This window comes from Sphingobium sp. YBL2, from assembly GCF_000943805.1.
Lineage (GTDB): Bacteria > Pseudomonadota > Alphaproteobacteria > Sphingomonadales > Sphingomonadaceae > Sphingobium > Sphingobium fuliginis.
The window spans coordinates 2,985,542-3,098,356 of the sequence record NZ_CP010954.1 but is presented as its reverse complement, the minus strand read 5'-3'; the positions used below and the strand labels follow the sequence as shown (position 1 = coordinate 3,098,356).

The 112,815-nt window shown below is 66.4% G+C and carries 108 protein-coding genes and 2 tRNA genes (2 of these 110 only partly in view); 55 read left to right on the top strand and 55 right to left on the bottom strand.

Annotated features, from left to right (window positions below; translation table 11 throughout):
- Nucleotides 1-512, top strand: the end of a protein-coding gene (locus tag TZ53_RS14280; RefSeq protein WP_044661713.1) for an alkaline phosphatase family protein. 1,141 nt of this gene lie to the left of the window's left edge; only the last 512 of its 1,653 coding nucleotides appear in the window; the start codon falls outside the window, past its left edge; the stop codon is at nt 510-512.
- 64 nt (nt 513-576) lie between these two features.
- Here the strand turns inward: TZ53_RS14280 and epsC are convergent, their stop codons facing one another.
- From epsC to TZ53_RS14235, 9 genes are all read right to left on the bottom strand, one after another.
- Nucleotides 577-1,581 (bottom strand): serine O-acetyltransferase EpsC, encoded by a 1,005-nt coding sequence (gene epsC, locus TZ53_RS14275; protein WP_025549715.1) that lies wholly within the window; start codon nt 1,579-1,581, stop codon nt 577-579.
- A 92-nt stretch (nt 1,582-1,673) separates the two neighbouring features.
- Nucleotides 1,674-2,993 (bottom strand): ATP-binding protein, encoded by a 1,320-nt coding sequence (locus TZ53_RS14270; RefSeq protein ID WP_025549716.1) that lies wholly within the window; start codon nt 2,991-2,993, stop codon nt 1,674-1,676.
- A complete protein-coding gene (locus TZ53_RS14265; RefSeq protein ID WP_025549717.1) occupies nt 2,990-3,700 on the bottom strand; it encodes a response regulator in 711 nt (236 codons plus the stop codon). The genes TZ53_RS14270 and TZ53_RS14265 overlap by 4 nt, the downstream gene beginning before the upstream one ends.
- 166 nt (nt 3,701-3,866) lie before the next feature.
- On the bottom strand, nt 3,867-4,712 hold the full coding sequence (locus TZ53_RS14260) for a TorF family putative porin (RefSeq protein ID WP_025549718.1): 846 nt from the start codon (nt 4,710-4,712) through the stop codon (nt 3,867-3,869).
- A 297-nt stretch (nt 4,713-5,009) separates the two neighbouring features.
- Entirely contained in the window at nt 5,010-6,506 is a 1,497-nt protein-coding gene (locus TZ53_RS14255; protein ID WP_044661712.1) for a SulP family inorganic anion transporter, read from the bottom strand.
- A gap of 4 nt (nt 6,507-6,510) precedes the next feature.
- Nucleotides 6,511-7,209: a carbonic anhydrase gene (locus TZ53_RS14250; protein ID WP_025550378.1), complete on the bottom strand. Its 699-nt coding sequence runs from the start codon at nt 7,207-7,209 to the stop codon at nt 6,511-6,513.
- Between the two features lie 206 nt (nt 7,210-7,415).
- Nucleotides 7,416-8,126 (bottom strand): response regulator transcription factor, encoded by a 711-nt coding sequence (locus TZ53_RS14245; RefSeq protein ID WP_044661711.1) that lies wholly within the window; start codon nt 8,124-8,126, stop codon nt 7,416-7,418.
- Nucleotides 8,123-8,575, bottom strand: coding sequence for a hypothetical protein (locus TZ53_RS14240; protein ID WP_025550374.1), 453 nt, complete (start codon nt 8,573-8,575; stop codon nt 8,123-8,125). The genes TZ53_RS14245 and TZ53_RS14240 overlap by 4 nt, the downstream gene beginning before the upstream one ends.
- Before the next feature lie 154 nt (nt 8,576-8,729).
- Nucleotides 8,730-9,254, bottom strand: coding sequence for a 3'-5' exonuclease (locus tag TZ53_RS14235; protein ID WP_044663057.1), 525 nt, complete (start codon nt 9,252-9,254; stop codon nt 8,730-8,732).
- Between the two features lie 288 nt (nt 9,255-9,542).
- Between TZ53_RS14235 and TZ53_RS14230 the strand changes: the two genes are divergently transcribed.
- From TZ53_RS14230 to TZ53_RS14210, 5 genes are all read left to right on the top strand, one after another.
- Nucleotides 9,543-10,637, top strand: a complete 1,095-nt coding sequence (locus tag TZ53_RS14230; RefSeq protein ID WP_025550370.1) for a glycosyltransferase family 4 protein — start codon at nt 9,543-9,545, stop codon at nt 10,635-10,637.
- Nucleotides 10,638-10,744: 107 nt separating this feature from the next.
- Nucleotides 10,745-12,994 carry an amylo-alpha-1,6-glucosidase gene (locus tag TZ53_RS14225; RefSeq protein ID WP_044661710.1) on the top strand — a complete coding sequence of 750 codons (2,250 nt, stop codon included), beginning with the start codon at nt 10,745-10,747 and terminating at the stop codon, nt 12,992-12,994.
- A gap of 70 nt (nt 12,995-13,064) precedes the next feature.
- The gene (locus TZ53_RS14220; RefSeq protein WP_025550367.1) at nt 13,065-13,814 is read left to right on the top strand and encodes an SDR family NAD(P)-dependent oxidoreductase; all 750 of its coding nucleotides are present in this window, start codon (nt 13,065-13,067) and stop codon (nt 13,812-13,814) included.
- A 242-nt stretch (nt 13,815-14,056) separates the two neighbouring features.
- Complete coding sequence (locus TZ53_RS14215; protein ID WP_044661709.1) at nt 14,057-16,375, top strand: TonB-dependent receptor; 2,319 nt, start codon at nt 14,057-14,059, stop codon at nt 16,373-16,375.
- Between the two features lie 4 nt (nt 16,376-16,379).
- Nucleotides 16,380-17,720 carry an alkaline phosphatase family protein gene (locus TZ53_RS14210; protein WP_044661708.1) on the top strand — a complete coding sequence of 447 codons (1,341 nt, stop codon included), beginning with the start codon at nt 16,380-16,382 and terminating at the stop codon, nt 17,718-17,720.
- A gap of 43 nt (nt 17,721-17,763) precedes the next feature.
- On the opposite strand, the gene TZ53_RS14205 is transcribed toward TZ53_RS14210, so the two are convergent.
- The gene (locus TZ53_RS14205; protein WP_229742455.1) at nt 17,764-18,282 is read right to left on the bottom strand and encodes a CYTH domain-containing protein; all 519 of its coding nucleotides are present in this window, start codon (nt 18,280-18,282) and stop codon (nt 17,764-17,766) included.
- 295 nt (nt 18,283-18,577) lie between these two features.
- Here TZ53_RS14205 and TZ53_RS14200 point away from each other — a divergent pair, with 295 nt between their 5' ends.
- Nucleotides 18,578-18,946 (top strand): YciI family protein, encoded by a 369-nt coding sequence (locus TZ53_RS14200; protein WP_025550361.1) that lies wholly within the window; start codon nt 18,578-18,580, stop codon nt 18,944-18,946.
- A 101-nt stretch (nt 18,947-19,047) separates the two neighbouring features.
- Here TZ53_RS14200 and TZ53_RS14195 read toward each other — a convergent pair whose 3' ends face one another.
- The 6 genes from TZ53_RS14195 to TZ53_RS14175 all read right to left on the bottom strand — a co-directional run bounded on the left by TZ53_RS14195 (nt 19,048) and on the right by TZ53_RS14175 (nt 26,136).
- The gene (locus tag TZ53_RS14195) at nt 19,048-20,250 is read right to left on the bottom strand and encodes an alpha-hydroxy acid oxidase (protein WP_044661707.1); all 1,203 of its coding nucleotides are present in this window, start codon (nt 20,248-20,250) and stop codon (nt 19,048-19,050) included.
- 76 nt (nt 20,251-20,326) lie between these two features.
- On the bottom strand, nt 20,327-21,724 hold the full coding sequence (locus tag TZ53_RS14190; RefSeq protein ID WP_044661706.1) for an FAD-binding oxidoreductase: 1,398 nt from the start codon (nt 21,722-21,724) through the stop codon (nt 20,327-20,329).
- 88 nt (nt 21,725-21,812) lie between these two features.
- Nucleotides 21,813-23,846, bottom strand: a complete 2,034-nt coding sequence (locus TZ53_RS14185) for a TonB-dependent receptor (RefSeq protein WP_157009825.1) — start codon at nt 23,844-23,846, stop codon at nt 21,813-21,815.
- Between the two features lie 30 nt (nt 23,847-23,876).
- Nucleotides 23,877-24,068 carry a hypothetical protein gene (locus TZ53_RS26855; RefSeq protein WP_157009824.1) on the bottom strand — a complete coding sequence of 64 codons (192 nt, stop codon included), beginning with the start codon at nt 24,066-24,068 and terminating at the stop codon, nt 23,877-23,879.
- Nucleotides 24,069-24,124: 56 nt separating this feature from the next.
- Entirely contained in the window at nt 24,125-24,865 is a 741-nt protein-coding gene (locus TZ53_RS14180; protein ID WP_065846807.1) for an HpcH/HpaI aldolase family protein, read from the bottom strand.
- An 11-nt stretch (nt 24,866-24,876) separates the two neighbouring features.
- Nucleotides 24,877-26,136 (bottom strand): MFS transporter, encoded by a 1,260-nt coding sequence (locus TZ53_RS14175; RefSeq protein WP_044661704.1) that lies wholly within the window; start codon nt 26,134-26,136, stop codon nt 24,877-24,879.
- Nucleotides 26,137-26,213: 77 nt separating this feature from the next.
- Between TZ53_RS14175 and TZ53_RS14170 the strand changes: the two genes are divergently transcribed.
- Together TZ53_RS14170 and TZ53_RS26850 are read left to right on the top strand one after the other, a co-directional pair.
- Entirely contained in the window at nt 26,214-27,221 is a 1,008-nt protein-coding gene (locus tag TZ53_RS14170; RefSeq protein WP_083199136.1) for a GntR family transcriptional regulator, read from the top strand.
- A gap of 83 nt (nt 27,222-27,304) precedes the next feature.
- Nucleotides 27,305-27,637 carry a hypothetical protein gene (locus tag TZ53_RS26850; protein WP_130029846.1) on the top strand — a complete coding sequence of 111 codons (333 nt, stop codon included), beginning with the start codon at nt 27,305-27,307 and terminating at the stop codon, nt 27,635-27,637.
- Nucleotides 27,638-27,891: 254 nt separating this feature from the next.
- Here the strand turns inward: TZ53_RS26850 and TZ53_RS14165 are convergent, their stop codons facing one another.
- Both TZ53_RS14165 and TZ53_RS14160 read right to left on the bottom strand, forming a co-directional pair.
- Nucleotides 27,892-28,695, bottom strand: a complete 804-nt coding sequence (locus tag TZ53_RS14165; RefSeq protein WP_044661702.1) for an OmpA family protein — start codon at nt 28,693-28,695, stop codon at nt 27,892-27,894.
- Nucleotides 28,670-30,559, bottom strand: coding sequence for a YadA family autotransporter adhesin (locus TZ53_RS14160; RefSeq protein WP_044661701.1), 1,890 nt, complete (start codon nt 30,557-30,559; stop codon nt 28,670-28,672). Before TZ53_RS14160 ends, TZ53_RS14165 begins: the two co-directional genes overlap by 26 nt.
- 407 nt (nt 30,560-30,966) lie before the next feature.
- Between TZ53_RS14160 and TZ53_RS14155 the strand changes: the two genes are divergently transcribed.
- The gene (locus TZ53_RS14155; RefSeq protein ID WP_044661700.1) at nt 30,967-31,872 is read left to right on the top strand and encodes a PAS domain-containing protein; all 906 of its coding nucleotides are present in this window, start codon (nt 30,967-30,969) and stop codon (nt 31,870-31,872) included.
- Here TZ53_RS14155 and TZ53_RS14150 read toward each other — a convergent pair.
- The 9 genes from TZ53_RS14150 to TZ53_RS14110 all read right to left on the bottom strand — a co-directional run bounded on the left by TZ53_RS14150 (nt 31,862) and on the right by TZ53_RS14110 (nt 40,901).
- Nucleotides 31,862-32,335: a Csu type fimbrial protein gene (locus tag TZ53_RS14150; protein ID WP_025547243.1), complete on the bottom strand. Its 474-nt coding sequence runs from the start codon at nt 32,333-32,335 to the stop codon at nt 31,862-31,864. The two genes, TZ53_RS14155 and TZ53_RS14150, sit on opposite strands and share 11 nt — an antisense overlap.
- The gene (locus tag TZ53_RS14145; RefSeq protein ID WP_052628213.1) at nt 32,332-34,707 is read right to left on the bottom strand and encodes a fimbria/pilus outer membrane usher protein; all 2,376 of its coding nucleotides are present in this window, start codon (nt 34,705-34,707) and stop codon (nt 32,332-32,334) included. The genes TZ53_RS14150 and TZ53_RS14145 overlap by 4 nt, the downstream gene beginning before the upstream one ends.
- Nucleotides 34,708-34,720: 13 nt before the next feature.
- Nucleotides 34,721-35,458: a fimbrial biogenesis chaperone gene (locus TZ53_RS14140; protein WP_083199139.1), complete on the bottom strand. Its 738-nt coding sequence runs from the start codon at nt 35,456-35,458 to the stop codon at nt 34,721-34,723.
- 14 nt (nt 35,459-35,472) lie between these two features.
- Nucleotides 35,473-35,904: a Csu type fimbrial protein gene (locus tag TZ53_RS14135; protein WP_226869815.1), complete on the bottom strand. Its 432-nt coding sequence runs from the start codon at nt 35,902-35,904 to the stop codon at nt 35,473-35,475.
- A 474-nt stretch (nt 35,905-36,378) separates the two neighbouring features.
- The gene (locus TZ53_RS14130; RefSeq protein WP_044661698.1) at nt 36,379-37,551 is read right to left on the bottom strand and encodes a glycosyltransferase; all 1,173 of its coding nucleotides are present in this window, start codon (nt 37,549-37,551) and stop codon (nt 36,379-36,381) included.
- 3 nt (nt 37,552-37,554) lie between these two features.
- Nucleotides 37,555-38,055, bottom strand: coding sequence for a DUF2141 domain-containing protein (locus TZ53_RS14125; protein WP_044661697.1), 501 nt, complete (start codon nt 38,053-38,055; stop codon nt 37,555-37,557).
- Nucleotides 38,052-38,996, bottom strand: coding sequence for a hypothetical protein (locus TZ53_RS14120; protein WP_044661696.1), 945 nt, complete (start codon nt 38,994-38,996; stop codon nt 38,052-38,054). Before TZ53_RS14120 ends, TZ53_RS14125 begins: the two co-directional genes overlap by 4 nt.
- Nucleotides 38,993-40,162 (bottom strand): glycosyltransferase, encoded by a 1,170-nt coding sequence (locus TZ53_RS14115; RefSeq protein ID WP_044663052.1) that lies wholly within the window; start codon nt 40,160-40,162, stop codon nt 38,993-38,995. The genes TZ53_RS14120 and TZ53_RS14115 overlap by 4 nt, the downstream gene beginning before the upstream one ends.
- A gap of 1 nt (nt 40,163) precedes the next feature.
- The gene (locus TZ53_RS14110) at nt 40,164-40,901 is read right to left on the bottom strand and encodes a polysaccharide deacetylase family protein (protein ID WP_044661695.1); all 738 of its coding nucleotides are present in this window, start codon (nt 40,899-40,901) and stop codon (nt 40,164-40,166) included.
- Between TZ53_RS14110 and TZ53_RS27180 the strand changes: the two genes are divergently transcribed.
- A complete protein-coding gene (locus TZ53_RS27180) occupies nt 40,815-41,153 on the top strand; it encodes a hypothetical protein (RefSeq protein ID WP_165363317.1) in 339 nt (112 codons plus the stop codon). The two genes, TZ53_RS14110 and TZ53_RS27180, sit on opposite strands and share 87 nt — an antisense overlap.
- The gene (locus TZ53_RS14105) at nt 41,150-42,160 is read left to right on the top strand and encodes an endonuclease/exonuclease/phosphatase family protein (RefSeq protein ID WP_044661694.1); all 1,011 of its coding nucleotides are present in this window, start codon (nt 41,150-41,152) and stop codon (nt 42,158-42,160) included. The genes TZ53_RS27180 and TZ53_RS14105 overlap by 4 nt, the downstream gene beginning before the upstream one ends.
- Before the next feature lie 153 nt (nt 42,161-42,313).
- Here the strand turns inward: TZ53_RS14105 and TZ53_RS14100 are convergent, their stop codons facing one another.
- The 3 genes from TZ53_RS14100 to TZ53_RS14090 form a co-directional block, all read right to left on the bottom strand.
- Nucleotides 42,314-44,659, bottom strand: coding sequence for a TonB-dependent receptor domain-containing protein (locus tag TZ53_RS14100; RefSeq protein WP_052628211.1), 2,346 nt, complete (start codon nt 44,657-44,659; stop codon nt 42,314-42,316).
- Entirely contained in the window at nt 44,577-45,524 is a 948-nt protein-coding gene (locus tag TZ53_RS14095) for a FecR family protein (protein ID WP_044661693.1), read from the bottom strand. Before TZ53_RS14095 ends, TZ53_RS14100 begins: the two co-directional genes overlap by 83 nt.
- Before the next feature lie 106 nt (nt 45,525-45,630).
- The gene (locus TZ53_RS14090) at nt 45,631-46,149 is read right to left on the bottom strand and encodes an RNA polymerase sigma factor (protein WP_044661692.1); all 519 of its coding nucleotides are present in this window, start codon (nt 46,147-46,149) and stop codon (nt 45,631-45,633) included.
- A gap of 383 nt (nt 46,150-46,532) precedes the next feature.
- On the opposite strand from TZ53_RS14090, the gene nhaA reads away from it, so the two are divergent.
- Nucleotides 46,533-47,720: a Na+/H+ antiporter NhaA gene (gene nhaA / locus TZ53_RS14085; RefSeq protein ID WP_044661691.1), complete on the top strand. Its 1,188-nt coding sequence runs from the start codon at nt 46,533-46,535 to the stop codon at nt 47,718-47,720.
- 33 nt (nt 47,721-47,753) lie between these two features.
- On the opposite strand, the gene TZ53_RS14080 is transcribed toward nhaA, so the two are convergent.
- Entirely contained in the window at nt 47,754-48,923 is a 1,170-nt protein-coding gene (locus tag TZ53_RS14080; protein ID WP_044661690.1) for a citrate synthase, read from the bottom strand.
- A 78-nt stretch (nt 48,924-49,001) separates the two neighbouring features.
- Between TZ53_RS14080 and TZ53_RS14075 the strand changes: the two genes are divergently transcribed.
- Nucleotides 49,002-50,039, top strand: a complete 1,038-nt coding sequence (locus tag TZ53_RS14075; protein WP_044661689.1) for a DUF2332 domain-containing protein — start codon at nt 49,002-49,004, stop codon at nt 50,037-50,039.
- A gap of 128 nt (nt 50,040-50,167) precedes the next feature.
- Here TZ53_RS14075 and TZ53_RS14070 read toward each other — a convergent pair whose 3' ends face one another.
- Nucleotides 50,168-52,765 (bottom strand): PAS domain S-box protein, encoded by a 2,598-nt coding sequence (locus TZ53_RS14070; RefSeq protein WP_044661688.1) that lies wholly within the window; start codon nt 52,763-52,765, stop codon nt 50,168-50,170.
- Between the two features lie 166 nt (nt 52,766-52,931).
- Here TZ53_RS14070 and TZ53_RS14065 point away from each other — a divergent pair, with 166 nt between their 5' ends.
- The 4 genes from TZ53_RS14065 to TZ53_RS14050 all read left to right on the top strand — a co-directional run bounded on the left by TZ53_RS14065 (nt 52,932) and on the right by TZ53_RS14050 (nt 58,018).
- On the top strand, nt 52,932-54,650 hold the full coding sequence (locus tag TZ53_RS14065; protein WP_044661687.1) for a histidine kinase famiy protein: 1,719 nt from the start codon (nt 52,932-52,934) through the stop codon (nt 54,648-54,650).
- 91 nt (nt 54,651-54,741) lie between these two features.
- Nucleotides 54,742-55,974 carry an FAD-dependent oxidoreductase gene (locus TZ53_RS14060; protein ID WP_044661686.1) on the top strand — a complete coding sequence of 411 codons (1,233 nt, stop codon included), beginning with the start codon at nt 54,742-54,744 and terminating at the stop codon, nt 55,972-55,974.
- Nucleotides 55,971-56,387 carry a thiol-disulfide oxidoreductase DCC family protein gene (locus TZ53_RS14055; RefSeq protein ID WP_044661685.1) on the top strand — a complete coding sequence of 139 codons (417 nt, stop codon included), beginning with the start codon at nt 55,971-55,973 and terminating at the stop codon, nt 56,385-56,387. The genes TZ53_RS14060 and TZ53_RS14055 overlap by 4 nt, the downstream gene beginning before the upstream one ends.
- Nucleotides 56,384-58,018 carry an SDR family oxidoreductase gene (locus TZ53_RS14050; protein WP_044661684.1) on the top strand — a complete coding sequence of 545 codons (1,635 nt, stop codon included), beginning with the start codon at nt 56,384-56,386 and terminating at the stop codon, nt 58,016-58,018. Before TZ53_RS14055 ends, TZ53_RS14050 begins: the two co-directional genes overlap by 4 nt.
- Before the next feature lie 292 nt (nt 58,019-58,310).
- Here TZ53_RS14050 and TZ53_RS14045 read toward each other — a convergent pair.
- Nucleotides 58,311-58,385 (bottom strand) — tRNA-Gln (locus TZ53_RS14045).
- A gap of 128 nt (nt 58,386-58,513) precedes the next feature.
- Between TZ53_RS14045 and TZ53_RS14040 the strand changes: the two genes are divergently transcribed.
- The 3 genes from TZ53_RS14040 to TZ53_RS14030 all read left to right on the top strand — a co-directional run bounded on the left by TZ53_RS14040 (nt 58,514) and on the right by TZ53_RS14030 (nt 60,416).
- Nucleotides 58,514-59,035 carry a MarR family winged helix-turn-helix transcriptional regulator gene (locus tag TZ53_RS14040; protein ID WP_025550834.1) on the top strand — a complete coding sequence of 174 codons (522 nt, stop codon included), beginning with the start codon at nt 58,514-58,516 and terminating at the stop codon, nt 59,033-59,035.
- A gap of 74 nt (nt 59,036-59,109) precedes the next feature.
- Nucleotides 59,110-59,424: a hypothetical protein gene (locus tag TZ53_RS14035; protein ID WP_044661683.1), complete on the top strand. Its 315-nt coding sequence runs from the start codon at nt 59,110-59,112 to the stop codon at nt 59,422-59,424.
- 107 nt (nt 59,425-59,531) lie between these two features.
- On the top strand, nt 59,532-60,416 hold the full coding sequence (locus TZ53_RS14030; protein WP_025550836.1) for a DMT family transporter: 885 nt from the start codon (nt 59,532-59,534) through the stop codon (nt 60,414-60,416).
- Nucleotides 60,417-60,570: 154 nt separating this feature from the next.
- On the opposite strand, the gene TZ53_RS14025 is transcribed toward TZ53_RS14030, so the two are convergent.
- Nucleotides 60,571-61,326 carry an enoyl-CoA hydratase-related protein gene (locus TZ53_RS14025; protein WP_025550838.1) on the bottom strand — a complete coding sequence of 252 codons (756 nt, stop codon included), beginning with the start codon at nt 61,324-61,326 and terminating at the stop codon, nt 60,571-60,573.
- Between the two features lie 137 nt (nt 61,327-61,463).
- On the opposite strand from TZ53_RS14025, the gene TZ53_RS14020 reads away from it, so the two are divergent.
- From TZ53_RS14020 to TZ53_RS13960, 13 genes are all read left to right on the top strand, one after another.
- The gene (locus tag TZ53_RS14020) at nt 61,464-62,453 is read left to right on the top strand and encodes a bile acid:sodium symporter family protein (protein ID WP_044661682.1); all 990 of its coding nucleotides are present in this window, start codon (nt 61,464-61,466) and stop codon (nt 62,451-62,453) included.
- Between the two features lie 4 nt (nt 62,454-62,457).
- Nucleotides 62,458-62,973: a phosphoribosyltransferase gene (locus TZ53_RS14015; protein ID WP_044661681.1), complete on the top strand. Its 516-nt coding sequence runs from the start codon at nt 62,458-62,460 to the stop codon at nt 62,971-62,973.
- A gap of 69 nt (nt 62,974-63,042) precedes the next feature.
- Entirely contained in the window at nt 63,043-64,215 is a 1,173-nt protein-coding gene (locus tag TZ53_RS14010) for an aromatic ring-hydroxylating oxygenase subunit alpha (protein ID WP_371873078.1), read from the top strand.
- Nucleotides 64,212-65,822 (top strand): phytoene desaturase family protein, encoded by a 1,611-nt coding sequence (locus tag TZ53_RS14005; RefSeq protein ID WP_044663050.1) that lies wholly within the window; start codon nt 64,212-64,214, stop codon nt 65,820-65,822. Before TZ53_RS14010 ends, TZ53_RS14005 begins: the two co-directional genes overlap by 4 nt.
- A gap of 64 nt (nt 65,823-65,886) precedes the next feature.
- Entirely contained in the window at nt 65,887-66,897 is a 1,011-nt protein-coding gene (locus TZ53_RS14000) for an aspartate carbamoyltransferase catalytic subunit (protein WP_025550847.1), read from the top strand.
- A gap of 169 nt (nt 66,898-67,066) precedes the next feature.
- A complete protein-coding gene (locus TZ53_RS13995) occupies nt 67,067-68,290 on the top strand; it encodes a dihydroorotase (protein ID WP_044661679.1) in 1,224 nt (407 codons plus the stop codon).
- Between the two features lie 170 nt (nt 68,291-68,460).
- Nucleotides 68,461-68,536 (top strand) — tRNA-Trp (locus TZ53_RS13990).
- A gap of 170 nt (nt 68,537-68,706) precedes the next feature.
- Nucleotides 68,707-68,913, top strand: a complete 207-nt coding sequence (gene secE, locus TZ53_RS13985) for a preprotein translocase subunit SecE (RefSeq protein ID WP_025550848.1) — start codon at nt 68,707-68,709, stop codon at nt 68,911-68,913.
- A 29-nt stretch (nt 68,914-68,942) separates the two neighbouring features.
- A complete protein-coding gene (gene nusG / locus TZ53_RS13980) occupies nt 68,943-69,479 on the top strand; it encodes a transcription termination/antitermination protein NusG (RefSeq protein ID WP_007683610.1) in 537 nt (178 codons plus the stop codon).
- A 187-nt stretch (nt 69,480-69,666) separates the two neighbouring features.
- Nucleotides 69,667-70,098 carry a 50S ribosomal protein L11 gene (rplK, locus tag TZ53_RS13975; protein ID WP_044661678.1) on the top strand — a complete coding sequence of 144 codons (432 nt, stop codon included), beginning with the start codon at nt 69,667-69,669 and terminating at the stop codon, nt 70,096-70,098.
- A gap of 4 nt (nt 70,099-70,102) precedes the next feature.
- On the top strand, nt 70,103-70,801 hold the full coding sequence (rplA, locus tag TZ53_RS13970) for a 50S ribosomal protein L1 (protein ID WP_044661677.1): 699 nt from the start codon (nt 70,103-70,105) through the stop codon (nt 70,799-70,801).
- 360 nt (nt 70,802-71,161) lie between these two features.
- Nucleotides 71,162-72,910 carry a DEAD/DEAH box helicase gene (locus tag TZ53_RS13965; RefSeq protein ID WP_044663049.1) on the top strand — a complete coding sequence of 583 codons (1,749 nt, stop codon included), beginning with the start codon at nt 71,162-71,164 and terminating at the stop codon, nt 72,908-72,910.
- A 40-nt stretch (nt 72,911-72,950) separates the two neighbouring features.
- Complete coding sequence (locus TZ53_RS13960; RefSeq protein ID WP_044661676.1) at nt 72,951-74,492, top strand: cryptochrome/photolyase family protein; 1,542 nt, start codon at nt 72,951-72,953, stop codon at nt 74,490-74,492.
- Between the two features lie 141 nt (nt 74,493-74,633).
- Here TZ53_RS13960 and ybaL read toward each other — a convergent pair whose 3' ends face one another.
- From ybaL to TZ53_RS13950, 3 genes are read right to left on the bottom strand one after another with little or no spacing between them, the layout of a single operon-like run.
- The gene (gene ybaL, locus TZ53_RS13955) at nt 74,634-76,280 is read right to left on the bottom strand and encodes a YbaL family putative K(+) efflux transporter (protein ID WP_025551612.1); all 1,647 of its coding nucleotides are present in this window, start codon (nt 76,278-76,280) and stop codon (nt 74,634-74,636) included.
- A 58-nt stretch (nt 76,281-76,338) separates the two neighbouring features.
- Nucleotides 76,339-76,479: a hypothetical protein gene (locus TZ53_RS27175; RefSeq protein ID WP_165363323.1), complete on the bottom strand. Its 141-nt coding sequence runs from the start codon at nt 76,477-76,479 to the stop codon at nt 76,339-76,341.
- A gap of 56 nt (nt 76,480-76,535) precedes the next feature.
- On the bottom strand, nt 76,536-76,934 hold the full coding sequence (locus TZ53_RS13950; RefSeq protein ID WP_044661675.1) for a hypothetical protein: 399 nt from the start codon (nt 76,932-76,934) through the stop codon (nt 76,536-76,538).
- A 188-nt stretch (nt 76,935-77,122) separates the two neighbouring features.
- On the opposite strand from TZ53_RS13950, the gene rplU reads away from it, so the two are divergent.
- The 6 genes from rplU to TZ53_RS13920 all read left to right on the top strand — a co-directional run bounded on the left by rplU (nt 77,123) and on the right by TZ53_RS13920 (nt 81,977).
- Nucleotides 77,123-77,419 (top strand): 50S ribosomal protein L21, encoded by a 297-nt coding sequence (gene rplU, locus TZ53_RS13945; protein WP_007683601.1) that lies wholly within the window; start codon nt 77,123-77,125, stop codon nt 77,417-77,419.
- 30 nt (nt 77,420-77,449) lie between these two features.
- Nucleotides 77,450-77,719: a 50S ribosomal protein L27 gene (gene rpmA / locus TZ53_RS13940; RefSeq protein ID WP_022683124.1), complete on the top strand. Its 270-nt coding sequence runs from the start codon at nt 77,450-77,452 to the stop codon at nt 77,717-77,719.
- A gap of 273 nt (nt 77,720-77,992) precedes the next feature.
- Complete coding sequence (locus TZ53_RS13935; RefSeq protein ID WP_044661674.1) at nt 77,993-78,583, top strand: GNAT family N-acetyltransferase; 591 nt, start codon at nt 77,993-77,995, stop codon at nt 78,581-78,583.
- A 122-nt stretch (nt 78,584-78,705) separates the two neighbouring features.
- Nucleotides 78,706-79,800, top strand: coding sequence for a GTPase ObgE (gene obgE, locus TZ53_RS13930; protein ID WP_044661673.1), 1,095 nt, complete (start codon nt 78,706-78,708; stop codon nt 79,798-79,800).
- Nucleotides 79,801-79,921: 121 nt separating this feature from the next.
- Complete coding sequence (gene proB / locus TZ53_RS13925; RefSeq protein ID WP_044661672.1) at nt 79,922-81,052, top strand: glutamate 5-kinase; 1,131 nt, start codon at nt 79,922-79,924, stop codon at nt 81,050-81,052.
- A 4-nt stretch (nt 81,053-81,056) separates the two neighbouring features.
- Nucleotides 81,057-81,977: an NAD-dependent epimerase/dehydratase family protein gene (locus tag TZ53_RS13920; protein ID WP_025551603.1), complete on the top strand. Its 921-nt coding sequence runs from the start codon at nt 81,057-81,059 to the stop codon at nt 81,975-81,977.
- Between the two features lie 80 nt (nt 81,978-82,057).
- On the opposite strand, the gene folP is transcribed toward TZ53_RS13920, so the two are convergent.
- Both folP and TZ53_RS13910 read right to left on the bottom strand, forming a co-directional pair.
- On the bottom strand, nt 82,058-83,179 hold the full coding sequence (folP, locus tag TZ53_RS13915; RefSeq protein WP_044661671.1) for a dihydropteroate synthase: 1,122 nt from the start codon (nt 83,177-83,179) through the stop codon (nt 82,058-82,060).
- A 43-nt stretch (nt 83,180-83,222) separates the two neighbouring features.
- Nucleotides 83,223-84,347, bottom strand: a complete 1,125-nt coding sequence (locus tag TZ53_RS13910) for a site-specific DNA-methyltransferase (protein ID WP_025551601.1) — start codon at nt 84,345-84,347, stop codon at nt 83,223-83,225.
- A gap of 290 nt (nt 84,348-84,637) precedes the next feature.
- Between TZ53_RS13910 and TZ53_RS13905 the strand changes: the two genes are divergently transcribed.
- Nucleotides 84,638-84,979, top strand: a complete 342-nt coding sequence (locus TZ53_RS13905; RefSeq protein ID WP_025551600.1) for an ArsR/SmtB family transcription factor — start codon at nt 84,638-84,640, stop codon at nt 84,977-84,979.
- A 68-nt stretch (nt 84,980-85,047) separates the two neighbouring features.
- Here TZ53_RS13905 and TZ53_RS13900 read toward each other — a convergent pair whose 3' ends face one another.
- Nucleotides 85,048-85,845: a nucleotidyltransferase family protein gene (locus tag TZ53_RS13900; protein WP_025551598.1), complete on the bottom strand. Its 798-nt coding sequence runs from the start codon at nt 85,843-85,845 to the stop codon at nt 85,048-85,050.
- Nucleotides 85,846-85,881: 36 nt separating this feature from the next.
- On the bottom strand, nt 85,882-87,411 hold the full coding sequence (locus TZ53_RS13895) for a M23 family metallopeptidase (RefSeq protein ID WP_025551597.1): 1,530 nt from the start codon (nt 87,409-87,411) through the stop codon (nt 85,882-85,884).
- 452 nt (nt 87,412-87,863) lie between these two features.
- Here TZ53_RS13895 and TZ53_RS13890 point away from each other — a divergent pair, with 452 nt between their 5' ends.
- The 4 genes from TZ53_RS13890 (at nt 87,864) to TZ53_RS13875 (ending at nt 92,170) form a co-directional block, all read left to right on the top strand.
- On the top strand, nt 87,864-90,530 hold the full coding sequence (locus TZ53_RS13890; protein WP_044661670.1) for a helicase-related protein: 2,667 nt from the start codon (nt 87,864-87,866) through the stop codon (nt 90,528-90,530).
- Complete coding sequence (locus TZ53_RS13885; protein ID WP_044661669.1) at nt 90,523-90,819, top strand: RNA-binding S4 domain-containing protein; 297 nt, start codon at nt 90,523-90,525, stop codon at nt 90,817-90,819. Before TZ53_RS13890 ends, TZ53_RS13885 begins: the two co-directional genes overlap by 8 nt.
- 204 nt (nt 90,820-91,023) lie before the next feature.
- On the top strand, nt 91,024-91,362 hold the full coding sequence (gene fdxA, locus TZ53_RS13880) for a ferredoxin FdxA (RefSeq protein WP_025551122.1): 339 nt from the start codon (nt 91,024-91,026) through the stop codon (nt 91,360-91,362).
- Between the two features lie 280 nt (nt 91,363-91,642).
- Nucleotides 91,643-92,170, top strand: coding sequence for a CarD family transcriptional regulator (locus tag TZ53_RS13875; RefSeq protein WP_025551124.1), 528 nt, complete (start codon nt 91,643-91,645; stop codon nt 92,168-92,170).
- A gap of 116 nt (nt 92,171-92,286) precedes the next feature.
- Here TZ53_RS13875 and TZ53_RS13870 read toward each other — a convergent pair whose 3' ends face one another.
- Both TZ53_RS13870 and TZ53_RS13865 read right to left on the bottom strand, forming a co-directional pair.
- The gene (locus tag TZ53_RS13870) at nt 92,287-92,526 is read right to left on the bottom strand and encodes a hypothetical protein (protein WP_025551125.1); all 240 of its coding nucleotides are present in this window, start codon (nt 92,524-92,526) and stop codon (nt 92,287-92,289) included.
- Nucleotides 92,527-92,597: 71 nt separating this feature from the next.
- Entirely contained in the window at nt 92,598-93,065 is a 468-nt protein-coding gene (locus TZ53_RS13865; RefSeq protein WP_044661668.1) for a hypothetical protein, read from the bottom strand.
- 128 nt (nt 93,066-93,193) lie between these two features.
- On the opposite strand from TZ53_RS13865, the gene betI reads away from it, so the two are divergent.
- The 3 genes from betI to ahpF all read left to right on the top strand — a co-directional run bounded on the left by betI (nt 93,194) and on the right by ahpF (nt 96,311).
- Nucleotides 93,194-93,832, top strand: coding sequence for a transcriptional regulator BetI (gene betI, locus TZ53_RS13860; protein WP_044661667.1), 639 nt, complete (start codon nt 93,194-93,196; stop codon nt 93,830-93,832).
- 131 nt (nt 93,833-93,963) lie between these two features.
- Nucleotides 93,964-94,527 (top strand): alkyl hydroperoxide reductase subunit C, encoded by a 564-nt coding sequence (ahpC, locus tag TZ53_RS13855; RefSeq protein WP_013040906.1) that lies wholly within the window; start codon nt 93,964-93,966, stop codon nt 94,525-94,527.
- A gap of 203 nt (nt 94,528-94,730) precedes the next feature.
- Complete coding sequence (gene ahpF, locus TZ53_RS13850; protein ID WP_044661666.1) at nt 94,731-96,311, top strand: alkyl hydroperoxide reductase subunit F; 1,581 nt, start codon at nt 94,731-94,733, stop codon at nt 96,309-96,311.
- 75 nt (nt 96,312-96,386) lie between these two features.
- On the opposite strand, the gene TZ53_RS13845 is transcribed toward ahpF, so the two are convergent.
- The 5 genes from TZ53_RS13845 to glmM all read right to left on the bottom strand — a co-directional run bounded on the left by TZ53_RS13845 (nt 96,387) and on the right by glmM (nt 100,159).
- Nucleotides 96,387-97,028 carry a L,D-transpeptidase family protein gene (locus TZ53_RS13845; protein WP_229742465.1) on the bottom strand — a complete coding sequence of 214 codons (642 nt, stop codon included), beginning with the start codon at nt 97,026-97,028 and terminating at the stop codon, nt 96,387-96,389.
- 92 nt (nt 97,029-97,120) lie between these two features.
- Nucleotides 97,121-97,720, bottom strand: a complete 600-nt coding sequence (locus TZ53_RS13840; protein ID WP_025551133.1) for a ribonuclease HII — start codon at nt 97,718-97,720, stop codon at nt 97,121-97,123.
- Complete coding sequence (thiD, locus tag TZ53_RS13835; RefSeq protein WP_044661665.1) at nt 97,713-98,474, bottom strand: bifunctional hydroxymethylpyrimidine kinase/phosphomethylpyrimidine kinase; 762 nt, start codon at nt 98,472-98,474, stop codon at nt 97,713-97,715. The genes TZ53_RS13840 and thiD overlap by 8 nt, the downstream gene beginning before the upstream one ends.
- On the bottom strand, nt 98,471-98,695 hold the full coding sequence (locus TZ53_RS13830) for a DUF1272 domain-containing protein (protein ID WP_044661664.1): 225 nt from the start codon (nt 98,693-98,695) through the stop codon (nt 98,471-98,473). The genes thiD and TZ53_RS13830 overlap by 4 nt, the downstream gene beginning before the upstream one ends.
- Before the next feature lie 123 nt (nt 98,696-98,818).
- The gene (glmM, locus tag TZ53_RS13825; RefSeq protein ID WP_025551139.1) at nt 98,819-100,159 is read right to left on the bottom strand and encodes a phosphoglucosamine mutase; all 1,341 of its coding nucleotides are present in this window, start codon (nt 100,157-100,159) and stop codon (nt 98,819-98,821) included.
- Nucleotides 100,160-100,248: 89 nt separating this feature from the next.
- On the opposite strand from glmM, the gene TZ53_RS13820 reads away from it, so the two are divergent.
- Nucleotides 100,249-101,622 (top strand): alanine/glycine:cation symporter family protein, encoded by a 1,374-nt coding sequence (locus tag TZ53_RS13820; RefSeq protein ID WP_044661663.1) that lies wholly within the window; start codon nt 100,249-100,251, stop codon nt 101,620-101,622.
- A 393-nt stretch (nt 101,623-102,015) separates the two neighbouring features.
- On the opposite strand, the gene TZ53_RS13815 is transcribed toward TZ53_RS13820, so the two are convergent.
- From TZ53_RS13815 to radA, 4 genes are all read right to left on the bottom strand, one after another.
- Entirely contained in the window at nt 102,016-103,338 is a 1,323-nt protein-coding gene (locus TZ53_RS13815) for an aminopeptidase P family protein (protein WP_044661662.1), read from the bottom strand.
- 118 nt (nt 103,339-103,456) lie between these two features.
- Nucleotides 103,457-103,639 carry a general stress protein CsbD gene (locus TZ53_RS13810; protein WP_025551144.1) on the bottom strand — a complete coding sequence of 61 codons (183 nt, stop codon included), beginning with the start codon at nt 103,637-103,639 and terminating at the stop codon, nt 103,457-103,459.
- Between the two features lie 265 nt (nt 103,640-103,904).
- Nucleotides 103,905-104,420, bottom strand: a complete 516-nt coding sequence (locus TZ53_RS13805) for a CvpA family protein (protein WP_044661661.1) — start codon at nt 104,418-104,420, stop codon at nt 103,905-103,907.
- Nucleotides 104,421-104,431: 11 nt separating this feature from the next.
- Entirely contained in the window at nt 104,432-105,799 is a 1,368-nt protein-coding gene (gene radA, locus TZ53_RS13800; protein WP_044661660.1) for a DNA repair protein RadA, read from the bottom strand.
- Nucleotides 105,800-105,888: 89 nt separating this feature from the next.
- On the opposite strand from radA, the gene TZ53_RS13795 reads away from it, so the two are divergent.
- The 3 genes from TZ53_RS13795 to TZ53_RS13785 all read left to right on the top strand — a co-directional run bounded on the left by TZ53_RS13795 (nt 105,889) and on the right by TZ53_RS13785 (nt 109,641).
- Nucleotides 105,889-106,587, top strand: coding sequence for an endonuclease/exonuclease/phosphatase family protein (locus TZ53_RS13795; protein WP_170825606.1), 699 nt, complete (start codon nt 105,889-105,891; stop codon nt 106,585-106,587).
- A gap of 115 nt (nt 106,588-106,702) precedes the next feature.
- A complete protein-coding gene (locus TZ53_RS13790; RefSeq protein ID WP_044661658.1) occupies nt 106,703-109,036 on the top strand; it encodes a patatin-like protein in 2,334 nt (777 codons plus the stop codon).
- Nucleotides 109,033-109,641 (top strand): hypothetical protein, encoded by a 609-nt coding sequence (locus tag TZ53_RS13785; RefSeq protein ID WP_044661657.1) that lies wholly within the window; start codon nt 109,033-109,035, stop codon nt 109,639-109,641. The genes TZ53_RS13790 and TZ53_RS13785 overlap by 4 nt, the downstream gene beginning before the upstream one ends.
- Before the next feature lie 4 nt (nt 109,642-109,645).
- On the opposite strand, the gene TZ53_RS13780 is transcribed toward TZ53_RS13785, so the two are convergent.
- Nucleotides 109,646-109,933, bottom strand: a complete 288-nt coding sequence (locus TZ53_RS13780) for a 4a-hydroxytetrahydrobiopterin dehydratase (RefSeq protein ID WP_044661656.1) — start codon at nt 109,931-109,933, stop codon at nt 109,646-109,648.
- 104 nt (nt 109,934-110,037) lie between these two features.
- Here TZ53_RS13780 and TZ53_RS13775 point away from each other — a divergent pair, with 104 nt between their 5' ends.
- From TZ53_RS13775 to TZ53_RS13765, 3 genes are read left to right on the top strand one after another with little or no spacing between them, the layout of a single operon-like run.
- Entirely contained in the window at nt 110,038-110,445 is a 408-nt protein-coding gene (locus TZ53_RS13775; protein WP_170825607.1) for a metallopeptidase family protein, read from the top strand.
- Nucleotides 110,442-111,047 carry a heme ABC exporter ATP-binding protein CcmA gene (ccmA, locus tag TZ53_RS13770; protein WP_044661655.1) on the top strand — a complete coding sequence of 202 codons (606 nt, stop codon included), beginning with the start codon at nt 110,442-110,444 and terminating at the stop codon, nt 111,045-111,047. Before TZ53_RS13775 ends, ccmA begins: the two co-directional genes overlap by 4 nt.
- Nucleotides 111,044-111,691, top strand: coding sequence for a heme exporter protein CcmB (locus TZ53_RS13765; protein ID WP_044661654.1), 648 nt, complete (start codon nt 111,044-111,046; stop codon nt 111,689-111,691). The genes ccmA and TZ53_RS13765 overlap by 4 nt, the downstream gene beginning before the upstream one ends.
- Nucleotides 111,692-111,781: 90 nt before the next feature.
- On the opposite strand, the gene TZ53_RS13760 is transcribed toward TZ53_RS13765, so the two are convergent.
- Nucleotides 111,782-112,465 (bottom strand): Fe2+-dependent dioxygenase, encoded by a 684-nt coding sequence (locus tag TZ53_RS13760; protein ID WP_044661653.1) that lies wholly within the window; start codon nt 112,463-112,465, stop codon nt 111,782-111,784.
- A gap of 49 nt (nt 112,466-112,514) precedes the next feature.
- Nucleotides 112,515-112,815, bottom strand: partial view of an energy transducer TonB gene (locus TZ53_RS13755; RefSeq protein WP_044661652.1) — the 3' end only. It continues 464 nt past the right edge of the window; the window shows 301 of its 765 coding nt (coding positions 465-765); its start codon lies off the right edge, out of view — the gene reads right to left on this strand; its stop codon occupies nt 112,515-112,517.

Below are 112,815 nucleotides of genomic sequence, written 5' to 3'. Positions count from 1 at the left end.
TGATCTGGGGCGATGGCCCGGCGGGCGACCTCTATTTCGACCGCAGCCTGACCGCCGCCCAGCGCGACAGGGTGGAAGCGGCGGCCCTCGCCCTTCTCCGCGCTCACCCCCAGGTGCAGGCCGTCTTCACCAGGGCGGAAATCGCCGCCACCCCCTCCCCCTCCGGTCCCCCGGAAAGCTGGTCGCTGATCCAGGAAGCCCGCGCCAGCTTCGACCCGCAGCGTTCGGGCGACCTGCTGCTGCTGCTGAAGCCGCGCGTCATGTCGATCCCCGAAGCGGCGGTGATGGGATCGGTCGCGACCCATGGATCGCCCTGGGATACCGACCGCCGCGTGCCGATCCTGTTCTGGCGCAAGGGGCTGGCCCATTTCGAACAGCCGCTCGGCGTGGAAACGGTCGACATCATGCCGACGCTGGCCGCGCTGATCGAATTGCCGGTGCCGAAGGACCAGATCGACGGGCGCTGCCTCGACCTGATCGCCGGGGACGGGGATAGCTGCGCGGCGGAGTAAATGAATAAACCTGTCATTCCCGCGAAGGCGGGAATGACGAAGTTTTTGAAGGCTCGCTGCCGCCTCAGATATTCTCCGCTATCCCGTCGCGCCCTTCCTCCAGCAGCGCGTGGACGCGATGGGGCGCGGACACTTCCACGCGGCTGGTGACTTCATAATGCGCCTTGGCCTGGCGGACGTTGCTGTCCGCGGGCACGCTGTCGGTCAGCCAGACATTGCCGCCGATCACCGACCGGCTGCCGATGATGATGCGCCCCAATATCGTCGCGCCGGCATAGATCACCACATCGTCCTCGATGATCGGATGGCGCGGCAGGGCCTTTTCCAGCGCGCCCTTCTCATCGGCCGGGAAGCTGCGCGCGCCCAGCGTCACGCCCTGATAGACGCGCACCCGGTCCCCGACGATCGCCGTTTCCCCGATGACCACGCCGGTGCCATGGTCGATGAAGAAGCTGTGCCCGATCCTCGCACCCGGATGAATGTCTATCCCGGTGCTGCCATGCGCGATTTCGGAGATGATCCGCGCCACCAGCGGCGCGCCAAGCTGATAAAGCCGGTGCGCCAGACGATGGTGCGTGATCGCCATCATCGAGGGATAGCAGATCAGCACCTCATCCACGCTGCGCGCGGCGGGATCGCCCAGAAAGGCCGCCTCCACATCGCTGTCGAGCAGTTCGCGCAGGGCCGGCAGGCTTTCCGCGAAAGCGCCGATGATGCGCGACGCTTCCCGGTCCACATGCGCGATCGGCTCGTCCTTCATCGCATAGATCAGTTCCAGCCTGATCTGTCCGTAAAGCCGGCTCAGCACCGTCTGCAGCGTCTGGGCGACATAGGCGTCCTCATTATGCAGGCGCACGAAGCTGGGGCCAAGGCGCAGCGGAAACAGCGCACCGCACAGCGCCTCCATGATCTTGGTCAGCGTGGCGCGCGACGGAAATCCCTCCGCGCCATATTCGGCATGGTGGTCCTGCCCCTGCCGCCAGCGCCGCCGCACCGCGCCCAGTTCGGTCGCCAGCCTGTCTATATCCCAATAACCCTGGGCGATTTCCTTTTCGCCTTCTGCCGTCATAAGCGCCTCTTTTCATACAGACGCCCGGCATAGCGCGGCATCCCGCCCGCCAGTAAATGAGTTTTGCTTGGGGGCAGGCAGATTCTCTTTTGTCAGCGCTTCTGGGCATCGGCCGGAAGATGCAGGCAGATTTCCGCCCGCAATCCCCCTTCCGGCCGGTTGGCGAGGGTCAGTTCGCCCCCCTCCAGTTCCACGGCCCGCGCGACGATGGCCAGACCCAGGCCAAGCCCGCGCGTGTTGCGCTGCCGCGCCTCGTCCAGACGCGCAAAGGGCTTCAACACCTCGTCCAGCTTGTCGCGCGGGATGCCGGGCCCGTCATCGTCGACCCGGATCAGCACTTCCCGGTCGCGGCGCTCCAGCGTGACGCGGGCGCGGCTGCCATAGTGCAGCGCATTTTCGATGAGGTTGACGATCGCCCGGCGCAGGGTGAGCGACCGCACGGCCATTTCCAGATGGTCGGGCCCCGCATAATCGACCTGCCTGCCCTGATCCTGGAAGGCGTCGACCACCGTCGCCACCAGCACGGCCAGGTCGGTGCGCACCGGCGGCTCGCCATTCTTCTCGCCGCCCAGGAAGGCAAGCAGCGAATCGATCATCTCGCCCATTTCCGCGAGGTCGCCCTCGATCGCCTCCCGCGCTTCATTGTCGGGCAGGTTCTCCAACCGCAGCCGCAACCGGGCGAGCGGGGTCCGCATGTCGTGGCCGACCGCCGCCAGAGTCTCCGTCCGTTCGGTGATGAGGCGATGGATGCGCTTCTGCATGGCGTTGAAGGCGCGGATGAGGTTGCGGACGTCATTGGACCCGCCCTCCTCCACGATCACTTCGTCGCTCAGGCCAATGCGCTCGGTCGCGCGGGTCAGGTCGCGCAGCGGCGCCAGCGTCCGCCGGATCATGATGCCGCCGACGATCAGCAGCGCCAGCACCGGGATCAGCGCCAGCCCCATGCGACCGATGGCGAAGGTCCATTTGCCGCCGCTATGGCGCATGCCGAAATAAAGCCAGCTTCCGTCTGCCAGGCGCAGGCCGCCATTGATCTCCGAAACCCGGCCGGGCGAGGCGAGGCGCAGCCACAGGCCCGACTGTTCCAGCGTCGGTTCCCAGTTTACGATCTGCCGGCGCATCCGCTCCAGCCCCGGCGCCAGGGCCGGCGGCGGCGGCGAGGACGGGGTCCAGTGCACGTCGTAGCGATCGGTGGTGAGTTGCAGCGACAGCGCATGCCGCTCGTCCGGCGGATGTTCGGTCAGCAGCTTGCGCGCGATGACCAGATGTTCGGCCAGGCGCCGGGCCTCGTCATCCTGTAGCGAGAGGTGGTTGGACCGTTCGTTCAGGAAGATGCCGACGGCGAATTCCAGCGTCAGGGTCAGCAGCAGGATCGCGAAAATCTGGCCGACCAGGCTGACATGCCGTCTCAAGCGCGGCTGACCTCCGCGTTGAACATATAGCCGACGCCGCGAACGGTGGTGATCGGCGCCGTGCGATCCTGCGTCGACAGCTTGCGGCGCAGGCGGCTGACCAGCACGTCGATGCTGCGGTCGCTGCTGTCGCCCATGCGGGTGCGCGAAAGCTCGATCAGCCGCTCGCGGGCGATGACGCGCTGCGGATGGCTGAGGAAGCTGCCCAGCAGGTCGAACTCCGCGCCGGTCAGGTCGACGATGGCGCCGGTCGGCGAACGCAGTTCCCGCCGGGGGAAGTTGACGATCCAGCCGTCGAAGCGCGCTTCATTCTCGCGATGCTCGTCCGGCCCGCGCTCCACGCCGACGCGGCGCAATATGGCGCGGATGCGGGCGATCAGCTCGCGCGTGCCGAAGGGCTTGGGCAGATAGTCGTCCGCGCCCAGCTCCAGCCCGACGATGCGGTCGGTCTCGCTGCCCTTGGCGCTGATGAAGATGATGGGAACGTCGCTCTTGCGGCGGATCTGGCGGCAGAGATCGATGCCGTTGGTGCCGGGCAGCATGACGTCCAGCACGACAAGGTCGACCGGCCCGGCATCGAACGCCACCCACATCTCCGGCCCGGAGGACGCCGGGCGGACCTGATAGCCATGCTCCTGCAGCGCCCGCGCCGTCAGGGTGCGCAGCGGCGGGTCGTCTTCGACAAGGATGATGGTCGGCGCGGTCATGAAAATGTCGGCACGGCTATGGGCATGACAGCGGGATAAGGACGGCCGGACCCCGGGTCAACCGCAGGGCCGGCGGGAAGCGCCCGGATGCGACAGCAGAAACAATTTGTCACGACCGGGAAAGAAGCATGCGCCGGGCCCGGCGAACCGGGCCCGGCGCATGGGATCAGAAAGCGGCGCTCAGCGAGAAGAGGATCGTGCTGCGCGCGATCGACTTGCCGAAGTCCTTGCTGTCATTGACCATGAAGTTCGGGCGCAGATATTCTTCCTCGACCCTGGCGATATCGGTGTCGACATAGGCGACGCCCACGGTCAGCGGCGTGCCGGGAATGGCCAGGTCGGCGCCGACCAGCCAGTCGAGATATTTGCCGGTCGGCGCGATCGAGGTGCCGTTGGGGCCCAGGCCCGAATTGCCGTTCGACCAGCCCATATGGGCCTTCAGCGTGACGGGGGTGTTGGGAACCGCGGCGCTCAGATCCCCCCAGACGTAGAAATTGTCTTCCTTGTCGCCCGGATCGTCGATGCCGCTGGTGGCGCTGCTCTGCCACTTGCCGAGCGCTTCCTGCTTGGGAGCATAGGCGACGCCCACCAGGCCCTTGACCGGGCCGAACTGGTGGGACAGCTTCACATAGGGTTCGGCGAAGTCCGTCTTGTCGGCGCCCGACGGATACATGTACCAGGTCAGGCCGACGTCGACCGTAGTGCCCTCGCCCAGCGCGGCGGAATAGCCGGCGACCAGGTCGAGTTCCATGTTCGCCCCGCCGAAACGGCCCCAGCCGCCAAGGCTCGAACCCCAGGTGCCGACATAGAAGCCGCTTTCATGCGTGGCGGTGATGCCGCCCTGAATGGCCATGCCACGGTCGCTCTGCGACACGCCGCGGAAACGATAGTCGGAAACCAGGCCGACGCTGCCAGTGACGGTGACGGGGCCTGCGGGCTCTTCCTGAGCGAAAGCCGGAGCGCTGGAAAGCAGCGCAAGCGCGGCACAGGCAATCTGATACTTCATGAACATTCCCCTTTTACGTAAGAATGTTCCGTCCTGCGTCCGCTCCGTCCGAAGATCTCTTGTCTTATCGTCTTCGATACCGGCGGATCGAGAGCAGGTTATGGGGATAAGGCGAATTGGGGAAATGGCTTTTTCGCAAATGCGAAAGGACATGAAGGCACTGTGATGTCCGCAACACGATTATTGTCTTACAGTCTTCTGAATATTTCTATTGTGTTTCCAGTTTGCATCTTAACGAAAAACCGCCGCATCGCCCAAGGGTGATGCGGCGGTTCGTTCAACGCCTGACGAGGGGGTGAAGGATCAGGCGGCGAGGTGACGCATGCGGCCGGTGGCGCCGAACAGTTCGACCTGCGCGCCGGTCCCGCGGCGGCGGTCGACCCATTCGCGGACCATTTCCGCGCAAGTATGGTCGATATGGCTGAGCCGCTCGACATTCAGGATGACGAGCCGCCCGGCGGGAAGCGCCTCCAGCCTGGCCGACAGCTTCGGCAGGTTGAGGAAGGTGGCGGTGCCATGCAGCGCGACTTCATGCGCGTCGTCGCGTGCTTCCTCGTCCACGCCCAGGCGGAGACGCCGGGCATGGGGCAGAAGCTCGATCAGCGAGAGGCCGATGCCGACCAGAACGCCGGTCAGCAGGTCGGTCGCCACGACGCAGATCAGCGTCGCCGCCCAGACCACGGCCGGCAGCGGGCCATAGCGGTGGAGGAGATGCTTCACATGGTCCACGCTGACCAGACGCACGCCGGTCACCACCAGGATGCCCGCCAGCGCCGCCATCGGGATTTCCCGCAACAGCCACGGCAGCAGGGCGACGAAACCCAGGATCCAGATGCCGTGCAGGATCGTCGACAGCCGCGTCCTGGCGCCGGCCTGGACGTTGGCCGAACTGCGGACGATGACGCCCGTCATCGGCAGCGCGCCGGCCACGCCGCAAAGCAGGTTGCCCACGCCCTGGGCGCTGAGTTCGCGGTTGTAATTGGTGCGCACGCCGTCATGCATGCGGTCGACCGCCGCCGCCGACAGCAGCGTTTCCGCGCTGGCGATGAAGGCGATGGCGATGGCCGTGGTGATGATCGTCGGGTTCAGGAGCTGCTGGACCAGATTGTCGCCCGGCAGCGAAATGGCCGAGACGATCGATTCCGGCACCACGACGCGCGCGACCGGAAGGCCGAGGAAGAAGGCGACCAGCGTCGCCAGCACCACGCCCACCAGAGCGCCGGGAAGCAGCTTCAAGGAAGCCGGACGCAGCTTTTCCCACCCCAGCATGCCGCCGATGGTGACAAGGCCGACCGCGAAGGCGGTGGCCGCGTCCTGGTTGCTGAGGCCGAAAATCTGCCCCGGCATGGCGATCAGATTGGCAAGGCCGCTGGAAAGCGGCTTGTCGTCGAACAGCACGTGGAACTGACCGACGACGATCAGCACGCCGATGCCCGCCAGCATGCCGTGCACCACCGCGGGCGAGATCGCGCGGAACCAGCCCCCGACCCGCAGCAGCCCGGCGATCACCTGAATGGCGCCGGCCAGGATCAGGATCGGCCCAAGGGCTGACAGCCCCTGTTTCTGCACGATTTCGAAGACGATGACCGCCAACCCCGCCGCCGGGCCGCTGACCTGAAGGGGCGAACCCGCCAGCAGGCCTACGATCAGGCCGCCGATCATGCCGGTGATCAGGCCCTTTTCCGGCGGTACCCCGGAAGCAATGGCAATACCCATGCAGAGCGGCATCGCCACCAGGAAGACGACGATGGACGCCGTGAAGTCGCGGCTGAAGGTGCCGCCGGAAAATGCCTTGAGCATGAGCTTACTCCGCGGCCTCGGCATAGGCGATGTCGACCGCCAGACGCCTGGCATGGGGCAGCGCCACGGGCAGCGGCTGGCCTTCGCGCAGCGGCAGGAAACGGCCGGTCTCGCCGTCAAGACCCAGAACCTGGCCGGCATGGATGTCGACATACCAGCCGTGCAGCGCGATCTCGCCGCGGGCGATGCCCGACGCCACCGAGGGATGGGTGCGCAGATGGGCGAGCTGCGCCACCACATTCTCCAGCGCCATGTTGCGCAGCTTCTCCGCATCGCTGAGGTCGGCGGGATAGCTTTCGCGACACACCTTCTGCGCGGCATGGCTGTGGCGCAGCCAGGCGGCGACATTGGGCATGGCGCTCAGGTCGGCATTGGTGGACAGCGCCTTCATCGCGCCGCAATCGCTGTGGCCGCATACGATGATGTCGCGCACGCCCAGCACCATGACGGCATATTCGACCGTGGAGGTCACGCCGCCATTCTGCGTCGCATGGGGCGGCACGATGTTGCCGGCATTGCGGCAGACGAACAGGTCGCCCGGATCGGCCTGCATGATATGTTCCGGCACGATGCGCGAATCCGCGCAGGAGATCATCAGCGCCTTGGGGCTCTGCCCGTCGCTGGCGAGGCGGTTGTAAAGCGCGCTCTGGTTCGGAAAGACATGGCTTTCGAAGCTGAAGACGCGACCGATCAGATCGTTCATGTCGTTGCATCCTTCTTATCTGATGGCCGGTCAGGGGGCAGACCGGCCTTGAGGATGCACAATAGGGAAGCGTTTTTGCTGCGTCGCAGCGGCTTTGTTAAATAATATGTCTGAGCGATGGAAAGCGCGATCGACAGGACGGCTCGTCCGATTTCCCCACGGAATCAATGTAATGGATGGGAAACATTCGACCGCGCCGGTTCGGCTCAGCGCCGGTCGACCACGGCGCTGAACATATATCCGCCGCCCCGCACCGTAACGATGGGCGCGGGCCGGCCGCCATGGCTGAGCTTGCGCCGCAGCCGGCTGACCAGCACGTCGACGCTGCGGTCTGACGAGGGCGCGTCCCGCACGCCGGCCAGTTCCATCAGGCGCGGACGGGCGATCACCACCTGCGGATGGTCGAGCAACACGAGCAGCAACGAAAATTCGGCGGCGGTCAGATCGACCTGCGCGCCGTCGGGATCGAGAACTTCGCGCCGGGAGGAATCCACCACCCATCCTTCGAACCGCGCCTCGGCCGGGCGGCGCACGCCAAGGGCGCGCTCATTGCGCCCACGGCGCAGCACCGCGCGCAGCCGGGCGACCAGTTCGCGGGTCGAATAGGGCTTCGCCATATAATCGTCGGCGCCCAGTTCCAGCCCGACCACCCGGTCGACCTCGCTGCTGTTGGCGCCCACCAGGATGATCGGCACGTCGCTGCGGTCCCGGACGTCGCGGCACAGGTCCATGCCGTCCGGGCCACGCAGCGCGGCGTCCAGCACGACCGCTCCCACGGGCATGCTGTCCATGGCATTCCAGATTTCGTTCGCAGAGGCGGCGGCCAGGGCCCGAAACCCGCTTTCCTCCAGCGACTGGCGCACTTCATGGCGCACATCCTGCTGGGCCTCCGCGATCAATATCAGCGGTGGACTCATCCGCCGGTTACGGCGTCCTTCGCGGACAGCGCATGAATGCCGTCAAGCTCGCCCAGCAATACCGAACGGTCCCGCTGCGCCACGGCGACCGCTTCGGCGGCGCGAGCGCTGGCGTGGCGGGCGACTTCCGCCTCGATCTCGTCGCGCGCGGCAGTGCAGCCGCCGGCATGGCTGCCCGACAGCGGGGCGAAGCGATGGATCGGCTTGGCGACGGCGGCCAGCGTGCGGCCCTGCGTCGCGACGTCCCGGTTCACGACCAGTTCGGCCTGCCAGCGGCACACCGGCATGGACGGCCGGTTGGCGAAGCGCGATTCGACCTCGCGGAAGCGGACCGTCGATTCGGTCTCGTAACTCGCCCGATAGGCGTTCGAAGCATGGGTGATTTCAGCGCTGTGGATCGGCGTGGCGACGGCAAGGGCCGCTGCGCCGGATGCGAGAATGAGCAACATGGGGCCTTCTCCCTGACGACCGGACATGGTCGGTCAGGGTTTAGGCGCACTGAATGTCTCCGAAATTTGCCGAGCGTTACAAATTGTTGCTCAAGCATTTTCCGGTTGCGGCAGGCGCATGGAACTCCTCCCGGTCTTCCGATGGGAGGACGGGTCAGGCCATGCGCATCAGGGCGGGGGCATGGATCGTCCGGCCGGCGATATGATCCAGCAGCGACGACAGCCACAGCGCATCGCTCGCCGCGCGGTGGCGATGCGGCTGGACCGAGTCGGCAAGGGCGACCGCTTCCATGATCTGCCGCTCGCCCGCGCGATGCTCGTCCAGCAGCAGCGAGACATGATCGATGAGGAAGGGCGTCGCCTGCCCCGCCGCGTCGGCCAGCGTGTCCAGCCAATATTGGTCGATCATGCTGTCGGCCACCATCCGCTGCCCCGCGCAGGCGTCGGCCAGTTCGGCCAGCACGGTTTCGACGGGCAGGCCTTCGCGCTCCACCCGGTCGCGGCTCAGGCCGTGCAGCGCCTCCGCCTCGGCCGACCAATGCCATCCGGCCCAATCGTCATGCGGCCGGATCAGCCAGCTTCGCGCCTGGCCCTTGCGGGCGATACCGACTTCGATGGGATAGGACAGGCCGTGCCGGGGCAGGCACGACGCCTCGAAATCGATCGTGATGACCGTCAAATTGCTCTCCATATTTCAAGGCCATGTCCGCCCCACTTCAGACCGGCCGGCCAGATTTTCGCTGTCGCTCACCTAAGCGGCGACTATGTCAGTCCGAAGTCAGCGGCGCGAAAAATGATGCGGACGGGCGCTTTCCGTCGACCGGCCGAAAAAGGCCCGCCCACCGGAAAATCCCGACATGGAAGCGCATTCGCCATGCAACCTGCGGGCCTTTCACGCTTTTAACGGGGGCGCCCACCGCAGGTCGGGGGATCGGTGGCGGCGCGATCTTCGAAGGGATGCCCGACCATGAAAATTGCACAGATTGCTCCGCTTGCCGAAAGCGTGCCGCCGCGCCTCTATGGCGGTACCGAACGCATCGTGTCCTACCTGACGGAGGAACTGGTGCGTCAGGGTCATGAGGTGACGCTGTTCGCCAGCGGCGACTCCGTGACCGCGGCGGAACTGGTGCCGGTGACAGACATGGCGCTGCGGCTCAATCCCGACGTGCGCGACCCCATTCCCTATCACATGATCCTGCTGGACGCCGTGCGCCGCCGGGCCGACGAATTCGACGCGCTGCATTTCCATATCGACCTGCTGCACATGCCGCTGGTCCAGGATTTCATCGGCCGCACGGTGACGACGCTGCACGGCCGGCTGGACCTGCCCGATCTTCCCGCCTTCTACCGCGCCTTTCCCGATCACAGCCTGGTGTCGATTTCCGACCATCAGCGGCTGCCGATGCCGCCGGTGAACTGGGCAAGGACGATCCACCACGGGCTGCCGGCCGACCTGCTGCCGCCCCGCACCGGCCCCAGCGACGGCTACCTTGCCTTTCTGGGACGGATTTCGCCCGAAAAACGCCCCGACCGGGCGATCCGCATTGCCGCCCGCGCCGGACTGCCGCTGCGGATCGCGGCGAAGATCGATGCGGTGGACCGCGCCTATTGGGAGGAGGAGATCGCGCCGCTGGTCGAACGCTATCCCAATATCCACTATATCGGGGAGATCAACGAGGCGCAGAAGGCCGAATTCCTGGGCCGGGCAAGCGCCCTGCTGTTCCCCATCGACTGGCCCGAACCCTTCGGCCTGGTGATGATAGAGGCCATGGCCTGCGCCACGCCGGTCGTCGCCTTCCGCTGCGGCTCCGTCCCCGAGGTGATCGACCATGGCCAGTCGGGCTATATCGTCGAGAGCGAGGATGAAGCGGTCGCGGCGGTCCGCCGACTCCACGAACTCGACCGCGCGCAGGTGCGCGCCGCCTTTGACGCACGCTTCACGGCAGAGCGGATGGCGGCCGATTATGTTCAGCTTTATCATGATCTTCCCGGCGCGCGGACGCAGGCCGCGATGCTGCGCCGGCTACGCGGAGAAGGTTCGGAACTTCAGGTCGTGGGATAGGGCATTTTCAACTGGACCGTTTACGGTCGACAGCCCGGAAAATGCGGCATCAAAGGACAAGAGCGTTTTCACCCGTCGTGAAAACGCTCCGGCATCAGGAGAGAGGCATGACGGCAAGCCAGTTGCAGCCGGAAAACCCCAGCCCTTCGGTCCCGAACGCCGGTCACGGCGTCGATCCGGGACAGGCGCTGTCGCAGGCGCAGACGCAATTCTTCATCCCGGCGACGGCGTCGCTGCATGAGCGGCGGCCGCGAACGCTGAAACATGGGGACAGCTTCGCCGTCTTCGACCATAGCGGCGATGCGATTGCCGGTCCGGGCAGTCCGGAAGGACTCTATCATCGCGACACCCGGCATCTGTCGCATCTCTACCTCACCATCAACGACACCCGGCCGATCCTGCTGAGTTCTGGCCTTCGCGACGACAATGCGATGCTGACCTGCGACCTCACCAATCCCGATTTTCCGGGCGGGGACGGCCGGGTGGCGGTCGAACACGATCTCATCCACCTGCGCCGCACCCGTTTCCTGTGGGAAGGCGCGGTGCATGAACGGATCACGATCCGCAATTTCGACACGGAGGTCCGCACCGTGGCGGTGAATATCGGTTTCGCCGCCGATTTCGCGGACCTGTTCGAGATACGCGGCATGACCCGTCTGCGGCGCGGCGCCGTGCGGGAACCTGTGATCGGCCCAAAGTCCGTGCTGCTGGGCTATGACGGGCGCGACGACAAGCGGCGCGAAACGCTGCTGCGCTTCGATCCCGCTCCCCAGATCCTGACGGAAAGCCGCGTACGCTTCGAGGTGGCCGTGCCGCCCGGCGAGCGGCGCACGCTATATCTGCAAATCTGCTGCCAGCCGCAGGATGATGAGCCGGTGGGCGACCTGTCCAAGCATTTCCTGAAGACGCTGCGCGAATCCATGCAGGCGCTGAAGCAGGCGCGCACGCGCGGGGCGACCGTGCGCTCCTCCAACCAGCTTTTCAACGAGGTGGCCCGGCGGTCGGTCGCCGACATCACGATGTTGTCGACCGACACCGAATATGGGCCCTATCCCTATGCCGGCATTCCCTGGTTCAGCACCGTCTTCGGTCGCGACGCGATCATCACCGCGCTGGAGACGCTGTGGCTGGACCCGGCGATCAGCCGCGGCGTGCTCGGCTATCTGGCCGCGCATCAGGCAACCGAATATGACGCCGCCGCCGATGCCGAACCGGGCAAGATCCTGCATGAAGTGCGCCATGGCGAAATGGCGGAACTGGGCGAAGTCCCCTTCCGCCATTATTATGGCAGTATCGATTCGACGCCTCTGTTCGTGATGCTGGCCGGGGCCTATCTGGAAAGAACGGGCGACAGCGGCTTCATCGCCTCCATCCTGCCCCATGTCGAGGCTGCGCTGAGGTGGATAGACGAGCATGGCGACCGCGACGGCGACGGGTTCGTCGAATATGGGCGGCTGACCGACCAGGGGCTTGTCAATCAGGGATGGAAGGACAGCCATGATTCGGTCTTCCATGCCGATGGCAGCATTGCGCGCGGCCCGATCGCGCTGGCGGAGGTGCAGGCCTATGTCTATGGCGCGTGGCGAGCGGCGGAGGCGATCTTCACCGCACTGGGCGATCCGGACAGGGCGGTGAACCACCGCGCGCGGGCGGACGATCTGCGCGATCGTTTCGACGCCGCCTTCTTCGACGCCGGGATCGGCACCTATGTGCTGGCGCTGGATGGGGATAAGAGGCCGTGCCGCGTCCGCTCCTCCAATGCCGGGCACGTGCTGTTCACCGGCCTCGCGAAGGAGGCGCGCGCCGACATGGTGGTGCACACGCTGATGGCGCCGGCCTCCTTTTCCGGCTGGGGCGTGCGGACCATCGCCTCGACGGAGGCGCGCTACAATCCGATGAGCTATCATAACGGATCGATCTGGCCGCATGACAATGCGCTGATCGCGGCGGGCTTTTCCCGCTATGGCTACCGGACGCAGGCGGCCCAGATCTTCGAGGGGCTGTTCGCGGCCGCGACCTATGTCGACCTGATGCGGCTGCCCGAACTGTTCTGCGGCTTTCCCCGGCGGCGGGCGCAGGGGCCGACATTCTATCCCGTGGCGTGCAGCCCGCAAGCCTGGTCCGCGGCGGCGCCCCTGTCGCTGATCCAGTCGAGCCTGGGCCTGACCTTCGATGTCGCGGGGGCGGAGATTGCCCTGCGCGATCCCACCCTGCCCCGCTTCATCGACGAGCTGACGCTCTACGGCCTGCGCCTCGGGGACGCGGCGGTGGACATCGCCTTCGACCGGATGGGCGACAAGGTGGTGGTGAAGCCGCTCGACCGGAAGGGGCATGCGCGCGTCGTGACCATTGCCTGACAAATGGCGCTTGGCATTGCCGCAAATGGGCTTACATCCCCGGCCATTGGCTGACAGGATGGAATGAAGCATGGCAGGGACGGCGCTGATCACCGGAGCAACCGCGGGCATAGGCGCCGCATCGGCGCGGCGTTTCGTCGCCGCCGGGTGGAAGGCGATAGTCACCGGGCGCCGCGCCGAACGGCTGGACGCGCTGGTTGAGGAACTGGGCGCGGACAGGGTGCATGCGATCAGCTTCGACATGCGCGACGAAGCCGCCATCGACGCGGCCTTGGCCGCGCTGCCTCCGGGCTTTGCCGATGTCGACCTGCTGATCAACAATGCGGGACTGGCATTGGGCACGGCGCCGGCGCAGCAGGCCGATCTCGACCAGTGGCGCCAGATGATCGACACCAATGTCACCAGCCTCGTCACCATCACCCATAAGCTGCTGCCCCGCCTGATCGAGCGCAGGGGGGCGATCATCAACATCAGTTCGGTCGCGGCGACCTATCCCTATGCGGGCGGCAACGTCTATGGCGGGACCAAGGCGTTCGTCAGCCAGTTCTCGCTGGGGCTGCGGTCGGACCTGCATGGCACGGGGGTCCGCGTGACGTCCATCGAACCGGGCATGGTCGAAACCGAATTCACCCTGGTCCGCACTGGCAGCCAGGCGGCATCGGACGCGCTCTATGGCTCCGCCAATCCGATGACGGCGGAAGATATTGCGGAAACCCTGTTCTGGGTCGCCAGCCAACCGCCCCATCTGAACCTCAACCGCATCGAACTGATGCCGGTCACCCAGTCCTTCGCCGGCTTCCAGGTCGCTCGCGAGGGCTAGGCAGCGTGGATATGTTCATGACCTCGCCGGACTGATTGATCGGGTGGCTGCAAGACATTCCGAATTCGTCCACGCGGCCGGGAACCTATTCCCTCATCCGTCAACTTGCCCATCACGCCACGCCATTGTGACAGCCCCGTCACAAAAACGTCTCCCTCCAGTCAAACAGCCCACATCGCAGTGCAACATTGAACCGCTAGGGCGCCCCCCAATCCACGATTGCGGAAAAAGGGGAAGTCCACATGCGTATCGCCACCGCCCTGCTGATGGCCTCGACGGCCATGGCCGCCATGCCAGCCTTCGCGCAGGAAGCCGCGCCCGTACCGTCCGCCGCCGACGCGGCGGTCGAGGGTGCGAACATCATCGTCTTCGGCCGGGGCGAAACCCGTCAGGTTCAGGAAATCCAGGCGCAGGACATCGTCACCCTGACGCCCGGCACCAACCCGCTGAAGGCCATTGAAAAGCTGCCCAGCGTCAATTTCCAGTCGGCCGATCCCTTCGGCAACTATGAATGGTCGCAGCGCGTCACCATCCGCAGCTTCAGCCAGAACCAGCTCGGCTTCACCTTCGACGGCATTCCGCTGGGCGACATGAGCTACGGCAATCACAACGGCCTGCATATCACCCGCGCCATCAGCTCGGAAAATATCGGCAGCGTGCGCGTGTCGCAGGGCGCCGGCTCCATCGGCACCCAGGCGACCAATGCGCTGGGCGGCACGATCGAACATTTCTCCGCCGATCCAGCCGACTATCTGACCGGCGGCGCGCTGGCCGGCCAGGGCAACCTCACCTATGGCAGCGACGAAAGCTGGCGCGGCTTCGCCCGTCTGGCGCTGGGCAGCCGCGACGGCATCCGGGGCTATGCCTCCTACGCCTATGGCTCGACCGACAAATATAAGGGCAATGGCACGCAGGACCAGCATATGGGCAATGCCAAGGTCGTGATCCCTGTCGGCGACGTGACGGTTGACGGCTGGCTCAGCTATTCCGACCGGCGGGAACAGGATTATCAGGACATGTCGATGTCGATGATCCGGCGGCTGGGCTGGGATTGGGACAACACATATCCCGATTATGCCCGCGCCATCGACTATGCCAGCCGCCTGAACGATGTCGATCGGGTCAGCAACAGCGGCGGGTCGCCCTTCCCCGATGGCCGCTACGACTATAGCGGCGCGCTCGTTTCCGGCGGGCAGGTCTATCCCGGCAACGTCACCAGCGCGGACGACGCCTATTATGACGCCGCCGGCCTGCGCAAGGACTGGCTGGGCGCTCTGGGCATCGCCGCCCCGCTGGGCGAGCGGGCCAGCTTCAAGCTCAAGGGCTATTATCACCACAACAAGGGCATGGGCCTGTGGGCGACGCCCTATGTCCCCAGCCCCAACGGCGTGCCGATGTCGGTCCGCACCACCGAATATGAAATGGACCGGATCGGCGTCTTCGGCAGCGTCGACTTCGCGCTGGGCATCCAGAATTTCACGGTCGGCGGCTGGTATGAGAACAACGAATTCAACCAGGCCCGCCGCTTCTACGCCTTCGCCAGCCGGACCGAGCCGGGCCTCAGCTTCCGCGACTATCCGAAGAACCCCTTCGCGACCCAGTGGGAATTCGACTTCACCACCGACACCATCCAATATCATGTCCAGGACAGGATCGACCTTGGCATGGTGAAGATCGACCTGGGCTGGAAGGGGTTCAAGGTCACGAACGAAGCCGACGCCGTGGTGCAGGCCAGCTTCCCGGAGGGCCGTATCAAGGCCGAGGACTGGTTCCAGCCCCATGCCGGTTTCGCGGTCGAACTGTCTCAACAGGCAGAGGTCTTCGGCGGCTTCACCCAGGCGACCCGCGCCTTCGCCAGCGCGACGACCACCGGTCCCTTCTCGACCAACCAGATCGGCTTCGACGCGATCAAGGGCAGGCTGAAGCCGGAAGCATCGGACACCTATGAACTGGGCCTGCGCTACCATGACGGCGTCTTCAACGGCGTGATCGGCGCCTATCTGGTCAACTTCCGCAACCGCCTTCTCGCGGTGCAGGTCGGCAGCCCCATTCAGGGCTTCGCCTCGGCGCTCCAGAATGTCGGCAATGTCCGCGCGATCGGCGTGGAAGCGGCGGGCACGCTGACGCTGGGCGGCGGTTTCAGCCTCTATGGCTCCTACAGCTACACCGACTCCACCTATCGCGACGATGTGGTGGACGACAGCGGCGCCGTCACGTCGATCAAGGGCAGGACCGTCGTCGACAGCCCCAGGCATATCGCCCGGGGCGAGATCAGCTATGACCATGAGGGCGCGTTCGGCCGGATCGGCGTCAACTATATGTCGCGCCGCTATTACACCTACACCAACGATCAATCGGTGCCGGGCCGGGTGATCGTGGACGCCAGCGTCGGCTATCATTTCAACGAGAATCTGGAATTGCAGCTCAACGCCACCAACCTGCTGGACAAGCGCTATGTCAGCACCATCGGCTCGGGCGGTTTCGGCAATAGCGGCGATGCGCAGACCCTGCTGGTCGGCGCTCCCTCGCAATTCTTCGCTACCTTGAAGGCGGGATTCTAAGGCGATGAACAAGGCCGCGCTGCTCCTCGCCGCCCTCGCCGCCCTTCCGGGCGCGGCGCTGGCGAACCCGGTCCTGCTGATCTCCATCGACGGGCTGCGCCCGGGCGACGTGCTGGAAGCGGACAGGCGCGGCCTTGCCATCCCCAATCTGCGCCGCTTCGTGAAGGAGGGGGCCTCCGCTTCGGGCGTGACGGGGGTGCTGCCCACCCTCACCTACCCCAGCCATACGACGCTGATCACCGGCGTTGCGCCCGCGCAGCACGGGATCACCGCCAATAACAGCTTCGATCCCAATGGCATCAACCAGGGCGGCTGGACCTGGTACGCCTCCGACATCCGGGTGCCGACATTGTGGGAAGCGGCGACCAAGGCAGGGCTCACCACCGGCAATGTCCATTGGCCGGTCAGCGTCGCGGCCAGCGGCGTGACCTGGAACCTGCCGCAGATCTGGCGCACCGGCCATGCCGACGACGTGAAGCTGCTGGATGCGCTGGCGACGCCGGGCCTCAGGGCGGAACTGGAACGCGCGACCGGCACGCCCTATGCCATGGGGATCGATGAAAGCCTGTCGGGCGATGAAAATCGCGGCCGCTTCGCCACCGCTCTGATCGAAAGCCACAGACCCGGTTTCCTGACCGTCTACCTGACCGCGCTGGACCATGAGCAACATGCGAAGGGTCCGGACACGGCCGAAGCGAAGACCGTGCTGGAAAGGATCGACGGCATCGTCGGCCGGATCGTCGCGGCGGAGCGCAAGGCGCATCCCGATGCGGTGATCGCGCTGGTCAGCGACCATGGCTTCCAGGCGACGCACAGCGCCGTCAACCTGTTCCGCCCCTTTATCGACGAAAAGCTGATCGTGCTGGACAAGGACGGCAAGGTCGCATCCTGGCTGGCCATGCCCTGGATTTCCGGCGGATCGGCCGCGATCATGCTGGCCCGGCCTGGGGATGAGGCACTCGCCGCGCGGGTCGGGGCGCTGCTCGACAGGCTGGCCGCCGATCCCGCCCATGGCATTGCCCATATCGCCGACCGCGAACGGATCGCCCGCATGGGCGGCAATCCGCAGGCGGCCTTCTACGTCGATCTCCAGCCCGGCTTCGTGACCGACATCTTCCGCGGCCCCGCCGCGCCCCTGGTGGCGCCCGCCCCGATCAGGGGCATGCATAACTATTTTCCGGGACCGGCCAATCTGCAATCGACCTTCCTGCTGATGGGCGAAGGCGTACCCGCCGGGCGGAAGCTGGGACAGATCGACATGCGGGCCATCGCCCCCACCCTGGCGCGGATCATGGGCGCCAGTCTGCCCGATGCCGAAAAGCCGGCGATCGATCTGCGCCCCTGACCCGGCGGCGATGGCGGATGAGTCCTTAGTCTGATCCTCAGGGTCAGACCGCCGCCTCGAACCCCCGCATCAGCGCGATGGCCGAGTTGCGGAAGCGGGGGTCGCTGGTCACCTCGTCCCCCACCCAGTCCGGCAGGTCGAAGCGTTCGTCAATCGACCGCATCTCGACCTCCGCCAGGACCAGCCCTTCCGCCGCCCCGGCAAAGACGTCGACTTCCCAGACCTTGCCATCATGCGGCACGCGATAGCGGGTCTTCCTGATCAGCGTATCGACGCAGAGCCGGTCGAGCATGTCCTCCGCATCCGCCGCGGGTATCGCATATTCGAACTCGTCCCGGACCAAGCCCGCCCGCGCACTCTTGACGGTAAGCCAGGCCCCGTCCGCCGACAGGCGCACCCGCACGCTGGCATGGCCGCCATGCGCGACATAACCCTGCCGCAAGTCCCGCCCCGCGTCCGCCATCGCCCGCCATTCATCGCTCACGACCAGGAATTTCCGTTCGATCTCGACTGCCATGAACGCTCCGACGAAGGATCGCCAGCGGCCGGCGAACTGATCCATGTTTAGCGCATGTCGGACATGAACGGGAGTCGGTTCGTCGCGATTGAGCAATGACTCTTCCCGGACCGGCCGGCATGGAAGGGCCGCCGCCCCATGCGGTCATAGGTTGATCCGGCGCGCTTTCTCCTACATTCTAAGGCACGCTGCGTTAAATCGGGGGCAGGTCGCGCGCTCCCGGTTTCCGTGCCGCATCCTTTCAGGCAGAAACCCCTTTCCCACTTTTCTGCACGATGCTCCAGGACGGAACGGCAGCATATAGGCTGTATCGACATCCAGCCCTGACAGGAGAAAAGCCATGCGCGTGATGGTGCTCGTAAAGGCCACTGAGGACAGCGAACGAGGTTTCGTCGCCACTCCGGAGACTCGGGCGGCGATGGAAGCCATGGGCCGGTTCAACGACGAACTGGCGGAGGCCGGCATCCTGCTCGCCGCCGACGGCCTGACGCCCTCTTCCCAAGGCAAGCGGATCGCCTTCAACGGTCCGAACCGGACGGTCATCGACGGCCCTTTCGCACAGGCCCGCGAACTGGTCGCCGGCTTCTGGCTGTGGGAAGTCAAGGACATGGAAGAGGCCGTCGCCTGGGCGAAGCGCTGCCCCAACCCCATGCCGGGGCCGAGCGAGATCGAAATCCGGCCGATTTACGACCTGGCCGATCTTTCCTGAGATGCGGGGGGCAACAGGTCAAGGATTCGACGGGAAGGGCGCATATCCCCTCCCCCCGCGCCAGGGGCCCGTGGCAGGGAGCGGTTCGAAGCTGCCGGGCTCTATCCGCGATGACGGAGTTGCGGAACCTCTTCGCCTGTTTTCAATATCCAGGATCGGTCCAGATCGCGGACCGAGCGGCATCCCATCAAAATGAGCGTGCGATGCAAATCCGATCGCAACAGCTCGATGATCTCCCCAACACCCTTTTCTCCAGCCACCGCCAAACCGTAAAGATAGGGGCGGCCCAGGAAGACGCCGGTCGCGCCAAGGCACAGGGCCGTCACAATATCCGCCGCCCGCCTTACCCCGCCATCCAGATAGATTTCGGCCCGACCGCCGATCCTGTCGGAAATGGCCGGCAATGCATCGATCGAGGCCATGGCCCGATCGAGCTGACGCCCGCCATGGTTGGACACGACAATGCCATCGGCGCCGACAAGATCGATCGCCTTTTCCGCGTCATCGGCGTCCAGAATGCCCTTGATGTAGAAGCGTCCCCGCCACTGGTCCCGCATCCATCGCAGGTCGTCCCAGCCCAGATCCTGCTGCATGGCACGCCAAGCCTGCCTTGCCCCAGCCGCCCCGTCGAACCGCAACCGTTCTGCCTCGACATAATGAACCGGCACATTGCGGCGATGCAGCAGCGCGTTCGCCATCCATCGGGGCCGGCGCGCGATGTCCAGAATACGCGCGGGTGTAAGAACCGTAGGCATGCCTATTCCGGCTCGGCGCTCGCCTTCGCGATTTCCCGGCACGGGCACGTCGACGGTGACGATCAGGGCGCCATAGCCCGCATCGCTCGCGCGCCGCATCAACCAGGACGCCACCGGCCGGTCGGCAAAGGGATAGAGCTGAAACCAGTGGTTGCTCTTCGTGGCCTGCGCGACCTCCTCGATCGAATAGCAGGACGCCGTACTCAGCGCCAGTCGGGTGCCCGCCGCCTCCGCGGCGCGGGCGGCTGCGACATCCCCGCTCCAATGCGAGGCGCCGGCCAGCCCGGTCGGCGCCAGCGCGACCGGAAGGCTGACGTCGACGCCGCACATGATCGTGCCCAAGGATGGCGCCGCCTGTCCTGTCAGACAGCGCTGCCGCAATTTCCAGCGGGTGAAGGCGGCCTCATTGTCGAGCCGCGTCAGATGATCTCCCGCACCGCTTTCCACATATGTCCAGATCATGTCGGGAAGGATGCGGCGCGCCCGCTTCCGGTAATCCTCTATGTTCTGCAGCGCGCTGAAATCCCGCCAAGCATATCGAAACGCCATTGAATCTCCAAATCTGCGCCTGACCGCATCGTCCCCATGCCCGCGCCGGAAGGCCGCCGGGCCGACCTGCCCGGCCTTATCCGGCGGCAGGAAAAACCTTGCCGGGGTTCAGCAGGTTCAGCGGGTCGAGAGCCTGTTTGAGCGACCGCATCAACGCGATTTCCTCCCGGGAGCGCGATCGATCGAGAAATTCCAGCTTGGCCTGCCCGATGCCATGTTCGGCGGCTATCGAACCGCGATATTGACGGATGGCGTCATAGACCAGGCATTCGGTCGCATGCATGACCTGCGGATCATGCAAGGCGGGGTGGCTCACGATCAGGTGCATGTTGCCGTCGCCGCCATGTCCATAGTGCAGGACCACGGCGCCCGGCAGCATCTCGCCCATTTTCGCATCGGTCTGTTCGATGAACCGGTCCATATCGAGCAGCGAAAGACTGATGTCGAAGCCCGCAAAAGGGGAGAGGGCCGCCAGCGGTTCGAGCAGATCTTCCCGCAAGGCCCAGATATTCTGCCTTTCACGCTCCGATTGGGCAATGACGACATCATGGACGAGCCCGCCGTCGAATATGGCCGACAGGACTTCCTCGAACACCTGCCGATCGCGCTCCGGGTGAGAACCCAGCGCTTCGACTATCGCATATAGCCGATATTCCGGCGACATGGGCAAGGGACGGCGGGCCGATTGCGCCTGGCCGATGACGTTGAAAAAATCCCTCCACATCAGTTCGAAGCTGGACAGCCGCCCGTCCAGATCCCGTTGCAACCGGCGAAGCAGCCGGCTTGCCTGCTCGACCGTATCGAACGCCAACAGGGCGGTCTGCGCCGTCGTGGGAAGCGGCCGCAGCCGCAGGACCGCCTGGGTGACGATGGCCAGCGTGCCCTCGCTGCCGATGAAGAGATGCTTCCAGTCATAGCCGGCATTGTCCTTCAGCACCTTGCCCAATCTCGACACCACCGTGCCATCGGCAAGGACCGCTTCCAGCCCCAGCACCATATCGCGCATCATGCCCCAGCGCAGGGTTCTGAGGCCGCCCGCATTGGTCGCTATGTTGCCGCCGATCGTCGCGCTGCCGCGCGATCCGATGTCCAGCGGCATCAGCAGGCCCTTGCCGGCGGCCGCCTCCTGCAAGGACTGGAGAGTGACGCCGGCTTCGGCGGTGATGGTCATGACATCCTCGTCGATCTCAAGGACCCTGTTCATCCGTTCGAGCGACAGGATGATGCCGCCATCCGTGCAGGCCGTGCCGCCGACGCCCCCCGTTCCGCCGCCCAGAACGGTGACCGCGATGCGTGCCTTGCGCGCCGCCTCCATCACCTGCGCCACCTCCCCCGTGCTTCCCGGGCGGACGACGCAGGATGGAGAGCAGGTGTAGAGGCCAAGCAGGTCCGTTCGATAGCGCTGGTCGATTTCATCCCCGGCAAAGCAATGGGCCCTGCCGACGATGGATCGAAGTTCTTCCCTATGATCCATCACGAGAACTGGCTTCCTTTCAGCGAATATTTCCCTGGACTGCGCCAGGGGCGGCTTCCGGGAACTTGCCCCGCAAGCCGCCTCGACCTCAAAAGTTCGCGCCCAGCGTGACGCCATAGGTGCGGGGTGCGGCGGCCGCATATTTGGCGCCGGCCGTCGACCCGGTCGTGGCGATGGTGTAATATTTCTCGCCCGTCAGGTTGTTCGCCCACAACCGCACGTTGAAAGTGCCGCCCGGCGCGGTCCACTGGACCGATCCATTGACGATGTCCGTCCTGGGCTGGCGCGTCAGCGGACTGCTGAAGACGTCATATTCATAATTGCCGCCATGCGCCCAGGATGCCGACAGGTCGAAATCCCCAAGGTCGGTCGGCAGCGTATAGAGAAGCTGAAGATTGCTGGAGAAGGGCGGAGCCTGGATCAGCCTGTTGCCCGATACGTCGCAGCTTCGTTGCGTCGCCGGGGCGGAACCCTGGACCGCGGGATAGGGATTGGGTCCACTACATCTGGCGGGATCATAGGGCGTGGGCGCGTTCGGCGGCAGCAGGAAGAAGGAAGGGGCATTCCGGAAATCCTTGTACCGCCCGTCCAGCAATCCGATGGAGGCGCTGACCGTCAGATTGCGGACCGGGATCGCGGATATTTCGAAGTCGATCCCCTTGATGGTGGCCTTGCTCGCATTGGTGAGGGTCGTTCCCGTCGGCAGGACGATCTGCACCTGAAGGTCTGAATATTCATAGAGGAAGGCTTCAGCATTCACGCGCAGGCGGCGATTGAGGAATTCGGACTTGAGACCTATCGTATAGGCATCCAGCGTCTCCGGATTTACCGGCGGGGGCAGAGTGGTCGTGCCCGCGACGATGCCGGTAAAATTATATATGCCCGATTTGAAGCCCCGATTATACGCAATATAGCCCATGAGATCGTCGGAGAAATGATGATCGATCGAAGCCCGGCCGGTCACGCTGTTGAATGTCTTTGCATCCTCGAACGGGCCGAATGAGACAGCCGCGCCCGTGGCGGGCAGCAATCGGGCAACGGCATCGAGCGACCGGCGGTCCGAAGTATAGCGCAAGCCCAGCGTCAGGTTGGTCCTCGGCAGGATTTCCGTTGTCACCTGCCCGAAGCCGGCGATCGAATTGGTCCGCTGAACCGCGTCGGTATGCGATTTGGAGGTGCCGAACGCCTGCCCCTCATAGGTCGCGTCCATGAAGGACCGGTCATGCAGGTAGAAGGCGCCCAAAATCCATTTGACCGCAGAGCCTTCGGGCGAGAGCAGTTGCACTTCCTGCGTGAACGTGCGCCCGCCCATGGCGAATTCGCGCGTCTGGAAGAAGGGGCTGGGCGATCCGTCGCTGTCGCTGACCACGGGATCGACGACGGTCTTGCTGAATGCGCTTATCAGCACGAGCCGCGCAGATCCGAAATCATGCGTCAACTTGCCGCTCAGGGACCGGGTGGTCGACTTTTGCACGGTGTCGAGATTGGACATGACGTCGTAGAATCCCAGCCCCGCCGCATCCGCGCTGTAACCGTCCCGCGTAAAGGTTCCTGCAATCGAGCGCCCCGGCTGCCCCTGATCGGAACTGCGCCGGTCATAGCTGCCCGCGACCAGCAGCGACGTCTCTTCGCCCATGTTCCAGAGCAGCTTGGCGCGCCCTCCCCAGCCCAACATGCTGTTGGCTTCGTTCCCTGTCGTGCCGTTGACGCCCCAGCCCTCGCGCTGGTCGATGCCCTGCAGGGCGAAATTGATCGCGACGGTGTCGGTAAGACCGGTCGATCCATAGAGCTGGCCAGAGATCGTGTCGTAATTTCCATAGCTGGCGGTCGCGCTGGCGGAGGGGTCGAAGCTTGGGTCTCTGGTGCGGATGTGGATCACGCCGCCCGTCGCATTCCGCCCGAACAAGGTGCCCTGAGGGCCCTTGAGAACCTCGATCGAGCTGATCGAATTGAGCTGGAAGACACCAGCCGAACCGGTCGGCAGATAAACGTCGTCCACGAACAGCGCCACCGCAGGCTCATTGCCGATGGCGACCGAATTGGTGCCCACCCCGCGAAGAAACGGCGTAAGGCCCCAGGCGGAGTGGTTCAGTTGCAGGCCGGGAACCATCTGAGCGATCACGTCCGGCTGGGTGATGCCCAGCTTGATCGCCTATTCCGACGTGATGGCCGTTACCGAGATCGGGACGTTCTGCAGATTTTCCGACCGGCGTTGCGCCGTGACGACGATGTCGGCAAGGCTTGCCCCCTCTTGCCCCGCCTCGGTCGTCCCCTGCGCCATGGCCGGCATGGCGATCAGGCTGGCGCAGACCAATATTGTCCGGTGGATCGTATTTTTTGTCATGATACCTCCCCTTGTTGATATTCGTCGCGGGCAAGGCCGCGTCTTTTTCGGTGCGTCTATCCGGGTTTAGCCTTGATGGAAGCGGCAGCCGCCGCGGCCGCCTGAAGCGCGAACATCCGATCCATGCCGAAGATCGCCAGCTTTGCTCCGGCATCGCGGGCATGCTGGACCTGCCGGGCGGTGGCGCACACGGCGATGCCGGCAATGGCTGCATCGCGCGCCGCGCGGCAGATCCGGTCCATCGCGGCGGCATGCGCCGGCGACCCCACCGGATGGCCGATCGACACGGCAAGGTCGAACGGTCCCATACACAGGCCATCGATGCCCGGAACAGCGGCGATCTGCTCCACCATGTCCAGTCCGGCCAGTGTCTCGATCTGAACGATCGCGGCCAGATGATCATTTGCCTGTTCCAGATATGGCTGCAGCGAAGCCCCATAATCGCATGCGCGGACTGCCCCAGCGCCCCGCGCGCCGTCCGGCGGGAAACGGACTTCAGCGACGATCCTTTCGGCCTGGGCGACGCTTTCCACGCGCGGCACGATGACGCCCGCGGCCCCCAGGTCCAGGGCTCTGCCGATGTCCGGACCGATGGCCGCCACGCGGACCAGCGCGGGCAGACCGGCGACGTCGGCGGCGCGGATCAGCGCCTCAAGCTCCGCAATGCCGAACGCGGCATGTTCGGCGTCGAGCACCAGCGCATCGAAGCCGATGCCGCCCAGGGATTCGACCAGCGAAGGAGCAGGCAGGGAGATGAACATGCCGATCAGACCGCCCTGCCTCAATCGATCGCGCATGCGGTGCAGCCTCATGGGATCGAACGCCGGTCCACCGGGTCGGCCATTCGGCCGGCAAAGGTGGAACACAGGGCCGCGAGGAAGGCGGGCATGGCCAGCAGGATGAGCACCAGCCTGAATTCGCCGGTCATATCCTTTGAAATGCCGACGGCGACCGGCGCCACGAAACCGGCAAGATTGCCAAAAGAATTGGTGAGCGCACCCGCTGCTGCGGCTGCCGCGCCAAAGACATGGACCCGCGGAATGGCCCAATAGGATGCCGACGCCATCGAACTCAGCGCAACGCCCAGCGACAGCAGCCACAACCCGGAAAGCGCGCTGTCGTCAAGGAGCAGCGCGCCGGCGATCGTGATCGCTCCCGACGCCAAGCAGGGCAGTATGGCGTGCCAGTAACGCTCGTTGGTCGAGGCTGAATGCCAGGCCCAGAGCGGCGTGAGCAGTGCCGCAAGCACCCATGGCACCGTGCTGAACAACCCGGACTCGAGCGTCGACATGCCGGTCGACCGGATGATCTGGGGGAACCAGAAGATGATGGCCTGGCTGCTCAGCCCTATGCAGAAATATTGCAGGCTGAGCAGGAGCACCTGGGGATGCGTCAATGCGTCCCGCCAGGACCCGGCCTGACGACGGGCGCCGTCCGCCATCAGCCGGGCGGACAGGGCCTTTTTCTGATCGTCGGAAAGCCAGGGCGCGTCGTCGATGCGCTCGGGCAGCGATTTCAGCACCAGAATGGCGACGAGAAACGCCGGCGCGCCTTCGATGATGAACAGCCAGCGCCAATCCACCGCCATCAGGAGACCCGTGGTCAGCGGCGCGCCAATCGCCAGCGACGCTGGCATCATCGCGATCATCAGCCCCATGACCTTCGACATTGCGCGCCGGTCGAACCATTGCGCGAGATAATAGACGATGGCAGGCACGAACCCCGCTTCAGCAATGCCCAGGGCCAGACGAACCGCATAGAAGCTTCCGGCATCGGATATGAACCCGGTGGCAATCGCGATAAGGCCCCAGGCGACCAGCAGGGCCGCGATCCACCGGCGCGCGCCTATTCGGGCGAGCAGCAGGTTGGCGGGTACGCCGGCGAAGAAGAAGCCGATGTAGAAGAGGCCCGCCCCCATCCCGTAAGCCGATGCCGACAGGCCGATATCCGCGCGCATGTTGAGGGCGGCGATGCCCACATTGGTGCGATCGACGATATTCACGAAAACGCACAGCGCCAGCGTAGGCAGAATATGCCGCGCCGCGAGATCGACCGGAGATTTCTCCAACTCGCCCCTCCTGTTTATATTTGTACGCATGCATATCTTATTAACTGTAGACTGTCGACAGTTTTTTGCTTTTTCAAATGCTGAGAAGACGAAATCCGAAACATCCGATAATATCATTTTACTTCAATAAATTACTATCAAAGAGCGCTGATTCCGAGCCGGGCGGCGTCGCAAGCCGGAAAAGCATAGCTGAGGGATTTCAGCCCCAATTTCCCCGATTCGATATGCAAGCATATGACATGACAATGATCCGTCCATCGTCAGGCCAGGGCCTGGCTGGCCGTTCGACCTTGAACAGGACAAGGACCTTATCTTACAGCCAGCACCTCAATGTGAGACGATCGGATGGAAATCGTCATAAAGGCGGTGGAACGGCAATGGCACGCGCGAGCACTGATGACATGAATTTCACCGCGGTTCGAACCAGCTCGATCGTCAGCGAGGTATATGCCCAGATCAGGGAAAAGCTGCTGTCAGGGGAATTCCTCGCCGGGCAACCGTTGCGGGAGTCCGTGCTCGCGACGAGGATGGCCGTCAGCCGCGCCCCCGTGCGCGAAGCGCTTCGGTTGCTCGAACAATCCGGACTGATCGTGAAGGCGCATAATCGATCCTATGTCGTTGCTCCGTCCGCGCCGGGCGACATGCCCGAACTGGCCGCGCTTCGGGCGGCTGACGAGATATTGGCCATTCGCATCCTCGTGCAGCGCAAGACCGATCTCGGTCCGCTAGCCGCCGTGGTGGATGGAATGCGGGCGGCGCAGGCCAATTCCGATGTGGAAACCATCTCCGCGCTGGACATCGAATTCCATATGACGCTGGTCCGGCTCACCGGACTTCCGCGATTGATCTCACGCTACGACCAACTGAGAGATCAAATTCGGTTCGCCATGCTCTCGGTCGAGGATTTGCACGGCCGTGTCTTGCAGGACCAGGCGGTCATGCATGAGGAATTGCTGACGGCATTGCTGAACGCCCAGCAAAGCGGCCGCGCCGCCGACCTTCTGCGCCTGTGGGAAGAACATGTCTTCTTTTCCATGAACCCGGCAGATCACATCATTCCCTTGCACGATGACGACCCGGCCTGAGCGCCGGATCGAACAAAGGGCATCGAACGCCATGGGAAACCTATCTCCTCCGCCGCGTTCCTTCATCACGAAGGAGACCTGTCATGTTGAGGACTTTGGCATTGCTCGGCGTCGCGGCCTTGGCCGGGCGGCAACTCTTGAAAGGCGGACGCCCAACCTGGTCCACGCCCGTTACAGGAAACCGGGATTCAGCAGCGGAGCATGATGGACAGACCGCAGCGCATCGGCAACGGGCCGACGCCCCCGGCGAAGTGGGACATCGCCCGGTCGATCTGGAAGGTCCCGAACATCCCGACGGATCGCAACGCGCGGACGAACATTACCGGCCCGACATTCATGCAACCGTCGCTCCGGAGGACAAGGAAAGCCTGCGTCCCGTCACCCTGAAATCGGCGCGAGGCCCAACTGACGCCTAGAGCCAATCGACATTCAGAAAGATGACGAGCCGAGCCGAAGGCCACCGAAGGTAAAATGGTGGTTTTCCGTGACCCGGAGCGCAGCCTACTCAAAGTAGGTGAGCACCGGAAGCACGGAAAAGCGTCATTTGCAGGCCGTCAGGGCTGAATGTCGATGGCTCTAGCTTTTCGGCGGGACGCAGCGACCCTCGCTCCCGCGCACCGGCTTTGCCGGACATGCCAGCGATCCGGCTGCGAAGCGCAGGGATTTATCATCATTCGTCATTCGACATCATGCGGACCAGCACCCGCCGGTTGAGAGGATCGGCAGCGCCTCCCTCGGACCGGTGCGCGAGCGTGCGCTCCCCCGCTCCGGAGACCTGGAGGTTCGACAGGGGCACCCCCATCGCCACCAAATCCCTGGCCACGGCATCCGCCCGCATCAGGCTCAGCCGGTCATTATAGGCATCCGGTCCCGCGCTGTCGGTAAAACCCGTCACCGACAGCTTTTGGATGCTTCGCTCATTCCCCTGTAGGAATGCGGTCAGTTCGCGATGCGCGTCTTCGCGCACATCGGCCTTGTCGAAATCGAAATAGACCGTGAGCGTCGGCAGCTTCCGCACCGTAACCGGGCCTTGCGGATCGCTGGCCAGCGGTTGCGGCGGCGCGTAGACCATGTCCCGGCACGCCTTGTCGCTCCAGGCCATTTTTTCGAGGCGCATCCTGCGGTCCCAATGCAATTGCAGGCGGCAAATCCGATATTCCGTTCCAGAACCGGTATAGAAATCAAGGATATAGTTCCAGCGCCGCTCACCGATCAAACCCTCATGGAAATGGGGCACGCCCAGCAAGGCATAGACCTGCCGCTTGGTCATGCCGGGCGTTAACAGGCGCGGCGTCTGGGGCAACAGAAACACACCCTCGCGGCGGGTGGCGCGACCGGGATCGGGGAAATCCGACAAGGGCGCGATGTCCGGCAGAAAGTCCGGCTCGGCCGCCGCCGCGGGCGACGGACACAGGACCAGTGCCAGCAGGGCCAGATACCGGCGCCTTTCAGAACGCGATGCCCATGCCGGCATTGGCGCCTCCCTGATTGCGGCTGTTATAGGTTGCGGACGCCCGCATGATGAAACGGCCATTATCCGACACCTTCGATATTCCCATGGCGACCGCATGTTCGCCCTGCCACGTGCTGACGCCCAGGCCCAGGGTGCCGCCGCCGGCCTCGGAAAATTGCGGTATGCCAGCCATCGCCATGGACGCAGCGATGCCGCCCTCCGCATCGCGGCGCAAATTGCGCAGGCCGCTGTCGAACAGATTGAAGCGCACATCCGTATAGGCGTTGGCGGCATCCACCGCCTGCCCCATTCCGCCTTGCAGCTGGCGCAGATTGACCGCGTCGGTCGGCGCGATGCCGTCGGCGACATGGGTGATCTGCCGCTCCGCCCCAGCGCTGCCGACCGACACCGTATTGGCCCGGTCGGCGACAGAAGCATAGCCAAGCGCGACGCTGCCCGGCGCAATCGCCTGCGCCTGCGTGCCCAGCGCCAGGCTGCCGCTGCCGGACGCCACGGCGCCTGCCCCCGCGGCCAGCGTGTCCGCGCCGCTCGCAACGGGCTTGGCATGGCCGGAGCTGTTGTTGACCTGGAGATACCCTGCCCTTGCTTCCTGAAGGTCGGCGATGGCGGTCACATTATAGGCCAGTTGCACATTGGTCGCGTAGAGTTGCGCGCCATTGACCGCCTCGGCCGATGCCGCGCTCAGTTCGCCTGCGGCAACGCCGCCGATCTTCTGGTCGACGCCGCCGCGCGCGGCATTATAGGCCTGGATCGCCGGATCATAGGGCAGCGCGTCCTGCGCCGCACCGCCACCGCCGCTGCCGCTGCCGCTCCCCGAACTGCTCAACTGCGACAGGTTGACCGCGTCGCTGCTCGTGGTGCCGGCGGCCAGATTGGTGATGGCCGTGCCGCCTGCGCCGCCGAGGAGGATGGAGGATTTCGTCCCATCCTGATATTTGACGGCCAGATCGTTCAATATCGCAAGATCATAGCCTAGCTGGACGATGGCCGCGCTGTTCTGGGCCACAAGGTCGTTCGTCGCCTGCAATTGCGAGCCGTTGACCGCATCGGTGCTGGTGGCGTTCACCGCTCCCGCGCTAAGGTTGGTGATGCCGGTGCCGGTCGCGCCCTGCAGCGTGACCATCGACCGCGCGCTGCCGTCATATTGCACCGCGTTGCCGGCCAGGGTGCCCAGCGCGTCGTTGACGGCCTGCAATTGCGCGACATTGACGCCGTCGGTCGGATTCGCCCCGGCCGCGAGCCCGGTCAGGCGGCGGCCGCCGATATTCACCTCCGCGCTGGCAGTGCCGCCGACCAGATAGGCGGGCAGGTTCAGGCTGAGGCCGTTGGCGACCGATCCCGCACCCAATGCCACGCTGCGCATGTGGGTGGCAGATGCCCCCGCGCCGATCGCCACCGCCTCATAGGCGCCCGTGGCCGTGCTGGCGAGGTTGCCGATGGCGATGGCATCCAGCTCGCCCGCGCTGGCTTCAAGACCCGGCGTACCCAGACCGGTGATCTTGTTGCCGCCAAAGGAAATGCCCCTGGGCGTAAGAAGGCTGAAACTGTCGGAGGTCGTTTCGCAACTCGGGTCGGAGAGCAGGTCGACGGCATTGCCGTTGATGTCGAGCACATTCAGATTGATCGGCGCGCCCGACGCCGCATTGGACAATGCGGCGTTGATGCCGAGGTCGACCGATCCGAAGGTCAGGATGCTCAGCGTCGATTCCACCGGCGCCAGAACGGGCGTGATGACATCGCCGATGGTCTGCGTCAGCACCGATTTGGGAAGGCTGACGCCGGAGCAGGCGCTGACCACATTGGCTCGGGCGGTCACGCCCGACCCCGCGCCTGCCAGCAGCAAAGCGCCCGTCAGCCATCGCATGGCCTTCCTGCCTCGCCCCTTCGCCGGGTTCGCTATTCCGGCAGTCCCGGATGAATATCGCGATGCGTCGCGCCTCATGGATCCGTCCCCTGAACGGGTGCCCCCCACGCGCCCGTCCAGCGGTAGCGCAAGCCCGGCATCCCACGTCCCCGGACGGAAGATGGAAGCGCCACGGCTAAGGGCGCGCGAAGGCGAAGACAGGGAATTTTACGCAATATATGTATCGGCACGGCCCGCCGGATTTTTCCCTTCCCCGACCCCGTCCATATTCGTCCGGCAACACAATGGGTTGAGGAAGCATTTGATCGGCGGCAGCGCACTCGTTACGATTCCGTTTTAATGACAGGCCCGATATTGTACGCATTATGCGGACACTGACGGGATGATGGGAAAAGGGGAGCAAGCCGGTGGATGATTTACCGCCCGGTCAGGTCGTCACGGCCACGGCGCTGATTCGGCATTTCGCCGTGCATTCCCGACAGGCAATGGGCGAACCCATCCATATCATGAACCATGGCCATGTCGGCCTGACGCTCCTTGCGACGGACCTGTTCCAGCGTCTGGCCAGTGGCCGGCAATGCTCCAGCGGACCGGATCATCCGGAAACGCAACTGGACATCCTGCTGGACATGATCCCCACGCAGGTGATCCTGACGGATCGGGATCTTAAACTCTCCCGAATCAATCTGGCCGCCCGCCGCCGCTTTGGCGTCAGCGAGAAGCAGGTGCTGGGAGTCCCCCTGGCGCAGATGCTGGCGGGCTCCGACTCCCATTCCCTGTTGCGGGCGCTTGAACGCGTGCGCGACACGGGCATTCCGGAAGCGTTCGAGCAGAACGCCGCCGGGCCGCCGCCGCTCGTCCATCGCGTCCAGGCTGCGGCCTTTCCGGGCGGTTTTGCCGTGCTTGCCGACGAAATCGCGGATCGCGTGACCCTGCGCGCCCAGGATGCGCGGATCGCCGCCTATGAGGATCTGATCGACCGGCTGCCCGGACTGGCCCGCGGAACCTTCAATGTCCGGGCCATCGTCACCGATATTTCGCCCGCGCTCGCGGAGCTGGTCGGGACGGAGAAGAGCCGGATCGTCGGCACCCGATTTGCGACCCTGTTCGGGGCTTCCAACCGCGGCACGATCAGCGATGCCGTGGAAGAGTTGCTGACCGTGGGGAAACCGTTCGGCATGGCGGCGGCATTGGTGGGCGGCCGTCCCGACGGCCAGACCGTCTGGGTCAATGCCGCGCCGCTCTTGTCCGCCGACGGGCAGGCGGGCGGCGTCTTCATGATGGGAACGAAGCCGGTCGGCATCAGTAGCTGATGGTGACGATCAGGCTGTCGGCATAGGCCCCCGCCTGCGGCCATTGTCCCGCCGCGATGCGGCCATAGACGGACACGGTCTGGCTGAAGGACAGCAGCCCGTTCAACGAGGCGGTGACCGTGCCGGTCCCCGACGATCCGGTTCCCCAGACGGTCGTGCGGCTGGCATTTGTATAGAGGTTGTAGTTGAGCCGTGCGCCACCCTGCGTCATCTGGCGCGCCAGCGCATCGCCCGACGAGCCCGGGCTGATCGCGATGTCGATGGTCCCCGCCAGCGAGACCAGGCCCGTGCAACTGAGCGTCACGCTGCCCGCGGCGTCCTTGGGCGCGGGCGAAGTGGGATCGTAGCCGCCAAAGCCGATCCCCGTCGTCGACGCCGAACAACTGCACAGGGTGCAGCCCCATGCCGGCGTCGCCAGCCCCATGCCGGCCAGCGCGGCCAGAACGAATCCCGCAGCTTTCATCGCTTCCCCTCCCGATCCGGCACACAGCGTACCGGCCCCATCCGTGCCGCACCGGCGTTGCCCGGCAGGGCCGGGACGATCGCGCGGCAGGCGACCGCCGGGCCGGTCAGCAGGATTTCCTGCCCTTCATGCGCGTCGGCCAGATACACTTCGCCGCCATGTCCGGAAATGCCGGGTGCCGCTCCCTCCATGGTGACGGTCAGTCCTTCCGCAATGGCCGCGCCGCCGCCGTCGACCAGCCGCAAGGTGACGGGGTGAGCGGCCGCACCCCCAAAACCGATCCTCACCGCCTGCCGGTATCCCGGAACCGCGACCTGCTCCGCCGATGTCACGACGGTGTCGATCGGCAGGGCATCCAGGTCGATCGCGATCCGGTTGGCCGCATAGGGCTGCAACCCCGTGACGATCGCGGGCCTGCCCGGTTCCGCCTTGCGCGCGACCGGCCGGTTTTCGAAGAAGACCGTCACGTCCTGATCGGCGGCCACATCCACCACGGCAAAGGCGTAATCGAGCTGCGGTGTCGCGATGATCCGCCCCCCTACCCGCAGCAACGCCCCGCGGGCCTGGAACCGCATCCCTTCCATTTCCCCCATGCGCGACGCCGACAGATCGACATCGCCGGCCGCCGTGCGCCATGTCACGCCGCCTTCCATCTGTACCGGCGCATCCGCCTGACGCGACGCCAGGAAGCGATAGCCCCACCCCGCGTCCGGCGGCGGGTTCTGGCTGAAGCTGGCGGCGGTGCGGCCTCCCTCCACGAACAGGCCCGCGCTCGACCGCGCGCCGAGGGGAAGGGTCAGCGATCCGAAAAGGCCGTTGGTCCGGCTGTCCGAAAAGCGCGTCCGCCGCGCGCCCAGCGTGACCCAGGCCGCCCCCAGGCTGGCCGCATAGGAAAGGGAGCCGGTGGAGAAACGGTCGCCTTCGCCGCCCTCACTGTCGAGATAATGGGCATTGACGGTGCCACGCCCGCCAAGGGCCAGGCTTCCCGCCACGACCCATTCCCGGCGGCCGGCGGGCACTGGATCATCCTCCCCGACCTGCGTGAAATGCGCATCTTCCTGCATGTAGCTGGCGGTCACGGAATAGCGGGCCGTGATCCGCTGCACCTGCGCGCGCCACAGGAAACCATCACCCGAACGGCCATGCGACCCCGCCGCCGCCAACGATATTTCGCCCCAGGAAGACAGAAGCGCGCCAAATCCCAGCCCGGCCATCTGCCCATCCTCGCTTGCCTCCATACGGCCGGAAAGCGTCAGGCCGTCGCCCAGCCCATGCCGCCAGAAACCGGCGGCGAAGGGAGCCCCATAGGAAAAGCTGCGCGCACCGAAGTCCCTGCGCAAAAACCCTGCCTCCAGCGAAAAATCGTCCAGCCCTTCCCGCAACAGCCGCGGACTGGTGTAGAAGCTTTGCGTGACGGTGCGGGCGGCGCCATTGGCGTCCCTGATCGTCATCGTCACTTCGCCCGCGCCGGTAAAGACGGGCTGATAATCGATTTTGAAATCGCCGGGCTGAACCGCCATGCTCTGGCGGCTGCTGGCCGCCGCAAGGTCCACGACCGAGGGCAAGGCGGCGGAGCCGGAAAGCCGGGGCACCGGATAGGTGACGGCTTCCGGCGTCAACGAGAAATCGGTCCCCAGCCTCACCCCGGCGAACCGGACCGGCCGGTTCCAGTCGGCGCCGCGCGTCAATGTGTCGCCCAGGACCAGCCGCAAACGCCGATCCTGAAAATCGCGGATGACATTGCTGTCGAGACGAACCGCCCCCGGCCCGCCGCCGCCCTGCTGCACCAGGGCGGTGATGCCGGCGACGCCCCAGCCGCCCGACATCCCGGCATCCAGCAGGGCGGAAGCGGCCCAGCCGCCGCCCCAGCGCGCGACCGACAGATCATAGCCGGCAAATTGCACCGGCACCGCTTCCATCACCGGCCCGCCGCGCTGTTCCGGGCCGATATGGGCGGTCGGGAAGAAGGACGGCCCGGCGTCGATCAGCAGGGTTCCGCCCGAACCGTCGAGTTTCACCGAAAGGCCGGGCAGCCCGTCCAGCAAGGCATAGTCGCAGCCGCTCACCTCCATTTGCCGAAGCGGCGCGGGCAACCGCAAACCCCATTGGCTCAGCATGTCCTGCCGGACGAACAGGCGGCCCGCGCTCAGCACGACAAGGCCCGTCTCTTCAAGCGGCTGGCCATTGATGACGACTCCCACGGGCATGGGGCGCGGACTGCCGTCCGGCTCGACCGCCACCGGAACGGCGAGTGCCAACGGAAGATCGGACGCCGCCGCCGGTTGCGCCAGCGACAGCCATAGCAGGACCGATGCCCTGCCCGGCCGCCAGCCGGCCCGCCCTGCGCCGGACAATGCAGCAGCGAGCGGCATCGATCATCCACCCTCACCGCTCGGCGACGGCGGTTGACGCGGCGAGTGGGCCAGTGGCCGTCTCCACCTGCACTCCGCTGATCGCATCGCTATCCGGGGATTCAAGCGGCAGGTCGATGCGCCCGCCCGCCAGCAGGTAGAAACCACGGTCGAGCCGCGTGACTTTCCCGCCAGCCCCGGCAGGCGTCATGTCGATCGCCGTGACCTGGACATGCCGGTCGCCCTGGTTGAACAGAATGAGCGTCCGCCGTCCATCCGCACCCTTTCCGACCGACCAGCGAAGCAGGGGCGCCGCGCCGGACGGCGCGCGGAATATCGGCATGCTGATGCGAAGCAACGTCCGCACGGTACCGGGAGCAACCGTCGCCATCGGCAATTCATCGATGATCAGGCGGTAGCTCTCTTCACGCGACCCGCTGCGCGCCGGCAGGCTGCACCGGACCAGCCGGCTCGACCCGCCGGGAATGCTGAGAATGGAGGGATTGACGACCGGCCCCCCGTCCGGGTCCAGCAGGTCGATGCCGTTCGCATCCTTGCGCCAGCCAAAACCCCTGACCTGGACAGTCGCGGGCGCCTTGTCATCATTGGCGATGGTCAGGCTGCAAAACTGTTTCTCGGCCGCCATTTCGATCCGCACCGGCAGGATGCGCAGCGCGCCCGCATTCGCCGACGGCGCGATCCCCCAGAACAGGGCGCTGACCATCACCGCCAGAACCCGTCCGGTTCCTGCGCCATGCCGCCTGATTGTCATGACCGGACCTGCCTTCAGTAGCTGACGGTGATCGTCACCGTGTCGGTGTAGCTGCCGGCGGCCACGCTCTGCTGGGCGGGGATGCGGCCATAAACGGTGAACGCCGCCGGCAGGATCGTCGACGCGGTCTGGGCGACCGTGTCCGACCCCACCGAGTTGCCCCAGTTCGTGCTGCGTCCCGAATTGCTGTAGAGCGCGTAGCCGAGCGGATTGGCGCCGCTCAGCATCTTTCGGGTCGATACCGTCGCTCCGACGGCGCTTCCGGCGTTCAATCCTATGTTGAACAATGTGCCCGGCGTGCAGGTGACATTGATCGTGCTGGTCGCATCGGTCGGAGACGCCGATGTCGGATCATAGCTGCCAAACGCCATGTTCGTCGCCGACACCAGGCAGACGTTCAATACCGTGGCTGACACGCCCATCGTCGTTGTGGCATCCGTTGCCATCGCCGCATTCGGCAAGAGACCCAAAAGGAACAACGCACAATATTTGCGCATGACGTTTCCCCCTCCGGTGATTTCGACACCTATTGATCTGAACCAATATTGGAGCAGGAAAGGTTAGAGAAACGTTAGCAGTGTTTACTGTTTCCGATGCAAAGGAGATTATATTCACTTCCGATCACAATTTGCGGGATGGATATATAACTTTCGAAATATCGAAGAAGACCGATTATCTTTATTTGAATGTCAGGAATTGGCTTCCGCGCGACCTGACGCCGCGGTCAGGGTTGTCCCGGCCGCTTCCCATGTTGCCGATCGGCACGCAACAACCACCAAAGAATGGCGGCCACGAACGACCAGCACTCGCAAGTCGATCTATGGCGCAGGCCGCAGGGATGGACCTCCACCGCATCCTGCGGCGATTTCCGAAAGGCCGGAAAGGGAATGTGCGGACGCAGGGGGCGGGTGATGCGTCGGTCAAGCAACATGGCGTCGTGCCCCTGCAATATCGTCATAGGCCGCAAACAGCCGGTCGAAATGGTCGTCCATGGTCATGACGGCCGGCGCAGACTCCAGCGCCGCCCGGCGCCGCGCCACCGCATCGGCGCGCGCGAATTTCGCGATCACGCCGGCCAGACTGTCCGCCTGTCCCGCGCGATAGAGCAGTCCGCCGCCGCTGCGCGCCTGATCGGACGCGCCGCCTTCGTCGGGCACGATGACCGGCAGGCCGCTGGCGCGCGCTTCGGCCGCGACCATGCAGAAGGTCTCCGCCTCGCAGCCATGGACAAGCGCGTCGGCGCTGGCGAGCAGTTCGGCCAGCGCCGGGCGGGAATGCATCGGCGCCAGCAGCTGGATGTGCGGATTATGGGCCGACGCCCGGCGCACCCGCCCTCTCTCCCGCCCGTCACCGACCAGCACCAGACCGACCGGCGTCGAAAAGCCCGCCGACGTCACCGCATCGATTACCATCGGCCAGCGCTTTTCCGGGGCGTGACGGCCAACACCCAGCAGCAGCGTCGCCTCCGGCCCCAGCCCGCAGCGCTCCAGCAGGCGGGCGCGCAGCCCCTCATGCCGATGCGCGGGGCTGAAATGCCCCGGCTCGACGCCCATGGGCAGCGTCATCACCCGCCGGAGCCGTCCCGCCTCCAGCCGGCGCGACAGGCTGTCGCTGGCGCTGACCACCAGATCGAACCGCTCGTCCAGCCGGCGCAGGTGGCGCCAGAACCAGTCGAACCCCCGGTCGATCGCCTCGCGGCTCAGCACCGATCCGAACCAGCGATAGGCATAGGCCGACAGCGGATCGGCGTGCATGATGAGCGCGCGCGGCGCGCCGCCCCGCCACCGCGCCACCATCGCCGCGCTGGCCCAGGGCGAGGATGCCTCGACCAGATCGGGCTGCAACCGGTCGAGCATGGCATGGAGCGACGCTTCGTCGTCGAAATAGGAATAGCGCCGGTCCAGCGGAAAGCGGCGCGCGGGCAGCATGACGATCCTGCCGCCGCCCGCCTCCACCACCCGATCGCTGTCGGACGGCGCGAGGATGATGACCTCATGCCCGGCCAGCGCCCCGGCGCGCAGCTTGCGCTCGACATAGGTTTTCACCCCGCCGCCGCTGGGCGCGTAGAAGGCGCAGACGTCGACGATGCGCATGGCCTATTTCTCCACCGGGCCGAAGGACAGCAGCCCCCGGCGATAATTGACGATGATGCCGATATGGGCGGGGCCGCTGCCGACGACCGCCCTGGCGGCGGCGGCGGACGGTCTGGACCAGCCCAGCTTCGGATTGCCGGGAAAGCCGATCCCGTCGACCGAAAGCGAGAAGCGGCGGTTGGCGTCGCGGTCGTGCAGCAGGCTGAGCGCATAGGTGCCGGGACCGGGCGCGCGGATGCAGAGCTGCACGGGCCCGGTGGCCGGGACCGCCACCTCCACCCGGCGGAAGGGCTTGCCGGCCGCGACCAGCAGATTGTCGTCGGCCAGGAAGTCCGCGTCGTCCGCGGGGTACAGTTCCAGCTTCAGCCGTCCCTTGCGGTCCTTGAGGCCGTTGACGTCGACCAGAAAGGCCGGGCCCTTTTCATCCACCCGGCACTGGCCCTCCGCCTTGCCAAGGTCGTGGGTGGAGGGGATGGCGGCGGCGAGCAGCAGCGTCGCGATCATTGCACCTCGCTCTCCTTCATGAGGCCCGTCGCGCCCAGCGCCATGCCGACCAGCAGATGCGCCACCAGGATGAGCGAGGCCATCAACGCCATCGCCGACACGATCTCGCTGTCGCGCCCGATCAGGAAGGCGGCCATGCCTGCGAACACCACATCCTTGTTCGGCAGGAAGGGCAGGCGGGATACCAGTTGGCGCAGCGTGCCGAGCAGGATCCACCAGCTGAGTTCGATGTCGGGCAGCAGCATGTGCCACATCATCGCCGCCAGCACCGTGGTCGCGACGATGCGGGCCAGATGGATGCCCGCAACGACCCGCAATTCCGCGCGCGGCAGGGTGAACAGCCGCCTGCGCAGCAGCATCGCCACCAGCGATGTCGCCAGCACGAACAGGATCGACCCGCCCACTTCCCAACTGTTGAGCCGCGCGTCCACCGCCCCCAGCAGCGGCACGGCGAAGGCGACCATGACCAATGTGACGCCGTTGCCGACCAGCGCGGAAAGGATCGTCACATCCTTGATCGCGCCGAACGGCGCGGTCGTGATCTTCCCGCTGCGCCGCGCCCAGGCGTAGAAATAGACTTCGCCGAGATAGCCGAGCAGTATCTCGTTGCTGACCAGCTTGCGCAGCAGCGCTGCGAAGCCGTCCGCCGGGATCGCCCAGAGCCGGCGGAAGATCACCCATTCGGAAAGCGGCCCGGCCAGATAGTAAAGTGCGAACGCCGCCCAGAAGGCGATGCTGCCGGGCAGCATCGCCCACAGGCTGGACGGGTCGATTCCATGGAACTGGTGCAGCGCGACGACCAGGATCAGCACCGACACCAGCGGCCCGGCCCAGCGGGTCCAGTTGCGGCCCGACTGGATCAGCGGCTTGGGGTCGAGCACCGGCGGCTCGAGCGGCACGACGGGGGGAGGAAGCAGGCCGGTGGAGCTGTTGCCGGTCATAAGGGGCTCGTCATTGTGGACGGGATGGGTTGACGACACGCAACGAGGAACGCCTCAGTCGGTCGCGCGGCAATTCGGGCGAAGCTGTCCAGATAGGCGGGGGCAGCCGCCTCCAGCGTGAAGCGCCGCGCCTGGGCCAGACTGGCGGCGGCATGCTGGAGCCCCGGCGCGTCGGCCAGGACCCTTGCGAAGGCGGCAAGATCACCTGCCGGCACCAGCCTCCCCAACGCGCCGTCGCCCAACAAGGACCGCATCGCGGCGCTGCACTCCGTCGCGATGACCGGCAGGCCGACCGCCAGCGCTTCCAGCACCACGGCGGGAACTCCTTCATAATCGGACGAGAGGAGGAAGGCGTCGGCCTGCCCGATCCTCAGGGCGGGATCGGGAACATGGCCCATGAAGCAAAGGCGGCCGGCAATGCCAAGCCGGCGGGACCGCGCGGCGAGCCTGCCGCGTTCCGGGCCCTCGCCGAAGATCAGCAGACGATCGTCGGGGCCCGCGGCCCGCGCGAAGGCGTCCAGCATCAACCCGAAATTCTTCTGTCGCGCCAGCCGGCCGATGGCGACGAACCAGCGCCCCTTGCCCGCCCTCTTCCGCCGGACGGCGCGCAGCCGGTCGATCTGGTCCAGCGACAGCGCCGGATCGGGGATGATGCTGATCGCCCCGGCCCCCGGCCGGACGAGCGCGGCAATCTCGCGCTCCAGCCCCGGCGCCATGGCGACGAAATGATCGATGAACCGCCCCTGGATGCGCAGCCACAGCCGGTAGGCGGTACGCACCGGCCAGACCATGTCCCGCCGCTCCAGGTCATTGCTGATCTTCGCCAGGACGGGCGGGCAACGGCGTCCCAGCAGCAGCTTCATCGCCACGGCGACCACCGCATAGCTGTTGCCCGCGCAGAACATCGCGTCCGGCCGCGTCCGGCGGATGAAGCCCGGCAATGTCATAATCATCCACAGGGTCTCGAACCCGGCAACGGAAAAGCCCGGCCCGCGCGGCACATGAGGGTCAAGGTCACGGCCCAGTTCAGCGCCCATCGCGCCATCGCCGCGTCCCAGGAACAGTGGCGCGTCGATGCCCTGGTCCCGCCAGCGGCACACCAGCCGCAGCGCGACCCGCTCGACGCCGCCCGGCTCGAAACTGTGGAGGAAGGTCAGGATACGCATTTCAGCCAGCCAGCAGATCGCCATAGCGCGCCGGGCGGTGGGTCCGCCCCAGACGCCGCACCACCCGGTCGATGCTGTCGAGCAGGGCGGGCACATGCGCGTCGCCCGGATGCACCGCGACCCGCGCGACCGGCGCATGGCGCAGGACAGGCGGCAACAGCCGCGCCGCCAGCAGGGAGGATGCGATGCGCGCCCGGCTGCGGCTGGCCCAGGTGATGACCGGTCCACGGGCCAATATCCTGCCCGATGGCGGATGCCACACCTTCATATGATCCTCCGCCAAGGCGAATCCGCACCGGCCAAGCGCGGCGCGCGCAGGGCTGCCGTAAAGCCAGGCGGGCGCGACGAAGCCCGCCACCGGCAGGCCCGTGACCTGTTCGATCAGATCGCGGCCGTCAGTCATCCGCCGTGCAGCGGTCGCCCCGTCCAGACCCAGAAACTCGCCCTCCCCGGCGGTCATGCGCCGCGCCTTGAACCGATCCAGGGCATTGTCATGGGTCGCCATGTCCCTGTGGAACCATCCATGGGCGAACATGCTGACGCCGGCCTCCGCCCAGCCACGCAGCCGCGTCGCGAAGGGCGATCCGGGCAACAGCGGGTGCGCGCCCCAATGATTGGGCACCACCAGCATCGCGAGCGCGCCGGGCGCGGCATGCATCGAAAGCCGATCCAGCAGTCGATCGACTTCACCCTCGAAACATGGACCAACATCATGAAGGGAAAGAAGAAGTCGTTTCATGACAGGTCCACACCCCCAGCACGCCTGCGCCTATCGAGCGCCGCTATGATGCCGGGTGATGACCTGCCTGTGACAATTTGCGCCATATCCGCCTTTCGCCCTCATCGGGAAGACGCCATCGCCGCCAAGGACCGCAGTTGCTGCATGAATATTTTTCTCGCCCGGCGACAACTGCGGTGTTGCTCTGCCGGCATCGTCGTTGCGCCACAGGAGAAGAAGCTGTGCGCATTCCGACATGGACTTTCCGCATGATCGCCGTCGCCGCACTGATCGCGGCGGCGCCTCCGGCTGACACGCGCGCCCTCCCGCCGCCGCCCGTCCCCATCGGCTTCGATGGCGCCCTGTCGGTCATGACCTATAATGTCCATGGCCTGCCCTGGCCGCTGGCCTGGGGGCGCGAAGCCGATTTCGACCGCATCGCAACGACGCTGCGCGACATGCGCGCGGAGGGACGCAATCCCCATGTCGTGCTGTTGCAGGAAGCCTTTACCGACGATGCGAGGGCGATCGGACGGGCGGCCGGCTATGCCTATGTCGCGGACGGCCCGGACGACCGGACGACGAACGATGCGCGACCGGCGGTCACGGAGCAGCGCTTCGTCGCCGGCGAGAGCCCGCTCCACGGCGAGGGCATCGGCAAATATGTCGGCAGCGGCCTGCAGATCCTGTCCGACTTTCCCATCGTCGCCGTCCACCGCATGGCCTTTCCGCGCTTCGCCTGTGCCGGGTTCGACTGCCTGGCGAACAAGGGCGCCCTGCTGGTGCGGATCAGCCTTCCCGGCCAGCCCGGGCCGATCGATATAGTCACTACGCATCTCAACAGCCGTCGCGCCTCCGACGTGCCGGATGCCCGCTCCAACCATGCCCACAGCCTTCAGATCGCCAGCCTCACCGCCTTCATCCGCCAATGGCACGACCCTCACGACCCGCTGATCGTCGGCGGCGATTTCAATGCAGGCCAGGCGGTCGAGCGGCGCGTCGACCTTATGGACCATGCGGCGCGGGACTGGAGCTTCGGCACGCCCATGGACAATGCCTATGCCGCTGCCGAAGGGTTGCACCTGCCCTTCTCCGCCGATGCCCGCCTGTCGGAACGGCGCGCCCGCGACTGGGAGTTTTTCGCGTCGGGCCGGCAGATGACTCTGACGCTGCGCCGGATCGACATTCCCTTCGGCCATGGGGCGGACGGCGCCATGCTTTCAGACCATGTCGGCTATACCGCCACCTATGCGCTAGAGCCAATCGACATTCAGCCCTGACGGCCTGCAAATGACGCCTTTCCGTGCTTCCGGTGCTCACCTACTTTGAGTAGGCTGCGCTCCGGGTCACGGAAAACCACCATTTTACCTTCGGTGGCCTTCGGCTCGGCTCGTCATCTTCTGAATGCCGATTGGCTCCAGGGCGAAGGCCGGTCACCAGTTTTTCGTGAGCCCGACCGCCCATTGCCGCGGCCGCAGCGGCGTATATTGCGTGCCCCTGGCGAGCGCGAAGGGATTGCCGAAGGCGAAGCTGTCCGCCTTGCAGTCCAGCAGATTGCTGCCCGACAGCCGGATGCTCCAATCCTTCCGGCGCAGCGCCAGATCGGCATTCGCCAGCGCATAGTCGCCCATCCGCCGGTCGAGGCCCGGATCGAAACTGAGACGGGAAGGACCGAGATAGGCAAGGTTCACGCCCATGCTGCCGCTCCAGCCGGACAGATCGAAATGGCGGTTCACCCCCAGCCGCGCCTTCCAGTCGGGAACGACAGGCAAATGCCGGTCCTCCAGCCGCAAGCCCTCGTTCGTGCGGGTCAACAGCGCGCTCTGCCCGACCAGCCCGGCGCTGATCGCCCATCCGGCCGCCGGTTTCCAGTCCACCGACGCCTCGACCCCCCGGATGCGGGCATCGCCGACATTGCGCGTACCGATCAACCCGTCGGCCAGCAGATAATCCGACTGCATATGCGACCATGTCGTCAGGAAGGCGTCGAGATTGACCGTCAGCCAGGCGGAGGCCGAATGCCGCCAGCCCATCTCGACCGTCTGCAGCTCGTCGGATTCGAACCGCTCGGCCGAAGCGGCGCCGGTCCGGCTAAGGCCTCCGGGCCGCAGCGCACCGGCATAGCGCGCATAGAAGAAATCATGCACGCCCGCCTGCCAGGACAGGGCCAGCGAAGGCGTAAAGCCGCTGCGCGCAACCGACGCCTCGATCCGTGCGTGGCGCGCGCCCTGCTCCTCCTCTATGCGGGAATGGAACAGGCGGCCGCCGACGCTGAGCGACAGCGCCCCGGTCAGCGGCATGCGCATGTCGCCGAAAGCCGAAAATTCGACCACGCCCTGTATGCCGGTCCCGACCGTCTCATCCCGCACCCCCCGGACCACGCCGGAAAGATGGTTGCGCACATCCACGAAGGAGAGACCCGCCAGCCAGGACAGACCGTCATCCCGCGTCTGCGACAGACGCACTTCCTGGTCGAACAGGCGATTGCGGCGCTGCTCCAGATAAAGCGCCGGGGCAGCAATGCCGAAGGCGGAGGCGGAAAGATCGCTCGCATCCAGCGTGCTCGATACGTCATGATCGACCCAGTTGCCGGCATAGACCAGGTTCGCGCCGCCCAGCTTTCCCGCGACGCGCAGCGCCATCAGGGCAAAATCATTGTCGTGCGGCTCGGCAGGCTGGGCGGGCCGCTCCAACGCATGGCGGGCATAGACATATTGGCTGTCGGCCACGTCCCGCATCTGGGCCATGCCGTTGAGATCGACGGTCCAGTCCCCCGCCAGCGCGCGCAACGCCACGCGCCCGCCGCGCAACTCACCCCGGTTCGCATCCCCCCGGCCCGCCGTGTCGATCCATCCCGGCTCGCGGACCGCATAGGCCACGGCGCGCAACGCCAGCCGGTCCGCCACGACCGGCAGGTTGACCATCGCCTCCGCGCTGCCGCCCATTTCGCCGTGGGTGGCCAGTGATGCGCCCATGCCCGCCATTGCCGCGAACGACCCCGCATCGGGCGGGCGCGTGACGATATGATAGACGCCCCCCAGCGTGCCGGTGCCGTAAAGCGACCCCTGCGGTCCCTTCAAAAGTTCCACGCGCTCGACATCGACCAGCTTCAGGTCGGGATCGGGCGCATTATAGGTGGCGCGCGCATCGTTGATCAGGATGGCGACGGTCGACTGGCTGTTTCCGTTGAAGGGACTGTCCGCCACGCCGCGGATGAACTGGCGATTGCGCCCCGGTCCCAGATTGGTGAGCGTCAGGCCGTCCAGCCGCTGCGCAACCTCCTCTGTGCCCGGAAGCAGCGCGCCGCCCTGCTCGCCGGGCGCCTGCACGATCGCGACCGAAATCGGCAGCCGGGCAAGAGGCTCCTCCCGCTTGGTGCCGGTGACGATGATATCCACCGACCCCTCCGGCGGAAGCGGAGGCGCTGGCCGGACGGGGTCGCGGCGCGATGCCGGCGGCGCGGCTTGCACCAGGCGATAGGCGGTGGGGGAGAGACGCCGCGCCTCCAGCCCCGTTCCCTCCAGCATCCGCGCCAGCGCCTGCTCCACCGTCATCCGCCCGTCGACGTGGCGCGACCGAAGGCCGGGCAGGCGGCCTTCGAAGCCGATCGCTATCCCGGTCTGCCGCGACAGCGCCGTCAGCGCCTCGGCCAGCGGCGCGGGTTCGACATGGATCGGCCGCTCCTGCGCCCCGACGCTAGCGGGCGCCAGCGCGCAGCAGCACAGCGCCGCCCTGATGCACGGTGCGAAGGTCCATGAACTGCGCGACTTCCCCGACAAGGCCCGATCCGTCCCCCACGATCAACACACCGGAAAATGGCCGGTCGGCAACATCGGCCCCGACCCTGACAGGCACCCCTGCATAGCGGCTGAGATCGGACGCCACCAGAGAGAGCGGCACAGCCTCATAGACCAGCCGTCCCTGCCGCCAGCTGCCGACGGTGCCGGGCGATACGGCGCTGGTCGCGCCGCGATGCGTCAGCCGATCGACCAGCAGTTGCCGCCCGGCCGGCAATGGGATCGCATCCCCGCCATCGCGCGGCGCGATGCTGATCCTGCCCTCCGCCACGGCCACCCGCATCGTCCGGGCGTCGGCCAATATGTCGAAACGCGTGCCGATGTCGCTGATCCGCTGCCCGCCCGCCTCGATCGTCATCGTCCGCCCGGGCCGGTGAGGAATGTCGAACAGGGCGCTGCCCTCCAGCGCCAGCCGGTCCTGCGCAGCGCCCTCCACGCGCAAATGGCTGGAGGCGGCAAGCGCGATCCGGGAGCCGTCCTTGAGCAGGATGGTGCGCCCCTGCCCCGGCCCGGTGCGATAGTCCGCCGGTTGCGGCGCGGGCGATCGCAAGGCGGGAATGGCGACGGCAAGCGCGAGCGCCGCCGCGACTCCACCGCCCACCCACCGCCGTCGCCGGCGCGGCGCCTCCGCCGCGATGGCCGGACCCGGCATGTCCACCGGCGGCACCAGCGCCGCCAGCGTCGCACGATGCTCGACGATACGGGCATCGACCAGCGCAATGGAATCGAACGCGGTTCGATGCGCGGGATCGGCCTCCAGCCACAGCGTAAAGCCGTCCCAGTCGAAATCCGCGTCATCCTGCGCGCGGTGCCAGGCGATCGCCTGGTCGAGGATCGTCTCCGTCATGGCCCTATCCCACCAAAGCCGGTCCCATCGAAGCTCGCCCGTTCGGGGCGCCGCCTCCCGCTCATGCTCCTGTGTCCCGCTGTGACGCCATCATGCCCGCTCCGCCTCAGTCCTCGCTCAGGGCCCGGCGCAGATATTTCATCGCGACCGCCATATGTTTCTCGACCCCGCTCCTGCTGATCCCCAGCCGCTGCGCCACCTCGTCATGCGACAGCCCCTCCAGCTTGTGCAACTGGAAGGCGCGTCGCGCCCCGGCAGGCAGGTTGGCGATCGCGGAAGCAAGCCGCGCCACCTCCTCCCGCTCGGTCATCTGCGCCAGCGCATCGGCGTTCGGATCGGCGGGATCGGCATGCCGCAGGTCCACGCCGGCGGCCATCTCCATCCAACCCTGCTCCCGCACCGCGCGCCGCCGCGCCTCCCGCAGGCGGTCCAGCACCAGATTCTGCGCGACCCGATAGAGATAGGCGCGCCCATTGGCGACAGGACCGCTTCGGCCCTGACCGACCCGCAGCCATATGTCCTGCAGAATATCCTCGGCCTCCGCCGCACTGCCGGTGCGCGCCAGCAGAAAGCGCAGCAGTTCGGCGCGGCAGCTATGATAGACAGTCTCCAGCCCGCCTTCCATCCTTGGGCGCCTTTCCGATCCGATGCCCCTCCTTCGCCCCTCCCGCAGCATTGCGCAATTTAATTGGCTGTAATCTTCTGCCCCACCTGCCCGGCAAGGGTAGCAGACCGTTGGGCCGATCATCATTGATCGAGCACAATCCGTTGCATGCGGAAGAGGCGACAGCGTCGATTCAGTTGCCGCGCCCGGTTCAGGGATCAGGAAAGCGTCCCATGCTCCCTCCTCATCCTCCGCGACCCGTCGCCTGACTTCGGGATATGGTTGTGCGCCACGAGCGCATTTGCCATAGCGGCGACGGGTGTTCGCTTCGGCTGTCGGGCGGGCAGGTTGATAGCCGTTGGTCGGGCCGCCAGCGGGCTGATGACTTGCCGGGAGTTTTCTCGATGGCCCTCTTGCGTGTGAAGCCGCTCAGCGCCCTGCGCCAGTTTCTCAAAGGACAGGCCTCCGGCGGCATCATTCTCATGGTCGCGGCCGCGCTGGCGATGCTGATCGCCAATTCACCCCTCGGTCGGGCTTATGAACATCTGCTGCACAGCCGGATTGGCCCATTGTCCCTGCATCACTGGGTCAATGACGGGCTGATGGCGGTCTTCTTCCTGCTCGTCGGGCTGGAGATCAAGCGGGAGGTGATGGACGGGCAACTCTCCACCTGGCCCCGTCGAATATTGCCCGGCATTGCGGCGGCGGGCGGCATGGCGGTGCCCGCGCTCGTCTATCTGGCGTTCAACGGCGGTGCGACCGCGCGGGGATGGGCGATCCCGGCGGCGACGGACATCGCCTTCGCACTGGGCGTGATCGCGCTGTTGGGCAACCGCGTTCCCATTTCCTTGCGCGTCTTCCTCACCGCGCTCGCCATCATCGACGATCTTGGCGCGGTCGTCATCATCGCCTTCTTCTACACGGCAAAACTCTCGCTGATCGACCTCGGCGGCGCGGCGGCCGTCACCATCCTGTTGTTCGCGCTCAATCGTTCCGGCGTGCGCCGGCTCATTCCCTATCTGCTCATCGGCACGCTATTGTGGCTCTTCGTCCTGCGCTCGGGCATCCATGCGACATTGGCGGGCGTGATCCTCGCCTTCGCCATTCCGCTGCAAGGGACGCCCCGCAAACCGGATCTGGAGGAACATAGCCCACTCCATCGACTCGAACATCTGCTGCACTGGCCGGTGGGCTTCCTGATCGTGCCGCTCTTCGGGCTGGTGAATGCGGGCGTTCCCCTTCTCGGCCTTCGGGCGGAGGCCCTTGTCGCGCCGGTCACGCTGGGCGTCGGGCTAGGCCTGCTGGTCGGCAAGGTGGTGGGTGTGTTCGGCGCATCGATGCTCGCCATCCGGCTCGGCATGGCCGACATGCCTGCTCATGCGGGCCGCCTCCAGATGCTGGGCACGGCGCTCCTGTGCGGGATCGGGTTCACGATGAGCCTGTTCATCACGCTTCTCGCCTTTTCGAACGACGCGATGCTCCAGGCCGAAGCCAAGATCGGCATTCTCGCCGGCTCCCTGCTTTCCGGCTTGCTTGGCTATCTGCTGCTGCGGGTCGCCAAGGGAGACACGCCGGACCGCATGGAGGCTTGAAGCACAGCCGTGTCGCGGCCAAGGCCCGTTCCGTCAATCCGACCCGATCAGCGGTTCCGGCCCCACATAGCGAGCACGGGGCCGGATCAGTTTGCCCGTCCGGTTTTGTTCAACGGCATGGGCGATCCAGCCTGCGCTGCGCGCTGTCGCGAACAGGGCAAAGGGCGCCTGGGCAGGCAGGCCGCAGGACAGGCAGATAGCCATCATGGCGAAGTCGATATTGGGTTCGACATCGGCCAGATCCTTCGCCGCTGCCCGCAATGCCGCCAGCGAGGCGGGCAGTTCGAAGCCGTCGAGCAGCGCTTTCGCCCTTATGTCGCCCTGCGGATAGAGTGGATGGCCGAAACCCGGCAGGGACCGCCCCTCAACCAGCCGCGCGTGGACAGCGTCCCGCGCGCCATGCAGCTCAGCCTCCACAGCGAAACGCCGCGCCATGGCGCTCATGCCGCCATGGCGCGGGCCGGAAAGCGTCGAAAGGCCGGAAAGGACAGCGGCGGCCAGCGCGGCGCCGGTCGATGCGGTCACGCGCGCCGCGAAAGTGGAGGCGTTCAATTCATGATCGGCGACCAATATCAGCATGCGGCGGATGATGTCGGCCGTCGCGCCATGGGGGTCGGCGCCCCAACTGTTCGCCAGCCGCTGATGGATCGGGCCAGGCAGGACAGCGCCAGCGGCCGCATCCGCGACGAGGTCCAGCAGCAGCGCCGCTTCGGCAGCAATCATACCGTCGCTCGACCCCAGCATCGGCGGCGAGGCCGCGGCACGCCCCGCCAGCATCTGGTAGAGGCGATGGTGGAGATCGACATGGTCGGGCGGTGGGGTTCGCTCCATGTTGTCGGCGCCGGGTTGGTCTTCGCCGAGCAGCAGGCGAGCGACGGCTTCGAGCGGCCGATCCTCCGCTAGTCCGACGGCATCATGGCCGCGATAGAAGAAACGGCCGGCGCGCACCGTGGTGATCGCCGAACTCAGGACGGGCTCGCCCCAGGCGATGGCGGCGGACGCCACATCCGCCAGCTTGCGGCTGCGCCCGTTGCGGACGGCGAGTTCATCCACATCGGTCGCACGATACAAGCTGCGGCGCGCGTCCGCTGGATGGGCACGCACCTGAACATGCCCGCGGCTGACATAGGCATAGAGCGTCTGCGCGCGAACGCCCAGGCGCAACTGCGCCTCCTCGGCGGATATCCAATCGCCCTCTTTCATATTGATTATATTTATCAAGATTGACCGATCAATGTCGATGGGGGCTTTTCCGGGCAAGCGAATATCCGGGAGACCGCCATGTCGAACACGCTTTTGGAAGCCTTTGAACGCCAATCTCATGCCTGCGCGACGCTGGGTGCGCCGTTCAGCGCGGCTGTGCTGGAACGCGCGGGCAGGGCCATCATCCCGGGCGGGATAGTGTCGCATCTGCTGGCGGACTGGAGCGGGGTTCCGGCCGATCGACTGGTGCGCGATGCCGTCGCGCTCCGGCTGCTGGCGAGCCTGCATTATCTGGTGCTGAGCGGGCAAGCGCCCGCTCTGGCAGCCTGCTACCCGCCTGCGGCAGAGGATCCGGAACAGGCTTGGGTGACGGCGGAGCAGGTGCTGATCGACCATGCCGGGCCGGTGGCCGCCATTCTGACACATGAGCCGCAGACCAATGAGGTGCGGCGCTCGGCATGCCTGCTGGGCGGGTTCCTGACGATCGAGCGCGAGGCCGGGCTCCCGCTACGCTGCTTTGAACTGGGCGCGAGCGCGGGGCTGAACAGCCTGTGGGATGCGTTTCGCTATGAGATCGGCGGGACGATCTGGGGCGATCCGGCCAGTTCCGTGATTGTCTCAAGCCGATGGGAAGGAGCGGCACCCTCGCTGGACCGGGACTTGATCGTGGCGGAGCGGCATGCCTGCGACCGTCGCCCGATCGACATCCGGCAGACGGCCGATGCCACCCGTCTGCTGTCCTATTGCTGGGCTGAGCAGCGGGAGAGAATGGAACGCCTGCAGGCGGCGGTCGCGCTGGGTCAAAGCGGTTCGCTGGTGGTCGAGGCCGAGAATGCAGCGCGTTTCGTGCAGCGCGCGGCACCTAAGACTGGCTTCGCGACGGTCGTGTTCCACTCGGTGGTCTGGCAATATATCCTGCCGGTCGAGCAGGCGCAAATCCTTGCGACGTTGGAGAGCCATGCCGCTGCCGCGACGGCCGATGCGCCGTTCTTCTGGCTCCGGATGGAACTGAATGAGACCGCGCGGCAGTTCGAACTGCGGCTATGGTCGGGGCCGGGGCACGACCGGCTGCTGGCTGTCGTCCATCCCCATGGTGAATATGCCGTCTGGCAGTAATGAGCCATAGAAACAGACGAAACAACGCGCTATTCCTAATTTTCGGTCCTCGGGTCCGGACGGTCAGCTATTTCATGCCACGCCCCTCAAGATGACCTTTGACCGATGCGGCCGGAGATCGGCGTCGATCAGGCGCCGAAGTGCCGATGTTCGATCATGTCGGTGATCTTGTTCGCGAGTTCGGTCATCACAAATGGTTTGGTGATAACCTCCATGCCCCTCTCAAGATGCCCGTTGCCGACAGCGGCATTCTCCGCGAACCCGGTTACGAAAAGCACCTTCAGGTCCGGGCGACCGACGCGGGCCGCGTCGGCGATCTGTCGGCCGTTCATGCCTCCGGGTAATCCGACATCGGTGATGAGCAGGTCGACCCGGACGTCGGACTGAAGGATTTTCAACCCTGAGGGGCCATCTTCGGCTTCGAGCGCGACATATCCAGCGTCTTCGAGCACCTCTACTATGAGCATGCGAACGGTCGGTTCGTCGTCGATCACGAGCACGGTTTCCCCGGCGCCCGTTTCCGGAATCGGCGATTCCGCCGCCGCGGCATCGTCCGCGACATCGCCGGAGTAGCGGGGCAGATAGAGGCACATCGTCGTTCCCTGCCCCGCTTCGCTGTAGACGCGAACCTGGCCGCCGGACTGTCGCACGAAACCATGGATCATGGAAAGACCCAGACCCGTGCCCTGACCGATCGGCTTGGTCGTGAAGAACGGATCGAATATCCGGTCGGCGATGTCTTTCGGTATGCCTGTCCCCGTGTCGGTGACGCACACCGAGATATACTGCCCCGGCGGCAGGTCGCGTTCCCGCCCGGCGCGATTGTCCAGCCACTTGTTCGCGGTCTCGATCGTCAGTTTGCCGCCGTCGGGCATGGCGTCGCGAGCGTTGATGGCGAGATTGAGGAGCGCGCTTTCGAGCTGGACGGTGTCGATCCTGGTTGGCCAGAGGCCCGCCGCGCCGACGACCTCGACCTTGATGGCCGGGCCGACGGTGCGGGCGATGAGGTCCTCCATGCCGAAGACCAGCCGGTTCACGTCGGTCGGTTTGGGATCGAGGGTCTGGCGACGAGAGAAGGCGAGGAGCCGCTGGGTCAGCGCCGCGGCGCGCCGGGCGGAGGTCTGCGCACCGTTGATGAAGCGTTCGATACCCTCGGTCCGGCCTTCGGAAATGCGCCTTTCGATGATTTCCAGGCTGCCGATGATGCCTGCCAACAGGTTATTGAAGTCGTGGGCGATCCCGCCGGTGAGTTGTCCTATCGCCTCCATCTTCTGCGACTGGCGCAGCGCCTCTTCCGCTTCCGCGCGTTTGCGGATTTCGGCCTCGACCTGTTCTTCCAGCCGCTCGTTAAGCTGGTGCAACCTGTCCTCGGTCGCCTTCCGCTCGGTAATGTCGATCACGGTCCCGACAAACCGCGTTCCCTGGTCGGTATCGAAGAGCGCGCGGCCGTTCGCGGAAATCCACCGCTGCCGTCCGTCCTCGATACCGATGGTGCGATATTCTATGTCGTAGCGGCCCATGCCCTCGGGATCGATCGCTCGCCGGACGGCCTCATCCGCGCGCTCCCGGTCGTCCGGATGAATTCCCGCGATGAAGGAGCCCGCATAGGTGACTGCCGCCTCCGGGGATAAACCGAAGAGTTGCTTGCACCGAACATCCCACCGAAGTTCGTTCGAGGCGGGGTGGTAGTCCCAGGTGCCGATTTCAGCCGCTTCCGTGGCCAGCCGCAAGCGCGCCTCGCTGTCGGCCAGCTCGCTCTCCGCCTTCCGCCGTTGTGTGAGTTCGCGTTCGAGCGCCTGAAACAGCCTGGCATTATCGATTGCGACGGCCGCCTCGGCCGCCAGGCCTTCCAGGCCCCGTTCCGACCGATCGTCGAAGACGCCGATATCGGCATGGCCGAAGAACAGGCCCCCGATCACCTCTCCGCTACGCGAAATGACCGGCACGGCCAGATAGCTGCGCACGGGCAGATGTCCCTCGGGCATGCCCTTGCGTGGCGCATTCTGCCCGTAACGCGGGTCCCTGGTTATATCGTCGGAGCGAACGATCCCTTCGCCTGAGAAGGTCGGCGCGAACACCGATGTGTTGCGCGGCATCGGAAATTTGGAGAAGGCCTCGGCCGGCGCCCCGGACAGGGTGTAGAGCATGTAGCTCTCCCCGGCCTCATTCTCGACATTGTAGAAGAAGGCGCCGAATTCGGCGCCGGTCAGTTCGACCCCCGCATCGGTGACGATCTGGACGAGTTCCTGAAGATCGGTCTTGGCCGCCAGCGCGGAGCCGGCCCGATTGAGTATCTCCAGCGCGCGCCGCTCTTCGGAGATCGCCTCCTGCGCTTCCCTGCTTTTCGTGCGGTCGTGCAAAATCTTCGTGAATCCGACCACGGAACCGGCCTGATCGCGGATCGGCGACATTTCGCCTACGGCCCATATCTGCGATCCGTCGCGGCAAATGCGCCAACCTTCCGTTCCGCCGCCACGGCCGACGGTCAGCGCGTCGGTCATCTCTTGTCGGAGCGCCGAGGCGCCCTCTCCGGGGGGGAACAGGCGCTCCAGCGTCTCACCCAGAACCTCAGAGGCGGTCCAGCCCAGCATCCGGGACGCGCCCTCGTTCCAACTCGTCACCCGGCCTTCGAGATCGGTGGTGACGATCGCCGTGCCAACCGCGCCATCGACGATCTGGCGCCATTCGTCAGCGCTGATCGCGCGCGACGGTTCTGGCTTTTTCATCGACCCCCCGGGAAAAATTCTTCTGATGCCGGACGCAAACGCAAAACGCCCGAACTGGTTGCAGACGGGACGGTCGGACCGGGCCGATAATCTCGATCGAAGACTCATGGCAACCAGATCGCCGGTGAAGATTTATTGCGATGTTGAAACTGATTTGAGGTAGCCCGTGGCCGACAAGGATGGCGCAGAAGCGCCCGTCAATCCCAACGAAGCGACCGGCGAGCCAGCCGGCGATCTGGAAGACACCAGCTCCTATAGTCCGACAGGCGCCCGACCGACGCATCACTGGAAGCGGTCGACCGTGGCGGAACCTGGGCTCGACCAGCGCGGTACGGTGTTCTTCGCTGCCTTGCAGATGACGCGGATGCCGATGATCCTTACCGATCCGCGCCAGGACGACAATCCCATCGTCTTCGCCAACAAAGCGTTTCTCGATCTGACAGGCTATGAGGAAAGCGAAGTCGTCGGCCGCAATTGCCGTTTCCTGCAGGGGGCCGACACCGACAGGGAAACCGTCCGCGCCCTTCGCGAAGCCGTAAGGGCGCAGGAAGCGATTTCCACCGAAATCCTGAACTATCGCCGCGACGGCAGTCCCTTCTGGAACGCGGTGTTCGTGGCGCCCGTCTATGACGACGACGGCACGCTCCTCTATTTCTTCGCCAGCCAGCTTGACGTCACGCGTCGGCGCTCCTCTGAACAGGCTTTTCGTCAGGCGCAGAAGATGGAGGCGATCGGACAACTGACTGCCGGCCTGGCGCATGATTTCAACAACCTGCTGCAGGTGGTGACAGGCAATCTCGACATCGTGCTCGGAGACGATCTGAACGATGCCCAGCGACGGATGCTGGGCAATGCTGCCCGCGCTGCCGAGCGCGGCGCGAGGCTGACGCGCCAGTTGCTTGCCTTCGCGCGCAAGACCCGGCTCGAGCCGCGCCGGATCAACATGAACGAGCTGATCCACGAATTCGGCGATTTGATCGACAATACCGTGGGGCCGCAGATCAGGCTGGTCACCGCGCTGGAGCGCCGGCTCCCGGCGGTGCAGATCGACCCCACGCATCTTGAGATGGCGGTGCTCAACATCCTGATCAACGCCCGCGACGCGATGCCGGGCGGCGGCACCGTGACGATCGCGACCGAGCTTTGGAAGCTGAACGGCAACGCGGCGGCGCATGGCCTTCCCGAAGGGGATTATGTCGTGTTGAGCATCCGCGACGAAGGCCATGGCATGAGCGCCGAGGTTCGCCAACGCGCCACCGAACCGTTCTTCAGCACCAAGGGCAAGGAGCGCGGCACCGGCCTTGGCCTGGCAATGGTCCACGGCTTTGTGCAGCAGTCGCTCGGCCGTCTGGAAATCGACTCCGAGCCGGGGCAGGGAACGACGATGCGGCTGCTCTTTCCCGTCGCGCCGCCCGAAGAGGTCGTGTCCGGCCCCGTGCGGCCCATGCCAGCGCCGGCGATTTCGGGCGAAGCCGGAGGACAGACGATCCTGCTGGTCGAAGACAGTGACGATGTCCGCGCGCTGGCGAGCGAGCAACTGGCTGCGATCGGGTACCGGGTCATTCCTGTCGCAAGCGGCGAGGAAGCCCTCCTGAAGCTTGAGAATATCAAGGTCGACCTGCTCTTCACCGATATGGTCATGCCGGGTGGCATGAGCGGCCTGGAACTGGTCGAGAAGTTCAACGAACTATATCCGGAAACGCCAGTGCTTATGACCACGGGCTATAATGAGGATCTGGTCGCCGACATCCCGCGCGGCACGCGGCTCGACGTGATCGGCAAGCCCTATCGCCGCGAGGAGCTGGCGGATCGCGTAAGGACGGCTCTGTCACGCCGCACCGTCGTCAGGCGGGAGGAAAGTCCGTTTGGCGCAAAGGAGGGGTGATGGGCTGAATCCCCACACGCCCTAGGATGCTGATTTAAACGCTTGTGGCACTCCTATTGGATAGGACGGTATACTCAGCTAGACAGCGACCATGCGGGGGCTGGACATTGCGATCGCGGGCTGCGGGCCGTGCGGACTGGCGGCGGCGCTGCTGCTTCATCGTGCCGGACATCATGTAACGCTGTTCGAACGCTTCGATACGCCTCGACCCATCGGGTCCGGCTTGATGCTCCAGCCCACGGGCATGGCGGTCTTGTTTCAATTGGGATTGCTGGAGGAGGCTCGGGCGCGGGGCGCGCGGGTCGATCGCCTTTTCGGCAAGGCGGGCAGGCGGATTGTCCTCGACGTCCATTATGCAGCCCTTCGCCACCGGGAAATGTTCGGCATTGGCATCCATCGTGCCAGCCTGTTCGCGATCCTGCATGACGCCGTCCTGCAGGCGGGAATCACCGTCCATACCGGCCGCACGCTGACGGGGAGCGCCCCGGTCGGGCTGAAGCGCGCGCTACATTTTGCCGATGGAGAGACGAGTGGCCCCTATGATCTCGTCGTCGATGCGCTGGGCACGCGCACAGCGCTGGCGCCGCCCACGGGTCGGGAACTGGCCTATGGCGCGCTTTGGGCAAGCCTCGACTGGCCGCAGACCGCCGCATTCGATCCCCACGCACTCGCACAGCGTTACGAGCGCGCCAGCATCATGGCGGGAGTCCTGCCCATCGGAACGCCGCCCGGTGCGACGATGCCCAAAGCTGCTTTCTTCTGGTCGCTCCGCGCGGACCGGCTGGACGATTGGCGCGAGACCGGGCTGGCGCCATGGAAGGCGCAGGTTGCCAAGCTATGGCCCGACTGCATGCCGCTGCTCGATCAGATTCATGATGCTGACCAACTGACCTTCGCCCGCTACGCCCATCGGACCCTTGCGGCTCCGGCGGAACCGGCGCTGATCCATATCGGCGATGCCTGGCACTCCGCCAGCCCTCAGCTGGGACAGGGCGCCAACATGGCGTTGCTCGACGCCTGGGCGCTGGCCAAGGGTCTAGCAAAGAAGGATAGTGTCGATGAAGGGATTCGGCACGCCATCGAACTGCGCCGTCGCCATGTGCTGACCTATCAATGGCTCACCGCACTGTTCACCCCGGTCTATCAATCGGACAGCCGTCTGCTGCCGTTGATTCGCGACCGCGTGGTCGGCCCCTTGTCCAAGCTCTGGCCGGCCACCGCCATACAGGCGGCGATGGTCAGCGGGCTGGTCGGCAATCCCCTGCCGCCACTGGGGCTGGATGGCGATTGGACGGTTGGGATGCCCTTGGCGGAGGCTGCATGAACGATGCGTCGAGCGATAGCGACGGCCCCATCATCGTCTTCGACGCCATGTGCGTGCTCTGCTCCGCCAATGCCGCTTTCGTGCTGCGCCATGACCGCGCCGGTCGCTTTCGGCTCGCGTCCATGCAAGGTGACATTGGGGCCGCGCTCTACCGCCAGTTCGGGATCGACCCGGCCAATCCGGAAAGCTTGATCGTGGTGGAAGACGGCCGCGCCTTGCGGGACAGCGATGCGGTGCTGGCCATATGGGCGGGTCTGGACCGCCCCTGGGATGGGCTGGCGGCATTCCGTATCGTTCCGCGCTGGCTGCGCGATCCCGTCTATCGCTGGATTGCGCGCCATCGTTATCGGCTGTTCGGGAAGCGGTCGACCTGTTGGATCCCGACAACGGAACAGGCCCGCCGCATCCTGTGAGCCGGATCTTGCTCCTTGGCGGCTATGGCGGCTTTGGCGGGCGCATCGCGCGGCGTCTCGCCGCTGCAGGGCATGAGGTGCTGGTCGCTGGACGGTCCATCGACAAGGCCCGCGCCTTTTGCGGGGATGCGCCCAGCCTGATGCCGCTGGCACTGGATCGCAGTCGGATCGCCACCGCATTGGAGGAGCATAGGCCGGACATGGTGGTGGATGCCTCAGGCCCCTTTCAGGCGATGGATCATGCCATCCCCAAAGCCTGCATTGCTGCCGGGGTTCACTATGTCGACATCGCCGACAGCCGCGATTTTGTGTGCGGCATCGGGGCGCTGGACGATGCCGCCAGAGCCGCAGGCGTCATCCTCCTCTCCGGCGCTTCGAGCGTGCCGGCGCTGTCGGGCGCGGCGGTGCGTCATCTGGCGCAAGGCATGGACAGGGTGCGCGCGGTCGAGATGGCGATCAGCGCATCCAACAAGGCGACGGCAGGTCCGGCGGTTTCCGCCGCCATAGCAGGACAGGTCGGCCAGCCCCTGCGCATCTGGCGCGGTCAGCACTGGGCGAAAGCCTTCGGATGGCAGGAGATGCGTTCCGTCCAGTTCCGATGCGCGGGAACGGAGGCGATCACAGGTCGCAAGGTCGCGCTTGTTGATGTGCCCGACCTCGCCCTTCTGCCCGAAAGGCTGGCGGGACGCCCGGCCGTCACCTTCCGGGCGGGTACGGAACTCCGGTTCCAGAATTGGGCGCTCTGGCTCGCCAGCTGGCTGGTGCGTTGGCGGCTCGTCGCGACTCTCGCGCCGCTCGCGCGTTTCCTTCACCCTTTCCAATCCCTGACCCGGTCGCTGGGCAGCGATCGCTCCGCCATGATCGTGCGCCTGTTCGGTGACGTGGCTGGCCAAAAGGTCGAGCGCCGATGGACGCTGATCGCCGACCGGGGCGATGGCCCGGAAATACCGACATTGTCCGTGGTGCCCATCGTAGCGCGCATCCTGTCGGGACAGGAAGCCGCAGGCGCCCGCGATGCCGCAGAGGCGCTGACGCTGAGCGATTATGCCGATGCCTTCGAAAAGCTGGCCATCCAGCGCGATACGGCGGAACTGCCTGCTCCGCCGTCCCTGTATGACCGCATCATGGGTGACCGCTTCGGACAGCTCCCCCCGGAGGTGCGCGCCATTCATGATGTGTTTCGCGATGGCGGCGCAGCGGGCGAAGCCACGGTGACCGGCGCGTCGAACCCGGCCGCGGCATTGATCGCGCGGATCGTGGGCTTTCCCAAAGCCGGTACTCATCGCCTGTATGTTCATTTCCATGAAGCCGACGGCCGCGAAAGCTGGACCCGCAATTTTGGAGGGCGACGCTTTCAGAGCCATCTCAGCCAACGGGGCCGCTGGCTTGTCGAGCGCTTCGGCCCGTTCCGCTTCGCCTTCGATCTTCCCGGCGACGCTCAGGGATTGACCATGGTCATGCGGCGTTGGTGGATCGGTCCCCTGCCCTTGCCAACATGGCTTGCCCCGCGTTCGCCCGCCCGCGAATGGGCCGAAGGCGGGCGCTTCCATTTCGATGTGCCCATCGCATTGCCCCTGATCGGGCGGCTGGTCCATTATCGCGGATGGCTGGAACCGGCGACAATCCGATAGCAGGCCACGCTTTCGACCACTGGCTGCAATTTGGAACATCGATCCTGTGTGGACGGCCCTCCGTTGGCAAGGGTTTATGAACTTTGCCGAGCTGGTTGGTGCGGCCATGTGTCCGACCTGTTTATGCGGCTTTTGGATGCCGCTCGCCATAACGCCATTCGCGCGTCTCAGGCCCCGATCAAACGCATGGTGGGTCGGGTCAACGCCTCGCAGATCGCTTCCGCATCGGAACCGCGCCATTTGAGCCAGCTCCAGCGAGCGGCCGAAAAGTACCTCGTCATGTCGGAATATGTGGCTGGGGCGGCAGGATTCGAACCTGCGCATGGCGGTACCAAAAACCGCTGCCTTACCGCTTGGCTACGCCCCAGCATCGCCCGGACATCGCCGGCGCGGACCGCCATATAGCGCCTGTTGCGCGAAAGGAAAGCCTAGTCATTATTTTCCGGAACCGCCAATATGCGCGCGCCCTTTCCTCTCAGCCTGGAACCGACCGGCATGTCCGCGCCCCATTCCCCATCCCCCGTCCCGACATCCCAGATCGCGCCCGCTTCACCGCTTTTCCTGCGCGAGGATGAGATCCGGCGCGGCATAGAGATGCTCTATTTCGGCTATTCCGCGCTGACCCGCTCGATCGACGAAGGGCTCGCCGCGCAGGGGCTGGGCCGGGCGCATCACCGCGCCCTTTATTTCATCTCGCGCCAGCCCGACCTGACCGTCAAGGACCTGCTGCGCCTGCTCGCCATCACCAAGCAGTCGCTGGGCCGCGTGCTCAACGACCTGATCGAGCAGGGTTATATCGAAACCCGGCAAGGCGCCAGCGACCGGCGGCAGAAATTGCTGCGGCTGAGCCCAGCCGGCGTCGCGCTGGAGGCGGAGCTGTTCCGCGCCCTGCGGGAAAAGATGGCCGCCGCCTATGCCCAGGCGGGGCAGGGCTCCGTCACCGGCTTCTGGCGCGTGCTGGAGGGGCTGATCCCCGATCAGGACCGGTCCATGGTGTTCGGCCTGCGCGGCCGGTGAAGGATCGTTGCGCAACCTTATCGCCGCAGGGGCGCTTATCTGCTCTTTGTTGAAGGCAAGATAAGGGTGAACCCATGCGCACATCATTCTTGACCGCCATGTCGGCGCTGACCGTCCTCGGCGCATCGGCCTGTTCGGAAAAGGCGGCCGACAATCTGGAAAATGCCGGCTCCGCGATCGGCAGCGACGTCGGCAATACGGTCGACCGGGCGGGTGACAGGCTCGACCGCGGCCTGGACGAGGCGGGCAATGCGATAGACGAAGGTTCCGGCCGCCTCGGCGCGGCCATGGACAAGGCCTCCCGCGATGCGGAGCGGGAGGCGCGCGAAGCGAAGCGGGATGTCGGCGCGGCGATGGAACGCGCGGGCAGCGACATCCGCAACGACTGACGGCACGGAAAGGGACCTGGGAAAAGGATCGGAAAAAACGCCGCGCCCTGCCGACCGGACGGGAGCGGCGCTTGACCTGAGCGGCCATCCGCAGCACCAGCGACGGCATGCACGGCGCCGCACCCGAAACCCCCTCCCGGCTGATGATCGGGCGCCCGGAACTGGCGCTGATCGGCATCACCCTGCTGTGGGGCGGCACCTTCCTGATCGTGCATCAGGCGATGCGGCACAGCGGACCGCTGTTCTTCGTCGGACTGCGCTTCGGCACCGCCGCCCTGATCGCCCTCCCCCTCGCCCTGCCGGTCTTGCGCGGCGTCACGCGGCGGGAATGGCTGGCGGGGACGATGATCGGCTGCGGCATCTTCACCGGCTATACGCTCCAGACCTGGGGCCTGCGGACGATCCCCAGCAGCACCTCCGCCTTCATCACGGCGGCCTATGTGCCGCTGGTCCCCATCCTGCAATGGATCGTCCTGCGCAGGCGGCCGCGCCTCGCAAGCTGGATCGGCGTGGCGCTGGCCTTTGCGGGACTGCTGCTGATCGCCGCGCCGCGGGACGGGCTGTCGCTCGGCCGGGGGGAGGCGCTGACGCTCATCAGCACGCTCGCCATCGCGCTGGAGATCATCTTCATCAGCCTCTGGGCGGGCCGCGTCGATGTGGCGCGGGTGACGTTCATCCAGTTGGCGGTGACGTCCCTGCTCGCCTTCGCCTGCATGGTTCCGGCCGGAGAGGCCGTCCCGCCCATCAACTGGATCGTCATGCTGTCGGCCTGCGGGCTGGGCCTGATGACGGCGCTGATCCAGCTGGTGATGAACTGGGCGCAGCGCAGCGTGTCGGCCACCCGTGCAACGCTGATCTATGCCGGAGAGCCCGTCTGGGCGGGCCTGATCGGCTGGATCGCGGGCGACCGCCTGCCCGCCAGCGCCCTGCTGGGCGGCGCGCTGGTGGTCGCCGCCGTCATCGTCAGCGAAATCCGCTTCGGCAAGCCTTAGGGCGCGCCGGGAGCAGCCGACCCGCAGCCGATCCGATGCAGCCATAGCGGAATCCTCCGCAGCGGCGGGACGCTAAGAGCATCGTGCGCAAAAGCGGGAACCGGTTTTGCGCACGATGCGCGCGCGGCCTGCGCAGGATTTAACGCAGCGCGCTCTAGCGGCGGAACACCGGCGCGCGCTTCTCGAAGAAGGCGGCGAACGCCTCCTGCGCCTCGGCGGATTGCATCGTCTGCTGGAACAGGCGCGCCTCCTCCTCGATCCGCTGGTTCAGCGCCGCCGGATCGCCCTTCATCAGCCGGCGCGTGGCGGCAAGCGCCTGGGGCGGCTTGGTCATCAGCAACGCCGCCTTCTGCCGGGCATGGTCCAGCAGCGCGTCTGCCGGGACGATCGCCGTGACGAAACCCGCATGGTCGGCGGTCTGCGCATCCATCGGCTCGCCCAGAAGCAGCATCGACGCCGCCTTGGCATAGCCCAATATGGCCGGCGCCAGCAGGCTGGAGCCCGCCTCCGGCACGATCCCCAGATTGACGAAGGGCATGATGAACCGCACGTCGGGGCTCGCATAGACCAAGTCGCAATGGAACAGCATGGTCGTCCCCACTCCCACGGCCAGACCCTGCACGGCGGCGACCACCGGCTTGTCGAAGGCGGCGATGGCGCGGATGAAGGCGAAGGCCGCTTCCCCGCCCTGCGGACCGGACATGAAATCCTTAAGGTCGTTCCCCGCGCAGAAGGCGTCGCCCTTGCCCGCGAACAGCACGGCGCCGATCCCGTCCCGCGCGGATGCGTCGGCCAGCGCGGCGGTCATGGTGCGGTACATGTCGGCGGTCAGCGCATTCTTCTTTTCCGGCCGGTCGATGTGGATTTCGACGACGCCCTGATTTTCGACAATGGCTATCCCTTCGCTCACGACCGGAGTCTCCTTGCTGTTCTTCCGCCCTTGTCACGGATGTCGCCGTGTCGCGGGCCTCTTGGTTCGTCGCGACTGTTGGCGCATCGGCACGAGCGCGTCTATCCTTTTCCGTCCATCCTGCCTAAAGGCGACCCATGCAACGCCTGCGCGAGATACTGGACCCCTTCCTGCTGCTGCTGATCGGCACGGTGGCGCTCGCCTCCCTGCTGCCCGCCCGCGGGGAAGCCGCCGGCCTGGCCGGGGCGGCGGCCGATGCGGGCATCGTCCTGCTTTTCTTCCTGCACGGCGCCAAGCTGTCGCGGGAGGCGATCTGGAACGGCGCCCGGGCCTGGAAACTGCACCTGGCGACCCTGGGAACGACCTTCGCGGTCTTTCCCCTGATCGGCCTGGCGACTCAGCAGGCGGCGGCGATCCCGCCTTCGATGCGGGCGGGGCTGCTGTTCCTGACGCTGCTGCCCTCCACGGTGCAATCCTCGATCGCCTTCACCGCCATTGCGCGGGGCAATGTCGCGGCGGCGGTGGTCAGCGCATCCTTCTCCAACCTGCTGGGCATCGTCCTGACGCCGCTGCTGGTCGCGCTGACGATGGAGAAGAACGGAACGGGCGGCCTGATCTCGCTCTCTTCGGTCGAGGACATCGTGCTGCAACTGCTGCTGCCCTTCGTCATCGGCCACCTGTCCCGGCCATGGATCGGCGGCTTCGTCAGCCGGCACAAGGCGATGCTGGGGCGGGTGGATCGCGGATCGATCCTGCTGGTGGTCTATTCCGCCTTCAGCGCGGCGGTGGTGGAAGGATTGTGGCAGAAGGTGTCGCGCGGCGAATTGCTGCTGCTGGCCGCGATCTGCATCGCCATGCTGGTCGTCGTGCTGGTCTTCACCTTGCTGCTGGGACGGCTGCTCGGCCTGTCGCGGGAGGACGCGATCGTGCTGCAATTCTGCGGATCGAAGAAGAGCCTGGCGTCGGGCGTGCCCATCGCCGGGGTGCTGTTCCCCGCCAGTGCGGTGGGGCCGATCCTGCTGCCGGTCATGCTGTTCCACCAGATACAGTTGATGGCCTGCGCCTTCCTCGCCCGCCGCTACGGCGCGGCGGCGGATGCCGAAACCCGTCTGGCGGCGGCGGGCTGACGCGATGGGCCAGCCGATCCTGACCCCTGTCACCATGGATGCGTTCCTGGCCCAGATCGATGCGCTGGCCCGCGCGCTGGCGGCGTCGCAATGGCGGCCCGATTATCTGGTGGGCATCGGACGCGGCGGCCTGGTGCCCGCCACCTATCTCAGCCATGCGACCGGCCTCGCCATGCTGTCGGTCGACCTGTCGGCGAAGCTGCCCGATTTCGGAGAGGCGCTGCTGGCCGGCCTGGCGCAGCGCGTGGCGACAGGCGAAACGCTGCTGTTCGTCGACGACATCAACGACAGCGGACGGACGATCAATGCCGTGCGCAATGCCCTGGCGGCCGCTCCCGCCGCAGGGGTGCGCTTCGCGGTCCTGATCGACAATATCCGGTCCGCCGCCACGGTGGACTATCGCGCGGAAACGATCGACCGGGACGCGACGAAGGACTGGTTCGTCTTTCCGTGGGAGGCGGTGGCCAGCCGGGACAGCCTATTGGCCGACTGGGGCGAGGTGCCGGAAAGAACGGCTTAGGACAGGTCCGACCGCCGCCATTGCCGGAAAAACGAGGTTGTTATACATACGTAAAATCTATCGGCTGGGGTGGGGCGCGGGATAGTGGAGGAAGGCGGGCAACTGGCGGACCCGGATGCGGCATGGAGCCTGCCGGCATGGACCTATCGCGATCCCGAATTTTTCGAGCTGGAGCTGCGCCGGATATTCCGCCCCTCCTGGCAGATCGTGGCGCATGAAAGCGACATTCCCGCTCCCGGCGATTTCCGCACGCTGGACTATATCGGGGAAAGCGTCATCCTGATCCGGGGCGGGGACGGCGTCATCCGCGCCTTCGCCAATGTCTGCCGCCATCGCGGCGCGCGGATCGTGGACGCCGCCGCGGGCTGCGCCAGGAAGCTCACCTGCCCCTATCATGGCTGGACCTATGACGACCGGGGCCGCCTGACCGGGGTGCCGCTGAAGGCCGGCTACGACTTCGACCCCGCCCGCCATGGGCTCCACGCCGTGGAGGTCGAGGATTTCCACGGCTTTCTCTTCGTCAGGCTGGAGGATGACGGCGGCCCCGGCGTCGCGGAGATGATGGCGCCCCATGGTCAGGAGATCGCGGCCTATCGCTTCGCGGACTTGAGGGCCATGGGGCGCATGACGCTGCGGCCCCGCGCGGTGAACTGGAAGATCATCGGGGACAATTATTCGGACGGGCTGCATATCGCGGTCGCGCATCCCGGACTGCGGCGCCTGATGGGGGAGGGCTATCGGGTGGAAACCGGCGCCCATGCCGACCGGATGTGCGGGCCGATCCTCCGCCAGCCCTCCTCCAACCCGTCCGAGCGGGCCTATCAGCATTTCCTGCCGCGCATACCGCATCTGGGGGATGAGCGGCAGCGGCTTTGGACCTATTTCAGGCTGTGGCCCAATATCGCCTTCGACATATATCCCGACCAGGTGGACTTCATGCAGTGGCTGCCGCTGTCCCCCACCCGATCGCTGATCCGGGAGGTTCCCTATGCGATTCCTGACGAGCGGCGGGAAATGAAGGCCGCCCGCTACCTCAACTGGCGGATCAACCGGCGGGTGAATGCGGAGGACAGCGCCCTGCTGGACCGGGTGCAGGCGGGCCTTTCCTCGGAAAGCTTCACCGTCGGCCCCCTGTCGACGCAGGAGGTCGCGCTCCGCCATTTCTGCGCGCGGATGCGGCGGATCATTCCGCAGGCGCGGCTGCATCGCGCCCCGGCCCCGGGATGGAGCCGGGCGGCATGACCGGGGCCTATGACGCGGTCATCATCGGCGGCGGGCATAACGGGCTGGTCTGCGCCTTCTATCTGGCGCGGGCCGGCTACCGGGTGCGGATACTGGAACGGCGCGCTATCGTGGGCGGCGCCGCCGTGACGGAGGAGTTCCACCCAGGCTTCCGCAATTCGGTGGCAAGCTACACGGTCAGCCTGCTCCACCCCAAGGTGATAAGCGACATGCGGCTGGCCGAACATGGCTATCGCGTGCTCGAACGGCCGATCAGCAATTTCTTCCCCCAGCCGGACGGCCGCTATCTGAAGCTGGGCGGCGGGCTGGAGCGGACGCAGGCGGAATTCGCGAAGTTCAGCCAGAAAGACGCCGCCACCCTCCCCGCTTATTATGACGCGCTGGAGGTGGTGGCGGACCTGCTGCGCGACATGACGCTGAAGGCGCCGCCCAATGCGGGCGACGGGCTGGCGATGATCGCCGCCGCGCTCCGGCAGGGACGGCGAATGGGCAGCCTGACGCTGGAACAGCAGCGCGACGTGCTGGAACTGTTCACCCGCTCGGCACGCGGCTTCCTCGACGGCTGGTTCGAGAGCGAGGCGGTGAAGGCCGCCTTCGGCTTCGACGCGATCGTGGGCAACTATGCCTCCCCCGACGCGCCGGGCAGCGCCTATGTGCTGCTGCACCATGTCTTCGGGGAGGTGAACGGGAAGAAGGGCGCCTGGGGCCACAGCGTCGGCGGCATGGGCACGATCACCCGGATCATGGCGCAGGTGGTGCGTGGCCTCGGCGTGGAAATCAGCCTGGAGGCGCCGGTCGCATCCGTGCTGGTCGACGGCGCGCGCGCCGTGGGCGTCCGGCTGGAAAGCGGCGAGGAGGTGATGGGCAGGGCCGTCATCGCCAATGTCGGACCGAAACTGCTCTACGAGCGGCTGATGGACCCCGCCGACCTGCCGCCGGATTTCCTGAGGCGCATCCGCGGGTTCAAAACGGCGTCGGGCACCTTCCGCATGAATGTCGCGCTGTCGTCCCTGCCCGACTTCACCTGCCTGCCCGGCATGGGCGAACATCACCAGTCGGGCATCATCATCGCGCCCACGCTCGACTATATGGACCGCGCCTATATGGACGCGAAGCGCGAAGGCTGGTCGCGCGAGCCGATCGTGGAGATGCTGATCCCCTCGACCGTGGACGAAAGCCTCGCCCCGGCCGGCTGCCATGTGGCCAGCCTCTTCTGCCAGCAATTCGCGCCGGTCCTGCCCGACGGACGCCGTTGGGACGATGAGCGGGAGGCGGCGGCGGATCGCATCGTCGCCACGGTCGACGCCCATGCGCCCGGCTTCGCCCGATCGGTGATCGCGCGGGACATTCTCTCCCCGCTCGACCTCGAACGGAAATTCGGGCTGGTCGGCGGCGACATCATGCATGGCAACATGACCCTGGACCAGCTCTGGGCGGCGCGCCCGGTCCTGGGCCACGGCGCCTATCGCGGACCCCTGAAGGGCCTCTACATGTGCGGCGCGGGCACCCATCCGGGCGGCGGCGTGACCGGCGCGCCCGGCCACAATGCCGCGCGGGAGGTGATGAAGGACGGCGCGCTGCTGGGCCGCTGGCTCGGACGGGGCTGAACCTGCCGCGCAGGAAGGGGAGCATACTTGCCCTCTTCCCCACCCTCGCCTAAAGCGTCGGCTCATGCCCGACATCCCCGTTTCCTCCACCCAGTCCGATCTTGAAGGGGGCGACCTGACCGGCCGGGCGCTGTTCCCGCATCGGCATCTGCTCTCCATCGCGGACCTCAAGCCATGGGAAATCCGCTTCCTCCTCGATGAGGCGGAACATTGGGCCAGGAGCAACCGGGGCGGCGCGCGCAAGCATGACGACCGGCTGGCCGGCATGACCCAGATCAACGCCTTTTTCGAAAACAGCACGCGCACGCTGCTGTCCTTCGAGATCGCGGGCAAGCGCCTGGGCGCCGACGTCGTCAACATGCACGCCGGCCAGTCCAGCGTGAAGAAGGGCGAGACGCTGATCGACACCGCCATGACGCTCAACGCCATGGCCGCCGACGTGATCGTCATCCGCCACGCCAGCTCCGGCGCGGTCGCGCTGATCGCGGACAAGGTGGACTGCCCCGTGCTGAACGCGGGCGACGGCTGGCACCAGCATCCGACCCAGGCCCTGCTCGACGCCCTCACCATCCGCCGGCGCAAGGGCGGGTTCGAGGGGCTGATCGTCGCGATCTGCGGCGACGTGCTGCACAGCCGGGTGGCGCGCTCGAACATGCTCTGCCTCGCGGCCCTCGGCGCGCAGGTCCGCGCCGTCGCCCCGCCGACGCTGATGCCGCCGGAGGTCGAGATGCTGGGCGCGACGCCCTACACCCGCATGGACGAAGGGCTGGAGGGCGCGGACGTCGTCATGATGCTGCGGCTCCAGAATGAACGGATGGACGGCGCCTTCATCCCCTCCCCGCGCGAATATCACATGCTCTACGGACTGACGCCGGAACGGCTGGCCATCGCCAGACCCGACGCGCTGGTGATGCACCCCGGCCCGATGAACCGGGGCGTGGAGATCGCCAGCGTCGTCGCCGATCACCCGCAACGCTCCGCCATCACGGAACAGGTGGAAATGGGCGTCGCCATCCGCATGGCCTGCCTGGACGTGCTGACCAGAGGCGCGCGCGGCGTGGAGGGTTGGGCATGACGAGCCCCTCTCTCGTCATCCCCGCCCGTTCCTTCGCCACGTCCGCCCGCTCCTCAGTCATCCCCGCCCCCTCACCCGTCATCCCCGCGAAGGCGGGGACCCATCTCCCGCCCCATCCCAAAACGCAAGGCAGGGGGATTGACGGCATTGGCCGCAAGGTGAATCCGAAATGACCAAACTCGCCATCATCAACGGAAAGCTGGCCGACCCCGCAGGCAATGACCTCGCCACCGGCGTCATCCTGATCGAGGATGACCGCATCCTCGCAACCGGCGACATCACCGTGCCGCAAGATGCCGAAACCATCGACGCGGCGGGCCTCGTCGTCGCGCCCGGCCTCGTCGACCTCGGCGTTTTCGCCACCGACAAGCCGGCCTTCCACTTCGGCGGCATCACCCGCGCCGCGCTGATGCCCGATCAATCCTCCCCGCTGGACGACGCCGGCCTCATCCGCCAGGCGACGCGGGCGGGCAAGCCCGACTTCTGGGTCCACCCCATCGCGGCGGCCACCCGCGGCCTGAAGGGGGCGGAGCTGGCGGAGATCGGCATGATGCAGGCCGCAGGGGCGAAGGCGGTCGGCACCGGACGCCAGTGGATCGCCGATTCCGGCGTGATGATGCGCGTGCTGTCCTATGCCTCGGGCCTTGGCCTCACCGTCATCACCCATGCGGAGGATAGCGGCCTTGCGGGCAAGGCCGTGGCGACCAGCGGCGAAACGGCGACGCGGCTCGGCCTGCCCCACGCGCCCGCCTGCGCCGAAGCGATGGCGATCGCCCGCGACATCATGCTGGCGCGGGTGACCGGCGGCGCGATCCATTTCCGGCTGGTGACGACCCGGGCAGGTTTCGACCTGATCCGCGCGGCCAGGGCGGATGGCCTCAGGATCACCTGCGGCATCAGCCCGGCCTATCTCTTCCTCTCCGACAATGCGGTGACGGATTTCCGCACCTTCGCGCGCCTCTCTCCGCCGCTCCGGTCGGAGGACGACCGGAAGGCCGCGATCGAAGCGGTCGCGGACGGCACCGTCGACGTCATCACGTCCAGCCACGATCCCCGCGGGCCGGAGGACAAGCGCCTGCCCTTCGCGGACGCCGCCCCCGGCATGGCCGGCGCGGAAACGCTGCTCGCCCTGTCGCTCAACCTGGTGCGGGACGGGCATGTGACGCTCAACCGGCTGATGACGCTGCTCAGCGCCAACCCGGCAAGGATATTGGGCGTCAACGGCGGCAGCTTCGCGGCGGGCGCCGCCGCCGACCTGATCTTCATCGATCCGGACGCGCCGTGGATCGTGGATTCGGGGAAGATGGCCGCCCAGGCCGGAAACACGCCGTTCGACCGCATGCCCGTGCAGGGCCGCGTGCGCAGGATCATGAAGGGCGGGAATTTCCTCTAGGGCGATCTCCAGTGAAATGGCCCATTCCCAAGGTTCGGAAATCACGGCAGGCAGGGAAAACCGAGGGCATGTTCCGATTCCATCCAATCGGAACATGCCCTCGGTTTTCCCGCTTGCTCTCCCCGGCGGGCCACGCTAAAGCGCCCTCCTTCGCTGGCCCCGGCCAGTGCAGGAGTGTAGCTCAGTTGGTAGAGCGTCGGTCTCCAAAACCGAATGCCGGGGGTTCGAGTCCCTCCACTCCTGCCAAGCGAACTGGCCGCGAAACCTTGAAATATCGGGGGTTCGCGGCTAGCTGTGCTTGACGAAGCATGGGTCGCGGAGCGCGGCCGCACCCCCGGACGCCGAACAGGGCGGGATCGGGAGGGCGGACTGTTGCTTCGCGCTTTGGTGTTTGTTGGAAGGATTTGGTGCGGGCGATGGCGAAGGTTTCTCCGGGCGAATTCGTCAATCAGGTGAAGACCGAAGCGTCGAAGATCGTGTGGCCCACGGGCCGCGAAACGATCATGACCGGCGTGATGGTGGTCATCATGACCTCGCTGCTGGGCCTGTTCTTCTTCGGCATCGACACCTTCTTCGGCGCGATCGTCCAGTGGCTGCTGGCGTTCGCCGCCGGACAGGCCTGACGACGAAACTGGGAGTTTGACAGGATAACATGGCGCGCTGGTACATCATCCACGCCTATTCGGGCTTCGAGAACAAGGTCAAGGAATCGATCCTGTCCGAAGCCGAGCGCATGGGCCTCTCCCAGCTGGTCGAGCAGGTGGAAGTCCCCACCGAGACCGTGACGGAGGTGAAGCGCGGCAAGAAGGTGCAGGTCGAGCGCAAGTTCATGCCCGGCTATGTCCTCGCCAAGCTGGCGATGAACGACGACATCTACCATCTCGTCAAGAACACGCCGAAGGTGACGGGTTTCCTGGGGTCCAGCGGCAAGCCGCAGGCCATCAGCGAGGCGGAGGCCGCCCGCTATTTCGGCGCGCAGAAGGCCGCCGAAGCCGCGCCCAAGCACAAGATCAACGTCGATTACGAGATCGGCGACAGCGTCAAGGTGCTGGACGGCCCCTTCGCCAGCTTCAACGGCACGGTCGAGGAACTGGATTTCGAAAAGAACCGGGTCAAGGTGTCGGTGTCGATCTTCGGCCGCGCCACCCCGGTCGAACTGGACTTCGAACAGGTCGAACTGTCGAAGTGATTTTCACGTCATCCCAGCGAAAGCTGGGATCTCGTGCCCCAGGCCGTTCCCTTGCGGCCTGAGATGCCAGCTTCCGCTGGCATGACGACAAGGGAAAGTGCGGGAGGATCGCTCCGGTGATCCGTCAATACCGCTAAACTTGAACCGGGCGCGCCTTCGGGCACGCCCAGCAACAGAGTGAGTGAAAATGGCCAAGAAGATTACGGGCTATATCAAGCTCCAGGTGCCCGCTGGAGCCGCCAACCCCTCGCCGCCGATCGGTCCGGCGCTGGGTCAGCGCGGTGTGAACATCATGGAATTCTGCAAGGCGTTCAACGCCTCGACGGAAAAGATGGAAAAGGGCACCCCGCTGCCGACCATCATCACCGTCTATGCGGACCGTTCGTTCAGCTTCGTCACGAAGCAGCCGCCCGCCACCTATCTGATCAAGAAGGCCGTCAACCTGAAGTCGGGCTCGAAGGAGCCGGGCAAGGTTTCCGCCGGACAGATCAAGCGCTCGCAGCTCGCCGAAATCGCGCAGGCCAAGATGGCCGACCTGAACGCGAACGACATCGACGCAGCGACGAAGATCATCGAAGGCTCCGCCCGCGCGATGGGCCTCGAAGTGGTGGAGGGCTAAGACCATGGCAAAGCTGACGAAGAAGGCGAAGGCCCTGGCCGCTGCCGTTGACCGCGAAAAGCTGCACGGCGTCGATGAGGCGCTGGGCCTGATCAAGACCCATGCGACCGCCAAGTTCGACGAAAGCGTCGAAATCGCGATCAACCTGGGCGTCGATCCGCGTCACGCCGACCAGATGGTCCGTGGCGTCGTGACCCTGCCCGCCGGCACCGGCAAGGACGTCCGCGTCGCCGTGTTCGCCCGCGGCGACAAGGCTGAAGCCGCGACCGCCGCCGGCGCCGACGTGGTGGGCGCCGAAGACCTGCTGGAATCGATCCAGGCGGGCAATATCGACTTCCAGCGCGTGATCGCCACCCCCGACATGATGGGTCTGGTCGGTCGCCTGGGCAAGGTTCTGGGCCCCAAAGGCCTGATGCCGAACCCGAAGCTGGGCACCGTCACCCCGAATGTCGCCGAAGCGGTCAAGGCCGCCAAGGGCGGCCAGATCGAATTCCGCGTCGAAAAGGCGGGCATCATCCATGCCGGCCTCGGCAAGGCGAGCTTCTCGGCCGAAGACCTGCGCAGGAATTTCGACGCCTTCGTCGACGCCATCGTCAAGGCGAAGCCGTCGGGTTCGAAGGGCAAGTACGTCCGCAAGATCGCCCTGTCGTCCTCGATGGGCCCGGGCGTGAAGGTCGACGTGGCGGAAGTCGCTTCGGCCTGATCCGACGCACAAACAGATAGGGGAGCCTCCTTCCTCCATGCGGGGAAGGAGGCTTTCGCTTTTTAGAGACTTGGCACCATAAAACGCCCTCTCACCCGTTCGGGCTGAGCCTGTCGAAGCCCTCTTCTTTTCCTGAAGGAAAGAAAAAAGCCCCTTCGACAAGCTCAGGGCGAACGGAGGACAGGCATGCATGTTATAACGCGATCACCAGACACCGTGACCTTGGGCGGACTCGCCCGGCAACGGTGTGAACTTCGGGGTGCATGACCTTGCACCCCGGCTCCAAAACCCCCCGGAGCGCATTGAGGTCACCTTCGTATCCGTCGGGAATGGCGGGTCGCTTTACCGATGGAAAATATAATGTCTTTCGAACATCTCCCCGCCCTCCTGTCCGACGCGCTGACGCGAAAGGGCTATGAAAGCCTGACCCCGGTCCAGGCCGAAGTCACCCAGCCCGAAGCCAAAGGCCGCGACCTCATCGTCTCGGCGCAGACCGGATCGGGCAAGACGGTCGCCTTCGGCCTCGCCATGGCCGCCGAACTGCTGGGCGAACAGAACCGCCTGCCCGTCGCCGCCCAGCCGCTGGCCCTCGCCATCGCGCCGACCCGCGAACTGGCGCTTCAGGTCGCGCGAGAACTGGAATGGCTCTATGGCGAGGCGCGCGCCCGCATCACCACCTGCGTCGGCGGCATGGACGCCGCCAAGGAACGCCGCGCGCTTTCCCACGGCGCGCACATCGTCGTCGGCACGCCGGGCCGCCTGCGCGACCATCTCGAACGCGGCGCGCTCGACCTGTCGGCGATCAGGACGGTGGTGCTCGATGAAGCCGACGAAATGCTCGACATGGGCTTCCGCGAGGATCTGGAAGAAATCCTCGACGGCGCGCCCGAGGGCCGCCGCACGCTCCTTTTCTCCGCCACCATGCCCAAGCCGATCGTGGCGCTGGCCAGGCGCTACCAGAAGGACGCGCTGCGCATCTCCACCGTCAGCGACGAGCGCGGCCATGGCGACATCAGCTATCAGGCCGTCACCGTCGCCCCCGCCGACATCGAAAACGCGGTGGTCAACCTGCTGCGCTATCATGAGGCGGAAACGGCGATCCTCTTCTGCGCCACCCGCGACAATGTCCGCCACCTCCACGCCAGCCTGACGGAGCGCGGCTTCGCGGCGGTGGCGCTGTCGGGCGAACACAGCCAGAATGAGCGCAACCACGCGCTGCAGGCCCTGCGCGACCGCCGCGCGCGGGTCTGCGTCGCAACCGACGTCGCGGCGCGCGGCATCGACCTCCCCAATCTCAGCCTCGTCATCCATGTCGAAATCCCGCGCGACGCGGAAACGATGCAGCACCGCTCCGGCCGCACCGGCCGCGCCGGCAAGAAGGGGACGGCCGTGCTGATCGTCCCCTATCCGCGCCGCCGCCGGGTCGAATCCATGCTGCGCGGCGCGAAGATCCCCGTCGAATGGGGCACCCCGCCCAGCCGGGAAGCGATCCAGGAACAGGACAATGCCCGCCTGCGCGAGAAGCTGATGGAACGCGCCGAGCTGGACGAGCAGGACTGGGCGCTGGGCGCCGAACTGCTGGCCGAAAAATCGCCCAAGGAAATCGCCGCCATGCTGGTGAAGAGCGCCCGCGCCGCCCTTCCCGCGCCGGAGGAGCTGCTGGACGCCAGCGAAGCGCCCGCCCGCCGCGACGGACCGCGTCCGGGGTTTGAGGATACGGTCTGGTTCCGCATGGACATCGGCCGCAACCAGAATGCCGATCCGCGCTGGATATTGCCGCTCATCTGCCGCCGCGGCCATGTGTCGCGGCAGGAGATCGGCGCGATCCGCATCGCCGCCAATGAAACGATGTTCGAAATCCCTTCCGCCATCGCGGCGAAGTTCGTCGGCGCGGTGAAACGCACCGGCCAGGCCAGTGACGAGGGCGCCGAAGTCGCGATCGAGCAGATCGAGGGCAAGCCCCGCGAAATGGCGCGCGAAAACCGGCGCGACGGCGGCCCGCGCGGCAAGGGTCGCCCCAATGAAGGGCACGGCCCCAGGCCCGCCTATGGCGCGCGGCCGTTCAAGGGCGGCCCGCGCAAGGCTGGCCCCCGCAAGCCCCGCGGTTGACCGGGCGGGAGCCGGGCAGCCCTTCATGCATTGAAAAGCCATGGCTGCCCCCCTCCTCATCCCGATCCTCGGCGACCAGCTGACGCCCGGCATCGCGTCGCTCCGGAACGCCGACCCGGCAAGCAGCATCCTGCTGATGATGGAGGTAGCGGACGAAACCACCTATGTCCGCCATCACAAGGCCAAGATCGCCTTCATCCTCTCCGCCATGCGCCATCATGCCGATCGGTTGAGGGCGCTCGGATGGACGGTCGACTATGTGAAGCTCGACCAGCCGGAAAACAGCGGCAGCTTCACCGGGGAGGTCGCCCGCGCCGTCGCACGCCACCGTCCCTCCGCCATCCACGTCACGGAGGGCGGCGAATGGCGCGTCCGCGCGATGCTGGAGGAATGGGAAGGCCGCTTCGGCATCCCCGTCACCATCCATGAGGATGACCGCTTCCTCTGCTCCCATGCCGAATTCGATGCCTGGGCGGCGGCGCGCCAGCAGCTCAGGATGGAATTTTTCTACCGCGACATGCGCCGCAGGACCGGGCTGTTGCTGACGGAAGAGGGCGAACCCGAAGGCGGCCAGTGGAATTTCGACGCGGAAAACCGAAAACCGCCGCCCCGGCGCGACCTGTTGATGCCGCAGCCGCTCCGCTTCCGCCCCGACCCGATCACGCAGGACGTGCTGGCGCTGGTCGCGGCGCGTTTTTCAGACCATATCGGCTCGCTCGACCATTTCCACTTCGCCGTCACGCATGAGGATGCGCAACGCCAGCAGGACCATTTCCTCGACCAGGCCCTGCCCCGCTTCGGGGACTATCAGGACGCGATGCTGACCGATGAGCCATTCCTCTGGCACTCGGTCCTGTCGCCCTATATCAACGCCGGACTGCTCGACCCGCTGTCGCTCTGCCGGGCGGTGGAGGGGCGATACCGCGCCGGCAGGGTCCCGCTCAACGCGGCGGAGGGCTTCATCCGGCAGGTCATCGGCTGGCGCGAATATGTGCGCGGGGTCTATTGGCACGAAGGCCCCGGCTATGGCCGCCGCAACGCGCTGGATGCGAAGCGCGACCTGCCCGGCTTCTACTGGACGGGCAAGACCGACATGCACTGCATGGCCCGGGCGGTCGGCCAGACCATCGACCACGCCTACGCCCATCATATCCAGCGACTGATGATCACCGGCAATTTCGCCCTGCTCGCCGGGATCGCCCCCGTGCAGGTGCATGTCTGGTATCTGGAGGTCTATGCCGACGCCTATGAATGGGTGGAAATGCCCAACACCATCGGCATGGCGCTGTTCGCGGACGGCGGCCTGCTGGGGTCGAAACCCTATGCGGCGGGCGGCGCCTATATCAACCGCATGTCGGATTATTGCGGCCGGTGCCGCTATGACGTGAAGCAACGCCTCGGCGAGGACGCCTGCCCCTTCAACGCGCTCTACTGGGACTTTCTGGCCCGCAACGAGCGGAAGCTGGCGCGCAATCCGCGCCTCGCCATGCCCTATCGCAACTGGAACCGGATGAGCGTGGAGGACCGCGCCGCCCTCAGGAAACAGGCGGCGCGGTTCCTCGACGGATTGGGCACCGGTTAGAGCGCGCTGCGTTAAATCCTACGCAGGCCGCGCGCTCCAAGCTTTTGTTGTCGCATCCTTTTAAGCGCAAAACCGGTTCCCACTTTTGCGCACGATGCTCTAGAATGCCTTCGCATCGATCGACCAAGCTCCGTCAACACCCTAACCCGCCCCGCAGAGCGACAACATCCGCGCCGCCAGCTCCCGCTCCCCCATCACCACATGGGGCACGCCCAGCCCCTCCAGATGCCTGACCTCCGCATCGGAATGGGCGCGGGCGATGACCTGAAGATGGGGATTGAGGTGGCGCGCATGTTCGTGAATCGCGCCGCCCTCGAACCCTTCGGGCACGGCGATCAGCAGCCGCCGCGCCTCGTTTATGCCGGCCGCCCGCAGATGCCGGTCCTCCAGCGCGCTGCCCCGCACCACGGTAAGGCCGGCCTCCTCCGCCTCCTCCGCCCGGTCGGAATCGGCTTCGATCACCACGAAATGCGCGCCCTTCTCGGCCAGCCGATCCGCGATCAGCTTCCCCACCCGGCCATAGCCGACCAGGATGACATGGCCGATGCGCGGCTTGGCCTTCGCCTTCTGGGCCTGCGCCTCTTCCTCCACCTCCTCCTGCTTGTGCCCGCGCACGATCAGGGAGAAGATCAGCGGATTGAGGAAGATCGAAACGATCGCGCCCGCAAGGATCAGGTCGCGCGCCTCGGCCGGCAAGACCCCCAGTCCCGTGCCCAATGAGGCGAGGATGAAGGAGAATTCCCCGATCTGCGCCAGGCTCGCCGCGATGGTGAGCGCCGTGTCGCCCGGATGGCCGAAGGCGCGGACGATGGCGAAGGCGGCGATCGACTTGCCGACGATGATGATCGCCACCGTGGCCAGCAACGGCAGCGGCTGCTCGACCAGCACCGCCGGATTGAACAGCATGCCGACGGAAACGAAGAAGAGCACGGCGAAGGCGTCGCGCAGCGGCAGCGTCTCCTCCGTCGCGCGGCGGCTGAGCGGCGTCTCGCCCAAAATCATGCCGGCGAAGAACGCGCCCAGCGCGAAGGACACGTCGAAGGCGACCGCCGCGCCGAAGGCGACACCCAGCGCTATCGCCAGCACGGCCAGGCGGAACAGTTCGCGCGATCCGCTATGCACGACCCAGTGCAACGCCCAGGGAATGACGCGGCGGCCGACCACCAGCATCAGCGCGACGAAGCCCGCGACCTTCAGCAGCGTGCCCAGCAGCGGCGCCAGCAAGGCCCCGGCATTGGCCCCGCCCGCCGCATCGGCATTGTTCATGACCCCGGCAAGCGCGGGGAGCAGCACCAGCGCCAGCACCATCACCAGATCCTCGACGATCAGCCATCCGACGGCGATCCGGCCCCGGCGCGTTTCCACCAGGTCCGCCCCCTGCAGGGCGCGCAGCAGCACGACGGTGCTCGCCACCGACAGCGCCAGGCCGAAGACCAGCCCGCCCAGCAGCGGCCAGCCCATGACATGCGCCAGGCCCATGCCCATCAGCGTCGCCACCGCGATCTGGCCCAGCGCGCCGGGCACCGCGATGTTCTTCACCGACAGAAGGTCGCGCAGGGAGAAATGCAGGCCGACGCCGAACATCAGCAGGATGACGCCGATCTCCGCCAGTTCATTGGCCAGGCTGGCATTGGCGACGAAGCCCGGCGTGAACGGCCCGACCATGATCCCGGCGATCAGATAGCCGACAAGCGGCGACAGTTTCAGGCGATGGGCGATGGCGCCCATGACGAAGGCGACGACAAGGCCCGCGACGATCGTTCCGATCAGGGGCGTGTGATGGGGCATGGAGTGTCTTTCCCTGACCCCCGATGGAGGAACGCCCTCCATCGGCGGCATATCATATTCATTCAGCGACGGTCAGCATCGCCGCCGACAACAGCGCGCCGGCCGCGCCCAGTCCCGCCATGACGGCCGGCATGAACCACCATGGCGGACGGCGGCGGGACGACCCCGTGCTGCCGCGTCTCGATCTTCTGCGGGTCATGAAGAGGCTCCTTTTTCCTGATGGCGGCCTGGAACGGCCGCCCAGAGGGCGATACGTCAGGAAAGGACCGGGGGCGCCCGCGCCCGCCGGGGGGAATGCAGGTGGAAGGACGGGAAAGAAACGAAGGCGGGAGAGAATCGGTCGCCGGCGCGCAGCAGGACGACGCCCGGCAGCATCGCGATGGCCATCGGCCCGCTCATGGCGAACGCCGGAAACGGCGCCCGCCCGTCGCCATCCGGCTCGATGGCCTGCGCGGCGACAGGGGTCGCATGGGCGCGGGCCTTCAACACCACGGCGGTGGTGGCCGGGTTGAAGGCGGAGCCGGTGAACCGGCTGGATGGCGGTCCCAGGGGGGCGAGCGCGCTCAGCAGGGCCACGCCGATCGACAGCCACAGGGTCAGGATGAACAGCAGCCGGGCGGCCAGTGCTTCATTCCTGTATGGCGCTGGCGTCATGCGTGATGCTATCCTTTCGCCGCGCCAAGATAGGGACGCGCAAGGCCAAAAACCAGCCCCGAATGCCGCGCTTGCCGGTTGACATGGGCGAGTCATTCCAGTAGCGGGCCACATTCCCGCGCGGGTCCAACAGGGCATTGTCCCTCGACGATCTGCGTAAAGCAGATTTGAACGAGAAGAGAAGAGCCATGTTCGCAGTCGTGCGCACGGGCGGCAAGCAGTATCGCGTCGCCGCCGGAGACAAGATCGTCGTCGAGAAGCTGGCCGGTGAGGCTGGCGACAAGGTGACCCTGGATGACGTCCTGTTCGCCGGCGAAGGCAGCGACGTGAAGGACGCAGCCAAGCTGACCGTCGCCGCCGAAATCGTCGCGCAGGCGAAGGGCGAGAAGGTCATCGTTTTCAAGAAGCGCCGCCGGCACAACTACCGTCGTCGCAACGGCCACCGCCAGAATCACACGATCCTCAAGATCGTGTCGATCGCCTGAGCCGCAGCAAAGTCACGAGGAGTTTAAGTCATGGCACATAAGAAAGCTGGCGGTTCGTCGCGCAACGGTCGCGATTCGGAATCGAAGCGCCTTGGCGTGAAGAAGTTCGGCGGTCAGGAAGTGATCGGCGGCAACATCATCATTCGCCAGCGCGGCACCCGCGTCTATCCGGGCCGCAATGTCGGCATGGGCAAGGACCACACGCTGTTCGCGCTGGGTGAAGGCCGCGTGGTATTCCACACCGGCAAGCTCGGCCGCAAATATGTGTCGGTCGACGCACTGGCCGAAGCAGCCGAATAACGGACGATCGATGACGGATCGTCCCTCGCAATCGGGGCGATCCTCCTGGCGGAACGACTTTGGTCACACCGCCAGAGTTCGAGGGAAACAAGGGGCGCCCCATCCGGGAGCGCCCCTTTTTCGTGTCGACGGGCGTCTCCCCTGAATTTCCCTCAACTCTCTGGAACCCCTCGCTTTCTCGCGCGTCGTGCGGGCGGGGCCCAGCCAGAGAAGATAGTCGTCAAGCCGTAACTTTTCGCGGTCATTGGCGCGCCGGAGATTAGGAGACTTTCGATGTTCGCCCGTACCCCCCGCCTGTTGCTGCGGCCCGGCTGGATGGAAGATGCGCCGGCCCTTGCAGAAGCGATCGGCGATGCGGCCGTCCTGCGCAACCTGACCCGCGCACCGGCCGCCTACAGCCAGGCCGATGCGGAGGCGTTCCTGGCCCAGCCGCAGGACCCGCGCCTGCCCAGCCTGCTTGCCTTCACCCGCACCAAGGGCGCACCGCGCCTTGTCGGCGGCTGCGGCCTCCATGCGGCGGCTGATGGCAGGGTGGAGCTGGGCTATTGGATCGCCCGCCCCTATTGGGGACTCGGCTTCGCGACCGAAGCGGCCAGCGCCGTCATGCACATGGCCCGCGCCTCGGGCGTCCGCGATGTGCGCGCCGCCCATTTCGTGGACAATCCGGCATCCGGCAACGTCCTGCGCAAGCTCGGCTTCCGCTATGCCGGCCGGATGGAAAGGCGCTTCAGCCTGGGCCGAGGCGCGGCGGCGGATTGCCTGGTCTTCGAGGAAGGCGCCTCCGGACAGGCGGGCGCCAGCCCCATGATGACGGATTCGTCGACCGACCTCTACGGGGATTCGCTGCCCGCGCTGGCGGCCTGATCCCTGCTGCCGGGGATGGCGGCACGGCGCCGCCTTCTCCGGCGCCGGCCGCTTTTCGGGCAAGCGGCCGCTTTTGCCGCGCGCCTGTTTAATTCCGCCGCATAAACCGCTATGGGCGCGCGATGCATTTTCTTGATCAAGCGAAGATTTTCATCAAGTCCGGCTGGGGCGGTCCCGGCGCGGTCAGTTTCCGGCGCGAAAAATATGTCGAATATGGCGGTCCCGACGGCGGCAACGGCGGCAAAGGCGGCGACATCATCTTCGAGGCGGTGGCCGGGCTGAACACCCTGATCGACTTCCGCTACACCCAGCATTTCAAGGCGCAGCGCGGCATGCCCGGCGCGGGCAAGAACCGCTATGGCGCCGGCGGCGAAGACCTCGTCATCAAGGTGCCGGTGGGCACGCAGATCCTGTCCGATCCCACGCCCGTCGACGGCACGGAGGATGAGGACGGGACGATGGAATATGAACAGGAACTGCTCGCCGACTTCACGCAGGTCGGGCAACGCGTCGTGCTGCTGCGCGGCGGCGACGGCGGGCGCGGCAACCTGTCCTACAAGACCAGCACCAACCGCGCCCCGCGCCAGCATGGCACGGGCTGGCCGGGGCAGGAAATGTGGGTGTGGCTGCGGCTGAAGCTGCTGGCCGATGTGGGCCTTGTGGGCATGCCCAATGCGGGCAAGTCGACCTTCATCAACCAGGTCACCAACACCAAGGCGAAGGTCGGCGCCTATGCCTTCACCACCACCAAGCCGCAACTGGGCGTGGTGCTGCATCGCGACCGGGAATTCGTCCTGGCCGACATTCCGGGCCTGATCGAAGGCGCGGCCGAGGGCGCGGGGATCGGCGACCGCTTCCTGGGCCATGTCGAACGCTGCCGGGTGCTGCTGCACCTGATCGACGCGACCGGCGACGACCCGGTCGAACAGTTCCGCATCGTGCAGGATGAACTCGCGGCCTATGGCGGCGGGCTGGACGAAAAGCCGCAGATCGTGGCGCTCAACAAGGGCGACCTGCTGGGGCCGGAACTGATGGAGGACATTGCCGGCCAGCTTCGGGACGAGGCCGGGGTGGACGATGTGTTCATCATCTCCGGCGCGACCGGCGAAGGCGTGCCGGCCCTGCTGGACGCAGTGCTGCCGCTGCTGGACCAGCCCGGCGAGGATGATGAGGATGGGACAGAAGAAGAAGACGAGAAGCCGTGGTCGCCACTGTAACTCCTCCCCTCCCCTTCAGGGAAGGGGTCGGGGATGGGGGCTTGCCGGATAGGGCTTCCCCCGCCTTGCCTCCTCACCCCAACGCCTCCCCTGCAGGGGAGGAGCGCATTCGGACCGCTTCATGACTTCTTCCCTCTCCGGCTTCCCTCCTTCGCAAATCCGCCGCCTGGTCATCAAGATCGGCTCCGCCCTGCTCGTCGATCCGAAGGGCGAGGTGCGCGAATCCTGGCTGCGCACGCTGGTGGCCGACATCGCGGCGCGCAAGGCTGCGGGCCAGCAGATCATCATCGTCTCCTCCGGCGCCATCGCCCTGGGGGCCCGGCGGCTGAAACTGCCCAAGGGCGGACGCGGCTCGCTCGAAGACGCGCAGGCGGCCGCCGCCACCGGCCAGATCGCGCTGTCGCAATGCTGGGCCAGCCTGCTCCACGAAAGGGGCATCACCGCCGCGCAGATGCTGGTGACGCTGGACGATCTGGAAAACCGCCGCCGCTATCTCAATGCGTCGGCCACGCTGGAACGGCTGATGGCGCTCGACGTCGTGCCGGTCGTGAACGAGAATGACAGCGTCGCCACGGCGGAAATCCGCTTCGGCGACAATGACCGGCTGGCGGCGCGCATCGGACAGGCGGCACGGGCTGACGCAGTTGTGCTGCTGTCGGACGTCGACGGGCTTTACACCGCCAACCCGCATGTCGATGCGGACGCCATGCTGATAGAGACAATCGAGCGCATCGATGCGCGCATCGCCGGGATGGCGGACGGCGGCTCCGCCTCGGGCATGGGATCGGGGGGCATGACCTCCAAGATCGAGGCGGCGCGGATCGCGACCGGGGCCGGCGCGCATCTGGCGATCATCTCCGGCAAGGTGGATTCGCCGCTGTCGCACTGGACCGATGGCGGCAAGGGCTCGATCTTCCTCGCCGCACAGGCCAGGGGCGCGCGCAAGGGCTGGCTCGCCGGCCGCCTCACCGTGCGCGGTCGGATCGTGGTCGATGCGGGGGCGGAGGCGGCTCTGGGCCGCGGCAACAGCCTGCTCCCGGCCGGCGTGGCGCGGGTCGATGGCATCTTCGCCCGCGGCGACGTGGTCGACATATTGGCCGAGGATGGTCGGGTGATCGCCCGCGGCCTCATCGAATATGACAGCGAGGAAGCCTCCCGCATCGCCGGCAAGCGCAGCGAGGACATCGCCGCGCTGCTGGGGCATCTGCCCCGCTCGGTGCTGGTCCACCGCGATCATATGGCGATGGTCTGATCCCATGTCCCTGCGCATTGCGATGACGGGCGCGACGGGTTTCGTCGGCGCCGAAACGCTCCATCAGGCTCTGGCGGCAGGACATCATGTCAGCGCCATCACCCGCCGGGCGCAGCCGCCGCGCGCCCATCTCAAATGGGTGCCCGGCGCGCTGGAGGACCGGGCGGCGCTCAACACGCTGGTGCGCGACGCCGATGTGGTGATCCACATCGCCGGCGTGGTGAACGCGCCCGACCGCGAAGGCTTCGAAACGGGCAATGCGCGCGGCACCATGGCGGTGGTCGACGCGATGCGGCATCGCGGGGTCAAGCGGCTGATCCACGTCTCCTCGCTTTCGGCGCGGGAACCGGAACTGTCGGACTATGGCTGGTCGAAGGAACTGGCGGAGCGGCATGTGAAGGCGAGCGGCCTCGACTGGACGATCATCCGCCCGCCCGCCATCTACGGCCCCGGCGACCGGGAGATGCTGGAACTGTTCCGCATGGCCCGGCGCGGGATCATGCTGATGCCGCCCGGCGGACGCCTGTCGGTGATCGAGGTGGGCGACCTCGCCCGTCTGTTCCTGACGCTGGCGGTCGAAAAGGACATGAAGAGCCTGACCCATGTCTATGAGGTCGATGACGGCACGCCCGGCGGCTGGGACCATATGGACTTCGCGCAGGCGATCGGACGCGCCGTCGGACGGCCGGTGCGGACCTTCGCGACGCCCGCCTGGCTGCTGGGCATGGGCGCGCGGCTCGACCGGCTGGTGCGCGGCAGGAACGCCAGGCTGACGCCCGACCGGGTCAGCTATTTCTGCCACCCCGACTGGGTCGTGACGAAGCGCAGGCAACCGCCCAAAAAGCTGTGGGTGCCCCGGGTGCCGACGGAAGAGGGATTGAAGGCCACTGCCGAAGCCTATCGGGCGAAAGGCTGGCTGCGATAGGCCGAACGGCCTCCGCCACGGCCTGAGCGGGGACCTTCCTGGCAAGGCCTAAACCGCCTCCCCTTTCTCCGCACGATGCTCTAAACCGCGCCCAAGCCCGCATCCGCCAGACCGCGCCAAAGGTGCAGCGCCTGAACGCTTTCCGCGACATCATGCACCCGCACCATCTGCGCGCCCAGTTCAGCGGCGCGAAAGACCAGGGCCACCGATCCGCCCAGCCGCTCCGCCGCCGGCGCCTCGTTCGACAGCGCCCCGATCAGGCGCTTGCGGCTGCCCGCGAACAGCAGCGGCACGCCCAGCCCCTGCAACGTCGCCAGCCCGTTCACCAGCGCCAGATTGTCGCCCAGCGACTTGCCGAAGCCCAATCCCGGATCGACCATGATCTTCCCGCGCGGCACCCCCGCCGCCAGACAGGCGTCCACCCGCGCCTCCAGCATGTCGAACACATCGGCCACGACATCGCCATAACCCCCGGCATTGTCGTGCGGATCGTCCCCGGCCGACGGCGCATGCATCAGGATGACGGGGCACCCCGCCGCAACCGCCACTTCCATGGCGCGGGGATCATGCCGCAGCGCGCTCACATCATTGACGACCGCCGCTCCCGCCGCCAGCGCGGCTTCCATCACCGCCGCCTTGCGGGTGTCGATGGACATGGGAACCCCTGCCGCCGCCAGCCTTTCGATCACCGGCACGACGCGGGCGATCTCATCCCCTTCCCACAGGCGCGGCGCCCTGGGTCGGGTGGATTCGCCGCCCACATCGATCAGCGCCGCCCCCGCCGCCGCCATGGCGAAGCCCGCATCGGCCGCCGCCTGCGGATCGTCCATATGCCTGCCGCCGTCGGAAAAGCTGTCCGGCGTGATGTTCAGGATCGCCATCACCTGCGGCGCGTCGAACCGGATGGTGCGTTCCCCCAGCACCAGGGGCGGACGCTGCGCAGAGATATTGGCCGCCAGCCGCTGCGCCCGCTCCGCCAGCGCATCGGGCAGCCCCGCAATGGCGTCGGCAAATTCCGCGACCGGCACCGTCGCCCGCGCCACGCGCCGCCCGTCCTTCCGCGCCGTCAGCTCATAAGCCTGGAACCACAGCAACCCATTGCCCATCCGCGCCGCCGACCCGTCGGCCAGACTGACGGGCGACGGCACGAACCAGATGGGGCGCAGGTAAAGCCGCGCATCGGCAGGAAGCTGTGGCAACATCTTCAAACTCCGTCGCCCAGAGCCGGAAAGGAATCCGGGATCGTTAAGGCTCGTTCGCCAGCAAATAGGTCTGCCGCAGCGCATCGATCGGCTTCAGCACGCCCTCCACCTCGCAATGCCAGAAGGTCCAGCCATTGCAACTCGGCGCACCCTGCAAGGTCGCGCCCATCTTGTGGATCGAGCCGGTATCCGCCCCCACCGACAGCGATCCGTCCGCCCGCACCACCGCCTGCCAGCGTCGCTTCGAATCCGTCAGCACCGCGCCGGGCTGCAGATAGCCCGTCTCGACCAGCGTGCCGAACGCCACCTTGGGCTGCTGCCGCGCCGTCTGCATGATGGTCAGCGCGCTTTCGTCCAGCGGCAGCGCCGCCTCGATCCGCTCCAGCGCGACCTCGATATAATCGTCCTCGCGCTCGATGCCGATCCACCTGCGGCCCAGGCGCTTGGCCACCGCGCCCGTCGTCCCGGTGCCGAAAAAGGGATCGAGCACCACGTCGCCCGGCTTCGTACAGGCCAGCAGCACGCGGTAGAGCAGGGCCTCCGGCTTCTGCGTCGGATGCGCCTTGGTGCCGTTGCGCTTCAGCCGTTCCTGCCCGCCGCAGATCGGCAGCACCCAGTCGGACCGCATCTGCAACTCGTCGTTCAGCGTCTTCATCGCCTTGTAGTTGAACGTATATCGCGCATCCTCGCCCTGGCTCGCCCAGATCAGCGTCTCATGCGCGTTGGTGAAGCGCGTGCCCTTGAAATTGGGCATGGGATTGGACTTGCGCCAGATGATGTCGTTGAGGATCCAGAAGCCCTCGTCCTGCAACGCCGTGCCGACGCGGAAGATATTGTGGTAGCTGCCGATCACCCAGATGGTGCCGTTCGGCTTCAATATGCGCCGCGCTTCCCGCAGCCAGGCCTTGGTGAAACGATCGTAGGAACCCAGCGTATCGAACTTGTCCCAGTCATTGTCGACCGCGTCCACCCGGCTGCCCTCGGGCCGGAACAGGTCGCCGCCAAGCTGGAGATTATAGGGCGGGTCCGCGAAGATCATGTCGATGCACGCATCGGGCAGCTTCGCCATTTCCGCGATGCAGTCGCCGCGCAGCAGGCGGTCGGCCTCGACCTCCACGGGCGCAACCGCCTTTTTCCGCCGCGGCGCGACGCGTTCCATGACACCCATTTCGTGACCCCCGTTTCCTTCTGAGGCCCAGCGATGAGTCCTCCGGAGTCAGCCGTCAAGATCAGCAACTTAGGGTTCAAGCCTCACATAATGGTTAACATGACGGAGAACGAACCGGGTAGCCACTAGATATTGAGTCGACAGCGACTCTAAAGACTCAAGATCGGCTAGTGTGACTCAAAAGACTCAGCGGAGAACAGGCCCAAAGTTTTTTTGGTTAACGCCGCTGGGCAGGGTAAAAACCGCCTTCACCTTGACCCATCGATAACCCGATGATTATGAACGGGTCCATGACCGACCATATTTTAAAGGGGGATCGATCGGCCTCCTGCGACGAACTGTTCAAGGCCCTGTCGGACGGCACCCGGCGCGCCCTGCTGGAATATCTGGTGCGCGAAGGGGAACAGAGCGTCCACGCCCTCACCGCCATTTCCGGCGTATCGCAACCCATGGTGTCCCGCCATCTCGGCAAGCTGAAACGCGCCAGCCTCGTGACGGCCCGCCGCGCCGGGCGCGAAACCTATTATTCCGCCCGCGCCAAGGGCCTTGCGCCCGTCGTGCAGTGGATGGCGGTCTACGGCGCGCTCTGGTCGCAGCGTTTCACCGCGCTGGAGGAACTGGACGCCTACTGACTTTCGAACATGGAACAACATGCGGAAATGGAATTAGGTGCTCCTGCGCAGGCAGGAACACACCCCTTCTATCGCACAGACCCCGCCAGGATCGCCTCGATCAGCGCCACGTCGTCCGGCTTGTCCGCGTCGATGCAGGCCTCCGCCTTCTCCATCGCCACCAGGCGCGCCACGATCCCGAAGCGCCGCCCCACCCGCGCGATCCCGCCCCGCAGCGTCGAAATCCGCAGCACCGCGCCCAGCAGGGCCAGCGGTCCGAAGGCGGACAGAATCTTCCACCCCTTCTTCCGGTCCTGCTCGACCTCCTGCCACAGCGCGACCACCGGCCGCGCCTTGCCGCTGCCGAACCAGAAGAGATTCGCCCCCGACCACCCGCCGTCACGAAATTTGAGCCAGGTCCGCCGCGACCCCGGATAGCGCGCCAGCAATGTCCTGCGCTCGACCATCGCCACGGCGATGTCCGCGCCGGATGCCTCGCGCACCATCTGGTCCAGCATGGCCCCGTCCAGCAGCACATGATCCGCCGTCGTCATCAGCAGGGGAAAGGGCAGGTCCCCCCGGTCCAGCAAGGCGATGAGGGAGGAAGCGATTCCGCCCCCGCTCCTTTCGAACCGCACTTCGGGATGCTCCGCCAGCCAGGCGGTCGCCGGATCGGCGGCGAACAGCTCCGGCGCCTGGGTCAGCACGACCAGCCGCCCGACCGCCGGATGCGCCAGCAGGGCGCGGGCCGGCCGGTTGATCATCGGCTCCCCCGCCACCGGCACCAGCGGCTTGACCGCCACGCCGGCCGCCGCCGCCAGGGGATCGGGGATCGGCCGCGCCCCGGCCAGCAGGATCGCGGTGATGTCGGAAGCCGCTGCGTTCATTCACGCCCGTTAGCGGAGGGAATCGCCCGCGAAAAGCTATTTCCCGGCCGCGGCCGGCGCCGCGCTCTTCTGCGCCACCTGCACGGGCAGGCCGATGCGCAGGCTCTTCAACTGCACCAGCCGCTGCCGGAAAGCCGCCAGCTCCCTGCCCGCCAGTTGCGATGTCGTGGTGAACCGCACCGACAGCGGATTGATCGTCCGTCCGTTCCGGTACAGCTCATAATGCAGATGCGGCCCGGTCGACAGGCCCGACGATCCGACATAGCCGATCACCTGCCCCTGCCGCACCCGCTGCCCCGGCGACGCGGCGATGCGGCTCATATGCGCATAGCCGGTGGCAAGGCCGTTGCCATGCTCCAGCCGCACATAATTGCCATGCCCGCCATGCCGCCCGGCATAGGACACCACGCCGTCCGTCGCCGCATAGATGGGCGACCCGTAATGGGCGGCAAAATCGATCCCCGCATGCATGCGGGTATAACCCAGGATCGGATGGCGCCGCATGCCGAAGCTGGACGACATGCGCCCCGCCACCGGCGCCGACAGCACGCCGCGCCGCTGGCCGACGCCCGACGCCTCGAACCACTGGGTCCGCCCGTCCTGCGTCCATTTCAGCATGTCGATGCCGCGCCCGCTCGCCCGGTGCAACCCGGCGAACAGCAGGTCGCCCACCTCCACGTCGCCCGTGTCGGCCCGCCGATATTCGGTGACGATGTCATAGCGGTCCCCCGCCGAGATCGATCCGAGATCGACCTGCTGCGCGACGACGCGCAGGAAACTCTGGATCGCCTTGGGCGGCGCGCCCGCCGCCCGCGCCGAACGATAGAGGCTCTCGCCCACCACGCCCTGGATGCGCAGCGGCGTCTCGTCCACATGGATCGCCGTCCGCTGCACCTGCAGGACCCCGCCGGCCCGCGCGATCTCGATCCCCAGATCGAGCCGCGCCCGGAAGCTCAGCCTGTCCAGCGGCCGCGGCACGTCCCGGCTCGGCCGTCGGCCCAGCACGATGTCCAGCGGCGTGCCCGGCTTCAATCCCGCGCCGGTGTCGCCCGCCACCAGGCTCGTCACCGTCGCCACGTCGCCGCCGCTCACGCCCGCCCGCGCCAGCGCCCGGCCCAGCGAATCGCTGCCGCCGATCTGCGCGCGCAATTCGATCTGCGGCCGCTCCGGCGTCTCGCGCAGCGGCTGCACCGCGTCGGTCGGCCCCATGCGCCGCCCGCTGTCCGCGCCCAGGGCAAGCGGCATGATCATCTGGCTGCGCACTTCGTCGAACTGCCTCGCCGGCATCAGCGGCTGCGGCGCGCCGGGCAGGGCATGAAAGCCCGGCGACAGATAAAGCGCCGCCGCGCACAGCCCGAAACAGGTCGCAAGTCCCCGGAACCAGGTGAAACTTCCCACCCGCTGGCCAAGGTCGGGAACCAGTTCCACATCCTCGGCCCAGTCGCGCAGCTTCTCCCGCCAGTCGCGCCGATCCTCGGCCGGTCCCGCCCTGCGGATCGAGTCAGTCAGCCACAGGGACGCGGAAGCGCCACCCTGCTGGGCATTGATCTGACCATCATGAAACACGGTAAAACACGCCCCCGGGGCAAATATCGCCCGACCCCCGCCGCGCGTTCATCCGCAATTTTGTAAAAGCACAAGGTTAAAGTCAAATAAACACGCCTTTTTTAACCCTTTTTCCGCGACCGGCCGTGCCCCGCAAAGGACCGGCGGACCAATCCCCGGCGCCTTCCCGCCTCCGTCCCCGTCATCCTGGCCTATCCGCCCTTCATGCCGGCGTCTCCTCCCTTCATCCCGGCCGCTCGTCCCGTCATCCCCGCCTCTCCTCCCTCATCCCCGCCTCTCCCCGTCACCCCCGCCTCCTCCGTTCATCCCCGCCCCCTCCCCGTCATCCCCGCGAAGGCGGGGATCCATCTCCCACCCCCACCCCCGCCGCAAGGCCGGCGGCCCACCCGCAAGACCCGCGCACCCCAATTCGACCTCCCGCCCGGGCCTTTCCCCTTGCCCTTCCCCGATCCATGCCCGACATAGCAGGGACCATGGCCCAGTTCGCCCGATCGCCCCTCACCGCCGTCCTGGGCCCCACCAACACCGGCAAGACCCACCTCGCCGTCGAACGCATGTGCGGCCATAGCTCCGGGATGATGGGCTTCCCGCTGCGCCTGCTGGCGCGGGAAGTCTATGACCGGGTGGCCGGCATGAAGGGCCCGGCGCAGGTCGCCCTCATCACCGGCGAGGAAAAGATCGTGCCCCCCGGCGCCCGCTATTTCCTCTGCACCGCGGAATCCATGCCGATCGGTCGGCAGGCCGGGACCGCGAACGAAGGGCTGGCGGATTACGCCTTCGTCGCCCTGGACGAAGCCCAGCTCGGCGCCGATCCGGAACGCGGCCATGTCTTCACCGACCGCCTCCTGCGCGCCAGGGGCCGGGAGGAAACGATGATCCTCGGCTCGGCCAGCATCGGCCGGGTGGTGAAGGCGCTGGTCCCCGATGCGAAGATCATCGGCCGCCCGCGTTTCTCGACGCTCAGCTATGCCGGCGCGAAGAAGCTCTCCCGCCTGCCCAAGCGTTCCGCCATCGTCGCCTTCTCCGCCGAGGAGGTCTATGCCGTGGCGGAAATGCTCCGCCGCTTCCGGGGCGGCGCAGCGGTCGTGATGGGCGCGCTCTCGCCCCGCACCCGCAATGCGCAGGTGCAGATGTTCCTGAACGGAGAGGTCGACTATCTGGTCGCCACCGACGCGATCGGCATGGGCCTCAATCTCGACGTCGCGCATGTTGCCTTCGCCTCGCTGCGCAAATATGACGGCCGCCGCACCCGCCGCCTGACCGTCGCGGAAATGGCGCAGATCGCCGGGCGCGCCGGCCGCCACCACCAGGACGGCACCTTCGGCAGCCTGGGCCATGAGGATGGCGACGCCGCCTTCACGCCGGAAGAGATAGAGGCGATAGAGGCGCACCGGTTTCCGCCGGTGGAGCAGCTTTTCTGGCGCAACGGCACGCCGCGCACCGACCGGCTGGATCACCTCATTTCCGATCTGGAGCAGAAGCCCGACCGCCCCGAACTGCGCGCCGCGCCCGAAGCGGTCGACCTCGCCGTGCTCAGGCGGCTCGCCGACGACCCGCTGGTGATCGATCGGGCACGCGGCAGGAAGCAGGTCGAACGGCTCTGGGCCGCCTGCGGCCTGCCCGATTTCCAGAAGCTGGGCGCCGAACATCATGCCCGCGCCGTCAGCCGCATCTGGCGCTTCCTGTCCGAAGGGACGGGCCACATCCCCCGCGACTGGTTCGCCCAGCAGATTGCGCGACTCGATTCGGTTCAGGGCGACATCGACACCCTTTCCGGCCGGATCGCCGCCGCCCGCACCTGGTCCTACATCGCCCATCGCGCCGACTGGCTCGCCCATCCGGCGGAAATGGCGGAGCGCACCCGCGCCCTCGAAGAAAAGCTCTCCGACGCGCTCCACGCCGCGCTGACGCAGCGTTTCGTGGACCGGCGCACCACCGTTCTGCTAAGGGACATCGGCCAAAGCGCGGCCAATCTGCCGGTCGAAATCGAACAGGACGGGACAGTCTGCGTCGATGGCGAGACGATCGGGCGACTTGACGGATTTCGTTTCTCGGTCGATCCCGCTACCCGGCATCAGGACAGGAAGATGCTGCTGGCGGCCGCTGAACGGCGCCTTGGAAGGATATTGCGAGTGAAGGCTGACGAATTGCTGGGCGCACCCGATACCGATTTCGCGCTCATGGACGAAGCAGGACAGGCCCCCGGCATAAGCTGGAAGGGCGATCCGGTGGCGACGCTGCACGGCGGCCCCGCGCTGCTGACCCCGGAAATCCGTCTGGACCGCGCGCTCCTCGCAATGGGACAGGATGTGCAGAAGCAGGTGGCGGCCCGCCTTGCCGCATGGATGGACGCGCAGAAGGAAAAGCATCTGCTGCCCCTCACCAGGATGGTGGGCAGCAGCGCCGACCCCGAAGTCCCCGCCGTCGTCCGCGCCGTCTTCGCCCAGCTTGCCGATGCCGGCGGCGTCATCGCGCGCACCGAACTCGATTCGGCGCTCGGCCATCTCAACAAGGATCAGCGCCATCTGCTGCGCCGCGCCGGCATCGACATCGGCGTGCTCGACATCTATCATCCCGGCCTGCTGAAGCCCGGCGCCGCCCGCTGGCGCGCCGCCCTGCTGGCCGCGCGCCTGGGCAAGCCCTGCCTGCCCCTGCCCGGCCCCGGCCTCACCCTGATCCCGGCCGGCGAAAAGCCTGAGCAGATGGGCGCCCGCATCGCCGGCTTCCGCGGCTTTGGCGAACAGATGCTGCGCATCGACATGGCCGAACGCATGGCCCGCACCGCGCATGAGGCCATCGCCAGGAACGAGGCCTTCACCGCGCAGAGCCCGCAGATCGTCTCGCTCGGCCTGTCGGAGGACGCCTTCCTCCAACTGATGCGCCTCGCGGGCTTCCGCGCCGTGGAGGCGCCTGCGGAGGGCGGACCCAATTGGGCCTTCCGTGGCCGGCAGAAGGCGCGGACGCACCAGCAGCATCCGGGCCGCGAAAAGCGCGGCGCCCCCGCCCAGGGCAAGCCCCGCAACGACCGGGGGCCGCGCCCCGCCGCCTCGTCCGGCCCTGCCCCCACCGGCAACCATGCCTTTGCGGGCCTTGCCGAACTGCTGGGCCGCAATGGCTGACGCGGGCCTGGTCGCGGCCCACGGCCCCAGCCTGCGCATCGACAAGTTCCTCTGGTTCGCGCGCCTCGCAAAGAGCCGTTCGGTCGCCCAGAAAATGGCGGAGGACGGCCATATCCGCCTCAACGGCCGCCGCATCGAACGCTCGCACGCGCCGGTGCGGGCCGGCGACCTCATCACCTTTCCCCATCCCAGCGGCGTCCGGGTCGTCCGCATCCTCCAGCTCCCCGGCCGCCGAGGCCCCGCCCCCGAAGCCCAATCCTGCTATGAGGAACTGACGGTCGGCGCCTGAAGGGCCGCCTTTGTCGTTCCCGCGAAGGCGGGAACCCATCTCCCAACATTGCCCCAAGTTCATCGACAGGGGAGATGAATCCCCGTCTCCACAGGAATGACAGGAAAAAGCCCACTACCCGCGCCCCAACAATATCCTCATTGACCTTCGCGCCGACCGCGCATAGCAGGGCGCCGATTGTCTCCCTACCAAGAGTGCTGACCCATGACCTATGTCGTGACCGATAACTGCATCCGCTGCAAATATATGGATTGCGTCGAGGTTTGCCCCGTGGACTGTTTCTACGAGGGCGAGAACATGCTGGTCATCAATCCGAACGAGTGCATCGACTGCGGCGTGTGCGAACCCGAATGCCCTGCCGAGGCGATTCTGCCCGATACGGAGAACGGCCTGGAAAAATGGCTGGAGCTGAACACGAAATTCTCCGCCGAATGGCCCAACATCACCGTCAAGGGCGAAGCCCCCGCCGACGCCGACGAGATGAAGGGCATCGAAAACAAGCTGGAGAAATTCTTCTCGCCGGAGCCCGGCGCGGGCAGCTGAAGCGCCGCGCCGCAAGGCTGTCGCGAACCGCCGCCGACATCCTCCTGAAGACTAGCTGTTGCGTTTAATTTGCACCGCCACTCCCGGATTTTGTGTCCGGGGGTGGCAATTTTGTTACGAATCTGCTAAATAGGCGCCAACAGGTGGACATGGTCGCGTCCACTACGGAGACAAATGCCTGATGTTATGATGGTGGCGCCGCGCTTCCCCTGGCTCGTGCACCTTTTCGCACCTGCAACGCGAATGCCACCGCTCCCCCGAAGACATGGAAAGGTTTCAAATGGCTGCCAAGGCGCTGTCCTTTGACGTAGGTGATTATGTTGTTTACCCCAAGCATGGCGTTGGCCGCGTCATAGAACTGCAGAAGGAGCAGATTGCGGGCATGGAGCTGGAACTCTATGTCCTGCGCTTCGAAAAGGAGCGGATGACGCTCCGCGTGCCCACGAACAAGGCCGAGGGCGTCGGCATGCGCAAGCTGTCCTCCAACAAGACGCTGGAGGAAGCGGTCGAAACCCTGAAGGGCAAGCCCAAGGTGAAGCGCACCATGTGGTCGCGCCGCGCGCAGGAATATGAAGCGAAGATCAATTCGGGCGATCTGGTGTCGATCGCCGAAGTGACCCGCGACCTGTTCCGCGCCGATGATCAGCCGGAACAGAGCTATTCCGAACGGCAGATCTTCGAAGCCGCGTCCAGCCGCCTCGCCCGCGAACTCGCGGCGATGGAGGAAACGGACGAGCCGAGCGCGCTCAAGAAGATCCTGCGCATCCTCAACGAAGCCGCACCCCGGCATGCGAAGGTGGAAGGCTGACGACATCCGGCTGAGCCGACGACGGCAGGCCTGAATTAAGGGCGCCCCGAACAGGGCGCCCTTTTTTTGCAATCCAACCGGATGAACGGCGGGAAACCGCCGGTGCGGCGCCGGTCCTATTCGCCCTTCGCGGCGCCCGCGGCGTCCTTGGCCGCATCTCCGACATCGCTCGCCGCCTGGCCGACCTGCGTGGCCGCGCTCTCGACCGCGCTGTCCTTCCGGCTCTGGCTGCTGATCAGGAAGAAGGCGGCAATCGCCACGACCACGACCAGCAAGAGAACCGCCACCATGGTTCCGCCGCCGCCACGCTTCTCGATGATCGTGGTCGTCGCCGGACGATCCTGATAATCCGCCATAGAAATCCTCCTCGTCTTCACGCCACCCGGCGGCATAAATGCGCAAGCGAGCGGGCGGGTTCCTGACCGGATCAGCGGCAATAGCCCTCCCGGCCCGGCAGCACGATCAGGCAATCCTGCCGGCCGGCAAGGTCCTTGAACCCGGTTTCCGCGCCCGTGCCCGGACGAATGCTCAGGTCCCTGCCGTCGCGCACGAAGCGGATCGTCGCCCCTTCGGCCACGCCGGGATAGTCCCCCTGCCGGTCCAGATTGTCCTGATTGGCGATGGCATAATGTCCGGGCCGGCCATCGGGCGACGGCTGGATGTCCAGGAACAGCCCCTCCGGCCCATTCCACCGCCCGACCCAGTCGTCGGTGGGCAGGCCCGCCGCCCCGTTGGCGGCGGCATTGACGGCATCCGGCTCGGCAATCGCCTCCACATCGGCCGGCTGCGCGGCATTGTTCGCGGCCCCGCCCTCGTCGGCGCTCCTGGCGCAACCGGAAGTTAGCGCTCCCATCGCCATCAGCGGGAGAATCAGGCCCAGATTGCGACGATTCATCCATCTTTCTCCTTGCAATTGACCCGATAAACCGCTGAACGCGGGGCTTCGATCCATTTCCCGACAGGGGGCGGAGCCGCTTGCCAGCGGCTGCGGCGGGAAGGCAGGATCATGGGCGGGGAAAAGAGATGGAGAACAAGGTTGAGGGGCGCCCGGAAAGGGCGCGGTTCGTTCGCGAATCCGCCGATGTCCGGCGGCAGGCCCTGATCGAGGCGACGGCGCGCTGTCTTTCGGAAAAGGGCGTGGGCGGCACCTCCGTCCGCGCGATCTGCGCCTATGCCGGGGTTTCGGCCGGTTTGCTCACCCATTATTTCGACGGCGTCGACGCGCTGATCCTGGCCACCTATCGCGATGTCGGTGAAAAGGTCGCCGCCGCCATGGAACGCGCCGTGGCGGAGGCCGGCTCCTGCCCCCGCGCACGGCTCTGGGCCTATCTGCGCTCCAACTTCCAGCCGCCCGTGCTGGACCCCGATCTGCTGGCGACCTGGATTTCCTTCTGGAGCCTCAACAAGACCAATCCCGCCATCGCCGCCACCCATGCAGAAACCTATGGCGGCGGGCGCGAACGCATGGAGGTGCTGCTGCGCGAGGCGGCGCCCCAGATTCCCCGTCCCGACGCGCGCATCGCCGCCATCGGGCTTACCGCGATGATCGACGGCCTGTGGCTGGAACTGTGCCTCGACTCCTCCACCTTCACCATAGAGGAAGCGCTGGGCATGCTGGAGGAGGCGATGAACTACGTCCTGCAAAAGCCGAGAAGCGGCTAGATCGATCAATGAAGCTGGCGGTGATCGTTTTTATCAATCAACCTTGTCGATAAAACCAATTTCACGGCGCCCTGCGCTTTCCCTACATGGGTCGGGCAACAGCAACCCCCTAAAAAGGAACTGGAAAGCCCATGGCGCTTATCAACACGACCATCAAGCCGTTCAAGGCCACCGCTTACAAGGAAGGCAAGTTCGTCGACGTGACCGACGCCGACGTGAAGGGCAAGTGGGCCGTCTTCTTCTTCTACCCCGCCGACTTCACCTTCGTCTGCCCGACGGAGCTGGAGGATCTGGCCGACATCTACCCGACGCTGCAGAAGCTGAACGTAGAGGTGTACTCGGTGTCGACCGACACGCATTTCAGCCACAAGGCCTGGCACGACACCTCGCCGGCCATCGGCAAGATCAACTATTACATGCTGGGCGACCAGTCGGGCCAGATCACCAATAATTTCGACGTGATGCGCCCGGGCGTGGGCCTTGCCGACCGCGCGACCTTCCTGGTCGATCCCGAAGGCGTGATCCAGTTCATGGAAATCACCTCGGAAGGCGTCGGCCGCAACGCGACCGAACTGCTCCGCAAGGTCAAGGCCGCGCAATATGTCGCCGCCAACCCCGGCGAAGTCTGCCCGGCCAAGTGGGAAGAAGGCGAAGCGACCCTTGCTCCGTCGCTCGACCTCGTCGGCAAGATCTGAAGACCTGAAAGGCGTCTGCCGGATCGGGTCGAGTTCCTCCCTGATCCGGCAGCGCCTCTGCATGCCGCGTGCTCCTGCCTTCGCAGGAGCACGACGAAGTCAAATCGCATCATCGCAAACACCGCCGGACCTTCGGGTCGCACCGTTCCGGCGAACATATAGCCGCGCCCCGGATAGGCGCGCCCAACCCAAGGAGACCGAAGATGTTGGACGCAAATCTGAAGGCCCAGCTCAAGGCCTATATGGCGAACATCACCCAGCCGATCGAGCTGGTCGCATCGCTGGACGACAGCCCCAAGAGCCGCGAACTCAAGACGCTGCTGGATGAGATCGCCGAACTGTCGGACAAGGTGACGATCGCCGCCGGTAACGCCAGCCGCGTCCCCAGCTTCATGATCCGCCGCACCGGCACGGACATCGGCGTCACCTTCGCCGGCCTGCCCATGGGGCATGAATTCACCTCGCTCGTGCTGGCGCTGCTCCAGGTCGGCGGCCATCCGTCGAAGGCGGCGCAGGACCTGATCCAGCAGATCAGGGATATTGACGGCGACTTCGCCTTCGAAACCTATTTCTCGCTCTCCTGCCAGAACTGCCCCGACGTGGTGCAGGCGCTGAACCTGATGAGCGTGCTCAACCCGCGCATCAGCCACACCGCCATCGACGGCGCGCTGTTCAAGGAAGAGGTCGACGCGCGCAAGGTCATGGCCGTCCCCACCGTCTTCCTGAACGGCGAACCCTTCGCCAGCGGCCGCATGGAGCTGGAGCAGATCGTCGCGAAGATCGACAGCGGCGCGGCGGCCCGCGCGGCGGAGAAGATCAAGGCCCAGGACCCGTTCGAGGTGCTGGTGGTGGGCGGCGGCCCCGCCGGCGCGGCGGCGGCCATCTACGCGGCGCGCAAGGGCATCCGCACCGGCGTCGCGGCGGAACGCTTCGGCGGCCAGGTGCTCGACACCATGGACATAGAGAATTTCATCTCGGTCAGCCGCACCGAAGGGCCCAAGCTCGCCTCCGCGCTGGAAGCGCATGTGAAGGACTATGATGTCGAGATCATGAACCTCCAGAAGGCGGCGAAGCTGATCCCGGCCAGGGCCGAAGGCGGCTATCACGAAGTCGTCCTCGAAAATGGCGCGTCGCTCAAGGGCCGCACCGTCATCCTCTCCACCGGCGCCCGCTGGCGGCAGATGGGCGTGCCCGGCGAGGATGAATATCGCAACAAGGGCGTCGCCTACTGCCCCCATTGCGACGGTCCGCTGTTCAAGGGCAAGCGCGTCGCGGTGATCGGCGGCGGCAACAGCGGCGTGGAGGCGGCGATCGACCTCGCCGGCATCGTCGCCCATGTGACGCTGATCGAATATGACAGCCAGCTCCGCGCCGACGCCGTGCTCCAGCGCAAGCTCGCCAGCCTGCCCAATGTCAGGATCATCACCTCGGCCCTGACGACCAGGGTCGACGGCAATGGCGAGAAAGTGACCGGCCTCAGCTACAAGGACCGCAACGGCGGCACGGAGCATGATGTCGAGCTGGAGGGCATTTTCGTCCAGATCGGCCTCGTCCCCAACACCGAATGGCTGAAGGACGCGATCGCCCTCTCCCCGCGCGGAGAGATAGAGATCGACGCGCGCGGCGAAACCAGCCAGCCGGGCATCTTCGCGGCAGGCGACTGCACGACCGTGCCCTACAAGCAGATCGTGATCGCCATGGGAGCCGGATCGACGGCGGCGCTGTCCGCCTTCGACTATCTCATCCGCCTCCCCGCGACGGAGGAAACCGCGGAAGCGGCCTGATCGGAATGCCGGAAAACAGGAAGGCGGCGGGGTCTCGCAGGAACCCGCCGCCTTCCTGCCCCATCTGAAGGCCCCCTAACGCCGCATCAACCTCAGCCGGAATATCCCCGGATCGACCTCCAGCATCGGCGCGCCCGCTCCCACCCCCGCATCGTCGCGCTGCGCCAGCACGACCGGCGCCTGCGGCGTGAAGGTGGCGACCGCGCTCCCCGGATCGCCCACCACCAGCGCATCCACCATCAGCGCGGGGCTCAGCCGGTCCAACGTCACGCTGACCAGCGTGCCGATCTGCGTCATCCCGAACAGCTTGCGGGCAAAGGCCTGGGGCAGGCGAATGCACCCATGGCTCGCCGGATAGCCGGGATTATGCCCGGCATGCAGCGCGATCCCGTCCCAGGTCAGCCGCTGCATGAAGGGCATGGGCGCGTTGGAATAGAGGTTCGACCGATGCCATTCCCGCTTCTGCAACACCGGAAACTCGCCGGTGGGGGTGCGATGCCCCTTCATGCCGGTCGACACGCTGGCGACCCCGACCAGCCGGTCGCCGTCATAGACATGCACCCTCTGCCGCTCGATGCTGATGACCAGATAGAGCGGCCCGGCAAAGGGCCCCTCCTCCAGCCAGCGATAGCCCCCCGGCCCCAGCGCCTCCAGCGCCCCGGCCGGCGGCGCCACCGCACAGGTCAGCAACAGCAGGAAGGTCAGAAAGGCGCGCATAAACACCTTCTTAACCATAAGACGGCGCAGCGCCAGCCCCCGGCGGCCTCACATCGGTATCGGATCGGGACGGTCGCCGCCCCGGCGCGTCCCTAAAGCAGGCTCAACTGCGCGACCGGCGCAAAGCTCCTGCGGTGCAGCGGCGTCGGCCCATGCTCGCGCAGCGCGGCCAGATGCCGGGCGCTGCCATAGCCCTTGTTGCTTTCCCAGCCATAATGCGGGTGCGCCGCCGCCGCCTCGATCATCATCCGGTCGCGCGCCTCCTTCGCCAATATGGATGCCGCCGCGATCGACAGGCATTTGGCGTCGCCCTCGACCACCGCCGTCGAGGCCCAGCGCCATTGCGGACAGCGATTGCCATCCACCAGCACATGCGCGCAGTCATGGGTCAGCGCCTCCACCGCCCGCGTCATCGCCAGCATGGTCGCCCAGAGGATGTTGAGGCTGTCGATCTCCTCGACCGAAGCGACCCCCAGGCCCCAGCACAGCGCCCGCGCCTTGATCTCCCCCTCCAGCACGGCCCGCTTCGCCGCGCTGAGCTGCTTGCTGTCGTTGAGCCCGTCCGGGCAATCCTCCCGCCGCAGGATCACCGCAGCCGCCACCACCGGCCCGGCCAGCGGCCCCCGCCCGGCCTCGTCCACCCCGGCGACCAGCCCCGGATGATGCCGCAATTCATGGGCGAAATCAGGCATGGTCATGAAATCCGAACGGCGCGCCCATCGGCCCATGTCCGCCGCCAAGGCCGGGCGCCAGCGCCAGCGCCTCCCGCACATATTTGCGCGCCCGCTCGATCGCGTCGATCATGTCCCGTCCCTGCCCCAGCCCGGTCGCGATCGCGCTGGCCAGCGTGCAGCCCGTGCCATGGCTGTGCCGCGTGTCGATCCGCGCATTGCTCCAGGCCTTCACCACGCCGCCCGGCCCGATCAGCCGGTCGGTCAGCATCGGCCCCTCGCCATGGCCGCCCTTGGCCAGCACATGCGTCGCGAAGCGGACCGCGATCTCCTCCCCGCCCAGCGCCTCCAGCTCCGGAATATTGGGCGTCACCAACGCCGCCAGCGCCATCAGCCGCTCGAACGCCGCCACCGTCGCCTCATCGGCCAGCGCCGAACCGCTGGTCGCCACCATCACCGGATCGAAGACGATGGGCACGCCTTCCAGCGCCGCCAGCCGCTCGGCCACCGCCGCCGCCGTCTCCGCCGATCCGATCATGCCGATCTTCACCGCGTCGACCCCGATGTCGCCGATCACGCTTTCCATCTGCGCGATCACCATGTCGGCCGGCACTGGATGGACGCCCTGCACGCCCAGCGTGTTCTGCGCGGTGATCGCGGTGATCGCCGTCATGGCATGGCCGCCCAACAGCGTCACGGCGCGGATGTCGGCCTGGATGCCGGCCCCGCCGCCGCTGTCGGACCCGGCGACGATCAGGATGCGGGCGATGCTCATCCCCTGAAACGCCGCTCCGCCGAAGCCGGATGCCGCTTCAACGCATCCCCCACCCGCGTCGGCCGGTCCATCAACTCCCCGCCGCAATTGGGGCAGCGGTCGTCCAGCGCCTCCGCGCAGGGCGCGCAAAAGCTGCATTCGAAGGAACAGATGAACGCCCCCGGCTCGTCGGCGGGCAGATCGACGCCGCAGCGTTCGCAATCGGGCCGCATCTCAAGCATGGACGATCGCCCTCCGTCCGTCGTTCGCGCGCAGGCGGGAACCCATCTCCCGCCGCCTCCCCCGGCCCGGACGCGCCGGAAAGGCAGCGCCATATCCGCAAGGACAACCGCAACGCAACGCCGTCACGCCGCCGCCTTCGCCACGGCGTCGCAGATGCGCTCCACCACGTCCCTGACCTGCTCCTCGCGGTCGCCTTCCGCCATCACCCGGATCACCGGCTCGGTGCCGGACGGACGGATCACCAGCCGCCCGCACCCGTTCAGCTCCGCCTCCGCCTGCGCGATCACCTTCCGCACATCCTCATGCTCCAGCGGCCTGCCGCCGGAAAAGCGCACATTCTTCAGCAATTGCGGCACCGGATCGAACTGGTGCAACACCTCGCTCGCCGGCTTGCCGGACCGCACCAGCGCCGCCAGCACCTGCAGCGCCGCCATCGTGCCGTCGCCGGTCGTTGCATAGTCGGACAGGATCATGTGCCCCGACTGCTCGCCCCCGACATTGAAGCCGCCCTCGCGCATCCGCTCCAGCACATAACGGTCGCCCACCTTGGTCCGCTCCAGCGCCATGCCCTGCCCGGCCAGAAACCGCTCCAGCCCCAGGTTCGACATCACCGTCGCCACCAGCCCGCCGCCGCGCAGCATCCCCGCCTTCGCGAAATTGCCCGCGATCAGGGCCATGATCTGGTCGCCGTCGACGATCGCGCCATGCTCGTCCACCACGATCAGCCGGTCGGCATCGCCGTCCAGCGCGATGCCGATGTCGGCGCCCGACGACACCACCGTTTCCTGCAACAGCAGCGGCGCGGTCGATCCGCACTGGTCGTTGATGTTGATGCCGTTGGGCGTGACGCCGATCGCCACCACCTCCGCCCCCAATTCCCACAGGGCGGAAGGGGCGACCTGATAGGCCGCGCCATTGGCGCAATCGACCACGATCTTCAGCCCGTCCAGCCGCAGATCGGCGGGAAAGCTGGACTTGACCGCATGGATATAGCGGCCGCGCGCATCCTCCACGCGGCGGGCGCGGCCGATGTCCTGCGACGCGGCCAGCGGGATCTGCTGGTCCAGCATCGCCTCGATCTTCAGCTCATCCTCGTCCGACAGCTTGTAGCCGTCCGGACCGAATAATTTTATGCCATTGTCGAAATAGGGATTGTGGCTGGCCGAAATCATCACGCCCAGGTCGGCGCGCATCGAATGGGCCAGCAACGCCACGGCGGGCGTCGGGATCGGCCCGAACTGCACCACGTCCATGCCGACCGCCGTGAACCCGGCGACCAGCGCATTTTCGACCATATAGCCCGACAGCCGCGTATCCTTGCCGATCACCACGCGATGGCGATGGGTGCCGCGCTGGAAATGCTTGCCCGCCGCCATGCCGACCTTCATCGCCAGTTCGGCGGTCATCGGCCATTGGTTGGTGCGCCCGCGAATGCCGTCCGTACCGAAATATTTCCTGCTCATCGTCCCTGCCCGCCCCGCGGTGAAGCTCTCATGCTTCCCATAGCAATCTTTGTTCGACTTTCCAGCAAGGACCGGCCATCCCCTTGCGAATGGACGGATTCAATGCAGCGGTCGACGCCCTTTCCGGCGCGGTCTTCATGAAGGTGCCGGTGCTCGGCGCGCAGATCGAGCTGATCGTGCTCTATCTGGCGCTGCCGATGCTGTTCTTCACCCTCTGGCTCGGCTTTCCCAACCTGACCGCGGTGGGCCGGGCGCTCCGCATCCTCAGGGCGCAGCCGCATGCGGGCGAGGCGAAGGGCGACGTCAGCCAGTGGGGCGCGCTGTCGACGGCGCTGTCGGGCACCATCGGCCTCGGCAACATCGCGGGCGTCGCGGTCGCGCTGACGATGGGCGGGCCGGGCGCGATCCTCTGGATGTTCATCATCGGCTGGTTCGCCATGACGGTGAAGATGGCGGAAGTGACGCTGGGCCTCAAATATCGCGTCTTCGACGCGCAGGGCCATGTGCATGGCGGGCCGATGTATGTGCTGAAGGCGGTGGGCGCGGCGCGCGGCTGGCCGAAGATCGGGCTGATATTGGGCGGCTTCTACGCCTTTTTCGCGCTGTTCGGGGCGATCCCCATGGTGCAGGTCAACCAGAGCTTCGCGCAGGTGAAGGTGGTGACCGGCTTCGCCAATGGCTGGGCCTATGGCACGATGCTGGCCGGCGCGGTGGCGCTGGTGACGCTGGGCGGCGCGGCCTGGCTGGGCGAGGTGGCGAAGCGGCTGACGCCGCTCAAGGTCGCGGTCTATCTGATCGGCGTCGCGACCGTGCTGATCCTCCACGCTGCCGCCATTCCGGGCGCGCTGGCGGACATCTGGCACGGCGCATGGAGCGGGCAGGCCGCGACCGGCGGCGCGGTGGGCGCCTTCGTCGCGGGCATGCGGCGCGCCGTTTTCGCCAGCGAGGCGGGCGTGGGATCGGCGGTGATGGCGCACAGCCTGGCGCGGGTGCGGCATCCGGTGTCGGAGGGGCTGGTCGCCCTGCTGGAACCGCTGCTCGGCACGATGATCGTCTGCGCGCTGGGCGGGCTGGCGCTGGTCGTGGCGGGCACATGGAATGGCGGGCTGGAGGGGATCGCCATCACCTCCGCCGCCTTCGCGCAGGTTTCGCCCTCCTTCCCCTGGCTGCTGGCGGTGGTCGTGGTGCTGTTCGCCTATTCGACGCTGGTGGCGTGGGGCTTTTACGGGCTTCAGGCCTGGGGCTATCTGTTCGGCAACGGTCCCCGGGCGCAATGGACCTACAAGATCCTCTATATCGTCGCCTTGCCCCCCGCCGCCGCCATCGACCTCGGCCGCGTGGTCGGCATCGTCGACAGCAGCTTCTTCCTGATGGCGATCCCCAATGTCATCGCCCTCTACCTCTGCGCGGGCGAACTGCGACGCGACGTGCGGGCCTATCTCGCCGCGCCCGAAGAGGATTAAAATCGATTTCAGCAAGCCGCGGTCCTGCACGGACAAATTCAAGTCTCGCCAGCCCGCATGATGTGGGAAGGAATCGGACACCCACCTTACCCCTCTCCCTCGAGCGAGAGGGCTGCGCAGACTTGGCAGCTTGCTGCCTAGTCGCAGCTGGGTGAGGGGGTTGCGATCCAAGGGATCGCGCGGGCCGCAGGCCCGCCCCCTCATCCAACCCCGCCCCGGCTCCTCCGTCGCCAAGGCTTCCCATCCTTCCCTCAAGGGAGAAGGATGGTTTTGAACTTGCCCACACCCCCCTGAGCAAATTCCAATCCGACTGCATCGGCTCGACTGCTCCAAGTTTCCGTTTTGTCGCCTTTTCCAACTCAGCAGATGATTCCATCCGCCCGGAAAGCAAGCCTACCGCCCCATCGCCGCCTCGATCTCCGCGACGGTGCGCGGCACGGCTTCGCTCAGCCGCTGCGAACCGGTCGGCGTGATCAGGTACAGATCCTCGATCCGGATGCCGTAATTGGCGGACTGGACGTACAGCCCCGGCTCCACGGTGATCACCGCGCCCGCCGGCAGCGGCTTCGACATGTCGCCCACATCATGGACGTCCAGCCCGACCAGATGCCCCAGCCCATGGGTGAAGTCGTCCACCCGCCCGGCCTTGCGGAACACGTCCTTCGCCGCCTCGACCAGATCCTCATAATAGACCCCGGCCTTCAGCCTGGCGACGGCCGCCGCCTGCGCGGCGAGGACCAGCTCATAGGATGCCCGCTGTTCGTCGGTGAACCTGCCGCCGGCGGGGAAGGTGCGCGTCACGTCGCAGGCATATCCCCCGACGGAGGCCGCCGCGTCGATCAGGATCAGATCCTTCTCCCCGATCACCCCGCCGCCGCCGGTATAGTGCAGCGACGCCGCGTTGCGCCCGGTGGCGACGATGCTGTCATAGGCCAGCCCGTCGCCGCCCCCGGCGCGGAAGCCATCCTCCAATATCGCCTTCAACTGCCTTTCGGTCATGCCGGGCCGCACCTGCTTCATCGCGGCGAGATGGCCCCGCGCCGTCGCCGCCATCGCCTTGCGCATCAGCTCCAGTTCGCGCGCCTCCTTGACGATGCGCAGCGCGGGCAGAAGGCCGCTGTCGTCCTTCAGGGATACGCCCGGCACCCGCTGCATCACCTTGCCGTAAAGCTCCAGCGCCTTGGGCACGGGCGCGGACGCGCTGACGATCGGCCCCAGGAAATGCAGCGTCTTGGACCGCTCGGCCAAAGCGGTGACAAGGCTCCCCAGCCCGCCGGTGCGCGCCACCCGGGAAAAGCCCGTGCGCCGCTCCACTTCGGTGCCCAGCGGCAGGCGCTCGACCTCCCACCGCTCCGACTCCACATCGCGCGACGGCAGCAGCAGCCATTCCCTGACCGTGCGTTCGGCGGGCGCCATGACAAGCACGGCGTCCGGCTCGTCGACAATGCCGGTGAGCCATGCGAAATCGCCATCCTGCACGAAGGGCGGCGCCACCGCCGCGCTGCTTTCCACCGGCCCCGCGCCATGGACGACGGCGACGCCGTCCTTCAACGCCTCCATCACCCGGCGGCGGCGCTCGCGAAACACATCGGGCGCGAAGGGAACGGTGCCCGAAGGCGTCGCAAAGCCCTGCGGCGGCAGGACCTGCGCCCGCAACCCGGCGGCGCACAGGAACGAAGCCGTCCCGCCCGCGATTATCGACCGTCGATCCCACATGTCGCTGAACTCCTTGCTGAAAGGATTGGAACAGCAAGAGGCGTATGATGTCAATAATACAGTAAAAGGCCCCGCCAAAAAGGCGAGGCCATTCTATGGAAGCTTCTTGGACTTGGGCTCAGATCTTGTCGCCAAGCGCGCCCTTGACCGAACCCTTGACGTCCTGCGCCGTGCCCTTGGCCTTCTGCGCCTTGCCCTCCGCGACCAGATCGGGATCACGCTGGTTGCGGCCAGCCGCTTCCTTGATCGCACCGGCCGCCTTGTTGCCGGCCGCCTTCACCTTGTCGGTCATCTCGCCCATCGGTTGTCTCCTTCAGTTGCTGTTGTCCGATAAACGGACGGGCAGAACCGAAAGTTGCCTCCAATACGCAGGCGGAACGGACGGAAAGAGGAAACAGGGTGACAGGCGGAGTCGGGGGATCGCCCGCTAGAGCCAATCGACGTTCAGCCTTGGCGGCCTGCAAATGACGCTTTTCCGTGATTCCGGTGCTCACCTACTTTGAGTAGGCTGCGGGTCACGGAAAACCATCATTTTCGACTCGTCATCATCTGAATGCCGATTGGCTCTAGTCCGTCTCGGATGGCTTGCGCGCCCGCCGTTCCGCCACGAATTCGCTGATCGCCTGACCGCTGGCGTTCAGCAGCGGATAGGTCCGCGCATCGGACAGCCAATCCGGCCGCCGCGCGCCGCTGCCGTAGAAAGTGTCGTAAACCAGGCTGAACGCCAGAAAGACCAGCGTCGCGCCGATCAGCCCCTTGACCGCGCCGAAGCCCGCACCCAGCACCCGATCGACGGGCCCCAGCACCGACTGCCGCGTGCGCCGGCCGATGGCGTGAGCCAGCAGCTTGCCCGCGCCGAAGGTGATGCCGAACACCAAGGCGAAGGCAAGCACCGCCGCGCCGCTGGTGCTGCCGACGAAGGGCGCCGCCAGTTCCGTCGCCGAAGCGTGAAAAAGGCGGATCGCGAAGATCGCCAGCACCCAGGCGATCAGCGACAGGGTTTCCTGCACGAAACCGCGCATCAGGCCGAAAATGGCGCAGCCGCCGATCAGCAGCAGGACGAGAATGTCGATCGCGTTCATCGCGCTGTTGGCTATCCGCGGCCGAGCATCTGGTCAACAAGTTGCGCAAGCGCGCGATAACCGCTGACCGAAATGCCCTTGACCCCATCGGCCACGGCGGCGGGAACGAAAGCGCGGTTGAAACCGAGCTTGGCCGCCTCGCGCAACCGCAACGGGGCATGGGCCACCGGGCGGATTTCGCCGGACAAGGCGATTTCCCCGAACAGGACGACATCGGCGGGCACCGGCCGCTCCGACAGCGCCGACATCAGCGCGGCCGCGACAGCCAGGTCGGCCGCCGGGTCCGACAGGCGATAGCCGCCCGCGACGTTCAGATAGACTTCGCAGGTCGAAAAGCTGAGGCCGCAGCGCGCCTCCAGCACGGCCAGCACCATGGCCAGCCGCCCGCTGTCCCAACCCACGACAGCCCGGCGGGGCGTGGCCCCGCTGGAAAGGCGGACGACCAGCGCCTGGATCTCCACCAGCACCGGGCGCGTCCCTTCCAGCGCCGGAAAGACGGTGGCGCCGGTCACATTCTCGTCGCGATGGGTCAGGAACAGGGCGGACGGATTGGCGACCTCCTCCAGCCCCTCGGCCACCATCGCGAACACGCCGATCTCGTCCGTGCCGCCGAAGCGGTTCTTGATCGCGCGCAGGATGCGATATTGGTGGCTGCGCTCTCCCTCGAAGCTCAGCACCGTATCGACCATATGCTCCAGCACGCGGGGCCCCGCGATGCTGCCGTCCTTGGTCACATGACCGACAAGGATCAGGGCGGTGCCGCGCTGCTTGGCGAAGCGGATCAGTTCCTGGCTGGACGCGCGCACCTGGCTCACCGTGCCGGGCGCGCCCTCGATCAGGTCGCTGTGCATCGTCTGGATCGAATCGATGATCAGCAGCGCGGGCGGCGCGCCCTCCCCCAGCGTCGTCAGTATGTCGCGCACGGAAGTGGCGCTGGCAAGCTGCACGGGCGCATTGCCAAGCCCCAGCCGCTGCGCGCGCAGGCGCACCTGATCCGACGCTTCCTCGCCGCTGATATAGGCGACGCTGTGCCCGGCCGACGCAATGCGCGCGGCCGCCTGCAACAGCAGGGTCGACTTGCCTATGCCCGGATCGCCGCCGATCAGCGTGGCGGAACCGGACACGATGCCGCCGCCCAGCGCCCGATCGAACTCCGCAATGCCGGTGGTGGTGCGGGGCGGCAGTTCGACCTTGTCGTCCAGCCCCACCAGCGTCAGCGCCCTGCCGCCGCTATGCAGGTCGTGGCGGGCGGAAAAGACCGTTTCGGCCGCTTCCTCGACAATGCTGTTCCATTCGCCGCAATCGTCGCACTGCCCCTGCCACCGGCCCGAAACGGTGCCGCATTGCTGACAGACGAATTTTCGCTTTGCCTTGGCCATGCGGCACGCATATCAGAACATATGCGGAACACAAATCCTCTTTGCATCTTGCCATGGAAACCGGGCGCGCTGTGGCGCATTGTTTCGCCATGAAGACCATTCGCGTCGCGAGCTACAATATCCGCAAGGCCATAGGCACCGACCGCCGCCGGGTTCCCGAGCGGGTGATCGACGTGCTGAACGAACTGAACGCCGACATCATCGCCCTGCAGGAGGCCGACCGGCGCTTCGGCGTCCGCTCTGCGGCGCTGCCGCCCTGGCTGCTGGAGAGCATCAGCCCCTATAAGCCGGTGCCGCTCAACGTGCAGGTCGATTCGATGGGCTGGCACGGCAATGCCATATTGGTGCGCAAGGATGTGGAAATCGGCGCGCACGACGTTCTGCACCTCCCCTGCCTGGAGCCGCGCGGCGCGACCATGGCGGAGGTCAGGTTGGGCAAGACGCATCTTCGCATCTTCGGCATGCATCTGGACCTGTCCGGGCTCTGGCGGCGCAAGCAGGCCGCCGCCGTGATCCACGCGGCAGGGCAGCGCGACGCCATGCCGACGGTGCTGATGGGCGACCTCAACGAATGGAGCGCGGAACGGGGGTGCCTGGCGGATTTCGCACGGCATTACAGCTTCGCGCCCTGCGGCCGTTCCTTCCATGCGCGACGGCCGGTGGCGCGGCTCGACCGGATCATGCATTGCGGGCAGTTGAAGCTGGTCGATTGCGGCGTGCATGAAAGCGCGGGGGCGCGAAAGGCGTCCGACCATCTGCCCATCTGGGCGGAATTCAAGCTGGGGTGACGGCGAAGCTCCATCATGTTCCTGCGAGGGCGGGAGCACCGAACCCTTTGGGCAAACGCGCCTGTCCATCAGCACCCCCTCGACAAGCCCCCCTTGCTCTGCAACTCTCAACCCCATGAAAGAGCGGGAACTCAGGCTCGCACTGGTCTGCTATGGTGGGATCAGCCTGGCCGTCTACATGCACGGCATCACCAAGGAAATCTGGCATCTGGCCCGGGCCAGCCGGGCGTTCCATGACGGCGTGCCGTCCGGCAACAGCAGCGAGGCGGTCTATCGCAAGCTGCTGGAGGATCTGGAAACGGCCTGCGGCGTCAAATTGCGGGTGATGCCCGACATCATCGCCGGGGCCAGCGCCGGCGGCATCAACGGCATCTTCCTGGCGCAGGCGATAGAGACTGGCCAGTCGCTGGACCCGCTGACCGATATGTGGCTCGACAATGCCGATGTCGAAAAGCTGCTCGATCCCGATGCCCGCCCCGCCCGGCGGATCACCAAATTCTGGGCGACGCCGCTTGTGTGGATGGCGGCGCGGCATCCGGGAGACACGGTCGAGCGCACCGTCGCCCCCGATACGCGGGAGGAGGTTCGGCACAAGCTGTCGCACTTCATCCGCTCCCGCTGGTTCGAGCCTCCCTTCGGCGGGGAAATCTTCACGGCCATGATCCTGGACGCCTTCGACGCGATGGAGGCGACCGGGCGCGGCCCGGCGCTGCTGCCGCCCGGCCATCCGCTGGACCTGTTCGTCACCGTCACGGATTTCGAAGGGCATCCGCAGAGCCTGAACCTCAACAGCCCCCCACAGGTGGTGGAGACGGAACATCGGCTCTCCATCGGCTTTCGCGCCCGCGGGCATGGACAGCGCAACCTTGCCGATCCCGCCGAACTGGTCTTCGCCGCCCGCGCCACGGCCAGCTTTCCCGGCGCCTTTCCGCCCTTCACCGTGCGCGAGCTGGACCGGGTGCTGAAACGCCGCCATCGCGCCTGGCCGACGCGGGACGCCTTTCTGGCGCGCGCCCTTCCCCGCCATGCGGCGCGCGGACGCGCCGAGGACGCGGTGCTGATCGACGGCTCGGTGCTGGCCAACGCCCCGTTCGCCCAGGCCATCGGCGCGCTCAGGAACCGCCCCTCCCGGCGGGAGGTCGACCGGCGCTTCGTCTATATCGATCCCAAGCCCGGCCATCGCTCGATCCAGCTCAACCGCCACGGCGAGGCGGAGGAAGCCTCATCGGGCGAGGATGCGCCGCTGCCGGGCTTCTTCCGCACCATTTTCGGCGCGCTCAGCGACATTCCCCGCGAACAGCCGATCCGCGACAATCTGGACGCCATAGATCGGCACAGCGCCCGCATCCGGCGCATGGCGCGCATATTGACCGCTCTGCGGCCCGGCATAGAGGCGGAGGTCGAAAGCGCCATCGGCGGCATGCTGTTCCTGGATCGACCGACGCCGGCGCGGCTGTCCGCCTGGCGCAGCAAGGCCCAGCAACGGGCCGCCAGTTCCGCCGGCTTCGCCTTCCCCGCTTACGGCCACCTCAAGCTGTCCGGCATCGTCGAGGACCTGGCCGACCTGCTGTTCCACCTGAGCGGGGAGGAAAGCCCGCTGATGCGCGAAAGCTACCGCCAGGCGCTATGGGGCCATGTCAGGTCGATCGGCGCGGACCAGTTGACGGAGGATGTCGGACCCGCATCCGCCCCGGTCGGCTTCTTCCGCCAGCATGACCTGACCTTCCGGATTCGCCGCCTGCGCTTCCTCGCCCGGCGTCTGGCCGAAACGCTGGAGGTGGAGGGCGCCGCGGACGACGCCGTCATCCAGAAGATGCACGACGCCATCTACGCCGCCCTGTCGCACTATACCGAATGCGAGGGCGCCGACTTCTACAATGGGGAAATCAAGGCGGCGGCGCGCGAAGTCCCCAATGATCCCGGCGCAGCGCTGGAGGCGGTGGCGCAGCTACGCGGCCTGCGCGAACGGGACGAAGCGGCGGACATGATGCTGGCCGATGCCCTGGCGGCGCTGCCCAGGGCGGCGCGTCGGACCATGCTGCTCGCCTATCTCGGCTTCCCCTTTTACGACATCGCCACCCTGCCGCTGCTGCAAGGGCATGGGATGGACGAATATGATCCGGTCAAGGTCGACCGCATCTCGCCGGAGGATTGCAGCGCGATCCGCTCCGGCGGGGCGGAAGCGACGCTGAAAGGCGTAGAATTCAATAATTTCGGCGCTTTCTTCAGCCGCGCCTATCGGGAGAACGACTATCTGTGGGGGCGGCTTCATGGGGTGGAGCGGCTGCTGGACATCGTGATTTCTGCATGTCCCGCGGCAAGCCGTCTTTCCCAGGAAGCGGTGCATCAATATAGGCGAACCGCTTTCATGGCGATTCTGGATGAGGAGGAGGAGCGGCTGGACCATGCCGCCGACCTGATCGCCAGCTTGAGAGAGGAGATCGGGTGAACGCAGGCAAGACGCTGTTTCCGATGCTGGTGCTGGCACTGGCCGCCGGTTGTTCTCCTGGCTCCGATGGACAGACGAGCGCAAAGGCGGGGGAACGGCCCGGCGAGCCGCGTGACGTCCTCGGTTCCCTCGCGCTACCCGACATGCCTTTGCGCCGGGAAGAGGCGGCGGAGACGCTTCCTGCATCTTCCGCCCTCGCTGCCGCGCCTTCGCGCCCCGGCGGAAAAGGCGCCGGACGGCAGGCGGACGCCGACCCGACGAGCGCCGTGCCATTGCGGCTGCTGCCGATGAAGCCTTCGGTGGTCAACATCCCGCCGCCCCCCTATGTCCCCGACCTGCCGCCATCGGACGGCGCGGCCGACATCCAGCCCTTTCCCGATGAGGTGACGCGCTACATGGTCGACCGCGACAGTTGCGACCATTTCCGGGGCGAGGAAGCCTATGATCCGGAGCGGCTGGCCTATTTGCAGGACAATATCGCGGCGCTCTGCACCGGCACCGATGCGCGGCTGGCGCTGCTGCGCCACCGCTATGCCCATGTCCCGGCGGTCATCTCGGCGCTCAGCGGCTATGATGACCGGATCGAAGGAAATGCGTCGCAATAGGGCCTTATGAAAGGGCGTCGATCTGGGCGGCGAGTTCGATGTCCCGGCGCGACAGGCCGCCGGCATCATGGGAGGTGAGCAGGATGTCGACGCGGTTGTAGACATTCGACCATTCGGGATGATGATCCGCCTTTTCCGCAAGCAGCGCCACCCGCGTCATGAAGCCGAAGGCGGCGTTGAAATCCTTGAAGGTGAAAAGGCGGCGGATGCCGTCCGGATCCTGCACCGGCGCCCATTCCGGCAGATTCCTCAGCGCCAGCGCGCGTTCCTCCCCATCCAGTTTCGCGATCATTTGTCTTTCCCGTCCCTTGCCCGGCCGATTCCTGGCGGCGTTAACTCATTTTCCCAAGCGTCGGCGGTTTGCAGACGATTCGGAACATGCTTTATGTCTCTCCCATGGACGATGCCGGTCAACAGCCCCGATTTGCGCCGACGCGCGAGGATATAGAAAGCCTGGCGCTGGCGGCCCTGTCGCGCCTGCCGGAACCGTTTCGTTCGCACCTGTCGAATGTCGTGCTGTTTGTCGAGGAATTTGCCGATCCGCAGGTGCTCAAGGAAATGGAGATCGACGATCCCTTCGGCCTGACCGGCCTTTACACCGGCCGGCCCGTCGGGGAAGCGGCGCAGAGCGGAGACCTGCCGCCGACGGTCCATCTTTTCCGCCGCCCGCTGCTGGACGAATGGGTGGAAACCGGCGTGCCGCTCGACATGCTGATCACCCATGTCGTCGTGCATGAGATCGGCCATCATTTCGGCCTGTCCGACCTCGACATGCATGTGCTGGAGGACATGGTCACTCTATGAGCCGGGCGGGATTGCACCTGTCGGGCGTCGCCTGCGCGCGCGGCGGGCGGCTGCTGTTCCGCGGCGTCGACCTGGCGATGGAGCCGGGCGGCAGCGCCTTGCTGAAGGGGCCGAACGGCATCGGCAAGTCCAGCCTGATGCGGATTTGCGCCGGGCTGCTGCGGGCAACGGCGGGGACGGTCGATCGCCATGGCCGGATCGCGCTGGCGGACGAGCGGCTGGCGTTGGACATGGAGCAACCGCTCGAAGCGGCGCTCCGTTTCTGGACGCGGTTGGATGCAGTGGCGTCGGACGCACTGGACGCGGCGATAGCGGCAATGGCGCTGGAGCCCCTCCGCCAGGTGCCGGTGCGCATGCTGTCGACCGGGCAGCGCAAGCGGGCTGCGCTGGCACGGGTGATCGCCAGCGGCGCGCCGATCTGGCTGCTGGACGAGCCGGGCAACGGGCTGGACGAAGCGGCACTGGACCTGCTCGGAACGGCGGTTGCGGGGCATCTGGCCAAGGGCGGGATCGTCGTGGCGGCGTCGCACCAGCCGCTGCCGCTGGCGACGCCGGTGATCGTGGCGATGCAGGACCATGCATGGGCGGAGGAGGAGGCATGACCATCCTCCTGACGCTCGCGGCGCGGGATTTGCGGCAGTCCTGGCAATCCGCCGGGCTGTGGCTGCCGGTCGCCTTCCTGTTGCTGGTGGCCAGCCTCTACCCCTTTGCCGTGGGGCCGGACGCGGCGCTGCTGCAGCGGAGCGGCGGCGGCATGCTGTGGATCGCGGCGTTGCTGGCCAGTCTTTTGCCCGTGGACCGGCTGGTGGCGCCGGATCGGGATGCGGGCGTTCTCGATCAGATAGCCCTGCGCGGAATCGGGGAGGAGACGGTCATACTCGCCCGGCTGATCGCCCATTGGCTGGGCTTCGGCCCGGCGCTGATGATCGCCACCCTGCCCGCCGCCGCACTGTTGAAGCTGGACGGGGCGACCATAGGCTTGCTGGAAGCCGGATTGCTGATCGGCACGCCCGCCCTTGCGGCGCTGGGGCTGCTGGTGGCGACGCTGACGGCAGGCCTGCGCTCCAGCGGGGCGCTGGCCGGACTACTGGCCCTGCCGCTCGCCGTGCCGCTGCTGATCTTCGGCGCCGGGACGCTGGGCGACGGAAGCGGCGCAGCGCTCAAGTTCCTGGGCGCAGCGTCCCTGCTGCTGGTCGCGATCACCCCCTTTGCCGGCGGCGCGGCAATCCGCGCCGGGCGGGAGTGAGAGACGGGTTGGGTGGTTTCTTGCCATAAGCCCCTCCCCTGAAGGGGACGCGAAGCATTGACATCCGCCATTGCCCAATATCCCACAAGATCAAGCGTCGGCCCATCGCCGCAGCAGATTGTGATACACGCCGGTCAACCGGATGACCTGCGCATTGTCATGGCCCAGTTCGCCCGCCAGCGCCTGAACGCTGCTGTCGAGATCGAAGAGCATCTGCCGCGCGGCATCGTCCCGCACCATGGATTGTAGCCAGAAGAAGCTGGCCACCCGCCGCCCCCGCGTCACCGGTTCCACCCGATGCAGCGACGATGACGGATAGAGCACCGCATGGCCGGCCGGCAGCTTCACCTGCTGCACGCCGAAATTGGTCTCGACCGTCAGTTCGCCGCCGTCATAGCTGCCGGGCTCCTCCAGGAAGACGGTGATCGACAGGTCCGAGCGCACGCGAAAGCCCGTGCCGGCCTGCATCCGCACTGCATTGTCCACATGGGTGCCGAAGGCCTGACCGCCCGCATAGCTGTTGAACAGCGGCGGGAAGACCTTGAGCGGCAACGCGGCGGCAATGAACAGGGGCGAGCGGCCCAGAGCATCCAGCACGATCTGCCCTGCCTGCTTCGCTTCGGCGCAATCCTCCGGCAGTTGCAGGTTGCGCTTGGCGAGCGCGGACTGGTGGCCGGAGGTGACATTGCCGTCGACCCACTGCGCCGCGTCGATCAGCGCGCGGACCCGGGCGACGGCCTGGCCATCCAGCAGTTCGGGGATGACGGTCAGCATGCCGATGAACCTGGACAGGCACGGATGAAGCGGAAGCGGCCCATTGCCGTCACGCCGCCCCGCCGCGCAGGACGAAGGGAATTTCGACCACGCCCTTGACCCGAACCGCCTGGCCATCGCGCAGCACGGGTTTCCAGCGCCAGCCGCGCACCGCGTCGCGCGCCGCATTGTCGAGCCGGGGAAAACCGCTGCTCTGCGCGATGGAGAGATTCTCCACCGCGCCATCCAGACCCAGCGTCAGAGCGAGAACGACGGTCCCCTGTTCGCGCCTGCGACGGCTCTCCACCGGATAGCGGGGCGGCTTGCCGGCGATCATCTGCGCGCCCAGGTCGCCGCCCTGGACCAGGCTC

Bases quoted from the DNA above. Each gene is read 5' to 3' on its own strand.
- epsC (WP_025549715.1), bottom strand. From the start codon at position 1,581: ATGACGGCAGAAGGCGAAAAGGAAATCGCCCAGGGTTATTGGGATATA.
- TZ53_RS14265 (WP_025549717.1), bottom strand. From the start codon at position 3,700: ATGACCGCGCCGACCATCATCCTTGTCGAAGACGACCCGCCGCTGCGC.
- TZ53_RS14260 (WP_025549718.1), bottom strand. From the start codon at position 4,712: ATGTTCATGAAGTATCAGATTGCCTGTGCCGCGCTTGCGCTGCTTTCC.
- TZ53_RS14255 (WP_044661712.1), bottom strand. From the start codon at position 6,506: ATGCTCAAGGCATTTTCCGGCGGCACCTTCAGCCGCGACTTCACGGCG.
- TZ53_RS14250 (WP_025550378.1), bottom strand. From the start codon at position 7,209: ATGAACGATCTGATCGGTCGCGTCTTCAGCTTCGAAAGCCATGTCTTT.
- TZ53_RS14245 (WP_044661711.1), bottom strand. From the start codon at position 8,126: ATGAGTCCACCGCTGATATTGATCGCGGAGGCCCAGCAGGATGTGCGC.
- TZ53_RS14240 (WP_025550374.1), bottom strand. From the start codon at position 8,575: ATGTTGCTCATTCTCGCATCCGGCGCAGCGGCCCTTGCCGTCGCCACG.
- TZ53_RS14230 (WP_025550370.1), top strand. From the start codon at position 9,543: ATGAAAATTGCACAGATTGCTCCGCTTGCCGAAAGCGTGCCGCCGCGC.
- TZ53_RS14225 (WP_044661710.1), top strand. From the start codon at position 10,745: ATGACGGCAAGCCAGTTGCAGCCGGAAAACCCCAGCCCTTCGGTCCCG.
- TZ53_RS14220 (WP_025550367.1), top strand. From the start codon at position 13,065: ATGGCAGGGACGGCGCTGATCACCGGAGCAACCGCGGGCATAGGCGCC.
- TZ53_RS14215 (WP_044661709.1), top strand. From the start codon at position 14,057: ATGCGTATCGCCACCGCCCTGCTGATGGCCTCGACGGCCATGGCCGCC.
- TZ53_RS14210 (WP_044661708.1), top strand. From the start codon at position 16,380: ATGAACAAGGCCGCGCTGCTCCTCGCCGCCCTCGCCGCCCTTCCGGGC.
- TZ53_RS14205 (WP_229742455.1), bottom strand. From the start codon at position 18,282: ATGGATCAGTTCGCCGGCCGCTGGCGATCCTTCGTCGGAGCGTTCATG.
- TZ53_RS14200 (WP_025550361.1), top strand. From the start codon at position 18,578: ATGCGCGTGATGGTGCTCGTAAAGGCCACTGAGGACAGCGAACGAGGT.
- TZ53_RS14195 (WP_044661707.1), bottom strand. From the start codon at position 20,250: ATGGCGTTTCGATATGCTTGGCGGGATTTCAGCGCGCTGCAGAACATA.
- TZ53_RS14190 (WP_044661706.1), bottom strand. From the start codon at position 21,724: ATGGATCATAGGGAAGAACTTCGATCCATCGTCGGCAGGGCCCATTGC.
- TZ53_RS26855 (WP_157009824.1), bottom strand. From the start codon at position 24,068: ATGACAAAAAATACGATCCACCGGACAATATTGGTCTGCGCCAGCCTG.
- TZ53_RS14180 (WP_065846807.1), bottom strand. From the start codon at position 24,865: ATGCGCGATCGATTGAGGCAGGGCGGTCTGATCGGCATGTTCATCTCC.
- TZ53_RS14170 (WP_083199136.1), top strand. From the start codon at position 26,214: ATGCTGAGAAGACGAAATCCGAAACATCCGATAATATCATTTTACTTC.
- TZ53_RS26850 (WP_130029846.1), top strand. From the start codon at position 27,305: ATGTTGAGGACTTTGGCATTGCTCGGCGTCGCGGCCTTGGCCGGGCGG.
- TZ53_RS14165 (WP_044661702.1), bottom strand. From the start codon at position 28,695: ATGCCGGCATGGGCATCGCGTTCTGAAAGGCGCCGGTATCTGGCCCTG.
- TZ53_RS14160 (WP_044661701.1), bottom strand. From the start codon at position 30,559: ATGCGATGGCTGACGGGCGCTTTGCTGCTGGCAGGCGCGGGGTCGGGC.
- TZ53_RS14150 (WP_025547243.1), bottom strand. From the start codon at position 32,335: ATGAAAGCTGCGGGATTCGTTCTGGCCGCGCTGGCCGGCATGGGGCTG.
- TZ53_RS14145 (WP_052628213.1), bottom strand. From the start codon at position 34,707: ATGCCGCTCGCTGCTGCATTGTCCGGCGCAGGGCGGGCCGGCTGGCGG.
- TZ53_RS14140 (WP_083199139.1), bottom strand. From the start codon at position 35,458: ATGACAATCAGGCGGCATGGCGCAGGAACCGGACGGGTTCTGGCGGTG.
- TZ53_RS14135 (WP_226869815.1), bottom strand. From the start codon at position 35,904: ATGGCAACGGATGCCACAACGACGATGGGCGTGTCAGCCACGGTATTG.
- TZ53_RS14130 (WP_044661698.1), bottom strand. From the start codon at position 37,551: ATGCGCATCGTCGACGTCTGCGCCTTCTACGCGCCCAGCGGCGGCGGG.
- TZ53_RS14125 (WP_044661697.1), bottom strand. From the start codon at position 38,055: ATGATCGCGACGCTGCTGCTCGCCGCCGCCATCCCCTCCACCCACGAC.
- TZ53_RS14120 (WP_044661696.1), bottom strand. From the start codon at position 38,996: ATGACCGGCAACAGCTCCACCGGCCTGCTTCCTCCCCCCGTCGTGCCG.
- TZ53_RS14115 (WP_044663052.1), bottom strand. From the start codon at position 40,162: ATGCGTATCCTGACCTTCCTCCACAGTTTCGAGCCGGGCGGCGTCGAG.
- TZ53_RS27180 (WP_165363317.1), top strand. From the start codon at position 40,815: ATGCATCGAAAGCCGATCCAGCAGTCGATCGACTTCACCCTCGAAACA.
- TZ53_RS14110 (WP_044661695.1), bottom strand. From the start codon at position 40,901: ATGAAACGACTTCTTCTTTCCCTTCATGATGTTGGTCCATGTTTCGAG.
- TZ53_RS14105 (WP_044661694.1), top strand. From the start codon at position 41,150: ATGATCGCCGTCGCCGCACTGATCGCGGCGGCGCCTCCGGCTGACACG.
- TZ53_RS14095 (WP_044661693.1), bottom strand. From the start codon at position 45,524: ATGACGGAGACGATCCTCGACCAGGCGATCGCCTGGCACCGCGCGCAG.
- TZ53_RS14090 (WP_044661692.1), bottom strand. From the start codon at position 46,149: ATGGAAGGCGGGCTGGAGACTGTCTATCATAGCTGCCGCGCCGAACTG.
- nhaA (WP_044661691.1), top strand. From the start codon at position 46,533: ATGGCCCTCTTGCGTGTGAAGCCGCTCAGCGCCCTGCGCCAGTTTCTC.
- TZ53_RS14080 (WP_044661690.1), bottom strand. From the start codon at position 48,923: ATGAAAGAGGGCGATTGGATATCCGCCGAGGAGGCGCAGTTGCGCCTG.
- TZ53_RS14075 (WP_044661689.1), top strand. From the start codon at position 49,002: ATGTCGAACACGCTTTTGGAAGCCTTTGAACGCCAATCTCATGCCTGC.
- TZ53_RS14070 (WP_044661688.1), bottom strand. From the start codon at position 52,765: ATGAAAAAGCCAGAACCGTCGCGCGCGATCAGCGCTGACGAATGGCGC.
- TZ53_RS14060 (WP_044661686.1), top strand. From the start codon at position 54,742: ATGCGGGGGCTGGACATTGCGATCGCGGGCTGCGGGCCGTGCGGACTG.
- TZ53_RS14055 (WP_044661685.1), top strand. From the start codon at position 55,971: ATGAACGATGCGTCGAGCGATAGCGACGGCCCCATCATCGTCTTCGAC.
- TZ53_RS14040 (WP_025550834.1), top strand. From the start codon at position 58,514: ATGTCCGCGCCCCATTCCCCATCCCCCGTCCCGACATCCCAGATCGCG.
- TZ53_RS14035 (WP_044661683.1), top strand. From the start codon at position 59,110: ATGCGCACATCATTCTTGACCGCCATGTCGGCGCTGACCGTCCTCGGC.
- TZ53_RS14030 (WP_025550836.1), top strand. From the start codon at position 59,532: ATGCACGGCGCCGCACCCGAAACCCCCTCCCGGCTGATGATCGGGCGC.
- TZ53_RS14020 (WP_044661682.1), top strand. From the start codon at position 61,464: ATGCAACGCCTGCGCGAGATACTGGACCCCTTCCTGCTGCTGCTGATC.
- TZ53_RS14015 (WP_044661681.1), top strand. From the start codon at position 62,458: ATGGGCCAGCCGATCCTGACCCCTGTCACCATGGATGCGTTCCTGGCC.
- TZ53_RS14005 (WP_044663050.1), top strand. From the start codon at position 64,212: ATGACCGGGGCCTATGACGCGGTCATCATCGGCGGCGGGCATAACGGG.
- TZ53_RS14000 (WP_025550847.1), top strand. From the start codon at position 65,887: ATGCCCGACATCCCCGTTTCCTCCACCCAGTCCGATCTTGAAGGGGGC.
- TZ53_RS13995 (WP_044661679.1), top strand. From the start codon at position 67,067: ATGACCAAACTCGCCATCATCAACGGAAAGCTGGCCGACCCCGCAGGC.
- secE (WP_025550848.1), top strand. From the start codon at position 68,707: ATGGCGAAGGTTTCTCCGGGCGAATTCGTCAATCAGGTGAAGACCGAA.
- nusG (WP_007683610.1), top strand. From the start codon at position 68,943: ATGGCGCGCTGGTACATCATCCACGCCTATTCGGGCTTCGAGAACAAG.
- rplK (WP_044661678.1), top strand. From the start codon at position 69,667: ATGGCCAAGAAGATTACGGGCTATATCAAGCTCCAGGTGCCCGCTGGA.
- rplA (WP_044661677.1), top strand. From the start codon at position 70,103: ATGGCAAAGCTGACGAAGAAGGCGAAGGCCCTGGCCGCTGCCGTTGAC.
- TZ53_RS13965 (WP_044663049.1), top strand. From the start codon at position 71,162: ATGTCTTTCGAACATCTCCCCGCCCTCCTGTCCGACGCGCTGACGCGA.
- TZ53_RS13960 (WP_044661676.1), top strand. From the start codon at position 72,951: ATGGCTGCCCCCCTCCTCATCCCGATCCTCGGCGACCAGCTGACGCCC.
- ybaL (WP_025551612.1), bottom strand. From the start codon at position 76,280: ATGCCCCATCACACGCCCCTGATCGGAACGATCGTCGCGGGCCTTGTC.
- TZ53_RS27175 (WP_165363323.1), bottom strand. From the start codon at position 76,479: ATGACCCGCAGAAGATCGAGACGCGGCAGCACGGGGTCGTCCCGCCGC.
- TZ53_RS13950 (WP_044661675.1), bottom strand. From the start codon at position 76,934: ATGACGCCAGCGCCATACAGGAATGAAGCACTGGCCGCCCGGCTGCTG.
- rplU (WP_007683601.1), top strand. From the start codon at position 77,123: ATGTTCGCAGTCGTGCGCACGGGCGGCAAGCAGTATCGCGTCGCCGCC.
- rpmA (WP_022683124.1), top strand. From the start codon at position 77,450: ATGGCACATAAGAAAGCTGGCGGTTCGTCGCGCAACGGTCGCGATTCG.
- TZ53_RS13935 (WP_044661674.1), top strand. From the start codon at position 77,993: ATGTTCGCCCGTACCCCCCGCCTGTTGCTGCGGCCCGGCTGGATGGAA.
- obgE (WP_044661673.1), top strand. From the start codon at position 78,706: ATGCATTTTCTTGATCAAGCGAAGATTTTCATCAAGTCCGGCTGGGGC.
- proB (WP_044661672.1), top strand. From the start codon at position 79,922: ATGACTTCTTCCCTCTCCGGCTTCCCTCCTTCGCAAATCCGCCGCCTG.
- TZ53_RS13920 (WP_025551603.1), top strand. From the start codon at position 81,057: ATGTCCCTGCGCATTGCGATGACGGGCGCGACGGGTTTCGTCGGCGCC.
- folP (WP_044661671.1), bottom strand. From the start codon at position 83,179: ATGTTGCCACAGCTTCCTGCCGATGCGCGGCTTTACCTGCGCCCCATC.
- TZ53_RS13910 (WP_025551601.1), bottom strand. From the start codon at position 84,347: ATGGGTGTCATGGAACGCGTCGCGCCGCGGCGGAAAAAGGCGGTTGCG.
- TZ53_RS13905 (WP_025551600.1), top strand. From the start codon at position 84,638: ATGACCGACCATATTTTAAAGGGGGATCGATCGGCCTCCTGCGACGAA.
- TZ53_RS13900 (WP_025551598.1), bottom strand. From the start codon at position 85,845: ATGAACGCAGCGGCTTCCGACATCACCGCGATCCTGCTGGCCGGGGCG.
- TZ53_RS13890 (WP_044661670.1), top strand. From the start codon at position 87,864: ATGCCCGACATAGCAGGGACCATGGCCCAGTTCGCCCGATCGCCCCTC.
- TZ53_RS13885 (WP_044661669.1), top strand. From the start codon at position 90,523: ATGGCTGACGCGGGCCTGGTCGCGGCCCACGGCCCCAGCCTGCGCATC.
- fdxA (WP_025551122.1), top strand. From the start codon at position 91,024: ATGACCTATGTCGTGACCGATAACTGCATCCGCTGCAAATATATGGAT.
- TZ53_RS13875 (WP_025551124.1), top strand. From the start codon at position 91,643: ATGGCTGCCAAGGCGCTGTCCTTTGACGTAGGTGATTATGTTGTTTAC.
- TZ53_RS13870 (WP_025551125.1), bottom strand. From the start codon at position 92,526: ATGGCGGATTATCAGGATCGTCCGGCGACGACCACGATCATCGAGAAG.
- TZ53_RS13865 (WP_044661668.1), bottom strand. From the start codon at position 93,065: ATGAATCGTCGCAATCTGGGCCTGATTCTCCCGCTGATGGCGATGGGA.
- betI (WP_044661667.1), top strand. From the start codon at position 93,194: ATGGAGAACAAGGTTGAGGGGCGCCCGGAAAGGGCGCGGTTCGTTCGC.
- ahpC (WP_013040906.1), top strand. From the start codon at position 93,964: ATGGCGCTTATCAACACGACCATCAAGCCGTTCAAGGCCACCGCTTAC.
- ahpF (WP_044661666.1), top strand. From the start codon at position 94,731: ATGTTGGACGCAAATCTGAAGGCCCAGCTCAAGGCCTATATGGCGAAC.
- TZ53_RS13845 (WP_229742465.1), bottom strand. From the start codon at position 97,028: ATGCGCGCCTTTCTGACCTTCCTGCTGTTGCTGACCTGTGCGGTGGCG.
- TZ53_RS13840 (WP_025551133.1), bottom strand. From the start codon at position 97,720: ATGCCTGATTTCGCCCATGAATTGCGGCATCATCCGGGGCTGGTCGCC.
- thiD (WP_044661665.1), bottom strand. From the start codon at position 98,474: ATGAGCATCGCCCGCATCCTGATCGTCGCCGGGTCCGACAGCGGCGGC.
- TZ53_RS13830 (WP_044661664.1), bottom strand. From the start codon at position 98,695: ATGCTTGAGATGCGGCCCGATTGCGAACGCTGCGGCGTCGATCTGCCC.
- glmM (WP_025551139.1), bottom strand. From the start codon at position 100,159: ATGAGCAGGAAATATTTCGGTACGGACGGCATTCGCGGGCGCACCAAC.
- TZ53_RS13820 (WP_044661663.1), top strand. From the start codon at position 100,249: ATGGACGGATTCAATGCAGCGGTCGACGCCCTTTCCGGCGCGGTCTTC.
- TZ53_RS13815 (WP_044661662.1), bottom strand. From the start codon at position 103,338: ATGTGGGATCGACGGTCGATAATCGCGGGCGGGACGGCTTCGTTCCTG.
- TZ53_RS13810 (WP_025551144.1), bottom strand. From the start codon at position 103,639: ATGGGCGAGATGACCGACAAGGTGAAGGCGGCCGGCAACAAGGCGGCC.
- TZ53_RS13805 (WP_044661661.1), bottom strand. From the start codon at position 104,420: ATGAACGCGATCGACATTCTCGTCCTGCTGCTGATCGGCGGCTGCGCC.
- radA (WP_044661660.1), bottom strand. From the start codon at position 105,799: ATGGCCAAGGCAAAGCGAAAATTCGTCTGTCAGCAATGCGGCACCGTT.
- TZ53_RS13795 (WP_170825606.1), top strand. From the start codon at position 105,889: ATGAAGACCATTCGCGTCGCGAGCTACAATATCCGCAAGGCCATAGGC.
- TZ53_RS13790 (WP_044661658.1), top strand. From the start codon at position 106,703: ATGAAAGAGCGGGAACTCAGGCTCGCACTGGTCTGCTATGGTGGGATC.
- TZ53_RS13780 (WP_044661656.1), bottom strand. From the start codon at position 109,933: ATGATCGCGAAACTGGATGGGGAGGAACGCGCGCTGGCGCTGAGGAAT.
- TZ53_RS13775 (WP_170825607.1), top strand. From the start codon at position 110,038: ATGGACGATGCCGGTCAACAGCCCCGATTTGCGCCGACGCGCGAGGAT.
- ccmA (WP_044661655.1), top strand. From the start codon at position 110,442: ATGAGCCGGGCGGGATTGCACCTGTCGGGCGTCGCCTGCGCGCGCGGC.
- TZ53_RS13765 (WP_044661654.1), top strand. From the start codon at position 111,044: ATGACCATCCTCCTGACGCTCGCGGCGCGGGATTTGCGGCAGTCCTGG.
- TZ53_RS13760 (WP_044661653.1), bottom strand. From the start codon at position 112,465: ATGCTGACCGTCATCCCCGAACTGCTGGATGGCCAGGCCGTCGCCCGG.